The following is a 115,343-nucleotide window of genomic DNA, read 5'->3' on the forward strand; positions in this document are numbered from 1 at the left end:
GGACAACATTGTGCTGGAAGGTCACATCTCGACTATTAGGATAACGAACATAATAAGCCAGACCTGGGTCAGGGTGCCCCATTTTGCGCATCGTAGCGCATATATTGTAATTTTTCCCATCAACCCCATTGATATTATGTCCAATGGTTCTTGTGAGTGTGTTTTCTACTCGCATATTTTCCACTGAGTAACCAATAATACCATCATTCTTCACATTCTCGACCTTCATCGCATGATTAGGCGCAGTAACAGCCGTTGTGCCACGAATCGTGACGTTTTTAGCCAGATCGATTGTTATCCCGCTTCCAGCCATATTTTGGATAGCCACGTCTTCAATGGTCAAATTCTGAAGATAATCCTTCGCTGTTGGTGCTTGGGGATTCGGACCTTCGCCATAGTTTCCTTTGGCTGTGATACCATTTTGGTGGAAAATCATACTAGCTTCTGGGGCTCGAAGCCCATCTAAGGTTAAATTACGTACCACCGTATCATTTGCCATATCAATCATGGCATCATAATACTGTACCTGATCTACAGTTGAAATTGACGTTTTAGCGAAATCACCGATAGCCCGATACAGTGTAGTTTTTCCTTGTCCCTCAAATGTTACCCCATCTATTAACTTTATTTTTTGTTTTAAATACCACTCCCCTGAAGGCAAGCGGATAGTACCACGATGTTGATTTATATCGGGAACTAATTCGCTTACCTTTTCAAGTGCTGCTTCGATGGATGCTTTGTTCACGTCCTTCGCGGCATCTGAATCCCCTGCCATCATTACACAGGAATCCTGTTTTATCAATTCACCTTTGGCATTTAAGATAGAAATAGGCTGTACATTGGCGGATAACACACTTCTGACTTGTTTCGTGACTAACTTCTCTCCTACTACGTTCTGCTGCAAAAATGCCACAATCTGCGTTTCACTGTCACGGTATTGCACCATTTGGTCGCCAGGCTGGAGCCATTTCACCGTGTTTCCTGCTTGTACCTCCCCTTGCGAGCTGGCCACATTCGCGGCGATTTGCTCCCCTTCGGGGGTGTATACCACCAATTGACTCGTTTCTCCCGTTGTCTTTGTCTCTTCTGCCTGAATCGTTTGGGCGAGTGCTTCAAAATGCGCTGTATCCTTTGCCTGTACAGCTGGTATCTCCTCTAATGGCCGAAAATCGGTCACTTGGTTCCCTGTCAGCCGTAGTGTTTGTAATTGCGTCAACCCTTGTAACGCTTGCACCGATGTAATCCGATTCATGGAGAGATCCAAGCTCTGTAACTGCGTGAGCTTCGCTAAGGGGTTAGGTCTTGGATGAATTCGTTTCGCAAGGTCAAATGCTCTAAGTTTTTCATCGATGCCAATGGTTCTAGCTGTTGAATCCGCCCCCCTTCATCCCCTTCCGCATGCAGGGTTTTTAAGTGGGACAACTGTTGAATGCCCGTCAAATCTGTTATCGGCCTTTCGGGGGTATCTACTAAGATGGTGATCGTCGCTAATTGCTCCGCAGACACAGGCGATTCTAAGTTGACTCGTTCGGGAAATAATGTTTTTTCTGGATATAACTCTAGATACACAGCGTGTGCCAAGTTTGGATCTGGAAATCGCTCCTGAAAGGTCATCCCTACCTCCGCTTGCGTCACTGCCTCGATGGGGTGCTGATCTTCTAGCCAGCTCTCTGCTGGGCTGAATAATAAGGTCCCGAGGCACATACCATAACTTGCTTTTTGGATCCATGTTCTTTTCTTTGACATACATTTAGCTCCTTTTACGCTTGCTTGATGGATAACGAAGGAGTAGCCAAGTGCCTACTAGCAACAAGGTGAATCCCCATCCGATGGAATGCGTGGTGCGCTCTCCTAACGAGGGCAGGGTCGGTCCTGGCACCACCGGCACCACCGATGGACTTGCTTCGGAGGACACTTGCGTCGGTAAAGGAACAGATGGTGTTCTTGTATCCTCTGTCACGGGAGATGGTAGGGAAGGCTTCGGTGGTGTGGTGGGCTCCTCCTCTACTGGATCCATCGCTTCGATGGGCTCGTCTGGGGCATAGACAAAGCACACCGTTTGCGCGGATGGACCGAAGATTCCCGTTGCGTTCGCTGGGTGTTCGGAGACATGGTAACCTGAAATCACTTTGGCTTTCGCGTGGTACGTATCCCCTGCGTTCCCATACAGGAGATCTTCTTCCGCTATGGCTTTCCCTTGTGCATCCACATGTTGTACCGTGACGGGTTGTGCTACTGGCAACGCTTGTTTGGTATAGATAAAACGGACGGTTTGCGCCACGGCTTGGAAAGTCCCTGCGTGATTGCTTGGCAGGTTCGTCAGTTGATAGCCTGGAATTGTTTTAGCTTCGGCTTGATATGGAGCACCAAATACCCCGGTCAGGGTTTCCTCTTGTGTTAAGGCTTGCCCTTGGTCATCGACATACTGTACCGTGACGGGTTGCGCCATAGGTGGGGCTGTCTCTTGCGCATAGATAAAGGTTACCGTTTGCGCTTCTGTACCAAAAGTGCCCGTTTGGTTGGCTGGTGTCGTGACAAGGCGGTATCCTGCAATAGCCTTGGCTTGGGCTTCATACGTATCCCCTATAGCTCCTCTTAATACTTCTTCCGGTGCTACGACCTTCCCTTCGATATCTAGATGACGCACTGTGACCGCTTGGCTGACAGGGACAGCTTCCTTGGTGTAGACAAACGTCACCGTTTGCGCTTCGGTGCTGAAAGTCCCCACCCGATTCGCTGGTTCTTCGGTGAGTTGATAGCCGTTAATCGTTTTGGCTTGGGCTTCATACGCTTCGCCCAGTACTCCCGTTAGACGTTCCTCTGGCGCTAAAACTTCGCCTTGATCATCCACATAACGGACGGTGACGGGTTGAACGGTTGCTTTGGCAGGAAGCACTCGCTGCTTAAAGTCTACTCTTATATAACGACTATAATCAGTGGCTCCTACAGGCCGCTGTGTAAAGGTCACACTTCCAACTGTACCCTGTTTTGTCCAAATAACATGATTATTTTGGTATGCGTCCAATCCCTGCCATTTATCATCCAAGTAAACAGAACCATATGCCACCTGCTGTCCAGTAGGATCAAACGCCTGCATAAAGACCGGTTCCCCGACATAGGCATCCGGGAGTTGCACTTCTCCTCGTAATTCCCATGTATTACTTGCATCCTGAATTAGCGGTAAGTGTTGCAACGGTCTAAAATCACTGACACTCGCATTCAAATACAACTTCTTGAGGTTCGTCAGCTGACGAAAAGGAGCCAAACTCTGAATGTTATTTCCCGAATCCAAACTGATATATTCCAGTTTGGTTAATCCCGCAATCGGACTCGCATCTGTGATGTTGTTGTCACTTAAATATAAATACCTGAGATTGGTTAAGTTTGTTATTCCCGAAATATCTTGCACTTTACTCCTTACGATGGAGAGCTCTTCTAGTTTATCTAGACCGGCTAATAAATCTAGATTTTCTACGAAACCGCTCCATACACCATCTCCAATGTATAGCCGCTTTAAATTGTGCAGGTATTGGACACCTTCAATCTTTCGCATCGGATTCTCTGTAATACCCCAATTTTCCGTGATTTTCGTCACCTGATTGAGCTTTTCTTGCGTCACTGGACGATCTAACGAATAATCATCTAGATTTAGTAACCACGCACTCCAATCGAAATCTCCTGTCTCTGCAGCGACCGTCATTGCTAATTTTGAATCTGGAAAAAGCGAACGATAGGTACTATTGGCTGGAATGGTTGGTTTTGTATTTGTTGCTTTGGGTGTCGTCAGCGTCTTGGCTTCTACGGTATATGCGGACGAATTTTTGGGAACGTATGTGACAATGCCACTCCCTAACAACACGCCTGTCAGCCCTATGTGAACCCACCTTCGGTATTGCTTTCTTCTTTGATATGCTAGCATAGTATGATTTCCTCCTTTTATTGGTGATGAAAATATCCTCATCCCGATTCTGCTTCATTATTGTATCTGTTTTCACATGTAATTGCTGTATATAAAATATGACATTCCTTCTCAAAAAGCCAACAAAGAGAGCGCTATCATTTAATTCGTTTGGTGCAAACTGGCCAAAGTGGCTTTTTTAAGGAAATCGGCCACCACATCCCCAACAAAAAAAGACACAAGTTGTGTGCCTCTTTTTTCGTTTATGCGAATAATATGTAACGAGAATATACCACAATGCCATTGTGTCAGATTCGTTAAATGTGCCTTTACGATAATTTCAGATAAAAGATAATCAAAATATCTCAGAGATTCTTAAACGCTCTTCGATGAGTAACTTATGTATTAAATTCTTCTCTTTTACTTTATTATCAATCGATTCTCCATAGATGTGTAGCATTTTTTGCACAGCTATCGATTGAACGTATACTAATAAAGTAGACAGTAAAGTTAAATGTTATGCTGTTTTCAAGTAGACACAAAAACGAAAGGAAGTGGAACGATGTCTGGTTACAAAAATCTAGATAACCATCTAATCAGTTTTCACTGAAATGAATGGCTATCTAGACTACTTTTAGAACTTATTTCACCAATACCCAGACAATCGAAGCATCCGGGCGTTCGCCGCGAATCCACCATTTAGCTTGGTAGTTTTTTCCGTTATATGTGACTTTGTCGCCACCGTTGTAAGCTTTTGTGCTGTTCCAGTCGGCAATGCCTCCGCCGATTTGTTCCCACGCGTCGCTTTCGCTTGGTTTATTGCCAAGTGTCCACCATTTCGCACGGTATTGTTGGTTGTCGTAAGTCACCATGTCGCCAGCCACATAAATGCGTGTGGATGACCATGTGCCTGTTGGGATGACTTCTGCTGGTTTTGTTTTGGCTGCTAGTAAATTACTTGCGTCAGAACGGTTGCCGGATGTGTCTACGGCATAAACAAGATAGTTATATGTTGTATCGCTCTTTAGGCTGATATCTTGGAACATAACGCCTGTTTGTGTTTTGATTTTGACACCATCTCGGTAAATTTCGTAATAGGCTACGCCGATATTATCTGATGAGGCTTGCCAGCAAAGGTCAATCGTATTAGATGATTGAGCATGAGTCATCAGCATTTTTGGTGCGGTTGGTTTTTCTGTGTCAGCTGCTGGTTTGACTGCTGTTTTTGCTTGAATGCTGTTGCTCCATTCCGAGCGGTTGCCTGCAAAATCTTTGGCACGAACGGTATAAGTGTATGTCGTGTTTTCTGCTAAGTTCGTGTCTTGGTAGGTTGGTGTTGTTGATTCGCCGATAAATTTGCCATCGCGGTAGATTTCGTAAGATGAGACGCCTTTATTGTCTGTTGATGCTTGCCATTTTAGAGATACAGAGTTAAATGTTTGTGCGGTTGTTTCTAGTTGTGCTGGTTTTGTCGGTGCTTCTGTATCGGGAACGGAACTTCCGCCGCTAATATTCGCATCGATTACTTGGTAGAATGCGTTGCCAGTATCGGCAATTTCCCATACGCCTAAAATAACATGGTAGCCTGTGTGGTCAGCTGGAATTGTGATTTCTTGGGATGTTTTTGCTGCTGGTGCTGTGCCATCTGCTTGAATTTTAGTGATGAGTTGTAGCTGGTCACGTGTGAGTGGTTTGTTAGGGTCCCAACCGTTTTTCGTGATGTAGTAGCTCCAACTGCTTGTTTTATGTGGTGCTGTTAGTGTCCATTCGATGGTTGTTTTGCCACTTTGAATGTCGACTTTTGACCAGCGATTTTGTGTTTGTTCGTCTAGTAGGCTGTATTTGCCGCCACCTGCGATTTGACCGTCAAGTGGTCCTTTTTCTGGGAAACCTTTTGGTGCTTCGATGCTTTGTGGTTCCCATTGTGCTGATCCTACGTTTGTGTTAATGCCTTGATTTGCTAAATAAACACGGCTTGCTGGCTTTGAGATATAGCCGTGCGCTGACGCTTGTCCTTGAAAAACAAGCATCGAAATAGCTACTGTTGACGCAAAACCTGCGACTTTAATCCAATTTTTCATATATGTTACCTCCATTATTTTTTCTCCCCCATGGCTCTATTGTACTGGAAATTAGCCAATTTGAGTAGCTGGATAATCGCAAAAAAACACGGGAAACGAGTCCTATCAAGGCTTTTCGATGATATATGTTATTTTGTTCACAGAGCTGTACAAAAAATCGCAAGTAAGCGTTATCATTTACTATTTGTACGCAAAAAAGAAGCTGCGCGAGGCAACTCCTTATTTATCTTTTCCCATTACTAAGTTTCCAGCGTAAATCTCTTCCAGGGCTTTCCCAACTTCTTTATGTGATTGGAAATCTTCTAGCGTGCCTGGATCGTGGTCTTTTTGCATTTGGCGGGCACGACGAGCGGCTACCGTTACTAATGAGTATTTTGAATCAATAACTAACAACAGATTATCAATTGATGGATATAACATTTATTCCAACTCCTCTAACATTTTTTCATACTTGTGAACAACGCGTTCGATTTTTAGGTGTTCTGTTTGGACGATTCCCTTAATTTTTTGAACGGCATTATCTACTATATCATTAACGACGGCATAATCATAGGAGTTCATCATTTCAATTTCTTTACGGGCCTCAGTCATGCGCTCTTCAACAACGTCCATCGACTCTGTGCCACGCCCAATAATGCGGTTTTTCAGCTCGCTTAAGTCTGGTGGGGTCAGGAAAATAAAGATTCCATCTGGCATTGCTTGACGCACTTGCAACGCGCCTTGAACCTCGATTTCTAAGAAAACATCTTTTCCGTCTGCCAAAATTTCTTCCACGTAATCTAGTGGTGTTCCGTAATAGTTGCCGACATATTGCGCGTATTCTAGCATTTTCCCATCTTGAATCGCTTGCTCGAATTGTTCTTTCGTGCGGAAATAATAGTCCACACCGTCCACTTCGCCTTCGCGGGGCTTTCTTGTTGTCATCGAAATGGAATATTCAAATGAAGTGGTTGGGTCGTCAAATACAGCTTTGCGCACTGTTCCCTTACCAACTCCAGAAGGACCAGATAAAACAATGAGAAGTCCTCGATCTGTCATGATTGCGTTCCTCTTTTCTAAATTAGCATACTGCTTGAAAAATCACTCTACATTTTGAATTTGTTCGCGCATTTTTTCAAGTGTTGTCTTTAATTCTACCACACGATTCGTAATTTCCAAATGGCTAGCCTTGGAACCGATCGTATTTACTTCGCGATTCATCTCCTGAATCAGAAAATCGAGCTTCCGACCAATTGGCTCGTTTCGTAAAATAATGTGTGAAAACTGCTTCATATGGCTTCCTAAACGTTCGATTTCTTCGTTAATATCGGATTTCTCTAGCATAATCGCGATTTCTGATAGCACAAGCGCCTTATCAAAATCTTCGCCGACATAACTTAGCAAGCGGTTCTCCAATTTCGTGCGATAGGTGGTTTCCATTTCTGGTATGTAGGTCTGGATGGCTTCTAAAAGCTCGGCTACGGTGTCTAAATGGTGTTTGAAGTGCAGTGCTAGTTCGTTGCCTTCTGCTTCACGCATTTCGTCTAGACGCTTCGTTGCAGCAAGTGTTGCTTCTAGTAGCAAATGTTCTAACTCCGAATCTGGCTCGCTACTTTCGACAATTTCTAAGAAACGCGGATCAAGGAGTAGTTCTTGAATATTTAACGCGTCTTCCATTTGGTAACGCTGCGTTGCTTGGCGCATAAAACGGATATATTCATCGGCCAAATCCCAATTGACGACCAGCTTTTCTTTTGTTGCTTTGTTGCCTTCAATCGTAATCGCGCATTCGACGCGTCCTCGTTTTATTTGTTCGGCAATGCTTTTTTTCAGTTTACTTTCTAAATAGGCAAATACCCGCGGCATCCGAAAAAGCGTCTCCAAATAGCGGTGATTTACGGCCTTTAATTCTACGGTTACTTTGAAATTCTCTGATTGCTTCCCTGCTCGCCCGAATCCAGTCATACTTTTTACCATCTCAACCAGCCTCTCGCATTACAATTTCACTTTTCCATTATATCAAAAAGTCGCAAAGAATACAGCTAAAATGAGGAATATAGCGCAAGTTTTATACTTCTTGTGGTACAATGAAAGAAAAAAGAGGAGAAATAGGTATATGAAGCGAAATGGAATGATTTTTGGGATTGTTTTTGTGGCTATTTTTGCGCTTTCTTTCTTGTTGCGATTCGTAGTGCCGACGCCAACAGAGGACTTCATAATTTCGGTCGATAATTATAGTGGGAGCAAGTCTTCGGAGATTACGGTGAGCAATGCTGGGACGACAATTGCAACGATTCCTGGGCTATCAAACGAGGAGTCAAAAGAGATTCGCAAAAAGCCGGTGGATTTGAAGCCTGGCGGATTAACGATCAGTTATGTGGACAAAAATGGGAAGAAACATGAGAGCAATATGGATTTACCTGATGTCGATTCGACGCTAAATAGCACGTTATATATTAGTTTTGAAAGTATTAAAAAAGACGGCACGATGAATATGGCTATTACGTATTCGCACGGCAATGTGTCTGTGAGTAGCCAAGAGTAAACTATTTTTTTAAAGGACTGAAACAAGCAAATGGCATTTGATACAATGTTTTTAAGAGCAATGACAGAAGAATTAACGGAGCAGTGCGAGACGGGGCGGATTATGAAAATTCACCAACCGTTTGCGCATGAATTAGTTTTGCATATTCGTAAAAATCGGGAGAATCAGCGGATTTTGATTTCGGCTCATCCGAGTTATGCGCGCATTCAGCTCACAAAAGAGACGATGGAAAACCCTGCGCAGCCGCCGATGTTTTGTATGTTATTACGCAAATACATGGAAGGTGCGATTATTGAGTCGATTCGCCAAGTCGAAAATGACCGGATTTTGATTTTTGGGGTTCGTGGGAAAGATGAGATTGGTGAGACGCGGTTTTGTGATTTGTATGTGGAAATTATGGGACGGCACAGTAATATCGTGTTGGTAGACCGTGAGAAAGAGACGATTGTGGATTGTATTAAGCACGTGTCGCCTGCTTTTAATAGTTACCGGACGCTGTTGCCTGGTGCGCCTTATATTTTACCGCCTTCTTCGGACAAATTAGATCCGTGGACGGTAACAGAAGATGCGTTACTAGCAAAATTAGATTTTAATGCTGGCAAAATGGCGAAGCAAGTCGTTGGCGCGGTGGCTGGTTTTAGTCCATTGTTAGCAAATGAAGTGATCGCGCGGGCCGGTATGGTAAATCGCGATACGTTGCCAAAAGCGTTTTTTAGTGTGATGGCGGATTGCGCGAAGCCTGCCGTACCTAATCTTTTTGTGAAAAATGCGAAGGAAGATTTTTATTTTATGCAGCTGGCGGATACGGAAATGACGGCGGAGTTGCCTTCGCTGAGCGCTTTGTTGGACCGATTTTATAGTGGGAAGGCGACGCGGGACCGAGTGCATCAGATTGCGCATGATTTGGAACGTTTGCTAGCCAATGAATTGGACCGGGATCGTTTGAAAATTGAGAAGTTGGAGCAGACGCTTGTTGATACGGAGCGCGCCGATGAATTTCGCATTTTTGGCGAGTTGCTAACGGCGAATTTGCATCTTGTTTCGCGTGGTATGACGGAGATTGCGGTGCAGAATTTTTACGATGAGGATATGGGAATGGTGACGATTCCGCTGGATATTCGTAAGTCCCCTGCCCAGAACGCGCAGTTTTTGTTTAATAAATATCAGAAATTGAAGAAAGCGGTTCGGTTTGTGGAGGAGCAAATGCGCTTGACGACGGAGGAAATTGCTTATTTGGAGACGGTGCAACAGCAATTAGAAGATGCTTCGCCGGAGGATGTCGAGGAAATTCGTGTGGAGCTTGCAGAACAAGGCTACATCAAGTATAAACAGAAAAAAGGAAGCCGAAAACCGAATCAAAATCCGACATTGGAAAAATATACGTCGAGCACAGGATTGCCAATTCTGGTCGGTAAAAATAATAAGCAAAATGATTATTTGACGAATAAATTCGCGCGAAATTCGGATCTTTGGTTCCATGTGAAAGACTTACCTGGGTCGCATGTTGTGATTCAAGATGCGAATCCAGATGAGGCTTCGATTGTGGAGGCGGCGATGATTGCGGCGTTTTATTCGAAAGCGCGATTGTCTGGTTCGGTCCCAGTGGACGCGACGCTTATCAAACATGTGAAAAAACCGAGCGGTGCCAAACCGGGTTATGTGACGTATGATAATCAGACGACGTATTTTGTGACGCCGGATGAAGAGACAGTACAGAAGTTAAGAAATTAGAAATACGCCACCAGAGCTGTGATGCTTTGATGGCGTGTTTTTTATTTTAGCTGGGCTAGTATATGTTTTTCTAATGCTGTTCGTTTTGCTATGGCCGCTATATTTGTTTCGCCTATGCAACTGAAATAGATTTTGCATTTTGGTTCGGTGCCGGATGGGCGAATGCAAAACCATGAGCCGTCTGCTAAGTAGAATTTTAAAACGTCTGATTTTGGCAAGACTAATTCGATGCCTTCGCCTGTTTTGTAGTCTTCTTTTCGCACAACATCGGGGTGAACAGAGTCAGCCAGTCGCATTTGTTGCATCATTTCTTGGATTCGCGCCACGCCTTGTTCGCCTTTTGCGGTGATGGTGTGGAGCGATTCTGCGAAATAGCCGAATGTTTCGTAGATTTCTTGCAAGCCTTCGTATAGTGTTTTCCCTTGTTTTTTCAGTGCTAGTGCCACTTCTGCTGTTAAAAGTGCGGCCTGAATTGCGTCTTTATCGCGAACGAAAGGCTTGACGAGATAGCCATAACTTTCTTCATAGCCAAACAAAAAGTGGGCAGCTTGCGTTGTTTCCCATTCGGCGATTTTTTCGCCGATAAATTTGAAACCAGTCAGTGTATTGTAGGTTTTCACGCCGTATTTCGTGGCAATTTTCTCACCTAGGTCACTCGTTACGATTGTTTTTATGAGCGCACTGTTTGGCGGGATTTCTGGTTGTGTCACCAAATAATGAAGTAGCAACGCGCCTAATTGATTTCCTGTTAAAATTTGATACTCGCCGTTTTCGTTTTTCACAGCGACACCAATTCTGTCTGCGTCAGGATCTGTTGCCATCAAAATATCTGCTCCATCACTTGCTTTTATCGCCAGTTCGAACGCTTCGTGGTCTTCGGGATTTGGCGAAGTCACCGTTGGAAAAGCACCGTCTGGCCTAGCTTGCTCCGCTACAACATGTATATTTGTAAAACCTGCTTGCTTCAAACTGCCCAAAACAAGGCGTTCTCCCGTTCCGTGAAGCGGCGTGTAAACAATTTGCAATTCGGCGCCGTTTTGTTGCGTCAATTCAGGATTTTGCGTCACGGTTTGCACTTGCTCCAAATATGCCGTATCCGCTTCTGCCCCAATGTATTCAAGTAACTCGTCTTGAAATAACGCCTGTTCATCCCCGACTGGAATCGCAAATAAATCCGTCACCGTTTCCAAGTAGTTCGTGATTTTAGCCGCCACTTCCAGCGTGATTTGGCAACCGTCCGCGCCGTACACTTTAAAACCGTTGTATTCCGCAGGATTATGGCTTGCCGTGATAACAATTCCCGCTGCTGCCTGCCATTTCCGTACGATAAACGATAGTTCTGGCGTTGGTCGCAACGCATCCGATAAATAAACCTTAATCCCCGTAGCACCAAGTGTTTTCGCCGCTTCAAGCGCAAATTCCGCCGAAAAATGACGCGAATCATAGGCAATCGCCACACCATCATTTTGCCGTCCTTGCTCCAAAATATACGCCGCCACGCCACTCGTCACCCAGCGAATCATGTATTTATTCATCCGATTCGTCCCGCAACCAAGCTCGCCGCGCATACCGCCAGTTCCAAATTCCAAATAGCGATAAAAATGTTCACGTCTTAATTCGTCGTTTGATAATTCCGTCAATTTCTCCTGAAGCGCCGCATCATCTGCCGACGCCACGCTCCATTTCTGCCAATTTTCCTGCCAAGTCATCGGCTTTCATCCTCTAATTGCTGCAAAATCTCCGCCACACTCAGCTCACAACAAGCCATCGACGTATCCGCAACACCGTAATACATTTTAATCACGTCGCCTTCCACAATCGTACCGCAGCCAAAAACAACATCCCCAAAGAAGCCATTTTTCTCATAGTCTGCCTCAGGTTCTAAAATCGGCGTTTCCGTTCTTGCCAGCACTTTCATCGGATCATTTAAATCCAGCAAAACTGCGCCCATACAATAACGATGGTCTTTCGTCGCGCCGTGGTACAATTCCAGCCAGCCTTTTTCCGTCTTGATTGGTACAGCACCGCCACCAATACGCCCGCTATCCCAAGCGCCTTCCCGAATGCCTAGCAAATGACGATGATCGCCCCAACTATGTAAATCAGGCGAAGATGCAATCCAAATATCCAAATTCCCAATGCTTTTCAGGCTCGGACGGTGCAGTGCATAATACTTCCCGTTCACCTTCTCTGGAAAAATCAATACATCTTTATTCTCCGGTGCAAAAATATTTCCCTCATACTTGTAATCCACAAAATCAGTCGTTGAAATCATCGCATCAGCAACGCCCATCTCAGAAACCGCACTAAAGTTCACATAGTAAACATCTCCAATTTGCGTCACACGCGCGTCTTCAATCCCAAACGTCTGATATTCATTAAACGGATACAAAAACGGTTTTTCATCAATCGTGAAATGATGCCCATCCTTGCTTCGCGCAATCCGAATGTACGAAAGCGACGTCAAATACGCAAACCCTTCTAGCTTATCCTTCGTCCGAATCATCCGCGGATCTTCAAAATCATACGTCGGATCATCCAAGCGAAACTCCAAAATATCTAATTCCTTCGTCTCCATATTGAAAACAGGCGCTTTCACAATATTCGGGTCCTCACTGATTGGCTTTTCCGCCACACGCAACAACAATAACGTCTCATCTTGATATTTTGCAACGCCCGCATTAAACGCACCTAACACCTCAAAATCTGGGCGATGCGGTACCACATCAGCCGGCGTAATTAATGGATTTTCCTCATAACGATACACATTTAACATTTTCCTATCTCCCTATCCTTCAAATTTCACAAATGGGTCACGAATCACACGTTTTTGCGCATCCGCATCACTTATCCCAACATACAAATCAGCCGTTCCATCCGGTTTGCGAACTAAACCGCCACTAAAAACAACATCCACTAAATCAGGACGCTTCGTAGGCCCATCCAAAAAGTCCGCGCGTTCCGAAATAATGGTCATCGGCACCACAATCTCACTTGTCGCAGGATCAACGACGCAAACCGCCGCATAATAATGCCGATCCCCAGCACTATCAAAATTAGCAATGTGCCCTAAGACGCCAAGTTGGCCATTTTTCAAAAGATGGATTTCATTAGCGCCGCCCCACTCCTCGTCTGCAAAATGAGGTGCCAAAAGAGGCGCTTCCTCCACACACGCGACCGTTAGTTCTGCCAAATTTTTCACAAGACAAAAACCAATTTTGCCACGTCCGCCTTTTTCGCCTTGAGGTCTCGTAAACACGGCAATTTCACCACTTGCTAGTTGTTTCAAACGCAAGTCTTTCATCCCAACTGGCCCTTGGAAAACTAAAGTGAGCTCTGTAAGCGACGTTCCGCGATATAGACACGTTCGCCACGCCAATTTCTCCGGGTCTTCGGCGCTCGGAAACACTTCCACGCCACCGATAATCCATGCATTATCAATCCGCGTCACAAATGGATCTTGTAACGCCAATTCCGTCGTATTTTCCAACAGAACCCACGCATCATCCTGTTTTTCAAAAAAGCCAATATGCGCCATTTCACTATCCCGCGCCTCGATACGCCCAGCAATCACTTCCGTCCCGTTCACAACAAACGGCGCCGTAATGTTATACACATCCTGATCGAGAGCCCCAACAAAACGCAGCCGTTCCACAGCCGTCGCCTCATTTTTCGCTCGATATTCCTTCAATAACTCCGCAATCCCTTTCATTGTTCACCCACCTTAAAAATTACTGCCGCATTTTCCGGCAACTTCACTGTTTCAGCATCAAAAACAATCGACTGATTCGCCAAAATTTCCGTCAAGTTTCCCCAACGATTCTCCATTTCGCGCGCCTCACCAAAGTTCAAGCACACCAAATAATCACCGCGAACATACATCAAAAGCGCTCCGTCCACATCAAAAGCACGATAACCCGGTTCACAAAAATCCGCGGTCTTCCGAAGCGCAATCAATGCTTGATAAAACGTAAACATCCGGCGCCCCCGTTCAAAATCAGGCGGCACTTCACCAATCCACGCAACCCCTTGCGAAAACCCTTCCGGCCACCACATTGGCGCCCGCGCTTTATCTCGCGTCTTATCCTGCGCAACTCGCAATGCCTCATCAGCTGGCCGTCCCGCTTCCAGTTCCAAATCATATGCATAAATCCCCTGCACATCCCGCATCGCATCCACCGAATCCGGCACAAAATCCGCCATCCCCAGTTCCTCGCCAAAATACACAAACGGAACACCATGCGCCGTCAACATCAGCATCGCAAGCATCTGCGCCACATCTTCGCGCCCGTCCGCCAAACGATTCCAAGACCGACTCATATCATGACTTCCAAAGAACAACGTCGGCATCCGACCATCCGCATAAACTTCCTGCATCCGCGAAAGCTCCGCCACAATCCCGTCCCGACTCGCGACACTACCAAAGTTAAAATTAAACGTCACATCAAGCCCGTCAGTTCCCGCATATTTTTCAATGTCCGAAAGCTTATCCGAACTAATCTCACCAACCGTAAAATAATCACCTTTCCCGCGAATATAAGCGCCAATTTCCGCCATTTTCGCATCCATTCCCGGCTGATCCTTATCAAAAATATGCACTTGCTCACCGTTCGCATCCACCGGATTATCCGGAAAATTCCGAGTCAGCGTCAAATTATTAATCACATCGAGCCGAAACCCGTCCAGCCCCTTATCCAACCAAAAATCAAAGACGTTCCAAATCTCGCGCACCACTTCCTCGTTACGCCAATTCAAATCGACCTGCTCCTTCGCAAAACTGTGGTAATAATACTGTTCCGACGACGCGTCCCATTCCCAAGCCGGGCCTCCAAAAAACGACTCCCAATTATTCGGCGTATCCTGCCAAACAAACCAATCACGCTTCGGACTATCCCGCGCGAGACGTGCTTCCTTGAACCACGCATGTTCTGTCGACACATGATTCACAACCATATCCGCAATGACCCGAATCCCGTACGCATGCGCCTCGGCAATAAACGCCTCCAAGTCCGCCATCGTTCCAAAATCCGCATCCACCGCATAATAATCACTCACATCATAGCCATTATCCACTTTTGGCGAAGGATAAAACGGCGTTAACCAAACACCACCAATCCCAAGCTCGGCCAAATAAGGAATTTTCTCACGCAACCCTTTAAAATCACCGATCCCGTCGTCATTACCATCCTTAAATGACGGCATATAAATCTCATAAAAAACCGTTTCTTGCCACCATTTCACCATGTTGCTAAACTCCTTACTTCAATGTAAACTGCATACCTTCTTGGAATTTTTTCGAGAAGAATAAGAACAAAATAATGAGCGGTAAAGTCAGAACAACCGACGCCGCATACATCGGACCAGGATACGTTGCATAAGGTCCAAACATTTGCGATATCAACACGTTCAGCGTCACCGTACTATCACTTTTTGACACAATTAAATCCCACAACAGATTCGTCCAACGATCCGTAAATAAGAACAAGAAGATAACCGTGCTAATCGATTTCGACATCGGCAACACAATACGGAACAAAATTTTCATATCCCCCGCGCCATCCAATTTCGCCGCCTCAATAAGCGTATCTGGAATCGCCTTAAAAAAGTTCGTATACATGAAAATCGCCCACATACTAAGCATTGTCGGAATAATCATCCCCGCATACGTATCCAATAAACCAACATTCGTAATCATCAAAAACTGCGGAATCAACAAAATAATCGCCGGGAAAAACATTTGGAACAAAATCGCATTATTCACAAACGCCTTACCTTTAAAATTAATTTTTGCTAATGCGTACGCAACCATGATGGCAAATAACAACATCAATCCCGTCGCAATCGTCGCCACAATAATCGTGTTTATAAACGCTTGAATCCAAGGTGCCGGAGCCGCTGTTGTCGCATTACCGAACAACCAACTCCAAGACCGCAATGTGAACTCTGTCGGAATTACTTTTCGATCGACTTGATCCCACGCTGCGAATGAATTGAGCACGAGATAAATAAACGGATAAATCATTACTAATAAAAGCAATGTTGTCAACGTGTAACGTACCGCCATGCCCCACTTACTTTTACGACCAACCATTTCTCTCGCCCCATTTCTCTAGTCCTTTTTTAATAACGCCAATCGACGCGAATGTCACAACGGCTGCCATCAACGAAATCGCAGAAGCATAACCGGATTTCAAGTTCACAAACGCCTGATTATAAATTTCCATTTGCCACGTATTTGTCGCAAAGTTCGGTCCACCACCAGTTAATTGATACACCTCGGTGAAAATCCCAAAACTGACCCCTACTGCCAAAACAATGACTGTAAATAGCGCAGGGTACATCATCGGCACCGTTACTTTCCAGAATGTTCGGAATCGTCCAGAGCCATCCATTGCTGCCGCTTCATAAATTTCCTCGTTAATGCTCGATAATCCAGAAATCAAAATCAGGGCGTAATATCCTGACATTTTCCAGGCAATCATCAGTGAAATTACAAATAGCGAAGTCATCGGCGTCCCTAACCAATCAATATTCCAGCCAAAATGATCTCGTAAGAAAATGTTCAGCGGACTATTGTAAGAAAGCAAGCCCTTCACGATTAACGACGTAACAACGCCAGAAGATAAGTACGGCAAGAAAAATGCAACTAAGTATAAGCCTTTAAATCTCGGCAATCCATTGACTAAAACCGCCACGACCATTGATAAAATAAGCGCTAACGGTACAAAAACAATCAAGAATTTATACGTCACCCAAAACGATGCCTTCACCGCTGGGCTCGCAAATGCTTTTGTAAAATTTTCAAAGCCAACAAAATTAATATCTGGGCTCATCATGTTCCAATCCGTCACAGAAAGCCAGATTGCCCAAACGAGCGGGATTAGAAAGAAGATTAGTGTGAAGATAATATAGGGGCTGGTAAAAGACCAGCCCAATTTGTTGTTTAGCTTCTTCATTTCTGAAGCACCCCATCCTCCGCTTTCTTCATATCGTTCCAAGCTTTCGTAGGTTTCTTCTCACCACGAACAACTGGGTTCCATGCTTGTTCGCCGATGATTTGTTGAATGTCATTGTAATCTGCGTTATCCATTGCTGGAATCGCATATGGCACGTTTTCTGCATAGATTTTTAGTGCTGGATTTTTTGTGAAGAAGTCTGTGAATGTTGCGTTTTGTGTTGCATCGTCACGTGCTGGAATTAAGTTTGTTGTTTCTAAGAATTTCAAATCATTTTTATCGTTGCTGTAAACGAAATCTAGGAATTTAACCGCCGCTTTTTTCTCTGCATCTTTAGCTTGTGCGTAGAAAACGATCCCTTTTGCGTCCGAATATGTGTTTACATTTTTCGCGTCTTTTAAAGCATCTGGAACTGGCGGTGTGCTAACTGTGTATGTTTCACCATTTTTAAGCTCTGGGAATTTCTCTGCCCAGTTCGGGAATGACCATGGACCAAGATCCGCCATAATACTCGTTCCTGTTTCGAATGGATCTGTTGCTTGACCTGCTAACAATAGTTCATTTTTTTGTAGCTCAGACATGAACGTTAGCATTTCTTTTCCAGCTTTGTCATCTGCTACAAATTTGCCATCTTGTACAAATGGATTACCTTTTGAAGCCGCATTGTATAGCGGGAAGAAGTCAAACCAACGCATCCAAGCTGTTGGATCCGCCAAGTCTGCTTTTGCCCAAATCACTTTGTCTGGATATTTCGCTTTTAGTTTTTTACCAGCAGCGAGTACATCACTATATGTTTTTGGCGTTTCATTCACACCAATTTCTTTCAAAATATCAGTACGCCATGCGAAAAGAATCGGGTTGGAGTAAACTGGGAACACATATTGGTTACCATCCGAGAATTTCCAAGCGTCAAGGCTATCGGTCATTTTACGTTTTTCTGCTACTTCTTTCATGCCGTCGATTTCATTGATTGGCACGATTGCTTTACTGTCCGCCAATTGTGCGGCAAAGCTACGATTTATATTTTCCGAAATAGTTGGTGCTGTTTTCGACGCGATGGCCGCTTGCACCGTTGCTTCAGAAGATGGACTTTCTTTCATTTGCGATACTTCGATTTTAATATCTGGATTTTCTTTCTCAAAAGCTGTTGCCATTTCTCCCCAAAACTTCATTTGTGTTGGATTTGGCGCGGCCCAAAATGTTACCTTCGTCTTGCCATCAGCCGACGCGTCATCTTTACTTCCCGAACCACATCCCGCTAGCAAACTCCCTACTAATGCTACGGATAAAACAGAAAACACCACTTTTTTTAATTTCATCTTTCATGTCCTCCTAGTTAGATCATATTGTAATTTTGTAAGCGCTTGAATTACAATTACATTATTGCATTACTATTTTGTAATGTCAACAATTACTTTTTACATTAACTGCTTTTAAATACTTTAATTGCGGTAATTGCACCATTTACAATAACATTACAAATAACATTACTTTTCAATTGCATTCTGTCGCTAATACTCTTATAATGAAATGAGAGAAAGTCCCATCTAGGAGGAAAATGAATGAAAAAAGTCACAATGCAAGATATCGCAGACGCTTTGCAGATTTCAAAAAACTCGGTATCGCAAGCCTTGGGAAATAAGAATGGTGTCGGGGAACAGACGAAGCGCCTCGTTTTACAAAAAGCAGATGAAATGGGATATCAATACAAAAAAGACGTGATATACACGCCTATCGATAATCAATTTGCGCTGGTGGCAACCGAATTTGCCTTGTCGCAAAAAAGCTTTTTTGGTGAGATTTGTTTGAGTTTGGAACAGGAAATGATGGCACGAGGCTTTTATTTGACGACGCTTGCTGTTGGGCCAGAAGCCATTACAGCGAACCGTTTACCACGTGAATTAGAGGAGAAGAATTGGCGAGGAATCTTTATTTTGTCGCATATTAGTGATGTTTTTGTGAAACAGATTTTGGAATTGGGTGTGCCGTCTGTGATGATTGACCACCATGATCCACACTTACGGACGGATACGATTTTGTCACAGAATAAAGATGGTGCGTTTGTAGCTGTGGAGCACCTGATAGAACTTGGTCATACGCGAATTGGCTTTGTTGGCGATGTTGATTTTTCGCCGAGTTATGAGGAGCGTTTTGAAGGATATTGCAAGGCGATGCGGCATTATAAATTGCCGGTGAATCCGCATTACACGATCACAAGTATACAAGAAGAGCAAGCCGCGCTGTTTCAGGCATTGGAAGGCTTGGAGGAGTGGCCGAGCGCATGGTTTTGTGTGAATTCAGGACTTGGATTTATTTTGAATTCGTATTTTCAGTCGAAGGGATTTGCGATTCCAGAACAGGTGTCGATTGTCTGTTTTGATAATACAGAATTCGCGATTTTAGCACAACCACCGCTAACAACGATGTGTACAGATTTGCGATTTATGGGGAGAAAAGCTGCGGAGACGATGGAATGGCGGTTGCGAAATCCGAGTGCCCCGATTGTAAATGTGGCGATTGGGACGGAGTTGGTTTTGAGGGAGTCGACTGGGAGACTGAAAGATTATTAGTAGAGCATATTATTCTCATAGTAACATATTCTATAGACTTGAAATTCGGTTTTATCCCCTGTGTAGAGAACCGATTTCGAGTCTATAGAACTTTTATAACCAAGTGTTTGTTTTTCAGCTGATTATAATCTGCTCTTTATTCTTTTAATCAATATCTTAAAATCTCATTCCAAATTCAACACAAAAAATCATTGTACAGAATAACTATTTGAATGCTAGCCTATATAAAGTTTGGTATCTCGTTGAGCAAACCCTTTTGGTAGCGTACCGATAATATAGTCAATTCTATCAACCGCCCCTTTTTGAATCTCTAGATTTTCTATGTTCTCCAAACTCCAAACTTTAACTTTTTTTAGTTCATCAACAATTGCTTCCAAATCCTCCGCTTCTATAACTACACCACTTTCAAAAATAGGAACCCACATCAACTGCATATCCTGACTTGCCTTCAACCAATATTTTTTAAAAGCTTCCTCTGTTGCAACTGGTATGAAGAATAGCCTCTCATCATCACTACGTGGTTCATCAACAATAATTCCTATAGACATTATTTATCACCTCCAAAAATTACATCAAAAGAATGATTAGGAAATTCATTTCTTAATTTTTCGATACTTTGCTCAACCGCTTCCCTTAGCTCTGCTGTATCGCCATCTAGTCTAAAGATAAATTTCTTAATCCCTCTAATTTCCTCTATCGTTGGAATTGATTTACTTCCATTCACTGTTGCCCTAGTTGCATCTGCATCTTCTAAGTTTCTAATCCTATTAGCCGTTTTTTGATAAATTTGTTTTTCTGCAAACTGAATAGGCGTCTGAGCAGGTAGTTGTGTTCTGGGATTAAGTACATTTAACCCCTTGGCTTGCTTATCTTCATAAAAAATACCTTTTTCAATATCAATTTCATCGAACTCACCTAATGGCTTACCCTTTGCATCTACTATCTCTATCTCTTTCACTGGTTTTAAAGGCTTGGTAGGTTTTATAGTAGGAACTGCCTCATCAGCCACCACACGGGGCTTAAATATACCAGTAGTCGGAATATCTAACGCACTATTAATTCCACGTGCCGCCCAAGCTCCACCGCCTGCTGATGCCACCATCGCAGCAGCAAATCCAATGCCAGTAGCCCAACCACTTCCAACATATGGTTCAAGTATCGCTGGTAATTTGGCATTGATCGCGAATCCAGCGATTTCTCCAACAGCGGTCCTTGCCATTGCGGTTCCTGCAATTTCTCCGACACCAATTATTTGTCCCACCTTTGCAGCACTTCGATAAGCTAGTGCTCCTGGAATTATAATGGAACTACCTGTCACAGCGATTGTACCAAAAACATTGTAAGCATCTTGATTTCCCATGAAAACAGTATCTCGAAGTGGATTCCAGGCAAATGAATGAGCATCCCCAGCTCTACCATAGTCTACATTCTCGCTACCTTCGTGCACTTCCGAAATACCATACGCCATCGCGCTACCGCCAAAGGCAACAGCTGCAACGACAAGCGGTGTTGCTGCTCCCGCTGTTAAAACGATTGCTGCTCCTCCAATCAGGAATGCTGCTGCACCACCAACAATCTGAAGCCAGCCATTTTTTTCACGCTCTTTTGCTAACTCGGCCTCGTATTCCGCCTGTAATACGTCCCATCGTTCATTTTCTCTACCACTTGCTGCCTCTATCGTTGCACTATTTCCTTGAAAAAACTCACCCGACTTTTTCAGTGCCTCATCTAAGCCAGCAGCACTTGGAAATGAAGCCAAATCTCCAGCTTGATAAGTAGTCACACCTTGAGGCTTGGCTTGATTTTCTTTAATAAGCTGTTGAATTGATAATAGCATACTTTTAAAATTTGTTAAATCATCTTTTTGGTGCTGCTGCTCATAAGTCCCTGTCTTCTCTTTTAGTTTAGTGATGTGTGTGTCAACACCTGAGTAATCTTGCCGTAAAAAATCTGGCTTGACGGAACCATCAGGCAAAATATCTTGTATATTACTGATTGCCGCCACAAAATCAGAATACGTATTTTCAAAACCGGTACTTGAGGTACTAAAAAATGATTTTTTATTGACCAGAAGATCCTCATCGATTTGGGTGTGAAGATCTGAGTCAATTTCTTGATAATAGCCATCTTTATAAAGTAGCAACCGGACTTGATACTCTGCTATCAACTGCTGAATCGAGATAATGAGGGTATAATGCACTTCATTAAGATAATTCTTAATGCTATCAGCGGCATTTCCTTTTAATTGATCCAAGCTTACGATACCTTGTAAACTAGCTTGAATCGTATCTAGTTGCTCCTGATACGAATTTAACTTCTGCCCAGCGTAGGAACTAAAACTCGTGATATCATCATATTTAATTAGGTACGACATCCGAGAACCCCTCTCTCGCTAATGTTTGATCTTTTTCGATTAACGAGTTACCAATCGCTTGAATAGTTTGCAAATCAGCACTAGCAAGACTTTGATACAATCCAATCAATGATTGTAATTCTAAAAGTTGGGCTGTATACTCATCTAAAGCAATTGAGCGAGATGATACATCCGGTAAAACTTCGCAAACTGGTTTATATATCGCATCCACACTGCCTTTAGCAAGTGAAACCGCCATTGCAAATGGAACTTCATTAATTTGAACAATGTTATAAGCCATATTCTTAGCTCCTTTCATCTATGCTTTTTAGCTATGGACTAGCTTCTCGATTTGATTTCCAATATCGTTCACCCTACTTTTGAACCAGCCAAACAATCCGTCTTGATCACTCCGCTCATTTTCTAACTGGGTAATTTTATCGCAAATATCATCATAATATTCATCTAATCGATCGCATAATGTTTTATAATCTGGGTTGAAATTATTTTCAATCATGTTGCGATACGTATTAAATTTTGTTCCTTTCCAAGTCGCAACTTCTTCATTTTGTTTTTCTACTGCATCTTTCAGTGATTTCGCACTTTGCAAAACTTCATCCACTTTTTTCTTAGCTATTTCTAAACGCTCTAGCTTTTCATCTATTGAAGCACTATCACTAAGGCACTGGTCCATCTTAACTTGATTTTTTCTTTGTTCATTTTTTAATTCATCCACACTGGCCACTATCCAGACATCTCCCTACCTAAGTATTTATCAAGCTTAGCGGATCACCTTTAGGAAAAGGGCATTGCTCTACCCATTTAACAATATTATTCTCCATCTCTTCGTTTTCTTTATCTCTGAATCCTTCATGCACGACATCTGCAATATTCTCCTGATTAAAATAAATCAAACTATCACCAATCATTCCTTCTGGGTAAAGACTCGCTCCGTAATCAAAATAATAGGTCTTCTCTCCTACCTTCACCGCAAGTGCCCTAGCAATAATCATGATTTTCTTTGTATTCCCTTCCACAATACAAATACTTCCTAGTGGTAAAAATCTATTTTCTTGTTCCATAAAATAACCTCCATTCAAAATAAAAGACCATGCAATTTCACATGGCCTTATCCTTATTCCAAAGACTATATGTAGCTATGCTAGTCTATGGTGAACTCAGTTCAAGCCGAAATTACGTGCCAAGTTTGCGTCGTTTTCTTGTACAGCATCGGCGGTTTTCGCTAATTGTTGCTCGATTTGGTGCATTAGATCAGAGAAGTTTTTTACTTTTGGTTTTAATTGTTGGAATTGGTCGTCGAATTTACGGAACGCTTCCCCTTCCCATTCTCCGCGTAATTGTTCTTGCAGTTGTTCTAATTCTCTTAAAATTTGATCGATATCATTTCCTTTTGTTCCGTATGTTCTGGAACGGTTACGTAATTCTTCTGGACTCATTCTAATTTGACCTGACATTTACCATTCATCTCCTTATATTTAGTATTTTTATGGAATCTTATCCACAAAATGATTATAGCAAACGCTTTCATATTTGTAAAGCTTTTTGTGGAATAATGAACAAGGTAAATACGAGTTTATATTAACTGATAAATGTCGATATTACTCATTCTGCTTCCCCTTATTTAATGCCTCTACAAGGGCTTCCAGATCAATCTCTGACCCTTCAACTGGTGCCCCCTCCGTATCAATGTCTGTCAAAGCACTAATTATATCACCTATATCTCCCTTTCCTGATGGTTTATAGTATGATAAATATAGACTATTTGGCGATAGATAAGAAGATCCAATAGTCAATCCTGCGTCTATAACTGCTGTAACTGCTTCCTTTACACCTGTTTTCTGAGCCCACCTATCTGCACTTTCTACGTGAGATGACATAGAATAAATATCCCCTAAAGCACATGAATATATTTCACCTGCATCATAATTTTTGCCTTGCTTCCCAGCCTCTATTCTCTTATCCTCGAGTAGCTCTGGAGTGATATACGTGAGTTTATCCTTAGGTAAATATTTACCTATCTCTCGTACATAGATTTGAAGATCTCTATTTGGATAATTAACACCATCTTTTTCAATAACCCAGCGGAACCAAACTTCTCCATTTTCTGGATTAATCATTGGAATAGCATAGACATGGCAGGACTCTAGTTCTTTTTCCATCTCTTTATCAAACATAGTATGGTATACAGCTGTCTTGAGATCATTTAATACAGTATAATTAAATGTTGCAAAATCGTACATACCAGTCGATTCATTAAATTGAACATGGGACATCATTTCACTAAATGTATGAGAAATTATTTTTATTAACTCATCTAGTCTGTCAAAATGCCCCACATGTGTTTGCTCAAAAGCAATAAATTTATTTAAGATATCCTCTCTCTTATACAAATCGACCAAACCGTTTTCTAATTGAAAAATTTGATTTTGATAATATGTTCCCATACCAATTGTTATATTTCTCTGCAAGTTTTCCAAGCTATTTTTATAGCTAAGAATCTGAGCCTCTATAAAAGCTAAACCATCTGTATCAATCACAGCATCCCTCGAATCATCTACTTGAGAATAAAAATGCGTGAGATATATACTTATTTCACGTTCAGCAATATTCATGGCGTCTTCTATTAAGCGAAACACCCCCATATATGATTGATTGTAGTATTCTTTTGCTGCATTAACTGCTTCGCCAGTAATATTACTATCTAAAATAAATTCAAGTAATTTAGTTTTCAAACTGCTTAATTGTGAATGAGTCTCTATGTTACATTGCTCCAATGCTTTTTGATAATTAATAATCTCTTGTACATCAAATTTCGTCATTTGCCATCCCTACCTTCTTCTCCGCCTCAATTCGACATATTTCTCTATTTATTTTTTTCATTTCTTGGTCCAATCTTTCATTTTCTTTTGCAATAAAATGAGTTCCATTTTGTGAGAAACGGTTTCCCTCATCATCCATTTGGTACATGATATGACGCCCTTTTTCTCCTCGCCACGATTCGTGAAGCGCCTCTAATATGTTTCTTTGTTTCTTTTTCAAATCAAATAGTTCATACTCCAATAAATTCAAATCCTGCTTTTTCTTATCAATGCTAAGTTTTTCTTCTTCTAAGCTTTTTAAATTCATTTGGTATATCTCCAACTTGTCCTCTACCATGAACTATTCTCCCTCCTGTTCCATACTTGTAGCCAGACCAGCATCTTGTTCCTGAAATGCCTCTCCAAGTAATGCAATTCGTTCTGAATCTATATTTACCAATATCTTCATTTGATCTAACATTGCGTTGAAATTCAGCATAGTATCCTTTATTTTTTTTATACTCCCATCAGAATTAGAAATATCTGCTTTATTAATAAGTTCATTATTTATCTTCCCTGCTTCTTTTTTTAAATCATTACTATATTTTTGCATTACATCAAATCTCACCTTTAGTTCACCCACATCTATCACCTCCTTTTATTTGTATTATTATTCACAAGTCATTCTAAATAGAAACCATCAACCGATTTTCTATTTACAAGGTATTGAACACGCTAATTATAGCAAACGATTTCAATTCTGTAAAGATTTCCCTTATGTATAATGATGCTAGCTTATTTACTATACTTTAAATGATATAATGCAAATATCCAACATTATTCGTCTAATATACATCTCATCCATTTACTTTATATCTTGCAAATTTATCACAAAAACAGGTTTAAATCGGAATATGCCATCTATTGTTAAAAATATATTCAAAAAAACAAAGAAACATACAAATTCCCTTGCATGCTTCTTTACATCGATTATTCTCCCCACTTCTCAGGGTCTTTATTCCATTCTTTTAACGTCGCCATGTCGCCTTCTGATACGTAGCCTTCGTCCAAAGCGACTTCTAGTAGTGTTTCGTAGTTTGTAAGTGCTGCTACTTCCACGTTCGCTTCGCCGAGCAATGTTTTTCCTTTTTCTAATCCGTATGTAAAGATAGCAGCGATTCCAAGGACTTCGCATCCGGCTTCGCGCAAGGCTTCTACGGCTGTGATGGAGCTACCTCCTGTTGAAATCAAGTCTTCAATTACGACTACTTTTTGACCTTTTGCGATTGGTCCTTCGATTTGGTTGCCTTTGCCATGTTCTTTTGCTTTCGAGCGGACGTAAATCATTGGTAAGTCTAGGATATCGCTTGCCCATGCTGCGTGCGGGATTCCGGCTGTTGCGGTTCCTGCTAATACTTCAACGTCTGGAAATGCGACTTTGATTTTTTCTGCGAGTGCAGCTGCGATGAATTGACGGGTTTTTGGAAATCCTAATGTCAAGCGATTATCGCAGTAGATTGGGGATTTGATCCCTGATGCCCACGTGAATGGATCGTTTGGTTGCAAAAATACGGCTTTTATTTTTAATAGTTGCTCGGCTACTTGTTTTTCGGTTGTCATTTGTTCCACTCCTTTAAAATGGTTTCGTATGCTTGGTACGGGTCGCTTGCTTTGGTGATAGACCTGCCGACGACGATTGCTGTTGCGCCGATTTCGCGGGCTTGATGTGGTGTTACGACGCGTTTTTGATCGTCTTTTGCGTCCGTTTCTAAACGGATTCCTGGTGTGACGCGTAAAAATTCGGGACGGGTGATGTCTTTAATTTTGCTGGCTTCTAGTGCGGAACAGACAACTCCGTCTAGTCCTGCTTCGTTCGCTAAAGTGCTGTAATGTAGCACGGAATCCATCAGGCTTGCTTGGATGAGTTGGTCGGACTGCATTTCAGCTTCGCTCGTGCTTGTTAGTTGCGTAACAGCGATGAGACGCGGACGGCGAGAGGAGCTAGAACCGATTTCGAGGCCTTCGAGGGCAGCTTCCATCATCGCGCGACCTCCTGCGGCATGCACGTTTACCATGTCTACACCCATACGTGCGAGGCCAATCATGGCACTTTTGACGGTGTTTGGGATGTCATGTAATTTTAAATCTAGAAAAATTTCGTGACCGTCGTGTTTGAGGCGCTCGACTAAGTGCGGGCCTTCGAGGTAAAAAAGTTCCATACCGACTTTGACGGAAAGCGTGTCTCCTTTTGGAAATCGTTTTAAAAAGGCTTCGACTTGGGCGTAAGACGCGAAATCAAGCGCGATTATTGGTTTTGTCATACGTTTTCTCTCTCCTTTTTTAAATCGGCTAATGTGGTGATGCCTAGTTCGTCCATGCGGGCTGGCAAAGCATCAATCAAGTTGGGACAGATGTGAGGCTCGGTGAAGTTTAGCGTACCTACTGCCACAGCATCTGCGCCTGCGATGAGAAATTCGAGGACATCGTCGACAGTTTGGACGCCACCCATGCCGATGATTGGAATATTCGAAACGGCGCGCACTTGGTGAATGAGGCGGATGGCGACAGGTTTGATAGATGGTCCTGATAAGCCACCCGTGCCATTTGCCAAAATTGGTTTGCGCGTTTTTAAATCGATTCGCATGCCAAGCAAGGTGTTAATCATCGTTAAGCCGTCTGCGCCTGCTTCTTCGATAGCTTTGGCGATTGGGACGATATCGGTTACGTTTGGCGAAAGCTTCACGTAAATCGGCACGCTAGACACTGCTTTTACTGCTTTTGTGAGCTGGTAAGCGACTTCTGGATCCGTTCCAAAAGCGATACCTCCATGTTTGACGTTCGGACAAGAAATGTTTAGTTCGATGGCTTTTACGTTTGGTGCATCACCAATTCGGCTACACACTTTCACATAATCTTCTTCGGATGCCCCTGCTACATTCGCAATAATCGGTGTTTCAAACTGCTCCAGCCACGGCATTTCGTGCGCCATCACATGTTCTAATCCCGGATTTTGCAAACCAATCGCATTTAACATGCCGGATGGTGTTTCCGCCACACGCGGCGTTGCATTGCCATAGCGCGGTTCTGGCGTGACTGCCTTTGCCATAATAGCGCCAAGCTTGTTTAAATCGTAAAATTTACTGTACTCTTTCCCAAAGCCAAAACATCCAGATGCCGGCATAATTGGGTTTTTCAATGATAATCCTGGAATTTCAACGGCTAATCGGTTCATATGACTACCTCCCCAGCGCGGAAAACCGGACCTTCATCGCACGCTTTCAAACTTTTCGTCGGATCATCCGTGCGCTGACAAACGCAAGCATAGCAAGCGCCAACGCCACACGCCATCCGTTCTTCTAAAGATAAGAAGGTGCGTGAATCATCAAAACGTTCGGAAACAACGCGTAGCATCGCGGTCGGGCCACAACTGTACACCGTATCAGGCACAAAATCAAGCGCATCTGTAATCGTCGTTACAAAACCTTGCACACCACGCGTCCCGTCCACTGTCGCTACGAAGCAATCCCCTAGTTCTCCCATTTCTTTTTCATAAAACACATCTTTGGCTGAGCTAAAACCTAAGACAAACGTCACCGTCGAGCCTTGCGCCACTAGTTCTTTGCCAAGCTGATAAAGCGGCGGAACACCGATGCCCCCACCAATCAGTAAAGCATGCTCGCCAGGCTTTGTTTCTTGCGGTGAAAAACCATTGCCAAGCGGCGCAATCACATCGATTGCGTCACCCGCCTCCAGTTTTGCAAAATCCGCTGTCCCATCACCGTCAACACGATACAATAACGTGCACTGCTCCAAGTCCTTATCAATCGCGCAAATACTAATCGGTCGCCGCAAAAGCAAGTCCGCCCGTCGCGGTTTGAGCTGCATAAATTGCCCTGGATTCATCTCCAGAACAACATCCCCTTTTAAAACTAGCTCAAACACACGATCTGCGATTAACTTTTGGCTTACAACTTTCATTTCTGTTTGTCTCATGTTTCTCACCCCGTTCTCTAGACTGTCTCGCTTACCCGTGCTGGTTGCATTGCTTCCATCTCGAATGACCGCGATTCTAATACACGCAAAATCGCTTCCGCTGTATCAAGCGATGTACAAACCGGTACACCATTTTCGACAGATTCCCGACGAATTTGGAATCCGTCACGCTCTGGCTGTTTACCCGTCGTCAATGTGTTCACGACAAGCGTCACTTGGCCGTTGCGAATATAATCAATCAATGTCTCTTGGTTCTCGCCGATTTTCTTCACTTTAGAAACCGGAATCCCGTGCTCTTCTAGAACTAGCGCCGTTCCCGATGTCGCCATAATTGTAAAACCAATATTTTTAAAACGTTCTGCAAGCGCTGTGGCTTCTGCTTTATCACGATCCGCCACCGTTAGAAGCACCGTCCCGTAATCTAACATCTTCACTCCACTTGCGACAAAACCTTTGTACAGTGCCTTTTCAAGCGTGCAATCTTTCCCCATAACTTCCCCAGTCGATTTCATTTCAGGTCCAAGCGATGTATCCACGCTACGCAATTTCGCAAACGAGAACACCGGCACCTTCACAAAAATTTCTTGTTTTTCTGGGGCCAAGCCTTCTTTGTAGCCAAGTTCCAGCAATGTTTTACCGAGAATGACTTTCGTTGCAACGTTTGCCATCGGAATGTCGGTGATTTTGCTTAGGAATGGCGCGGTACGGCTTGATCTTGGATTTACCTCAATAACAAAGACATCTTCGTCTGCCACGACGTATTGAATGTTGAGCATGCCGATGATGTGAAGCCCTTTTGCAAGGCGTGTTGTGTAGTCTACGATCGTGTCTTTCACATGTTGCGACAAGCTTTGCGCTGGGTAAACGGCGATTGAGTCACCAGAATGGACGCCGGCGCGTTCGATATGTTCCATGATACCTGGAATGACAACGTTTGTGCCGTCACTAATCGCATCGACTTCGACTTCTTGTCCTTGAACGTAACGGTCGACTAGTACTGGATGTTTCGGGTTCACTTTGACGGCATTGTTCATGTAATAACGCAACGCTTCTTCGGATTCCACGATCTCCATTGCGCGCCCGCCAAGCACGTAGGAAGGTCGTACTAACACCGGGTAACCAATGTTTGTTGCCACGGCTACTGCTTCTTCGATGGAAGTCGCTGTTTTCCCAGCTGGTTGCGGGATGCCAAGTTCTACAAGCGCTTTTTCAAATTTGTCACGGTTTTCTGCGCGGTCAATGTCTTCTAACGATGTTCCTAAAATTTTAACCCCGCGTTCTGCCAAACCGTCTGCTAAATTAATCGCTGTCTGGCCGCCAAATTGCACGACAACACCGAGCGGTTTTTCCAGTTCAATGACATGCATCACGTCTTCTAGCGTCAATGGTTCAAAGTATAGCTTGTCGGAAATACTGAAGTCCGTTGATACCGTTTCTGGGTTGTTGTTAATAATGATCGCTTCATAACCCGCTTGTTGAATTGCCCAAACCGAGTGAACCGTCGCGTAATCGAACTCGACACCTTGTCCAATCCGAATTGGCCCAGAACCAAGCACAATGACGCTTTCTTTTTCAGAGCGCACCGACTCATTTTCATCTTCGTAACTACTATAGAAGTAAGGCGTCGTTGATTCGAACTCCGCGGCACACGTATCCACCATTTTATAAACCGGGATAATGCCTGTGTTTTTACGGAAATCATATACTTCTCGTTCCGTCATGTCCCACAATTTTGCAATCGCGCCGTCACTGAAACCGTTGCGTTTCGCCTCACGTAACACTTCCTCATCTTTCACATGTTCCGCAATCACTGCTTCTTGCTCGATAATTTTCGCAAGTTTATATAAGAAGAATAAATCGATTTTCGTTTTGTCATGCAAGTCTTCGATCGTCCAGCCTTTACGAAGCGCTGCGGCCAAGAAGAACAGGCGATCATCTTCTGGGAAACAAATTTTGCGTTCTAATTCTTCTACGGACGCGTTCTCTGCTTCTTCCAAATACAAGTGCGTCGTGCCGATTTCAAGCGAGCGAACCGCCTTCAAAAGCGACTCTTCCAAATTCCGTCCAATCGCCATGACTTCACCTGTCGCCTTCATTTGCGTACCTAAACGACGATCTGCTTTTTCAAATTTATCAAAAGGAAAGCGCGGGATTTTCGAGACAACATAGTCAAGCGTTGGTTCGAAATGCGCATACGTTGTTCCAGTTACTGGATTCTTCATTTCATCTAGCGTCAAACCGACCGCAATTTTCGCAGCAAGTTTGGCAATCGGATAACCTGTTGCTTTGGAAGCTAGCGCAGAAGAACGGCTCACACGTGGGTTTACCTCAATCACGTAATATTCGTAGCTATCCGGATCAATCGCCAGCTGCACGTTACAGCCACCTTCAATTTCTAACGCGCGAATAATTTTCAGCGATACATCACGAAGCATTTGGTATTCCCGATCCGAAAGCGTCTGACTCGGCGCCACAACAATCGAATCGCCCGTATGAATCCCGACTGGATCGATATTTTCCATGTTACAAACAACCATCGCATTGTCATTCGCATCACGCATTACTTCATATTCCACTTCTTTAAAGCCCGCAATACTGCGCTCTAGCAAACATTGCGTCACAGGACTAAGCTTCAAGCCACTCGCCACAATTTCCGCCAAATCCGCATCATTGTGACAAATTCCACCGCCAGAACCACCAAGCGTGTACGCCGGACGAACAATAACCGGGTAACCAATTTTGGCAACAAAATTTTGCGCTTCTTGCAAGTTATGAATAATATCGCTCTCCGGAACCGGTTCGCCAAGCTCATGCATCAAATCACGAAATGCTTCCCGATCCTCCGCCTTCTTAATCGCTACCAAATCCGTTCCCAAAACTTCCACACCACAAGCATCCAAAATGCCCGCTTCGGCAAGTTCCATCGCCATATTCAGCCCCGTTTGACCACCAAGCGTCGGCAAAATAGCATCTGGACGCTCTTTTCTAATAATCCGTGACACAAAATCAAGCGAAATCGGCTCAATATACACCTTGTCCGCCATCTCCACATCCGTCATAATCGTCGCTGGGTTGGAGTTCACAAGTACCACGCGATACCCTTCCTCTTTCAAACTCAGACACGCCTGCGTCCCCGCATAATCAAATTCCGCGGCTTGACCAATGACAATCGGGCCAGAACCAATCACTAAAATTGTTTCAATATCCTCACGTTTAGGCATTTTGTTCCGCCCCTTCCTTTTCCATCATTGTTATAAACTGGTCAAACAAGTAGTTCACATCGCTTGGTCCTGGGTTCGCTTCTGGGTGATATTGCACCGTGTAAGCAGGAAACTCCTTATGCGCCAAGCCTTCTACTGTCCCATCATTCAACTCAATATGCGTTACTTCAATCTCTTTTCCAACAAGCGAATCCGCGTCCACCGCATAGCCATGGTTTTGCGCCGTGAAATCAACACGACCTGTCGCAAGCTCCTTCACTGGGTGGTTTGCCCCGCGATGTCCGAACTTCAATTTAAACGTATCTGCACCATTAGCTAGCGCGAACAATTGATGGCCTAAACAAATCCCGAACAAAGGCACCTTCCCTTGCAATCCGCGAATCATCTCCACCGCCTCAGGAACATCTTTCGGGTCCCCAGGTCCATTTGACAACATCACACCATCCGGATGCATCGCCAAAATTTCTTCCGCCGTTGTGTTGTAAGGCACGACCGTAATATCACAATCACGCTTGTTCAACTCGCGCATAATGCTACTTTTCACACCATAATCCACGAGCACAACACGTTTGCCCTCACCGGGATTCGTGAATGCCTTCGAACAAGAAACTTCACGCACTTGATCCACCGGCAAACGCACTGAACGCAAGTGGTGCAGCAGTTCTTCCTTATCCGCCTTTTCAGGAGCTAGAATACCTTTTAACGTTCCTTCTTTACGAATAATTTTCGTTAATTTTCGCGTATCAATCCCTGCAATTCCAGGAATATCTTTTTCTTTTAAAAACTGGTCTAGCGTTAGTTGATTGCGCCAGTTCGAAGCAAATTCTGCCGCCTCGCGCACAACCACGCCTTTTACAGCTGGATGAATGGATTCAAAGTCGTCACGATTCACGCCATAATTCCCCACAAGCGGGTATGTAAACGTGATAATTTGCCCGTAATAAGACGGATCGGTAATCGTTTCCTGATATCCCGTCATGCCTGTATTAAAAACAACCTCACCGATTGTTTCGCGGTCACTGCCAATCGCCGTACCGATAAAATAATTTCCGTCTTCCAACATTAAAATCCGTTTCTCCATTGTTTATTCCACCCCTTCTTGATACACAAGCGTTCCTTCTGCAAACGTCGCAACTGGCCAACCAATACAATTCCAACCCGTAAACGGCGTATTTCTTCCTTTTGATGCAAAATTGTCAGGATCAATCACCGCTTCTTTTTCCAAATCGATGACCGTAATATCCGCAATCCCGCCAATTTCAAGTACACCATATGGCAAGTTAAAAACTTCGGCTGGCTTCACTGTCATCCAGTCTATTAACTGTTTCAATGTCCATTCGCCAGTCTTGACAAAATGCGTATAAAGTAACGGGAATGCCGTCTCAAGCCCTACAATCCCAAACATCGCTTTTTCCATCGGCACGTTCTTTTCCTCCGTAGCATGTGGCGCATGATCTGTCGCAATAAAATCAATCGTGCCATCAAGCAAACCTTCTAATAACGCCTCGTGATCCTCTTTCGCACGCAACGGCGGGTTCATTTTCCAATTCCCGTCGTTCCCTGGAATATCCGTCTCATTTAAAATCAAATGGTGTGGCGAAACCTCCGCCGTTACACGAATCCCAGCACGCTTCGCATCACGCACCGCGCGAACCGACTCCTTCGTCGAAATATGGCATACATGATAATGACAATTTGCCGCCTCCGCTAACAACACGTCCCGCGCAATTTGCACCGACTCCGCAATATTCGGAATCCCCGCCAAGCCTTGCTCCTTCGCAAAAATCCCGTCATGCACGACCCCGCCATAAACTAGCGAATTATCCTCACAATGCGCGACAATCGCCATGTCCAGCGCCGCCGCCTTCTTCATTGCCTCATACATCATGCCCGCCGTCTGCACACCAACACCGTCATCCGTAAAAGCAAACGCCCCCGCAGCCTTCAGTGCCGCAAAGTCCACCAACTCGTCACCCTTCAAACTCGACGTAATCGACGCATAAGGTAGCACGCGCACTTTCGCCGTTTCCTTAATCCGATCCACAACTTGCGTCATCACTTCCGCCGTATCCGGCACCGGCTTCGTATTTGGCATCGCACAAACCGTCGTATACCCACCACGCGCAGCCGCCGCAGTCCCCGTCGCAATCGTCTCCTTATGTTCACCGCCCGGTTCCCGCAAATGCACATGCACATCCACAAGCCCTGGCGCAACAAGTTTTCCAGCCACATCAATCACCTGTGCCCCGTCACGCTCCAGCCCATCACCAATCGCCGTCACACGACCGTCCTCCATCACAACATCCTTCACTTCTAAATCGCCATTTTCCGTCAACACTTGTCCATTTTTCAATACGTACATGTCTTCACCCTCGTTTCTTTATCTTGGCAAACTGCCTCTAAAATCGCCATGCGTATAAACACACCGTTCGTCATCTGCTCCACAATCCGCGACTTCTCACATTCCACAAGCGAATCCGCAATTTCCACGTCCCGATTCACCGGACTCGGATGCATAATAATCGCTTTGTCTTTCATTTTTGCCGCACGCGCTTCCGTCAAACCATACTTTTCATGATAATCCGACTTTGTAAAACTAAGTAACCCGTCATGTCGCTCCTCCTGAACCCGCAGCAACATAATCACGTCCATTTGCTCCACTAAGTCATCCATTTCCATATACGTTCCAAATTCATCACAGCCCTCACGCAACCACTCCGGCGGCCCAGCGAAAAACACTTCCGCGCCAAGTCGTTTCAACGCTTGCATGTTCGAATTCGCCACTCGGCTATGCACGATATCACCCACAATCGCGACTTTTAACCCCTTAAAGCCACCGAACTCTTCCTTAATCGTGAATAAATCCAGCAAAGACTGACTCGGATGTTGCCCGCAGCCATCGCCACCATTGACAATCGCAATCCCAAGCTCCCGAAGTGGCTCATAATAATCCTCATCCGAATGCCTAATCACCGCAACATCCACACCAATCGCCTGCATCGTGAGCGCCGTATCATACAATGTTTCTCCCTTTGTCACGCTCGATTTTGACGGATCAAATGAAAGTACTTCGATGCCAAGCTTCTTCTGCGCCATCTCAAAACTATTATGCGTTCGCGTACTTGCCTCAAAAAACATATTGACCGCATACATTTGCTTTTTCGGAGTCCAAATTTCACCTTGTTTAAAACGCCCAGCCCGGTCAAGTAATTCTCCAATTTCAGCTACAGAAAGCTCTTCCATCGACACTACATCCTTCATTTAAAACGCCACCTTCTCTAAAAATTTACTTACTAGTTTAAATGAAAACCCCTAAAAAATTGCGCTATCTTAGAGGTTTTTCATGAGGTTTATTTAGTTGTTTTCTCTGGTATTACTAGGTTTAAAATGATACCAATCAAAGCTGCCATCGCCATTCCCGAAAGTTGGAACGAACCGACGTGAATCATCAAACCACCGATTCCGACAACAAGGACAACCGATGCAATAATCATGTTGCGGTTTTGACTCAAATCAACGCGACTTTCAATCATCATTCGCAAGCCACTCGTCGCAATAACCCCGAACAAGAGCAAGGAAATCCCGCCAAGCACCGCCGTTGGAACCGATGTAATCACCGCGTTGATATACCCGATAAACCCGAAAGCAATCGCGAACACCGCTGCACCACCGATAACAAACACACTGTAAACCTTCGTAATCGCAAGCACACCAATGTTTTCACCATAAGTTGTCACTGGCGGTCCACCAATCAAGGAAGCAATAATCGAAGCCGTCCCATCCGCCGCAAGCGAACGATGCAAGCCTGGATCTTTAAAGAAGTTCCGATTCGTAATCCGATTCAGTAACAACTGATGCCCCATATGCTCCGCCATCGTCACAAATGCAAGCGGCGCCATCGAAAGCACAACCGTAAGCGTCACAACCGGATCCATATTCACAAACGGAATCGTAAAGTCTGGCACTTGGAACAAGCTCGCCTCTTTAATCAGCGTATAATCTACCAGCCCAAACATCATACTCACCAAGTACCCAATAACAAAGCCACACAAAATCGGAATCAGTCCGAAAAATCCTTTGAAAAACATCATCGCGATAATCGTAGCCACTAGCGTAATCAAAGCGACCAGCAAAATTTTATAATCGTATGTGCCACCATTATTCGTTCCCATTGCCATCGCCGCCGCACTTGGCGCAAGCGACAACCCAATAACCATAATGACAGGTCCAACAACAATCGGCGGTAACACTTTTTGAATCCATTCAACACCGACATAATAGACAATCAAAGCCACAATCGCGTATACAACCCCGACCGAGAAAGTCCCGACCATAACCGCTCCAGGTCCCCCGCCAGATTTCGCGGCGAGAAGCATGGTTATCGGTGCAATAAAGGCAAACGATGAACCCAAGTAAGCTGGAATCTTGCCTCGCGTGATAATCAGATAAGCAAGCGTTCCTAACCCACTTGAAATCAGCGCCACACTCGGATTTAAATGCGTTACAGTTGGCACGAAAATCGTAGACCCGAACATCGTGAACAAATGTTGAATACTGAGTACAATCCATTTATTCCACGTTGGCCTCTCATGAATATCTAGCACTGGTTTTACATAATTAGATGTTGTCTCTTCTGTCATTTTTCTCCCTCTTTCCATAAAAAATACTCTCTGCCTAAAATTGCGACAAAGAGTAGTTATGTACTGAATTTAGGTACAGTTATACCGTAAAATCCAATCACCCTTTGTCAGCCTCTCCGGACTGCCTTTAAAAGTGGTATCCCAGCGTGCCGGCAAACGCTCATCTTCGTCGTTGAAGTCTCCGCGCCGGTGCTCACATACCTTAGTATGCTCCGCTCCAGTGCTCGACTTCGCCTAGAATCTAAGCATTTGCCGACACGCTGGGGGGCTTGCGGGATATTCTTGAAGAGTAGTTTTTCAAACAAGCTGAAATTTATTTAATTATTGTAACTGCGTCTGCCGCATGATCGATGTCGGCTAAGTGTACTTCAATACGTTCTTCGCTTGATGTTGGGATGTTTTTCCCTACAAAATCGGCGCGAATTGGTAGTTCTCGGTGACCTCGGTCTGCTAAAACGGCTAACTGAATTCCAGCTGGGCGTCCCACATCCATTAGCGCGTCCATTGCGGCACGCACCGTCCGGCCTGTGTATAACACATCGTCCACCAGCACAACTTTCTTCCCATTAATGTCAAACGGAACATTCGTGCCATTCAGTGACGGCTCTGCGGAATCGTTTTTAAAAGAAAGATCGTCGCGGTAAAGCGTAATATCAATGTCCCCAACAGGAACCTCGACATCTTCTATCTCCTTAATTCGTGCTTGCAAGCGATTGGCAAGGAAGATTCCCCGTGTCTTAATCCCAACAAGCGCTAAATCCTTCGTTCCTTTATTCCGCTCGATGATTTCATAACTCACACGTGTCAGCGCCCGCTTAATCGCCGCTTCATCCATTACCACAACTTCTTCTGGCATGCCTTCCCCTCCCTCGCATTACAAAATAAAAACCCTCTGCCAGTAATAGAAGGCAAAGGGTAGACGTATAGATTCAAATTGGGCACAAAAATCCCCAAATCACGTTACCTTCTTAGCCTCTCTGGACTATGTTAAAGGACTGTTATTTCATTAGGTCTAGCTTATCGTAATCTATATGCTTTGTCAACTGATTTTGATGCTGTTCGAGAAATTAATTTGTTTGCTAGTAAGGGGTTAAAAATACATAAAATCAATTAAACTACGATTTTGGAAATTACGCCCAAATATAATGACTTTCGTGGTATAATAGGTCCACGGAAGTTTTAGGGCGGACTGACGTTTCTTTTTCTAGAAAGGAGGCGTTGTCACATGACAGTTTCAGACACCATTGCGCTTTTTGCGATGTTATTCACAGGTGGAATCTTTCTGCTTGCACTGTTGACATTTTTCTTGCAGGTTTTTAAGCAAAAAAAATAATCCCCCTAGGCCGCCAAACTTAGTGGATTATTTCTCATCATGAACGGCAGTCCGCCTTAAAGCGGATTCCGTAAAGTCTGGAACATACACCAGATAAATCGGCGACAAGCGCTCGCATTCAGGGAATTCGGCGGACTTCCGGTTCTCACATACCTAAGTATGCTCCGCTTCCGGCTTCCACCAAACTCCCTGAATACAAACGCTTTCGCTCGATTTGTGTAAAGCAAAATTTTTCGTCATATCCAAAGTAAACGGATGGGCGATTCTGCTTTATTTAGCGTTCATTCCAGCCTTGTTTTTTATTACCACAACTATACCACATTATCTTCCACATTGCACGATTCTCTTGCCTATTTTTCCAAAGTCTCTAATGCTTGTTGAAAAATGGGTGGTAATGGTGCTTCGAAATGCATGCGTTCGCCAGTGGTTGGATGTGTAAAGCCAAGTTCAGCCGCGTGAAGGAACTGTCCTTCGCCAACTAATGTGTTTTTTACGCCATATTTTGGATCTCCGGCAAGTGGGTGTCCGATATATTTCAAATGAACACGGATTTGATGTGTTCGTCCAGTTTCTAAACGGCACTTAATCAGCGTGTAGCCTTTATATCTTTCCAAAACTTCAAAATGCGTCCGTGATTCTTTTCCTTCGTTGATGACGCCCATTTTTTGACGGTCTTCTTTCGAACGGCCGATTGGTGCATCGATGGTTCCTTTTTGGTGTTTGATAACGCCATGAACAAGTGCAATGTATTCGCGGTCGCTTGTTTTGTCGTATAATTGCTCTGCTAAAGATTCGTGGGCTTTGTCGTTTTTTGCGACCATTAGTAAGCCGGATGTATCTTTGTCAATGCGGTGCACGATGCCGGGGCGGATTTTGCCGTTGATGCCAGATAGGTCTTTGCAATGAAATAGTAAGGCATTCACGAGTGTTCCTGTTGTGTGTCCTGCGGATGGATGTACCACCATGCCTTGTGGTTTATTTACCACTAAAACATCGGCATCTTCATAATAAATATCGAGCGGGATGTCTTCTGCTAAAACATCAATTTCTTCTGCTTCGCGAACAACGTACGTGATTTCATCGCCAGTTTGGCATTTATAGTTCGGTTTTGACGTTTCTCCATTGACTAGAATTGCGTCGTCTTTGAGCAATGTTTGTACTGCTGAACGCGTGATGTCAAGCAGTTCTGCTAACGCCTTGTCCAAGCGCTCGCGGTTTAATTTTTCGGGAATAATAATGGTGTTTTGTGTCATTTTTTCGTTCCTTTCGTTTTGCGATCATCCAAGAAAACGTAGACGATAAGTAAAATAACACCTACTGTCAGGCTTGCATCCGCCACATTAAATATTGGGAAGTAATAATTTCCCCAAATCGTTTGTACAAAGTCCACTACTTCTTGGTGCAACAAGCGGTCAATAAAGTTCCCAATCGCTCCACCTAGCACTAGCGCTAAACTAATGCCTAGAAGTTTACTATTTTTACCGTAGCGTTGTAGGAAATAAATCAGAACAACGATGACAAGTAATGTAATCAGATAGAAAAACCACATTCTGCCTTCCAAAACGCCCCAAGCAGCGCCTGAATTACGGTGTGATGTAATATTTAAAAAGCCAGGAATGATTTCAATCACTTCTCTTAAATCTAAGTTCTGCACAATAAGCCACTTGGTGAATTGGTCAATCACGATAACCACTAATGCAATTAAGTAATAATATATCATAAAAAATTCCTCATTTCTTTAAAAATATGTAAGGCGAGATGCGCCCCGAATGCGACACACCTCGCGAATACATCATTGCAAAATAAATTGTAACAAAAATAGCGCTGCAATGATATACATGAGTATCGGTGTTCGCGTCCGATTTTTTGTAAATAGTTTCAAAATCGGGTACGCAATGAATCCTGCTGCAATTCCGTCTGCGATACTATACGAGAATGGGATAATAATAACGATTAGCAATGCCGAGAACGTGTCCGCCGCATTACTCAAGTCCATTTCTTTCATTTCCTGTAACATCGACATCCCGATAACAATTAAAATCGGGGCAATCGCGCTGTTCGGAATAAAAGAAATATACGGCATCAAAACAAGCGACATCAAAAAGAAAATAGCAACCGTCACAGATGACAGCCCTGTTCGCGCACCACTTGCCGACATCGATCCGCTTTCTAGTGCCGAAATCGTCGGACTCGTTCCAAATAATCCTGACAAAAATGCCGTAAAACTACTTGCCTGCAACACTCGCGGCAACTTCTCTGTCTGTCCGAGCTGCTTCGTCTGACCATATGTCAAACCAACAGTCTCAAACACAAGCACCATCGTCAGCGAAAACACACTCGTCCAAAACGCTACTTGACCAACACCAGAAAAATCCGCTTGAAACAGCACATCTTTCCATGGCGCAAGGCTCAGCGCGTCTTTAGAAACTTCTCCGTGCACACCAAATAGCACACTCACGAGCGTCCCCACCAAAATGCTCCACAAAAAAGCACCTGGTACTTTTCGCACAAGCAGAATCATCGTGATAATAAGCGTGATTAATGTCGACCAAACAAACGGGTCATGCATATCACCAATCGCTAAAATCGCGTGTTTCCCGCGCGTAATCAGTTCTCCTTTTTCAAGACCTAGCAACACCAAGAAAAGTCCTAAACCGACTGTGATTCCTTGTTTTAGAATTAATGGAATCGTGTCGTTCAACTTTCTTGCAAGTGGTGTAAATGCTAAAATCATGAATAAAAAGCCACTGACAACGACAACCGCAAGTGCTTGTTGCCATGACAATCCGAGCGTTTGCACGAAATTGTAAGCGAACAAAGCATTGATACCCATACCCGGCATCAAAATAAGCGGTGCGTTAGCCCAAAATCCCATAACCAAACAACCGACAACCGAAATAAATATCGTCGCTAGAATGGCGCCTTGATATGGTACGCCTGCTTCAGACAAAATCGAACTATTGACAACAATAATGTAGACAACGGTGAAAAAACCAATCATTCCCGCTAACAGTTCCGTACGAACCGAAGTACCGTGCGCCTTTAGCCGAAAGACCTTGTCCAATAATTTGTGCATCATAATTCCTCTTTATTCAATTATCCCTCTCCCAACCCGTAGAGTCTCGCCCCTACCACGAATCCTTATTATAACAGACACAGCGGTTTTCGCCTAGAGCTTTTACTTTTTTATTATGATATAATAGATTGCTTATGTGACTAAAAAGGGGGAACATCATTTTGGAACAAACATTTACAAGCGGTGAAAAATGGCGGCAGTTTTTTGTTATTTTCACACCTGTTGTTGTGTCGCAGTTAATGCTTTTTTCGATGGCTTTAATTGATACGATGATGTCAGGCCATTATTCCAATGAGGCCTTAGCAGGAACGGCGATTGGCAACTCTTTGTGGGGGCCATTTAATGCGAGTTTGTCTGGCTTATTGATGGCTGTGACGCCGATTATTTCGCAACTTATCGGTCGTGGCGAAGGACATGATATTAAGCGCACGGTTAGTAATGGCTTATATATTGCGATTGGACTCGCTGCTTTGCTTATTACGCTCAACTTTTTATTCGTGCCTTCGATACTCCGCATGATGGGGCTAGACCCTGCTGTAGCTTCTATTGCGAGGCATTTCTTAAACGGGATTTGTTTTGGGGTTCCAGCGTTTTTCTTTTATTCGGTGTTGCGCGCCTTCATTGATTCGCTTGGGCTTACGCGCGTGACGATGATGATTACGCTCATTACGGTGCCTGTGAATATTTTCTTGAACTACTTATTGATTTTCGGAAATTGGGGCTTCCCAGAGCTTGGCGGGGTTGGTAGCGGTTATGCCACTGGGATTACGTACTGGATTGTCCTCCTTGTCACGATTATTCTGATTCAAAGTCAAAAACGATTGCGCGATTATCATATTTTCTCAGGATTTCAACGCTTCAGCCTAGAAAAAATGAAAGAAATTATCAAACTTGGTGTTCCTAACGGATTAACGATTTTGTTTGAAGTGAGCATATTCTCGGCGGTCACCGTTTTTATGGGACGGTTTGGGACGGATACGATTGCGGCGCACCAGTCGGCGATTAGTGTACCGACCTTGCTTTATGCGTTTCCGCTTAGTATCGCGGCTGCTTTAACCATCCTTGTCGGCTTCGAAACTGGCGCTAAACGACTTTTGGATGCTAAAAAATATCGTCATATCGGGATGGTTTCCGCGATTGCAATCGGGGTTGTCAACGGAGTCCTTTTACTCTTATTCCGCGACCAAATCGCGCTTTTATTTACGAATGATCCGAAACTTGCCGATTTGATCACGCATTTCCTTATTTACGCGGTATTGTTCCAATTTGCCGATGCCTTGCTCTCGCCTGTTCTCGGGGCATTACGCGGCTACAAAGACGTCACGGTTACTTCGATTGTCGCCTTTATTTCCTATTGGATTATCGGTTTGCCGCTTGGGCTGCTACTTTCTTACACAACACTCGGTCCATTCGGCTTCTGGATTGGCTTAAGCGCAGGCTTATTCATCGCAGCCTTTATCCTCTCCATCCGCGTTCGATTCACTGAAAAAAGATTAGCCTAAAAAAGTTGGAACTTAGCTAGTTTGGGACATACCCTAAATAAATCGGCGACAAGCGCTCGCATTGTTGAGGCTGTTCGAAGAAACTGAGTTACAGCCTCAATATGCCTACGAGTTTGCGAGTAGGCGTTCCATCAGGATTCAGACGGCGAGTTCCAAGCGGTTCTGCTACACTAACGCTACGCATAACTTCTCGCATGGTCGGGGATACGACTCCCTCCCTGCTTTCAGTCATCACATACCCAAGTATGCTCCGCTTCCGGCTTCCACCAAATCCCCTGAATACAAACGCTTTCGCTCGATTTGTGTATAGCAAAATTTTTCGTCCTACTCAAGAAATTGGCTGGGCGATTTTGTCTTATTTTGAGTTTTGTCCAACGTTACTAAATTCCAATTTTTTTATTTTGCGAGACCTGCGTGTATTTTATCTAAATTCCATTGCATCATTTCTAAATACGAATCGCCAGTCTTTCCTTGTTTGGCAGTCGAATCCGTGAATAATTTCGCAAAAATTGGCACGTCCGTCTCATTCGACACACTCTCCATACTTCGCGGATCAACGCTCGTTTCCACAAATAAAACGGGTACTTTATTTGCCCGAATCGTCTCGATGACCTGCTTCATCTGATCTGGCGTCCCTTGATTCTCCGTATTGATTTCCCAAATATACGCCGCGTTTAGTCCGTACGCTGCCGCGAAATATTTAAACGCCCCTTCACTCGTCACCAGCGTCTTATTTCCCAAATCTGCAAACTTTGTTTTCGCTTCTCCATCTAATTTTGCGAGTTTTGCCGTGTAGGCTTTCGCGCGTTCCTTATAATATGTCGCATTATCCGGATCTACCTTCACCAACGCATCACGCGCATTGGCAACGTACTTCATCCCGTTTTGCAAATCAAGCCACGCGTGTGGGTCCGTCTCACTTTCCTTCCCCTTCGCATGCAAGAACTTAGGCGCAACACCTTTGCTCAGCGCTACCGCCTCCTTTTGTCCCGAAGAAGCCATCAAGCGATCAAACCAGCCGTTTCCCGTCTCCAAATTCAGACCATTATAAAACACAATGTCTGCATCCGCCATTTTCTGCACATCTTTTGGCAATGGGTCATACTCATGCGGATCAACCCCGACAGGAACAATGCTGTACAGCTCGATTTTATCGCCACCAACCTGTTTCACCATGTCATATAAAATCGAATACGTCGTCACAACCTGCAATTTCCCAGAATCCGCAGCCTTCTCTTTCCCGCCACATGACGCCAAAACAACGCCTAAAAGCACTACTACCAGCGCTAAAATCATTTTTTTCATTGTTTCACGCTCCTTTTTCCAAAAATAAGTCCTTGCTTCGGCGAAAATACGAATACGAGGATGAACAAGACCGTTGCGGCAAGTACAATCGAAGCACCCGATGCAAGATTATACATGTAGCTAAAATATAGCCCAATCACCGCACTTAAAGCTCCGAATCCCGCCGCTAAAAACAGCATGACCGACAAGCGATTCGTCAGCAAGTACGCCGTCGCAGCAGGTGTAATCAGCATCGCCACCACCAGAATAATCCCTACCGTTTGCAAAGAAGCGACCGTCACAAGCGTCAACAATGTCATTAAGAAATAATGCAACACCCGCACTTTCAAGCCATAGCTCTCCGCCATCACCGGATCAAACGAACTCACAAGCAGCTCCTTATAAAACAATCCGACCAAAAGCAGTACAACCGCACCAATCACAAGCGTAATCCACATATCACTATTCCGCACTGCCAGCACATTTCCAAACAAAATATGATACAAATCCGTCGAACTTTGCGCAAGCGAAATCATAATAATCCCCAGTGCGAAAAAAGAACTAAATACAATCCCGATAGCCGTATCATTTTTAATCCGACTATTCTGATTCACAAATCCAATTCCTAGCGCAGCAATCACGCCAAAAGCCGCCGCCCCGAAAAAGAAATTAACGCCCAGCATATAAGAAACCGCAACGCCCGGCAGCACCGCATGCGAAATCGCGTCTCCCATCAGCGACATCCCTCGTAATATAATAAAACTCCCAATCACACCCGACACTATCCCAACAATCACCGACGTCAACAACGCCTTTTGCAAAAACTCATACTGCATCAAACCTTCCAAAAACAACATCAACGAACACCTCCAAACCGAAAACCTTGACCATACGTCTTCAAAATATTATCTTCCGTAAAAGTCTCCGTCGTGTCCCCATAAGCAACCAATACCTTGTTCAGCAAAATGACTTCATCAAAATACCCCGCCACCTTATGAAAATCATGATGGACAACAATCATTGTTTTGCCCTCATCTCTTAGTTGTTGCAAAATACGAACAATCAGCGCTTCACTTGTCATATCAATCCCGACAAACGGTTCGTCCAACAAGAAAATATCAGCCTGCTGCGCCAAAGCTCGCGCAATAAAAACCCGCTGCAACTGCCCTCCTGACAACTCCCCAATCTGCCGTTTCGCAAAATCTAACATATCCACTTGCGCCAAAGCATCCCGTGCGATTTGCCGTTCTTTCTTCCGCGGCCATTTCATCAATCCAAGCTGAGGATACGTCCCAATCAATACCGTATCCAGCACCGTAATTGGAAACGTCAAGTCCACACTATTACGCTGCGGCACGTACGCTATTCTCCCGCGAATCCCTTGCACCAGCTCCCCTTCCCACGTCACCGTCCCCGACTCGGCTGGAATCAAACCAATTAATCCTTTTAGAAACGTCGATTTCCCAGCGCCATTCGGTCCGATAATTCCTGTCATTTTTCCAGGGGCTATTTGAAGCGAAACGTTCTCCACAACTCGTTTTTGTCCATATGCAATCGATAAATTTTCTACTAACATCACCATCACCTTTTCCCATGCGACTATTTTTTACACATAACTAACAATGTTTCTCTAAGGAAACTTTATGGATAGTATAGCCTATATAAATGGATTTGTAAAGGAGTCTTCATTTAGTAGTCAGGATTAATATTTCGCACAACAAAAAGACGCAAACCATCGCGGCTTGCGTCTCCAACTTTATTCAGCTAACTTCTTCAACAACACTTGGAACTGCTCGCGTTCTTCTTCTGTAAATACAGAGAAACGGCGAACGAGCATTGCTTTTTTCTTCTTCTCAATCGAGCTTACAAATGTTTTTGCTTCTTCCGTTAATTCCAGTACGATAATTCGACGATCCACTTCGGAGCGGTGTCTTGTAATGAAATTATTGGCAACTAACGCGTCGGTAATTGCTGTAATATGACTTGCTGACACATCTAACTTCTTCGATAAATCTGTGGTTCGGTTGATGCCATTAGCAATTAGGCTCAGTACCCGAAATTCGCCACCTGTCATTTTGCGCTCTAAAATACCATCTACTTCATGTCGAAAACTATTAAAGACACGCTTTACAGCCGTCTCCATTTCCAGAAAATCATCCACGTCAAAGCCTCCTTACTTCAGTTGTTCTTTCACTAATTGAACTGCTTTTTGTTGTTGCGGGTCTGTATCTTTTAAATGTTTCTGAATGGCAGTGATTAGTGCATTGGTTGTGTCGCCAGTCATAATGCCGTCGACTTTCAGTTTACTAGCTGTTTGGAATTGTTTCACAGCCGCTGTTGTATCCGCATCATACAAGCCATCTACTTTACCAACTTTGTAGTTCAGTGCCGCAAGCATCGATTCAATTGTTTTCACGTCATCGCCGAAGCTGCCTTCTTTGTAAGTTTTGGATGCATCCGGAATCGCCATGGTCGCATAAGCTGGTAAGGCTACTGCTACATCCGGTTTGATACCTTTTTCGTGAATCCAGTCGCCATTTGGTGTTAGCCATTTCGCAACCGTTAGTTTGAGTAAAGAACCATCGCTTAGTGGTGCTGCCGTTTGTACCGTTCCTTTACCGAACGATTTCGCACCAACAAGCTTAATGCCACCAGATTGACTAGCCGCCGCTGCTAAAATTTCCGACGCACTTGCGCTACCTTCATCAATCAGCATCGTCACAGGCACTTTCACTTTATAGCCATCGTGCGCGCTACTGTCTGATTTAATGACTTGTTTCGTGCCATCTTTTGCTTCTTCTTGCACAACAACTTTGCCATCAGGTAAGAAAAGACTAGCAATGTCCACCGCTTGATCGAGTAAACCACCAGGGTTTCCGCGTAAATCAACGACAAGACCTTTCATGCCTTTACTGTCCATGTCTTTTAATGCTTTTTCAAGCTCGCTATATGTGTTTTCTGAGAAGGTCGTGATTTGAATCGTTGCGATTTTGTCTGCATTTATTGTCGCGTAAACTGTTTCAATCGGAATTTCATCGCGAACAATTTTCACATCAAAAGGTTTATCCGTTCCAGGGCGCGAAATCGTCAATGTCACGCTCGTCCCTTTCTTACCACGGATTTTCGTTGTTGCTTCCGTTGAAGAGACGCCTTTAATGGATTTTCCGTCCACTTCTACAATTTTGTCATTCGGTCGCAAACCTGCAGCCGCTGCCGGAGAATTCTTGATTGGCGAAACAACTGTTATGTAGCCATCTTTCTCCTGTATTTCGACACCAACACCTGAAAAACTAGAAGAAATCGTATCATCAAACTCTTCTGCTTCTTTTTTCGACATGAAAGAAGAATACGGATCGCCGAGTGAATCGACCATGCCTGTAATCGCACCTTCCATCAACTTATTCGTGTTGACATCTTTAAAATATTTATTCTGAATCTCATCGTATACATTGTAAAGCTTCGTAAATTCTTTCCGTTCTGGAATCGCCACTTTCACTTGCTTGTCCGCGCCAAGAGACATCACTAGCGCTGTCACTAATGCCGTTACGAACACACAGCCAAAGAGCAGCAACACAAACGGGAAAGTTTTCATTCGAATAAAGCCTTTATTCGGAGTTTCTGGTTTCTTCTCCACATCATTCGGTTCATTCGGATTTGTTGGTCCTTGTTCCATTCTTTCGCTCACCACTTTCTCACTAAAAGCACCCTAGTAAATTTATATTTCTAACTTCTTATATATTCTATCAGCTTTTGCCTAGAAAGGACAGCTTTTGTTGCTCCCAAAACTAGAAAAACAAGTAAAAACAAAAGACAATTCCGCGTCCTCCCATTTTTACTTGCTTTACTAATCTATCTATAGCTTAAACGACAACTTCATAGCCTGCTTCATCTACGGCTTCTGCGATGTTATCTTTTACTTCTTTGCCATCATCATACGTCACTTCTGCCGTGCCTGCTTCCAGTGAAATCACCGCTTGTTGCACACCTTCCACCGATTCAATTGCTTCACGTACACGCTTTTCGCAATGCTCGCAACTCATACCTTCAACTTCTATGACTAATTTCGCCATCATCCGTCACTCCTTTGTTATTTCTACGTCTTTATTATACCCCACCCAGGTAATTATTGCACGGATAACACTTTCTTTTTCTCCGTATCATGCCATTCCAACAATCCATAAACCGCATTGAACAAGTAAATCGCGTACTGCGTTGCAATAATCGGGTTTTTCGTATAAATATTAAGCGAAATAACTAGCACATTCATGATAATCCACAAATACCAGTTAAAACTAAACCTAGCAATCATCAAAAACTGCGCCGTCACACCCAATGCGAAAATAAAATTATTCAACATCAGCTGATACGGATCATTGGCCACACCAAGAATCCCTGTTAAATACATGTTCACAAAAGACGCCACGATAATAAAAACAATCGCAATTCCAAAATGACGCTCGGTTAACTGTCGTGGTTTTAACGTCGCTTCCTCATTTAAATGTTTCTTCCAAGTCACCAAGCCAAAAATATGTGTCACAAAATAGTAAATGCTCGGTAGCGCCGCACCAACGTTTCGGCCTAACAAGTTCCCGCTCATCTCACCAAACCCCGCCAGCATCCCGAAAATATTCCCACTATTCTTCCCCTTCGCCAGTAAAATCACGCAAATCAAGCCGCAAATGGCACCAATAAACGATAGTAAATAACGCCATTCAAAGTTAGTCAGTGGATTAGTCGCCAGAAAAGCAATCGTGACAAGCACCACAGAAACATACGGATACGCTTTATTTCGCCCAATTTTCATAATTAGAGTTTTCATCGTTTTGCTCCTTTTTGTCATTTAATAGTTGTTCTACTAAACGAATGCTCTCCAAGTAACGTTCCTCGTAATTCCCCGAAGTGATGGCCACGTACGGAATGTTATTCTCATGCATCAGCTGTTTTAACAATTCCTGAAAATCTTTGCGTTTTTCCTTGCTACCGAGGTGTCGCAACCCATCGTTCACCCAAGGCGTATTATTTTCGAGCAAAATAACCAAATCAAATGGCTGCGTCTCAATCATCGCTTGCACAAACGGATGTTTCTGCCCTTCATACGTCATACAAAAAGCTTGCGTCGTCACATAATCCGTATCAATAAACGCTACTTTATTCGCATATTTCACTGCAAAATCAATATATTGCGCCTGACCGAGTGAAATTTTATCATAATCGGAAAACTGCAACGCCTTCTCGTTTCCGCCGAGATGAGAAAACACGTAATCCCGCCCGTATTCCCAAGCACTCGTCGTGTTAAAGGTATTCGCAAGTTTATTCACCAACGTCGATTTTCCGCTAGACTCCCCACCAAGAATCGCGACTTTACGAACGAAAAACGGCTTTACTTCTGTCGGAATGTAGTCCCAATAATGAAATGGCTCCTGTCTAATTTGTGTCGCGCTAATGTTCATAAATGAGCGCTCCGCATCAATCACAACCGTGTCAACGCCTAGCAACTCTTGATAACGAATCGCATCTTTCGGCTCACTCGAATAAATTGCATTGGCTTGAATATGATTGTCAGAAAGCAACTTCTTCGCCCGAATCGCCCATTCATCCCAACCATCCGGATACGGCGGAATCCCATCTTCCGACAAATCATGAATTTTAATATTCTCTTGGTATTTAAACGTCTGCAATAACCAGCGCCAACGATCCTCCACAGTCGGCTGTTTCGTCATCGAACTCTTTTGAAACAGATCGAAATCACGCGACGCATCATGACACAAAATCACATGCAATTCATCCACTTGGCTTGCAGCTCGCTGAATCAAATAAATATGCCCTGTGTGTAGTGGATAAAACTTTCCGAAGACAACACCGATATTTTTTTCGCGTGGTGGGTATTCTAAATGTAGGACTTCATGTAGCGCTTGCAACTTTTGCGCACTCGGTTCTTTGATTTTATTATTGATTAATTGGCTCAGGTAGCCTTTCGTGACGCCAATTCGGTCGGCGGCTTGTTGCAGGGTAAGGCCGTTTTCTTTTAAGGCTAGTTTTAAATATGTATATCGTTGCATCTGAATCGCTCCCTTTTGTATTTGTTTATTATATTAAACAAAAAGTCATTGAAAGTCAATAGTAAATCGAAAAAGCTAGAAATCATTCGCGTGACTTCTAGCCGTTTTCGTTATTTTAATTTTACTCGTTTTAAGCGTAACGCGTTTGTTACGACTGATACCGAACTTCCTGCCATTGCTAAACCTGCTACCCAAGGAGCGAGTAAGCCTAGTGCTGCAATCGGAATACCTGCACAGTTGTATGCTAGTGCCCAGAAGAAGTTTTGACGAATGTTGCGCATGGTTGCTCGACTGAGTTGGATGGTTTGCGGAACGAGTGTCAATTGGTGCCCCACAAGGGTTACGTCGCCCGTTTCTATCGCGATGTCCGTCCCTGTTCCGATACTAATACCTGTATCCGCAGTCGCAAGTGCTGGTGCGTCATTGATTCCATCGCCGACAAATGCGACAACATGCCCTTGTTTTTGCAAATCTGCCACTAAATCGCTTTTATCATTCGGTAATTGTTCCGCGTACACCTCATCGATGCCGAGTTCTGCCGCAATATTTTCCACGACGACCCGTTGATCGCCAGAAGCAATCGCTGTTTTCACGCCAAGTTCACGCAACCGCGAAATAGCTTCTTTCGCTTCCAAACGAGGCGTGTCTAGCAAACCAAAAGCTCCTGCAAACGTGCCATCAATGCTCATCGAAACAATCGTTTGCCCTGCTTTCATCCATTCTTGCATCGCGTCATCCGCTTCTTTTGGAATCGTTACTTCTTTTGCGATAAAGCGATACGAACCAAGCGATACTTTGCTACCATCAAGCACGCCCGTCATTCCGTGACCCGCCTTCGCACGAATTCGTTCTGCTTGCGTCGCGCTCATTTTCTGTCCGTCAAAATGTGCCAACACGGCTTTAGCAATCGGGTGTTCTGATTGTTCTTCCATCGTCACGACAAAGCGCGCGAAATCCTCATGTACGTCCAACACATTCGTTACTTGCAGTTTGCCTTCTGTTAACGTTCCTGTTTTATCAAAAATTACCGTATCGACTTTGGCTGTGCGTTCCAAATGTTCGCCGCCTTTGAAAAGAATGCCGCTTTCCGCACCTCTCCCAGTTCCCGCCATAATCGCAGTCGGCGTCGCCAAACCAAGCGCACAAGGACAAGCAATCACAAGCACCGCAATCGCGACTTGCAAGGACTGATCCAATACCCCGCCAGTCACAATCATCCAAATCACAAAAGTCACCGCGGAAATCGCCAACACAATCGGTACAAAAATCCCCGAAATCCGGTCTGCCAATCGTTGAATCGGCGCCTTCACACCTTGCGCTTCCTCCACGAGTTGAATAATCGTCGAAAGTACCGTCTCGTCCATCCGCTTCGTCACTTTCGCCTCAAACGCGCCGTCGAAATTCACCGTCGAGCCAATCACCGTGTCCCCAGCCTTCTTCTCCACAGGCACAGGTTCCCCCGAAATCATCGACTCATCAATGCTCGTTTCGCCAGACAAAACCACCGCATCAATCGGCACTTTTTCACCTGGTTTTACTAAAATCACATCACCAATCGACAACTCATCGACCGGCACTTTCCATTCCTTGCCTTCACGCAACACAACCGCTTCTTTGGATTGCAGTTTCAACAAGCCCGCAATGGACTGCGTTGTTTTAGACGTCGCATAACTCTCAAGCAATTTTCCAAGTAAAATCAAGGTTATTAAAATCGCACTCGTTTCAAAATAGTAATGCGCCTCAATCCCTGGATTCATCAGCTGCCGGATATATTCCGCTAAACTGTAGAAATACGCCGCCGAAGTCCCAAGCGCCACCAACACATCCATGTTCGCACTCTTACCACGAAGCGCCTTATACGCCCCGTCATAAAACCGCCAACCGATATAAAACTGAATCACCGTCGCTAAAATCAGTTGTATCGTCGGATTTATCAGCGCATCAATCTGCATCGCAAACGCCGTATGATGCAAATAAGGAATATGCGTCACCATCGTCAAAAGGAGCGGCAAAGCCAGAATCGCCGATAAAATAAACCGGTGAACTTCCCGTTTAAACTGCTTTTCAAGTACAGCATCTTTCTCTTCTTTCGACATTTTTTCTGCCGCATCATACCCTGCATGCTTCACAACACCAATCAGTTCCTCAGGGCTTATTTGTTCCGGATCATAATACACCGCAGCGCTTTCTGTCACCAAGTTCACGTTCGCCCGTTCCACCCCAGTTGTTTTATTTAAAGACTTCTCCACCCGCGTAGAACAAGCCGCACACGTCATCCCAAACACATTTAAATCTTGCCTTTTTGCTTCCATTTTCAAAAATACCTCCTATCCTCACGTCTTCGAAAACTGACGTATTACTTTCAACAAATCATCCATGACTTCGTCTGACTCGCCATTTTGCGCAGCATCGACCACACAATGTTTCGCGTGATGCTCAAGCACTTGCAATCCGACTTTCTTAAGCGCCGAGTTGGCCGCTGAAATCTGCACTAAAATATCCACACAGTAGCGATCTTCCTCCACCATTTGCTGAATTCCTCGAACCTGCCCCTCCACACGTCTTAAGCGGTTCAAAATTTGTTTCGTATCCTCATTAGAACGCGGTACAATTGGTTGATCATGCGTCATTATCATCCGTCCCTTCCTTTACTTTATAAAACCATAATACCCTATAGGGGTATACAAAGTCAACTAAAGCATCTCACAATTTATCGGTAAACATAAAAAAGCTCCCTACAAAGCCGCGTACCAGCCTCATAGAGAACTTATTTTTATTTTGCCGTGCCATCATCGATTTTCTTTTGTAATGCTTGTACGTGTTGAAAAAAGTCTTCCAGCGTCCAGTTATTGTTATAAATAATCGTCGCCGCATCCTTCCCAACATAGCGATAATGCCAAGATTCGTATTGATACTTCGTCGTTGATTCTCGGCCTTTCATATAGCGCAAAATAAAACCATAATTATGCGCATTCTTCTGTAACCATTTGCCCTCAGGCGTGTCGCCAAACGCTTCTGTCAGCTCGTATCCTTGGTCTTTCGATGAAATGTCCATCGCGAGACCTGTTTGGTGCTCACTTGTACCAGGAACCGCAACTGCCTCTTTGGCTTTCGCTTCTCCTTTGTTCGCCACTTCCGCACTAAAAACTTCTTGTTGTCGCTTGTACGAACGATACCCCGATACGGCATATAACGTTAAATTATCTTGTTTTGCAGCAGTAAACATCGCTTCTAATTGCGCGCCCGCTTCCTTACGCATTTGTGCTTTTTCCACCTGGGCGTCGCCAAACGAAAACGTCACATTTGGTCGAACTAAATCTGGCGGGGTATACGTCGATTGCAATAAATAATCTTTATTCGCAAGCACTAATATATTTTCTGGATTCGCGATATACTCCGTGCCATTTTTTTCTACCAATTTATTTTGTTGGGCGATGTAAGGATAAAGCGGATCATTCTTGTAGTCTGAACTTCCCGACGTCTGCTCTGTATTGGCTGCAGTTTGTGTTTGTGCCTCTGGATTAATATCGCCTTGTACATAATCTGCTGCCGTATGATACCCCGACAAACTAAGGGCAATCATGAATGAAATAAAATGCATCATCTCGTTTTGAAACCTTCTTTCGTTAGATTCTTCCCCGGTTGCAAAGCTTCCCTATTTTAAAGTTGACTCTAACGCTACAACAATCATGTCATTAAATGTTGTTTGACGCTCTTCTGCCGTTGTTTCTTCCCCAGTAAAAATGTGATCGCTCACTGTCAAAATTGCCAATGCTTTGCGACCAAATTTCTGCGCAATCGTATAAAGCGCCGCGGCTTCCATTTCAATACCTAATACCCCATGGTCCGCCAATTGTTGTTTATCTAATTGCTCATTGTAAAAACGATCGGATGAAAAAACATTCCCAACACGCATCGCTAAGCCTTTTTCAACACCAGCATCATACGCATTTTTCAATAAATCAAAATCCGCTACCGGTGCAAAATCAACACCAGCAAACGTATTGCGATTGATTTGCGAATCCGTTGAGGCCGCTTGGGCAATAACAACATCGCGAACTTTCACGTCTTTTTGAATCGCGCCCATCGTACCAACACGAATTAAATTTTTCACGTCATAGCTTTGGATTAATTCATTCACATAAATCGAAATCGACGGAACTCCCATACCTGTTCCCATTACCGATACCCGTTTTCCCTTATACGTCCCTGTGTAACCAAACATATTCCGAACTTCATTAAAACAAATCACATCTTCTAAAAAAGTCTCCGCAATATATTTCGCACGCAACGGATCTCCTGGTAAAAGAATCGTTTCTGCAATCTCGCCTTGTTTCGCCTCAATATGAATACTCATGTATTAACGCCTCCCATTTTTCTCTTCATCCAGTAAATAATTGTTCCATAAATCATCAAACAACGTCATGCTTGGAATGTACGACGCGTTTAGTTCCAGATACTCGCATAGCTCGTAGTAGTCCATCGACTGCTTCGGAAAACTATGGTCTTTAAACGCATCATTGGCAAATTTCGTCGCCGCATCACGCTTAATCGTATCACGATACGTCATTAAATAATGATAAAATGATCTTCCCAAGCTGTCCAATCCTCTCTTCTATCAATTCTCCACATATCGCAAAATTTGTTCACAAATCCGGTGCGTCTCAAGCGCGGAGTTTTTAGAAACAGGCTCAGCTTTCCCGTTACGCACTGCATCTAAAAAGGCCGTGATAATCGACTCGAAACCACGTTTATAAAGCGTTGTTTCCCAATCACCAAATCGGAAAATTTCGTGTCCCGTTCCTTCATAACGATGTAGTTCCGTCACATGTTCCACTTCCCATTTCGCATCCGATGTGAAAACAGTCAAACGTTCCTCACTCGTGCCACTGTCCCGATTCATAATCGCCGTAGCCATTTTTCCATTTGCCACAAATTGCACCGTAATCGCCGAAAGTAGCGAACCGTCCATCGTCGGAAACACCGTCATACGCTCCACTGGCGCATCCAACAAATACAACACCGTGTCCACCACATGAATGAAATCATCAAAAATAAATGTCCGCGGCTCACTCGCTTGTGCCTTCCGATGTTTTTGCATCAAGATCATATTGATATCATTACGTTCCGCAAGAGCCGCATAACGTGGCGCGAAACGACGATTAAAGCCGACCATGAGCAATGTATTTTTGGCTTCTGCTAGTTCTAGAAGTTCTTTTGATACTTCATAATTATCCGCCACCGGTTTATCCACGTATACAGGAATTTCCGCTTCCAGAAAAGCCCGTACAATCTCCGGATGACTAGCCGTTGACGTATGTACAAACGCCGCGTCCACACCAGAACGAATCATCGACTCCACAGAACTATGCGTATTATGAAAACGATATTTCTCACTGAGCGACTTTAACTTCTGTGCATCCCGTGTATACAAATGCACTTCTACATTATCCAAATGCGCAAACACTGGCAAATAAGCCTTCTGCGCAATACCACCTAAACCAAGTACAGCAATTTTTAACATTTTCATCCTCCTCACATTAAAAACCCTCACTAAGCATTCATTTTACCATAACTCAGTAAGGGTCATCAATCATCGACTAATTAAAAAGTGGCAAATATTCCCCATAACCCGCTTCTTCTAGCGCATCTTTCGGAATAAAACGCAGCGCCGCCGAGTTAATGCAATACCGCATTCCCCCAGCCGCACGAGGACCATCCGGAAAAATATGTCCTAAATGCGAATCAGCATCCACCGACCGCACCTCCGTACGAATCATACCATGCGATAAATCACGCTTTTCCGTCACTTCCTGCGCATCGATTGGCTTTGTGAAACTTGGCCAACCACATCCCGCATCGTACTGATCATTCGAAGAAAATAACGGCTTGCCAGAAACAATATCGACATAAATCCCAGGCTGATTATTATCCCAAAACTCATTATCAAACGGGCGCTCTGTTCCTTTTTCCTGTGTGACTTTATATTGCAATTCATCTAGTTCCTTTAGGCGTTTTTCCTTATCCTCGTGGTTCATGCGTGCTCACCCTTTCCAATTCGTATCGATAAACGGGTCTCTTCCTGAATGACTACGATAGTTCTTATAATGATCTGGGTCTTTCTTGTAAAAATCTTGATGATACTCTTCCGCCTTGTAAAACGGACCAGCTTCCTCAATTTGCGTGACAATCGGATTTTTAAACCGACCGCTTGCATCTAAGTCCGCCTTGGATTTCTCCGCAATCACGCGCTGTTCTTCCGACGTATAGAAAATCACCGGACGATAAGACGACCCGCGATCAACGAATTGACCACCCGCATCCGTCGGGTCCGTTTGTTGCCAGTACACATCTACCAATTTATCATAAGGAAATACTTCCGGATCAAACGTAATTTCAACCGCTTCTGTATGTCCCGTCTTTTCACTACAAACCTCTTCATAGGTCGGATTCACCGTATGACCACCCGTATACCCTGCAACCACACTTTCAATTCCTGGCTGCGTATCGAACGGCTTAATCATACACCAAAAACACCCACCTGCAAAAATCGCTTTTTCACGCATTATTTACCCCTCCACTTCCTTATTCTGTAGGTACTAACAGTGTAAACGAAATATCGTCTTTCTTCAAATCAAGCGCATCAACGCGAACTTTCATACCGCCTTTAAGCTTGAGTTTGTTCACATCTAAATAAATCTTCGCGTTTTTCGGTGAAATCGTTACCCAATCTGGCAATTCAAACTGGCTTTTCACGTATTTCATCACATAAGAGACTGGAAGTGGCAGTGCGCCTACTTTCAAATCCACTTGCTGCAACACAACGACACCATCTTTACGCAACGTCGGCGAGAAATTAATACTCAAATCCACCGGTTGCCCTAAAAAATGCGCTTCGGCTTTAAAAACGACATCGTCCGCCAAGTACACATCATACGCCACATCCGCGTCTTGATCTTCTTGAAAGTCCTGCAAATAATGCGCAATCAACTTATTCAAATCCGCCTTATTCGTAGACGATGAAAACTCCACCATATCCTTCGTACTCACCAAACGCCCAGCATCTTCTGGCACATTCGGCGAAAACCAGAAAATCGACATGTATATCCACCCAAAACAAAGTACTAGTATGCCGATAAACGTCAGAAACGCCCATTTCCAGTAGTTTGTTTGCTTATCTTTTGACCTCAACAGCCGTCACCTTCTTCACTCTATATTTCCATCTTCAATCGATGTTACTATTTTTTTGTATAACGCATTCGCCATTTTCTCGTATCCCGAATGATTCGGATGGAAAAAGTCATCAGCAAGATTCGGATTTGCCTTCCCAACCTTCGTTGCGCCACGTTCTTCTAGCTGCTCATTAATTGAAATAAAGTACGCGTTTTTCTCCGCTTTCAGTGTCTTCTTCGTTGCCGCATTCCAATTCGCGATAATATCATCAAACACTTTCATATCGCTAAAGTACGTCGTATACGGATTATAAATACCAAATAAATAAATCGGCGCATCCGCATTTAAACTGCGAATCTCATCCAATAGTTCCTTCAAATTAGCATCAAACGCTTGGCTTGCCTTCGTAAAATCTTTCTTTTTCGCATCGAGTAGTTTCTGACGAACGACTTTCATGACGTCATTGCCACCGATAGTAATCGAAATCGCGTCGGCTTGCTTCACACTTTTCTGAAAATCTTTCTGTGTTTCCAATCGTTTCATCAACTGATCAATCCGATTGCCGCCAACGCCATAATTTTCCGTCGTTACTTTTTCAACATCTTCACGTTTTTTTAGGTCGTTTTTGACGATGCCGACATAGCCGCCGTCTTTTTTCTCATCGCCCGAACCTTCTGTTAACGAATCGCCCATCGCCACTAAACTGACGTTTACGCGAGCCGCTTCTTGTTGCTGTTTTTGGATAACATAAAAGCCAAGAATGGCCGCAGAGAGAATAATAACAATCCCTGCGAGCCAAAGTATTTTCTTATTCACATTTGTTCACCTAACCTACTCTGTATAATAAATCATTGCAAAAGCGCCATTTCCGGCATGTGTTGAAATAACCGAATCAGCATTTAATAACTTCACTTCTGGCAAATGAAAAATTTCTTTGGCTTGCGCTCTGATTTCTTCTGCCATTTGCAAACCGTTGGCGTGTACGACGTTGAATTCCTTTACTTTCTTTGTTTCGGCTTTCAGTACGTCGATTAAATAGTTCATCGTTTGTTTCTTACTGCGAATCTTTGCTTCTTCGACAAGTGCGCCATCCTGTAGTTTGGCAATCAGTTTAATGTTTAACAAACTGCCAATGATGCCTTGCATCCGACCGACGCGTCCGCCTTTAATGAGGTTTTCAAGCGTCACGACGCAGATGTATAATTTTGTTTTGGCGCGAATCGATGCGATTTTTGTTAAGATGTCTGCAACAGTGTGGCTTCCTTGTTCAGCCATTTTCGCGGCTTCGATGACTTGGAATGCCAAGGCGCGCGCGATGTAATCCGAATCAATAACAGTTACTTTGCCGTCCACCATGTCTGCAGCTTGTTGCGCGGTTAATACAGTACCGCTTAATTTCTCTGTTAAGTGAATCGAGAGAACTTCGCTACCGTCTGCTGTTAGTTCCTCGTAAAGGTTTACAATTGTACCAATAGCTGGTTGTGAGGATTTGGGAAGTTGCTTCGAAGCTGCCATTTTTGACATAAACACTTCTGGTTCGATTGTTGTTGCGTCATATGTTTCGCCGTCGATTTCAACGGTTAACGGTAGAATATGAATGTTGTATTGCGCCACTTCTTCCGGCGTTAATCCAGCTGTTGAATCTGTTACAATCTTTATCTTTGTCATTAATTCCACATCCAATTCTAGTATCTTTCCTCTCATTATAGCAAGAAAAACCTAAATGTACTATTCTAATTGCGAAATATCAGGCAGAAGTCGTACTGTTTTGCGCATTCTTTACCTTATCTTAAACTTTAACTGCCTCAAAACACTTTCTATTTCAGCAAAATAAGCGTATGATAAGATAGATAAAGAAAAATTAATTTTTCAGAAAAGTTTGGTGATAAATATGCACGAAGCGTACAATTGGAAAGAAGAAGTAGCCAATGCCATTACGCATGGTATTGGATTTCTACTCAGTATTCCAGCGCTCATTATGTTGATTATTTTTGCGGTACAACGAGACAATCCGGTGTATTTGATTAGTTTTTTGATTTATGGCATTTCGCTCGTATTGCTTTATTTTTGCTCAACGATGTTGCACAGTTTTAAACCTGGGAAAGCGAAGCAATTGTTCAATATTTTGGACCATGTGGCGATTTATGTATTGATTGCAGGCTCTTATACGCCGCTTGTGTTAATTACATTGCAAGGCTCGCTTGGCTGGACATTGTTTGGCGTGATTTGGGGCTTAGCCGCGGCAGGAATTGTGTATAAATGTTTCTTGCTCGGTAAGTGGAAGATCGTGTCGACACTGTTCTATCTATTGATGGGTTGGCTCGTTATGATTGCGATTAAGCCGCTTTATCAAACGCTTGACCCTGTTGGTTTTTGGATGCTGGTGACTGGCGGGATTATGTTTACCGTTGGCGCTGTGTTTTATAGCATTCCAAAAGTGCCATACATGCACGCAATCTGGCATTTGTTCGTGATTGCGGGAACTGGGTTTATGTATTTTTGTATTTTGTTTTATGTATGAGAAAATAGGAATTTCCGCTTCGTTATGATTCGGGAACTCCTATTTTTTATTTAGAGGTAATCCAGCCGAAGATGAGGAAAAAAACGCATAATAGCAGCAGGACGATGGCTGGGGCTAATACGACAAACCAAGCGATGCCAAACAAGAGGAGCAGTAATGCGAGGAAAAAGCCTAGATGGATCCAAGCTAATCGCTCTTCTGGAACGCGATATAAATGAAATGTTGCTGAAAAAGCGAGAACATAGACTAAAATCGAGCCAAATAAGAATAAAATAACGAAATGATACGCGATATTTGGAAAAACAAGCATTTTGATGGCTGCCGCGGTCGTTGATAAGGATAAAAACAAGAATAAGTGACCATAAATAATTAATTGCCCCGCAGTTTTCATTTCTTTGTCTAGTTTTTTCTCTAAGTTATCGAAGTATTGCCACCAGATAAGTAATACCAGGATGATGGCAGATGCTGCGTAGCATATCGAAGACACGTTCATCACTTCTTCGGATAGTAATGAGATGACCGCGACGATGGATTCTCCGAGCAGTATAATCGTGAATAAGCCGAAACGTTCCAGCAAATGTTCGGTATGAATCGGGACTTGGCGTAGTTTTTTTCTACCAATGATGGGCACCACGATGTCAAGTGCGATACCAAGATAAAGCACGACGTATCGCCATTCAGAATCTAGAAATAGTGAGATTGAAGAAACCAAAATGCCAATCCAAAAATATTTACCAAGAAACAGCGCTGCGCCTCGTCGTTCGGCCTGTTCTTTTTTTGCGGCAAAAAGGTATTGTATCGCGGTTATCATTCGCAAACCGATGTAGCCAATGAAAAATGTGATATAGGTCGCGTCAAAATTAAGATTGAAACTGGAAATCATTAGCAAGACAAACATAATTTCCAGAGCAATCAACAAACGCTGTGGTAGCAAGTCATTGCCGTAACGGTTGATGAACAATGTCTGCCCTGTCCACGCCCACCATAACGGCACAAACATCAACACAAATTTCCAAAAGACGCTCCACTCGAGTACGCCGTGTTCGATATGGAGCAATACGTGTGTCACCGAAGCAATCGCGCCAACAAACAATAAATCAAAAAACAATTCTAGCCAGGTTACCTTTTTTGGCATGTTATTCTCCCCCATCTTCCCTACTCGACTTATTATAGCGAAACATGCTTCTGTATGTCACTTTATTTTCTTTTAGTGTGGCATATTAATCATTTGCATTCTATTATGTCATACTATATAATAAACAGCGTATCCTATTTTGAAATGAGGTGACCGAAATAAAACTCTCCGCAAGACAGCTAGAAATCATTGAATTTGTGAAAGCAAATGAACCAGCGACTGGTGATCAAATTGCTGGCTCCCTGAACTTGACGCGTGCGACGATTCGTGCCGATTTATCGATTTTGACGATGACTGGCATTTTGGATGCGCGGCCGAAAGTTGGGTATTTTTACTCGGGGCTTGATTTGAATCCGACCATTTATGAAGATATTCGCCAGCTGACCGTCGCTGATATTATGACCACTCCTGTATTTGTCACAAAGGAAACGTCGATTCACGATGCGATTGTGACGCTTTTTCTAGAGGATACTGGCAGTTTGTACGTCGTGGAGGCGACCGAACTTATCGGGATTGTCTCGCGCAAAGACTTACTGAAAGGCGCGCTTGCCGATACGGATAAAAAGGCTACACCAATTGCCACCATTATGACGCGGATGCCTAATATTTTGACGGTTACACCCGCAGATTCCGCTTTGTTCGCCGCCCAACAGCTCGTTATTCACCAAATCGACTCATTGCCGGTCGTAGAGGACAAAAAAGCGATTGGAAAAGTTTCCAAAACACGATTGGTGCAACTTTTCGTAGATACGTTTAAAAATGAATAATTCGGAGGTAAAAATGAAAGATACTGTCATCATTTACGTTATTTCAGATGCAATTGGAGAAACTGCGCAACATTTAATACGCGCTTCAACGGCTCAATTCACATTAGAAGGTGGCGCCGATATTCGCCGTCACGCCTTCGTTCGTGATGCCGAAACGCTGATAGAAATTCTCGGGGAAGCCAAAAATGCAGACGCGATTATCGTGCAAACATTAGTACAAAAAAAGCTAGCCGTCATCGCAAGCGACTACTGCGCGGAACATGGTTTGCCGTGTATCGATCTTGTTTCCAATTTAACCGCCGCCATCGAGCAAAAAACAGGACAGAAATCCAAAGAAGATCCCGGCAACATGCGCAGACTCGATCAACATTATTTCGATCGTATCGCAGCCATTGAATTCGCTGTCAAATACGATGATTGCAAAGATCCACGCGGGATTTTAGAAGCAGATATCGTTCTTGTTGGTATTTCCCGCACGAGTAAAACACCGCTTAGCAGTTATCTCGCCAATCAGAATTACAAAGTTGCCAATGTCCCACTCGTTCCTGAAATCCCGATTCCTACCGAACTGACACAAATTCCGAGAAATCGCATTATCGGTCTAACGAACAGTCCTGAAAAACTGGCTGCTATTCGTAAAGTCCGCCTAAAATCGATTGGTTTGGATGAAACGAGCAGTTATTCGAGTGAAAATCGGATTTTGGAAGAACTCGACTATGGCTACCGCATTTTTAAACAGCTTGGTTGCCGCGTCATTGAAGTGGAAGATAAAGCCATTGAAGAAACCGCCGCACTGATTATCGAAAAAGTAAAATAGCCCTTGTTTTAACAAAAATCTAAAATAGAGGTGAGCGTTTTGAGAAAATTTGTGTATCATTTTAATGAAGGTTCGAAGGAAATGAAGTACTTACTAGGTGGAAAAGGCGCCAATTTAGCGGAAATGACGAATATTGGTCTACCTGTTCCGCCCGGCTTTACGATCACGACAGAGGCTTGTAAAGACTATAATGAGCACCACCAATACTTATCGGATGACATTTACACAGAAATGATGACGCACATGGAAATTTTAGAACAGGAAACAGGGAAGAAATTCGGTGACGCTGAAAACCCACTGCTGATTTCGGTTCGCTCTGGCGCTCCTTTTTCGATGCCAGGGATGATGGACACGATTCTTAATTTAGGCCTGAATGATCAGTCGGTGCAAGGATTGGAGCGCGTGACGCAAGATGCTCGGTCTAGTTATGATTGCTACCGCCGCTTTATTCAGATGTTTGGCGATGTTGTATTCCGCATTCCAGGTTACCGCTTTGAGCAGGCGCTTTCTGATTTGAAGGAACGCAAAAATTATACGCTAGACACCGAGCTCACCGCTGCTGATTGGCAAGAATTAATCGCGGTTTATAAAGCGCTTTATGTATCCGCTTCCGGACGAGAATTCCCGCAAAATCCGTTAGAACAACTCCGGCTTTCGATTACGGCCGTGTTTGATTCTTGGGAAAATCCGCGAGCCGTTGTGTATCGGAGATTGCATCATATTGATAATCAACTTGGAACCGCTGTCAATATTCAGTCGATGGTGTTTGGGAATACTGGTGATACGAGCGGGACGGGGATTGCTTTTACGCGGAATCCGTCGACGGGTGATAATGTATTCTTCGGTGAATATTTATTAAATGCGCAAGGCGAGGATGTTGTCGCGGGGATTAGGACGCCAGAGCCGATTTCGCATTTGGAGGATACGATGCCGGATGTATATCAACAACTGCTGGACGTCGCTGCTCTGCTGGAGTTACATTATTTAGATATGCAAGATATTGAATTTACGATTGAAAAAGGCGAACTGTTCGTGCTGCAAACGCGCAACGGGAAACGGACGGCGCAAGCTGCGATTAATATTGCGGTAGACCTCGTTCATGAAGGTAAAATTTCGAAGGATGACGCGATTATGCGAATTGATACGGCGCAAATTGATCAACTCCTCCACCCTTCTTTTGATGAAACGAGTCTTGCCAATGCTTCGGTGCTTGCGACGGGACTTCCTGCTTCACCGGGTGCTGCGACGGGGCAAATTTATTTTAACGCTGAGGATGCTGTCACTGCTGCTGAACGTGGCGAAAAAGTGATATTAGTACGGAATGAAACGTCACCGGAAGACATTGAAGGCATGGCGAAAAGTGTTGCGATTTTGACGGCACATGGTGGTATGACTTCACATGCGGCTGTGGTAGCGCGCGGAATGGGCAAGTGCTGTGTCGCCGGATGTGATGCTATCGCGATTGATGAAACGAAGAAAACACTGCAAAGTGCGACAGCGACTTTACATGAAGGTGACTTTTTATCACTAAATGGTTCGACGGGAAACGTGTATGTTGACCAAATCCCGCTTGTTGAGACGGAAATTGGTGGTCATTTTGAGGAGCTTATGGGTTGGGTGAATGAGACGAAGAAACTTGTCGTGCGCGTCAATGCAGATTCGCCGAACGATTTGGAAGTTGGCCTTCATTTTGGCGCGGAAGGTGTTGGCCTGTGCCGTACGGAGCATATGTTTTTCCAAGAAGACCGAATTCCATATGTTCGCCAAATGATTATCGCCGAGTCAAAAGAAGAGCGCCTAATCGCCCTCTCCCATCTAAAAGCGATGCAGAAAACCGATTTTGCAGGAATTTTCCGAGTTGCCAATGGAAAACCAGTCAATATTCGCCTCCTTGACCCACCACTTCATGAATTTTTACCAAAAACCGATGCAGATATTGCAAAACTAGCACAAGAAATCGGCAAACCTGCGGATGAAATCAAGCAACGCGTACACGATTTAGCCGAAACAAACCCAATGCTTGGCCATCGCGGTTGCCGCCTCGCCATCACGTTCCCAGAAATCTACATGATGCAAGCCGAAGCAATTATCGAAAGCGCCATCGCGATTCACGACGAAGGCATTGCCGTTTATCCCGAAATCATGGTACCACTCGTGGCGAGCAGAGAAGAAATCGCGCTAATTAAAAAACAACTAAAAGAAGCCATTCAAACGATTTTCCGTAAAGAACAGCTCGTATTGCCTTTTGATATTGGCACCATGATCGAAATCCCACGCGCTTGCGTAACGGCAGACGAAATCGCTGAAGAAGCCCAATTTTTCAGCTTTGGAACCAATGATTTAACACAATTAACGTTCGGCTTCTCGCGAGATGACGCAAATAAATTCCTGTATGCCTACCAAGAACAGAAAATCTTGCCTACCGACCCCTTCCAATCCATTGACCAAAAAGGCGTCGGCGCGCTCGTCACAACAGCCGTACAGCGCGGTCGCATGACAAACCCATCGTTAAAAATGGGCGTATGCGGCGAACATGGCGGCGACCCCGCTTCCATTCAATTTTTCCATAAGTTAGGGCTTCAATACGTCTCTTGCTCTCCTTACCGAATCCCGATTGCGCGTATTGCTGCGGCTCAAGCTTCGATTTTGGAGGAACAGCAAAAAGTGAAGATATAGTGACACATATAGCAGGAAAAACATCTTATCTGTAAACAACAAGGACCCCAAGGTTAGAAAATCTAGCTTTGGGGTCCTTGTTATTTACTATCCAAAATCCTTATTTTAAAAGCCTTCCATTGTTATCCTTTATTTATGCTCAGAAACTCTTCGAATGTATTTGTTACAATGTAGGTTTCCGGATCTAATTCACCAGACTCTTCGTGGTTCCACACACATACAACAGGCTTTTCTCTGTTCTTTCTAAAATCCAAACAAAGAAAATCTCCAGCAAACAAAACAGCAATGGGAAGAATATCTGCACCAATCAGCTCCTCATTATCTGTCAACCTATCTTCCAACTGTGTCAGAGTCACATCTATATCATATATTCCAAATTCATTATCCCTAGGTACATCCAATAAACATAAAAACCTGTCAATAGTATATTCGTGATTATTGCAGATGAAAGTTCCATCTACTGGAATACCACCGTTATTCTCTTTTAAAAATGCAACAAAATCAATAGGTAAACTTACTCTCCAAAATCCTTCTTTTCTTTTAAATAACTCTTCTGTTGGCAATGGATAAACTATTGTATCTTTCTGAATCAGCATTTTTTACCCTCCTAATTTTTTATCTAGGCGCATCAGCCCACATACCTGTTGTCCGTCCTCCATTATGGGGAGTTATATTGTGAATTCCGTATTCCACCAATTCCATTTTCCCTGGAATTTCTGTATGGTGCCAAGTTACACCTTCTCTATGCCCACCAATCGAATTATCCAACCATTGAAATTGTTCTTTGTCTGACATTTTCCATAGGCTTTCTGGCAAATATACTGTTTTTTCTACAACCCCCGCTTTAGCAAAATCAGCATATCCGTACCTAAGTCCATCGGTTTTCGCTACTTCAACCTTTGGAATATAACCATTCGCTGTCGCCTGTTCTTTGATAAGCCTCTTTTGTTTAAGCGTCAAAGCCTCAGAACCAGCAATATCTTCTCCCCAAGACCATGGTTGATTCGATTGTATCTTATCTGCATAAACTTTGGCATAGTCATCTATAACACTGTCAAATGATTTACTTCCCTTTACATATCCTTCAATATTCTTAAAAGTTAACTTACTCGCTCGTTCTGCCAATTTGCTCATATTATCCGCTTGTTTAATTTTGTCAACACCTTCAAATAGAAACTTAAATTCCTCTGTTCGCGTAGATGCTTTAATAGCCTTTGCTGTTTTCCCTAACTTTCCAAACGGAATGAAGTTCAAACTGTAAATCCTGCTGCTGTCGATTGTTCAAATTCGCTCAACGGTTCTTTTGTAATCGGATCAAGCCCTGTTCTCCAGCGATAGATATCAAAAATAGGCGTTATCATATCAATGAGGAAAATCGCATTTTTCATGCCTGCTAACACATGTGCTTGTTGCCATTTCGCATTGTCATAGGTTGCTTTGCCATCCAGTTTCCCGTCTTTCGTGACAAATCCAGCCACATTGCCTTCTGGTGTCACAGGTAATGGGCCATCTTCCGCTGCCTTGATTAGTCTTGCTGTTTCATTCTCTTTTGCCAATTTCGCTATTGCTTCTTCACGCGCCGTCCATTGTTTCTGCAATGCCGAACGCCATGTCATATTCAAGCCCATCATATGGAAAGTCCCTGTTTTAGCTTGGAAGGCTTTATCACTATCAATTTCTGCTAAGCCTTGGACAATATTCGCTGTTAAATCCATGGCGCGGTCAAACGAAGTCGCTGTCTCCGCATCAAACTGATACAATGCCTCCAACTTCTCCTGCAATTTCTGCTTCAAATCCACAAATATCGGCGTAATTAACGCCATCCCAACGACATTATTGCTCAGCTTTTCAATATCCTGAATCTGAGTGTCCAATTGTCGAATCTGATCACGCACCTCATGCTCTATCACATCGGTCGTTGCCACATCTGCTCGGAACTTCTGTGGAAATGCTTGATTTTGCCGTATCAATTCCTCACACAAACAAATCATGCCCTGCGCTAATGGTCGATACGTCGCCGCAAAGTACTGTTTGGCACTGTCATACGTTTTTCCCTGCAACTCTCGGTCAAATGCGAATTCATTCACCGCACGCATCAAACCTTCCATTGCCTCTATCATGTCATGATACGACGCCACCATGCTCTCCGATTGTGCATCGATTTCACCTAAAAAGACATTCAAACTCATGCCTGCTCACCGCCTAACGCTACTTTTCGACGAGCCGCATAATAGTCCGATTCCTTTTCCAGCAACGCACGCTTTTCCTGTTCCAGCCTGACCTGTTCCTCCGCCATGCCATCCACGACATGAAAATGTTTTCGCTGATAGTCATGTTGCTGCGTATCCAAAAATACCGCCATTTCTCGGTCACGATGCCATGTGCTACCAAGTGCATCAAACAACCGATTGTTCCGATTATGTATAACATCCACTTCATCCAGCAACTGTTTCTGCCTTCGAATTTCCTGTTCCTTCGCATACTGGTCATCCGCGACATTCTGCAACCGCTGATTCCAGCTATCTATTTCTCTATCCCTCTCACTCATCTGCCATCCCTCATTTCCCAATGCGCGGGGCTGTACCTGAAAAATCCAGTCCGTTCCCAACTTCGTGAACCATCCGTTCAAATTCCTGCGCGACCGAGCGAATATGCGCCACGTCCCGTCCAAAACTCCTACCCAATTGCATCATCAAATGCTTCACTTTATCTGAGCTCTGTTTGGCATCCTGACTCACCTTCACACTCGTCCGATTCGCCTGTTGTGTCTGCTTCAAACCTGATTGCCACATCGCATCTGTCGCGTGTCCCATCGAAGTCGCCACCTGATGTGCCTGTCCAATATTACTTTTTAGTTGGCTCATGTAACCCCTCCCATATCTGTATTCTTCTATTATATGCAATATTTACCCAACTGTACAGCCTCTCCTAACACGAAAAAAGAAAATATACTCTATTCTCCCCATCGGAACATCTGCTGAAATCTTTAAACTTCTATTCTTGACAAAACTTCCATTTCCATGTAATCTAATACCAACAAAACTTATCGGAATTATAAACTTTTATGATTCCATTGTTTTTAAAGGGAGGATTTTATTAGATGGATACAACTTTTTTAGTCATTAACTTAATTGTTGCCGCACTTATTATTTTTCTATTCATGTTCTTACAGCGACGCCATGTTTCATTTTCTAAACGTGTGTTACTTGCGCTTGGTGTAGGGATTGTCGCGGGATTTGTGTTGCAATTTATTTACGGAGCAGCCTCAGACGTTACGAAACAAACAACGGATTGGCTTGGAATTATCGGTGGCGGTTACGTGAAGCTGCTTCAAATGATTGCCATTCCACTGATTTTTATTTCGATTGTCACAGCTTTTACACGCTTACAGTTAAAAACAAATATTGCTAAAGTTGGTATGTGGATTATTGGTACACTTGTTATTACGGCGGCCATTGCGGCTTTTGTCGGTATTGGTGCTGCCCTCTTGTTCCACTTAGATGCTAACAATATTTCTCAAGGTGCTACAGAAGCGGCGCGAGCTACGGAATTACAAGATAAATTCGCAGGAATTAGCGACCTCACTTTCCCACAAAAAATCGTGGAATTACTGCCAGCTAACCCATTCCTTGATTTCACTGGCGCACGTGCAACTTCTACTGTAGCTGTCGTGATTTTCGCAGCGTTTATCGGTGCTGCATTCTTGGGTGTGCAACGGAAGCAACCAGATGAAGCTGCTGTTTTTGCCAAAGGTGTCGACGCGATTTATGCGATTGTTTTACGTATTGTGAAATTGATTTTGCGTTTAACGCCTTATGGGGTTTTCGCGATTATGACAAGCACGGTGGCGTTAAGCGATACATCGGCGATTTTAAAACTTGGTAATTTTGTTATCGCTTCGTACGCGGCATTGATTGCTATGTTTATTATTCACCTTGTAATTGTCGGATTTACAGGTACAAGCCCAGTAACCTACATTAAAAAAGCCCTACCAGTTCTGACTTTTGCCTTCACTTCAAGAACAAGTGCTGGAGCGATTCCATTAAACATTGATACGCAAAAGAAACTTGGTGTTCCTGAAGGAATTGCTAACTTTGCAGCATCATTTGGTTTATCGATTGGGCAAAACGGTTGTGCCGGTATTTACCCCGCGATGTTGGCGATTATGATTGCCCCTGCTGCCGGTATTGATCCGCTTTCTTGGAAATTTATTTTAACGGTCGTTCTAGTTGTAGCAATCAGTTCGTTTGGTGTAGCTGGTGTCGGTGGTGGTGCAACATTTGCCGCGATTATCGTACTTTCTACATTGAACTTGCCAATTGGTCTTGCGGGTGTGTTGATCTCTATCGAACCACTGATTGATATGGGCCGTACAGCTCTAAACGTAAGTGACAGTATGGTCGCAGGAATCGTCACAAGTAAAGCGACCGGCGAACTGAAACACGAGGAACAAACATTAGCAGAAGAAATTTAAAATGAGATAAGAGATGCAGTGCCTAAAATTGGGCTTGCATCTCTTTTTAATTGACTGGAGTGCACTCTAAGGTGGTAGACTTAAGTCATAATGCAAATTAGGGGGAAAACGATGAAAAAAACATTATTCTTCATGCGACACGGTCAAACCTTATTTAATGTCCGCAAAAAAATTCAAGGTTTTTGCGATGCGCCACTGACAGAGCTTGGCGTGAAACAAGCTCAAATTGCAGGTGAGTATTTTAAGACACACAATATTGTATTCGATAAAGCGTATAGTTCCACCTCAGAGCGAGCTTGCGATACACTCGAACTGATTACAGATATGCCCTACAAGCGTCTAAAAGGCTTGAAAGAATGGAACTTCGGTACCTTCGAAGGGGAAAGTGAGGACTTGAATCCCCCGCTACCTTACGGTGATTTCTTTGCAACATTTGGCGGAGAAAAAGAGATGGATTTCCGCGCACGACTTCTTACGACGATGGAGAGTATGATGTCGCAATCAGATCACGACACTGTCCTTGCCGTTTCTCACGGAGCAGCCTGTGCACAGTTCGCCAGACATTGGGAAGGCACGAGCAAAATCGGCAAAATTAGCGGCCTGAAAAACTGTTGTATTTTGCAATTTGAGTATGAAGATGGCCAGTTTACACTTGTGGATTTTATTAATCATGATTTTGAAAAATTAACCTAATGAAAAACCGTAAGAACGTGTGGCGTCAGTGCCCTGCATTCTTACGGTTATTTTTATGCCGTTTTTGTTCGTAATGTTGGAACGATAATTCCTGCTAACACGAGGCAAATCGCTAAATACGTGAAGGTGGTCGCGTATGAACCTCCTGAAATATCGAGCAGTTTTCCGATGACGATTGGTGAAATGACGCCTGCGATGGAGCCGAGGCAGTTGACGACGGATGAGCCTGTAGCCATTTGGTCGGTTGGCAAAATATCGACCACGATTCCCCAGAAGATACCTTGTGATAAAAAGAGGAATAATGCTGTGACGCATTGCAATAACAAGGCTAGCTCCATCGACGGGACTTTGATAATAAGTGCAAGTGACGCTGCTGCTACTAAAATCGCAATGGCAAAAATGAAACGGCGCTGATTCTTAAAACGGTCAGACATCGCACCACCGACTAACATCGCGACAGTTCCAACTAAGTATGGCAACGCATTATAAAACCCTGTCGCCTGCAAGCTCAAGCCTCGCGCGTTCATTAAATACGACGGTAGCCAAGACGTGAAGCCCCAAAAGGTGAGATCAAAGAAAAACCACACCAGTCCGGCCTTCCATACTAAACTATTTTTAAAAATGGCTGAAACTTTCGCTTTTGGTTGATCAGTTTGTAGTTCTGGTTCATCATCTTCTAGCTCCTGCAGAGCCTCAGCGCTCATCCGCGGATTATCTTTCGGGTTATCGCGCACTAATCGGTAGAATAAAAACGCTACCACAAAACCAGGAATCGCTAGAAAAACAAAGAGATGTCTCCAGCCAAAAATACTAATAAAATAAGCTGCTAAAACACTGGCAAATGCAGGCCCGAGTGTATTGACGGTCGACTGAATACTTGTCATCCGACCACGCAATCGTTTCGGATAATATGTCGCAATCGCCTTGTAGGACGATCCAGGCAGCGGCGCCTCACCTAATCCGAAGAAAAATCGCACGCCTAAAAATAGTGGATAATAAAAGATTACACCAGTTAACATCGTAAACAACGACCAAAAACCGACAGCGATACTCGTCATTTTGCGAAAACCAAATCGGTCCGCGAGCATCCCACCTGGAATTTGAAATAAAGCGTACCCCATGAAAAAGGTACTAATAATTAACCCTTGATGCGTCGAAGTTAACTTGAAATCCTCTGCTATGTAAGGTAGTGCAACCGTAATCACCATACGATCTAAAAAAGAAAGTAACCAGCAAAACCAAAGTAAAGCCAAGACTGTACCACTAGCTCGCCATTTTGCATTTTTGAAAAACATTGTTTCTAGCCCCCTATCTTATCTTGCTGCTATTACAATCGTTTGTTTCTATATTCTTCTAAATTAACACACAATTCTCAATCTGTAATTAGCCATTTTGAACAACATTTAGCATGTCAATAGGCAAAATAAACAAGGACGCATATTCAGCTCGTCCTTGTCAAAATAACACTTATAAGAAAACCCATATAGGCTACAAAAAGAATAATAAACCAAGCAAAAAAGAGGCGCGACGTCGTTTCTTTTGCTCGCCAAATACCGATAATGCCAACGATAAGCAGCAACAAAACATATTTTGAAAAAGAAACAAGCATCATCACTAAATTATTGGCCGGTTCACTAAAACCAAACATAATGCCCATACCGATACATAAAAAAGTGACTAGAAAATAGCCTAACACATGAAATCGCATCACGACTTCCTTCGCCGGATTCTCCTCACGCATGGGTCTTTTTTTCATACCAGCCATACCAGTAATCCAAATCATTCTTTTCATCGCGAACGCCGTCTTCACGCTTCACGAGGCGCCAATTTTGCCAATCAAATTCCGGAAAAATCGTATCTCCGCCACAATATGCCTCCACATGCGTTACCACGAGTGCATCTGCGTCCTCTAAAAACAGTCGGTAAATTTCGGCACCACCTGTAATATAAACCTGCTTGTCACGCGCGATTTCTAGCACTTCTGCTTTATCATACAACACTTTGGCATCTGCTAGCGAATAATTCGGATCGCGTGTCAACACAAGATTTTCTCGGTTCGGCAATGCTTTTCCAATCGATTCGTACGTTTTGCGACCCATCACGATCGTATGGCCGTTCGTCTCTTTTTTAAAATGTTGCAAATCAGCAGGCAAGCGCCACGGCATCGTATTATCCTTGCCAATGTAGCCGTCCTTGTCCTGCGCCCAAATAAAAGTTAACATGCGTTGCCCTCCTTAAACCGAAATCGGCGCCTTAATCGCTGGATGCGGATCATAACCCTCTAACGTAATATCCGCCACATCAAAATCAAAAATCGAAGCTGGCTTATCCGACAAAACAAGCTTTGGCAACGCGCGAGGCGTCCGTGACAACTGCTCTTTCACCTGTTCGATATGGTTATTATACAAATGCGCGTCCCCCATCGTATGCACAAACTCGCCAACATCAAGTCCCGTTTCCCGCGCAATCAAATGCGTCAGTAACGCGTACGACGCAATGTTAAACGGCACACCAAGAAAAATATCGGCACTCCGCTGATACAACTGACAGCTCAACTTCCCGTTCGCAACATAAAATTGGAACAACGTATGACACGGCGGTAACGCCATTGTCGGCACATCTTCTGGATTCCAAGCCGACACAATTAGACGCCTTGAGTTCGGATTCGTTTTAATCATTTCAATCAAATCCGCCAACTGATCAATCGTCTCACCCGTTGAAGTGCGCCATTCTCGCCATTGCTTACCGTAAATATTCCCAAGTTCCCCATACGTACTCGCAAAAACGTCATCCGCCAAAATCCGCGATTTAAAACTAGCCATTTCTTCTAAATACACAGCCTTAAACGCTTCATCTTGCTCCGCACGCAAACCAAAATCCGTCATATCCGGACCCGTGTATTCCGAACTCGCAACCCAGCGCTCAAACGCCCACTCGTTCCAAATATTATTATTATGTTCTAACAAATAACGAATATTCGTATCGCCATGCAAAAACCATAACAATTCACTCACGACCAACTTAAACGGCACACGCTTTGTCGTCATAATCGGAAAACCTTCCGCTAAATCAAAACGCATTTGATAACCGAACGTACTAATCGTCCCAGTTCCCGTCCGATCTCCTTTTTGCGTCCCGTTTTCCAGTACAAATTTTTCTAAATCGAGATATTGTTTCATGCCTGTGCCCTCCTTTATCTTAATCCGCAAACTGCGATAAATATTCCCAACGTTCCATCAAGCGTTCCAGCTCAGCTTCTGCCTCTTCCAGCGCTGCATTCAGCTCACCGGCTTTCGTAAAATCACTACCAACGGCCTCTAAATCCTGATGCAGCGTCGCAATCTTGCTTTCCTGCGCCTCAATCACATTCTCAATATCGGCCCATTCCCGCTTTTCTTCAAACGTATGCTTCACTTTTTCTTTCGGTTTCTCCGGCTTTGGTTCCGCTTTTTCAACCACTGGCGCTACATTCGGCTTCGCTTTCTTCGTGTCCAACGTCGCCAAAAATTCACTATACTCCCCAAGATACGTCTTGATTTGACCAATCCCCGTGAAAACGAGTAATTTCTGCGCGATTTTGTCCAAGAAATACCGATCATGGCTTACCGTAATTACCGTGCCGTTAAACGTCTCCAAATAATCTTCTAAAACCGTCAACGTCTGCGTATCCAAGTCATTCGTCGGCTCATCCAGCAAAAGAACATTCGGCCGTTCCATCAAGATTTTCAGCAAGAACAAACGACGCTTCTCGCCTCCGGACAAACTCCCAATCTTCTTCCCGTGCGCAACTGGTGGAAACAAGAAGCGTTCCAACATATTAGACACCGACACAACTTCACCGTCCGACGTTTTTACCGTCTCGCCAGCTTCTTGCAAATACGCAATCATCCGCTGATCTGGGTCCATTTCTTCATTTTGTTGCGTATAGTAACCAATTCGCACCGTTTGCCCTGTCGAAATCTCACCAGCATCCGGCTCTATCCGCCCAGCCAGCATATTAAGCAACGTCGATTTCCCCGTCCCATTATTCCCCGTAATCCCAATCCGTTCTCCCGGTTGAATAATTAAACTGAAATCCTGCAACACATGCTTTTGCGCGAAACGCTTCTCCACATGATCCAACGTAAAAACTTGCTTTCCAAGCCGTGACGTCGCAAAATCCAACTGCAATTCCGCATCATCCGTTTTTGTCTTCACTTTTCCTTCTAAATCGGCAAACCGGTCTTGGCGTGCCTTTTGTTTCGTCGAACGCGCCTTAGCCCCGCGTCGCATCCACGCCAGTTCCTTCCGGTACAAGTTCCGATTTTTCTCGCCTTCGCGCGCTTCATTATCCATCCGAATCGCCTTGGCTTCCATGAACTTCTCGTAATTTCCCACATACCGATACGCCGTCCCGCGGTCAATTTCTAGCATATGATTCGTCACCCGATCCAAGAAATACCGATCATGCGTCACAAGCAAAACCGCACCACGGAACCGATTCAAATAATCCTCCAAAAACCGAATCGACGTAAAATCAAGATGGTTCGTAGGCTCATCTAAAATCAATAAATCCGGCGTCTCAATCATTACTTTTGCAAGACCTACCCGTTTGCGCTGACCACCAGACAAAGACCCCACTTTCGCCGTCAAATCCGTAATCCCCAACCGATCCAAAATCGTCTTCGCATCCGTGTTCACATCCCACGCATTCGTAGCATCCATCTCGTGCTGCGCTTTCGTAAACCGATCATGTAGCACCGTATCATCCGGATTCACCGCCATCTCAAGCAGCACCTGCTCATACTGCCGAACCGCCTGAAGCGCCCGCGTCTCCCCTTGAAAAACTTCTTCTAAAACCGTGTGCTCATCCGATAAAAGCGGGTCTTGCGCCAAGAATCCAATCGTATAATCCTTCGCCTTTGAAATCTCGCCCTTATCGCCTTCTTCTATCCCGGCAATAATCGAAAGTAGCGTCGATTTCCCCGTTCCATTCACGCCGATAACACCAATCCGCTCGCCTTCCGTAATTGCAAACGTCACATTTTCAAAAAGGCTTTTATCGCCATATGTTTTCGTCAAATTTTCCACTTTTAATTGTTTCATTATTTCCCATCCATTCCGTATATGTCTTCTCTATTCTAACCAAGTTTCCGCGCTGAATCAATGGAAAGGGCTGGGAAATCAACAAATGATCCCCCAGCCCAAAATGTTTTATACAATTTTAGAATAACCCCATCGCATTTCCTTTTTCATCGACGTCCATGTTTAGCGCCGCTGGTTTCTTCGGCAAGCCCGGCATTGTCATCACGTCACCCGTTAAAGCAACGATAAAGCCAGCACCTAGTTTTGGAATGAATTCGCGAATGTGGATAACGAAATCCGTTGGGCGTCCAAGCATTGTTGGATCATCCGTTAACGAATATTGCGTTTTCGCCATACAAATTGGGTAACGATCCCAGCCGTATTTCTTGAATTCTGCGATTTGTTTTTGCGCCTTACTAGAAAGTTCGACACCGCTTCCGCCGTACACTTTTGTTACGATAGCTTCTAATTTATCTTCTATAGAATCAGCATCGTCATACATACGTGTATAGTTCGCTTTGCCTGTTTCCACTGCAGAAATGACTTTATCCGCAAGATCAGCTCCGCCAGCGCCACCGTTTTCCCAAACTTCTGTAAGTGAGAATGGAATATCGTATTCTTTGCAAAGCGCTTCTAATTGCGCAACTTCCGCGTCAGAATCGGTAATGAATTTATTAATAGCGATAACATATGGAAGACCGAATTGTGATACCGTATCCACATGTTTTTGCAAGTTCGCAAAGCCTTTAATCAACGCCTTCACGTTTTCTTCGCCAAGTTCGGTTTTTGCAACTCCGCCATGCATTTTCAGCGCACGAATCGTCGCTACAATAACAACACAATCAGGCGCTTTATCCAAAGCAGGCACTTTAATATCTAAAAACTTCTCTGCGCCAAGATCCGCACCAAATCCAGCTTCCGTCACGACATAATCCGCTAATTTCAGCGCTGTTTTAGTCGCCGAAATACTATTACAACCATGCGCAATATTCGCAAAAGGTCCACCGTGCACAATCGCTGGTGTATGTTCTAGCGTCTGTACTAAGTTCGGTTTCAACGCTTCTTTAAGCAGTAATGTCAGCGCACCTTCATAGCCCATTTCGCCAACTGTTACTGGTTCGCGGTCATAATTATAACCAATCACGATAGCACTTAAGCGACGTTTCAAATCTTTCAAATCCGTAGCCAAGCAAATAATCGCCATAATTTCAGAAGCAACTGTAATATCAAATCCATCTTCACGCGGCACACCTTGCACAGGTCCGCCAAGCCCTACCACGACTTTACGCAAAGCACGATCATTTAAATCAACCACGCGTTTCCAAACGATGCGGCGTTGATCAATTCGTAATTCATTTCCTTGTTGCATATGATTGTCAATAAATGCAGATAACGCGTTGTTTGCCGCTGTTATCGCGTGGAAATCACCAGTGAAATGCAAGTTGATGTCTTCCATTGGAATCACTTGCGCATAACCACCACCAGTTGCGCCACCTTTCACACCCATTGTTGGCCCAAGCGAAGGCTCCCGAAGTGCAATCATTGTTTTTCTTTTCTTAGCAAGTGCGTCCCCTAATCCTACCGTTACCGTTGACTTCCCTTCACCAGCTGGCGTCGGATTGATAGCGGTTACAAGAACTAATTTGCCGTCTTCTTTGTTTACAAGCGAGTGAATCGTGTCATAGCTTAGTTTAGCCTTATACTTACCGAACAGTTCTAACTCTTCCACACTTAACCCGATTGCTTCTGCGACCTCTGTGATTGGTTTGATTTCTGCTACTGATGCGATTTCAATGTCAGACTTTACTTTGTTTGCCATTTTAAATTCCCCTTTCAATATGTAACAAATATATAAAAAACTCCTGCAAATGTAACGGCTTTCTTTTTGTTGCACCGGAAAAAATACCGGTTTGGTACTCATGAGCCTTATCTGCCACAAAAAATTGCGCATTCAGCCATTAGCACTGACAGGAAATTCTTTCACCATTAATTGTTCTTGCGGATACTTTGAAGCTTGTCAAGCGCATCCGGATTCTCTTGGAAGAACTGGACAACATCGCCAATCCGATCAATCGAATTCCAGCTTAGATGATGCTCGATTCCTTCTACATCTTCATAAATATGAGCCTCTTCTACCCCGATAACACTCAGGAAACATTCCAGTAACGCGTGTCTTTCTAACAAGCGCTTTCCAACCGTCTTTCCTTTCGGCGTTAAAATTAAGCCTCGATATTTCTCATATACCAGATATTCATCTTTATCTAGCTTCTGAACCATTTTTGTAACAGAAGACGGATGCACTAAAAGCTCCTCCGCGATATCTGATACTCGAGCATAACCTTTATTTTCAATCAATGAATAGATTTTCTCGATATAGTCTTCCATGCTTGGTGTTGGCATTTGCATATTCCTCCAACCTTGATTTCTTTCACCATTTCATTCTAACACACCCTGCCAGAATTCGCCTCTGTAAAGGGTTATTTTTTCGAAAAAAGTGCAAAACATGTAAACGCTTCAAAAATAAACTTGACGCACCAGCAAGTGTAGGTTTATTATGAATGTATCGTATTCGCTTACATAGAAGTGGCAATATGACAAAAACGGGCTAATTTCACTCTTGGCCAAGATTTAGGAGGATTTTTATTCATGCAAAATGGAAAAGTCAAATGGTTCAACAATGAAAAAGGGTACGGTTTCTTGGAGATGGAAGACGGCGAAGACATTTTTATTCATTTCACTGCCATTCAAGGAGATGGATACAAATCGCTCGATGAAGGTCAAGCAGTCACATTTGAAATCGTAGAAGGCAATCGCGGCCCACAAGCTGCTAATGTAGAGAAAGTATAAGTATGATAAACCAGTGCTTCGGTGCTGGTTTTTTCTTACCCTTTATGCCCACCAACTAGGCTCGCTCTTGCGATTGCGGTGCCGCCTTCTAGCAAACTGCTTGCTCGCATCATCGACTTGAAGCCGTATCGATCTCTAATATTATCAATCGTGCGCTCCAACTGTTCCTCGTACAATGTCTGTAAAGCATCTTCGAAAAGGTTCAACTGTGTGCCTTGTTTAAACGTGATTTTCCCAGCGGATAGGGCGATGGTTCGAACTGCTTCTCGACCGATATATTTATAAAACAAGTGTAGTGCTGCTTCTGCGATTTGTTTATTATTATCTGTTGGATACAACTTTATTTGATGACTAAATCCTCGTTCAATACTGTGCTTGCTATAACCGATGCTCAGGTGGATAACGGCTGTCTGTGCGTGTTCTTTTCTAATTCGCATCGCCACTTCTTCGGCCATTTCACGAATCACAATGGCCACTTCTGCTATATCATGATAATCGCGCTCTAAAATCTGACTTTTGCCGAAACTTTTGGTTAGTGGTATATATTTCTCGGACAAACGGCTGTAATCGATTCCGTTCGCGTGGTAATACAGTTGCTCGCCAATGACACCCATCGTCTTTCTGAGCAGTTCTACGGGGGCATGAGCTAGACTGTACATGCTTGAAATACCGATATTTTGCAGTCTTGCCGCGGTTCGATGCCCGATGCCTACTACGTCTGTCATTTTTTGCACCCGCCATAAGGTATTCGGAATATCTTCGTATCGCCACTCTGCTATGCCGCTCCGATTATGTTTCGCCTCCACATCCAATGCGACTTCCCCAAAAACGGATTCTCCCCAATGCCTATCGTTACAGCAAGTCTAAGTTCTTGCCAAATATCTTGTTGCAAGCGTTTTGCAATGGTCATCGTATCACCAAATAAAGCGTGGTACTGCGTGACGTCCATAAAAAATTCATCAATCGAAAAAACGTACAAGTCATCATTGCTCACGTATCTTCTAGCGATCTTCAAAATCATCTCATTGACATGTAAATACAAATTCATTCGTGGCGGTGCGATAATAATCCGCGGATCATCTGGCAACTCATAGCGTCTAGACCCTGTCTTAATACCAAATTCCGCCTTCACCATCGGACTCGCTGCCAAAACAAGTCCACCTTGACGCTCTGCATGACTCATTACGACCAAATAAGCCGTCAACGGATTCAAATGTCGCTTCACACATTCCACACTCGCAAAAAATGATTTCACATCAATACACAAAATATCCCGACGCGGCGCCACAGCATAATCTATTTCTCGTACCATTTCTGATAACCCCTTTCTTTCACAAAGCGAATCATCTCCAAATCAATCACCTGTACGTTATTTCCCACCTGAACATGTAACCAGTCGCCTTCCACAGCCACAATTCGCCCTTCGATATAGGCATCAGGCGCCTCTTCTTCCTCTTTATATAATTGAATGACAGCAACTGCGCGATGTTGTATGACTTGATGCAACACACGATAGATGCTCTCTTGGTCCATCGGTTTTTCCCACGTTGGCAACCGACTTTCCGCTTCCATTTTCGCCGTATGTTCACTGAGTAAGAAGCCGCCCCATTTCTTCATTCCACGATCATGATAATCTGATGAAGCCATCCCACAACGCCTCCCATCCTTTTTTACTGTAGTTATAGTATACAAACATACGTTCGCTTTTACTAGTGACTAAAAGTACTATTTATCCACCGCTGACTGCATCGTTTTAGCTATAGCATTACCAATTTGTTATACTAGACTAGAAAGGAGCGCGATGTATTTGGAAATCTATGTAGACGGGGCAAGCGCTGGTGACCCTGGTTTAAGCGGTATTGGCATCGTGCTGATTGCCGACGGAATTTATGAACAAATCAGCCAACCAATTGAAATGATGAGCAATCACGAAGCCGAATTTATCGCTATGAAAACCGGGATAACCCAAGCGCTCACCTACCATCCAACCTTCTTAAGAATTTATTCCGATTCTAAAATCGTGGTACAATCCATTGAAAAACGCCACGCCAAAAATCCAAATTTCAAGCCACATTTAGATACGATTTTGCAATTATTAGATACAAACGACTTATTTTTCGTGCAATGGATACCCAGTGCTTCTAATAAAAAAGCCGATGATTTGGCCCGGCAAGCCATCCAAAAACAGAAAAAAGATTAGCGAGTAGGATACTCACTAATCTTTTTTCTATAAAATATCTCGGCGCAATGTTTTCAGGCCGTATTGGTCCACAATATCTGTCGCTTCTGGCACGAGCCCATTATACAGGCATCGCTCAATGTCGAAAGCAAGCGGGACATTCGTGTGGATTTCTGCTAGCTGCCTAGAAAGACGTAGCATCTCCAAATCTTCTTTAATCTTCGTTTGTTGGCCTGGTTTCAACTGGTCGACATTCGCCAAAATGCCATCAATCGTTTCATACTCTTGAATTAATTTCAGCGCTGTTTTCTCACCGATTCCGCGAACACCCGGATAACCATCGCTCGTGTCGCCCATCAATGCCTTTACATCAATGAATTGTTGCGGTGTAATGCCCCATTCCTCTGCAAAAACAGCCTCATTATATTGTTTATAATTGCCATATCCTTTTTGCAAAATCCATACCTCATTGGTCGGCGCGACAAGTTGCAATAAATCTTTATCGCCGCTCAAAACCGTTGTTTCAATGCCGGTTCCAGCCATTTGTACCGTCACCGTTCCAATGCAATCATCCGCTTCAAAACCGGGCACTCCTACATTGATAAAGCCAAATGCCTCCGCGACTTCCTTCGCTAAATCAAATTGTGGAATCAGTTCTTCAGGTGGCGCTTTCCGTTCTGCTTTATAGCCGCTGTACAACTCATTGCGGAACGTTTTTGAACCCATATCCCAACAAATCAATGTATGCGACGGATCATTTTGCCCAATTGCTGTGAAAAGGTGCTTCATGAAGCCTTGCACGCCGTTCGTCGGTACGCCATGTTGATTCACCATGAATTGCTTTGAAACTGCCGTCGCAAAAAAAGCGCGAAATAATAATGCCATGCCATCCACGACAAGTAAATTTCCTTGTTTGTTTTCCATCTTTGTTCCCCCTAGATTTCTAGCCATTTAGCATTATTGTACCATAGAAATCCACGACAAACGAATGCTTATAATTCAGCGCTAATTTCCTCTGCCACTTCTTTTTCTTTGCGATGCGGAATGATGTTAAAAATGATATTCAACACAATCGCCGTCACACTTCCTGCCACAATCCCGTTACTCGTAAACAACTGCACGAAATCAGGCAATACTTTAAACAGATCAGGAACTACCGTCACACCAAGTCCAACGCCTACCGAGCAAGCAATAATCAACAAGTTTTCCTGCGATGTAAAATTCACTTTACCAAGCATCTTAATGCCTTGCGCTACAACCATGCCGAACATAGCAACCATCGCTCCACCAAGCACTGGCGTTGGAATAATCGTTGTCACCGCGCCCACTTTTGGCAGTAATCCAAGCACAATCAGAATTCCCGCCGTGACATAAATCACTTTTCGCGTCTTAATTCCCGAAAGCTGAATTAAGCCCACATTTTGCGAGTAAGCAGTGTATGGGAACGTATTGAAAATCCCACCTAAAATAATCGCCAAACCTTCCGCGCGATAGCCTTTTGTCAAATCGGATTTTTCTAATTTGCGTTTTGTAATATCCGAAAGCGCAAAATACACACCCGTGGACTCGACCATGCTCACAAGCGCAATCAGAATCATCGTCACAATCGCCGCCCAGTTAAAAGTTGGCATCCCGAAATAAAACGGCGTTGGCATATGAAATAGCGGCGCCTCGACAACTGGCTGCACAGAAATCCCACGATAAATTGCCGCAAAAACCGACCCTGCAATAAGTCCAATCAAAACCGCAATCGCCTTACTAAATCCGCGACCGAACCGGTACACTAAAATAATCACGAATAACGTCCCAAAACCAAGCCCAAGGTTATACAGCGAACCAAAATCAGCTGCTCCCTGACCACCAGCCAAATTATTAATCGCCACAGGAATCAACGTTAAACCAATAATCATTACCACCGATCCCGTCACAACCGGCGGGAAAAAGCGCACAACCATCGAGAAAAATGGCGCAATCAACAATACAAACAGTCCCGACACGATAATCGAGCCATAAATCGCACCAATCCCGTACTGCTCACCAATTAAAATAATCGGCGCAATCGCCTGAACCGCGCACCCAAGAACTACTGGTAACCCAATTCCAAAAAAGCGATTCATCGTCAACTGCAATAACGTCGCAATCCCGCACATGAATATATCAATCGATACCAAATATGTCATTTGTTCACTCGTAAAGCCAAGCGCACCACCAATCAAAAGCGGTACAATCACAGCCCCTGCATACATCGCAAGCACATGTTGAAAACCTAGCGCAGCAATTCTCCCTTTCCCAATCATCGCGCCACTTCCTCCTCTACAAAACGAATCTGTTCGTTATCTAAAGAAGCAACTCGCGCCAATGAATAAATCGGGAATCCCGTTTTTTCTAACAACGCTCGCCCTTGTTGGAATGATTTTTCGATAACAATCCCAATTCCAGCAACTTCCGCACCAGCTTGTTCTGCAATTTCCAGCAAACCAAGCACCGCCTGACCATTTGCTAAGAAATCATCGATAAGCAAAATGGTATCCGTGCTCGCCAAGAAATTTTTCGAAATCGAAATATCGTTTGTTTCTTGTTTTGTAAAAGAATAAACGCTACTCGTATACAAGTTATCCGTAAGCGTCAACGATTTCTTCTTTCGTGCAAAGACGACCGGAACACCAAGTGCTAATCCTGCAAAAACGGCCGGCGCAATGCCTGAGGACTCAATCGTCACAATTTTCGTAATACCAGCCTCTTTAAAACGGTCTGCAAATTCATTTCCAACGGCTTGCATCAACGCCGGATCAATTTGATGATTCAAAAAAGTATCGACTTTCAAGACATTCCCAGATAGGACAGTGCCATGTTTTCTAATGTGTTCTTCCAATAATTTCACAGTTTTGTGACCCCTCTCTCGATTTAAGAGCGTGGAAGCTAAAAAAACGCCCACCACTCATACTAATTAATGAGAAGTAGACGTAAAAAGGCGGCAAATTTCGCCACCTAAACTATACAACGTTACTCTCACTCATAGTCCAGTTATTTACGGCAACTGGGTAGAAACTTGCTGTCCATATCACAGCGTATATACAAGTGAATTGTGTCCTATCGTGTTTGTTATTCCATCATTATATCTTTGAACAATTGCTAGGTCAACTACCTTTTTTCATGAAAACGTCATCATGCCTCATTTAATTTGTAAATGAAGTCGTAACGGTCATTCAGCAGCTGAATTAAGTAATCTGGGTTTAAGCCTTCGCCCGTCGTATCTTGCAAAATCGCTAGCGGTTTTTTCAGCATCCCGAATTGGTGGACATTTTTCGTCAGCCATTCGCGAATCACTGTATAATCATCGCTCGCCAAGATCTCAGAGACGTTTGGGATTTCCTTAGACATGGTCGCAAACAGTTGCGCCGCGTACATATAGCCAAGCGCGTACGACGGGAAGTACCCAAAGTCGCCACCAGACCAATGAATATCTTGCAAAATTCCGTCCGCGTCGTTTTCAGGTCGAACACCCAAATAAGCTTCATATTTGTCGTTCCAAGCATCGCGCAGATCTGCCACGCCAATTTCGCCATTCATAATCGCTTTTTCTAACTCATAGCGAATCATAATGTGTAGCGGGTACGTCAATGTATCCGCCTCAATCCGAATCAGTGAGCTTTCCGAAATATTCACCGCACGATAAAATTCCTCTACCGAAACACCGTCAAATGCAGGCGCCGTAATCTCTTGAAAATCCTTGTAATTGCTTTGCCAAAACGCAAAACTCGATCCTAAAATGATTTCATAAAACAGCGATTGCGACTCATGAATCCCCATCGAAGCCCCGTTAGCAAGCGGTGTTCCAACCAATTTCGGGCTAATATTTTGTTCGTAAATCGCGTGACCGCCTTCGTGAATAATACCAAAGACCGCCATTTTGAAATTATCCTCATCATACCGTGTCGTAATCCGCACATCTCCAATATTTAGCCCCGTCGCAAACGGATGCACCGTATCATCTAAACGCCCAGCCTCAAAATCAAAGCCCATTTTCGCCAAAATTCGCATACTGAATTCTTTCTGATGTGCTTTAGTCACGCGTTTATGAAGTAACGTCGGATCTGGCTGATACTTCGCCGCTTCCACCCGTTGACGCAACACTAAAATCGATTCGCGCAGTTTCGCAAATACATCGTCCAAAATCGCCACCGTCATACCTGGTTCATACTGGTCAAGCAACGTGTCATACGGATTTTCTTGGTAGCCCCAATACTCCACAAACTGACGCTTGCTCGCAATGATTTTCTCCAAATAAGGCTCAAACAACGCATAATCATTCGTTGCACGTGCTGTTGTCCAGACGTTTTCTGCCTGTGCGACCAGCTTCGTATACGCTTCATATTCCGCCGCTGGAATTTTTTTATTCAAATCGTATTCTTTCTTGCATTCTTCTAAAGAACGGCGCGTTACATCAGACAAACCGTCCTTTTCCAGCCATAGTCCTGCAATAAATGCTGCCATCTCTTCGGAAACTTTCATTTTGAAAATCTCACCGCTAAGCGTTCCAATCACTTCCGAACGTTGCGTAGCTCCTTTTTCAGGCGCGCCAGTCCGCAAGTCCCAATACACAAGACTAAGCGCTTCTTCAAACGCACTAATTTTTTTCACATACTCTAAAAATTCTTGTTCTAGCTTTTGGCTACTTTCTGACATCCCGATTCCCCACTTCCTTTAATCTCTGCGCGGCGGTCTTGGTCCCCAATATTGGTACAAATCCGTTCGCAAATAACCATTGTATAGCTTGCGTTTCTTCGTTGCCCGTTTTGCATACACTTCTTCAAACATTTCATAGCTCGTCAGCACATACACCGACCAAGTAGGCATATTCCGATACACCGAACGCATCTCACGGTACAGCTCACGCACAGACTCTTCGTCCTCCAAACGCTCACCATATGGCGGATTCGCAACGATCACACCGTACTCTTTTTCGGTCGTAAAATCAACGACTTGCATTTGCTTGAATTCAATCACATCTTCCAGACCCGCCTCAAACGCGTTTTGCTTGGATATTTCAATCATTCGGTGATCAATATCTGTTCCTAAAATATCTAGCGGTTGGTCATAATTCGCCGCCTCTTCAGCTTCTTGACGCGCTTTTTCCCAAACATCCGCAAGCATCCAATCCCACGTTTCACAAACGAAATTCCGGCGCAATCCAGGCGCAATATTCCGGCCAATAAGCGCCGCCTCAATCGGAATCGTCCCAGAACCACACACCGGGTCATAAAAAGGACGATCCGGATGCCAACTCGTAAGCAAAACAAGCGCTGCAGCCATCGTTTCTTTCAGCGGTGCACCACCTTGCCCAACACGGTAACCACGTTTATGTAATCCAGCCCCACTCGTATCTAGCGTAATCGTTACCTCATCTTTCAAAAGCGACACTTCTAATTTAAAAAGTGCGCCTGACTCCATCAACCGTCCTTGTCTGCGATACTTCTCGCTCAAACGGCTCACAATCGCCTTTTTCGTAATCGCTTGGCAATTCGGCACACTAAACAGCGTCGACTTCACCGATTTCCCCGCCACTGGAAAATTCGCATCTAATGGCAATAAATCTTCCCACGGCAACGCCTTTGTTTTTTCAAATAACTCATCAAATGTAGTGGCTTTAAAACGTCCCACGACAATCTTGACACGGTCCGCCACGCGAAGCCACAAGTTCGTACGCGCAATCGCTAGTTCGTCTCCCTTGAAATATACCTTCCCATTATCCACTTCGCACTCATAACCAAGTCGGCGCACTTCTTTTGCCACGATGGCCTCAAGCCCTGCCGCTGCTGTTGCTACTAACTGAAATTCCCTCATATTTCCCATCCTCGCTAATTAATATCTAAAAAAAGAGCCGCTCCAAAGGCACACGCTCCTAGCCACACAATGTGCACTAAGTTATGGTATCTCTTTAGCAAGAAACACGCATACGTCCGACCTTGAAACAGCCCTCACTTTTTTAAATTCATCCTGATAATAGTGCTCTGTAAGCCATGTTCTGTACTTCTGTGATTACAGGATCACACAAAAGTGGCAATCATCTATCTGCATATAGCGGTTAAACTACATACCTCGTCCCTCGTTGTTATTCCTCGGGAAAAGTGCCCCTACCAATATTTGGGTTTCTCGCTCGTGGGGTTTACCTCGTTCCACTTCCACCATTTCTGATGGAACTTCGTCACTGTGGCACTTTCAAGGTTCGAACGCCGTATCCTAAGACTTAGGCGCGTCACCTGCCGTCAAACCGGATAAACCGGAGTGCCCTAGCTTATTGTTTGGCTAGGCACGATCACTACGGGCATTTCAGCACCGTGCGAGCATGGACTTTCCTCTGTTTTCATAGGGAAAACAGCAATTACCCAAGCACTATCTCAACTATTCTATCATGTTTATTGGTTGTCGTCTAGCTTATTTCCGAAAACGTGTTTTTCCAAGTTACTTAGGCGTTTTAGAATATCGAAATTCGTTGTGCCCGCAGGTTGTGTACTTTGTTGCAAGCTTGGTGCCACAACTGCTTTTGGCGCATCTTCTAGTTCTGCACGCAAACGGATATTTTCTTGTTGCAATGCTTCAATTTCTTGTGAGAACGTGCTGTAGTCATTGATTACCTTATCAAGAAATTCGTCTACTTCTTCTGGATGATAGCCACGAAGCCCACTTTTAAATTCTTTTTCTAAAATTTCTTTACCTGTCAAATTATATTCAAATTGTTCAGAAGCCATTTGGTTTCACCTCTATATTTAGTCTATGCAATATGTTACATCAATCGTACGATGCAATCTTTCAGTTACATACCTCCATTTTTTCAAAGTTCACCGCATTTGTCAATTTATAATCCCCGACTTCACAAAAAAGTCACTAAAAATCATTGTTCAATGACTCGACGACCTCTTGCAATTCATAGAAATCCACGAGTAAAATCGGGTAATCCGCATTTTCCGCATAATGCTTCGCTTTTTCATAAAAAAACTTCGGTGCCCCTTCCCGCTCCGTGTCATATACAAGTAGCGTCCCGTCCGTATTGTCCAGCACGAACTGGTCTTTCAATTGAAACTGGCTCGGATTCTCATACTCTCGCTTCGTCACAGCCGCCACATAGTCCGCTTTTGCAACAACCTCATTGTACCAAAGCTTATTCGCATCATTCCAATTGCTCTCCTGATTCAAAAACGGTGTCAAAATCGCCAATTTAAGCGCATATTCCTCCGCTTTTAGTTCCGCGACCACTTCTGCCGCCCAGAGTTCCACGCCCATTTGCCCCGAGATAATGACCCATTCCAAGCCATCCTCGACAAGCCCAATAAGCCGCCTCCGCAACGCCTCTTTAATAAAGCCAACTTCCTGCGCATCCCGCTTAAAAATACCCAACTCGAAATTTTTATATCCAGACACAAAAATCGATTTCATGGCGCCTTCTCCAATACTCGCTTCAACGTATACTCCACCGATTGATAATGATCATTAAAATGCTTATAAAACGACTTCCCGTTAAACGCACTGACCGCAATCATCTGAATGTTATCCGTCACCTGCCGCAACTGCGCTTCCCCAATATACGTTGGGCGATCCTTGCGCACCCATGGAATCACGAGTAACAGCCACGCATCACACGTTTCTTTCACCGCATCCACAAACGGCTTCATATCTTTATAAAAATCAAACGCCTGCTGCTCTTTTTGATTCGCCAAATAAAGTTCCCAAATCGCCTCATTTTGCTGCAACAACCGCTTTGTCACTTCCTGAATTTCACTCATAAAAATCAATTCCTTCTACTAATAAATTAAAATTAGCATATCATATTTTATGGCAAACGACTATTTTTCGTATTAAAAAACTATTAAAAAATACAGTGAATACGTTTTCCATGAAAAAAATTTGTTTTTTTGTGTCAGACAAAATGTAATCCGAAAGTACGTTCCCTCTTACGTTTTCGGCAAGTCGCGCTTTCTTTGAAAATTCGCCTAGGCAGATTTCCCCTACCAATTTTGTTTTTATTTGTTATAATAGGTGTTAGTCCAAAAAATGAAGATTGGCTAGTTGTGCCATCTGACTGATTGAAAGGGTGAAATGAAATGGCCATACGTTATCCAAATGGAAAGAAGTATCAGCCAAACACGCCCTCCACATCTCCTGCACAAAAAAAATCGGTTTCTTATGGGAAACGCGGAATGTCCTTAGAGCAAGACCTCAATGACACGAACGCGTATTATCTCGCTAACAAGCTTGCCGTCATCCATAAAAAACCTACCCCCGTGCAGATTGTCGGTGTAGACTATCCTAAACGAAGTAGTGCCAAGATCAAAGAAGCATACTTCAAAACACCATCCACCACGGACTATAACGGTGTATACAACGGAAAGTATATCGATTTTGAAGCGAAAGAGACTAAGAACACTAGCTCCTTTCCTCTCAATAATTTTCATCCGCACCAGCTAACACATATGGAGGGCGTCTTAGAACAAGGCGGTATCGTCTTTATTATCATTTCCTTCCATACACTTAGCGAGGTTTACTTCACCAAGTTTGAACATTTCCAACCATTTTGGCAACGCATGCTTGATGGTGGAAGAAAATCAGTAACATTGCAAGAATTACGAGAAGTTTCAGACCAAATTCCTTATGGTCTAAATCCGAGGCTAGACTACTTAAACATCATCAAGAAGCATTATTTCTAACAGTCGAACCCCAACATTAAAGGAGAGAAATTTTCTATGGCAGATAAACCGCAGACAAGATCTCAGTACCGCAATAGCAAGGCAAATAATCAACCTGAGACTCAAAAATCAACTGGAAAAGGACGCCGTATCACTGGAAATGTTTTTAAAGTGGTATTTTTCACAGCCCTTTTCGTAGCATTTGCTGGAATTGCTGGTGGCGCAACCATGTTTTATACTTACGCAAAAGAAGCGCCAAAGCTGACAGATGCCAAACTACGTGACCCTCTATCATCTAAGATTTTAGATAAAAACGGAGATGTTTACGCAGAAATCGGTAAAGAACGCCGGGAATATATTGAGTATAAAGATATCCCAAAACAGCTAGAGAACGCCGTACTATCAACGGAAGACTCTCGTTTTTACGAACATGATGGTATGGACCCAATTCGCCTAGTAAGTGCCGCAGCAGGTAACATTACAGGTGGTTTCGGTTCTCAAGGTGCGAGTACATTAACACAGCAAATCATTAAAATGTCTTATCTCGATTACACGAATAAAACGTTGAGCCGTAAAGCCCAAGAAGCTTGGATGGCCATTCAACTCGAAGAAAAATACAGCAAACAAGAACTACTAGAAATTTACATTAATAAAGTCTATTTATCCGACGGCGTTCATGGTATGGAGACTGCCGCCGAGCATTATTATGGCAAGAAACTAAAAGACTTGAACCTAGCGCAAACCGCTTTAATCGCAGGTATGCCACAAAGTCCAAACCGTTTCAACCCATTCACACACCCAGATTTAGCAAAAAATCGTCGTGATATCGTTTTGAAATTAATGTATAACAACGATAAAATTTCAAAATCCGACATGGAAGCAGCGCAAGCACTCCCAATTACAGATGGACTTGTGGACGAAGCGACACGCAAACAAAAAACGTATGCGTATGATACGTATGTGGACCAAGTAATCGACGAAATTGGCGACAAATACAATCCATTTACAGATGGCTTAACAATCTATACAGCACTTGACCCCGACGCACAAAAATACACAGAAAAAATGCTGAATACAGATGATGTCATCAATTATCCAGACAAGAAATTCCAAGCTGGTGTTGTTGTAATGGATACGACAACAGGACGCGTACAAGCACTTGGTGGTGGACGCGAAACAGCAGAATCCAAGAAAGTATCGCGTGGCTTAAACCGAGCAACCGATATTAAACGCCAACCTGGTTCAACGATGAAACCAATTTTAGGGTATGCGCCAGCGATTGAATATTTAGATTGGTCAACCGCTCATATTTTAGACGATGCGCCTTATCAGTATTCTAGTGGACAAGAACTTCGCAACTATGACTCTGGTTATCTAGGCGAAATGTCCATGCGTCGCGCGCTTTATTTATCACGAAACATCCCAGCCGTTAAAGCTTCCAAAGAGGTCGGCTATGATCGTGCCCGTGATTTTGCGAATAACCTTGGTTTGAACTACAAAGAAGTATATGAATCAACTGTTATCGGAAGTGGTGAAGCCTCTCCTATCCAAATGGCCGGCGCGTACGGTGCATTCGGTAATGGTGGCGTGTATAACCAACCACATACCGTAACAAAAATCGTCCTTTCTGACGGCAAAACAGAAGTAAACATGGAACCAGAATCTGTCGTAGCGATGAAAGCTTCTACAGCCTATATGATTAGCGACATGTTAAAAGATGTCCTAACACAGGGAACTGGTACACGCGCTAACATCCCAGGTTGGAACATTGCTGCCAAAACTGGTACAACCAACTACGATGAAGCCGTACGTATCAAGAATGGCATTCCAAGTGACGGCACACCAGACTCATGGTTTGTCGGTTACTCCCCTCGTTATACCGTTTCTGTTTGGACTGGTTATGACGAGCCGAACAAAAATTATTTATCACCTAGCGAAACGCGCATTGCCGCTTACATGTTTAAAGCGATGATGGAACACCTCGTTGCAGGCGAGAAAAACCCTGACTTCAAGAAACCAAGCAACGTGAACGAAATTCCAGTTATCATCGGTTCTAACCCAATTACGCGTGCAGCAGCAGGAGCTAGTGGTTCGAATATTTCGTATGAACTTTTCCTAGACGGTACCGTGCCAACAAGAACATCTCAAGCAGAGAAGAAAGAATCCGATACAGACAAGGATAAAGAAAAAGATACGCAAACAGACGCAGAGAAGAAAGCTGCTGAAGAAAAAGCGAAGAAAGAACAAGAAGCCGCAGACAAAGAAAAAGCGAAGAAAGATGCAGAAGATGCTGCCAAAAAAGCACAAGAAGATGCCGATAAAGCATCACTTCAAGCTCCAGGCGGACTAAACGCATCCTACAACGCAGCAACAAAAACTATCTCGGCAAGCTGGTCGTCCAATGGCGCAGGCGTCACCTATGATGTCAGCGTAAACGGACAGACGCAGAACTACGCCACAACATCGATTAGCGTCGGTGGCGGCTCACCAGGATCAACCGTCGTCATCACAGTCGTTCCAGTAAAAGATGGAAAACGTGGTTCACCAGCATCCACAACCGTAACGATTCCAGCAGAACAAACACAACCTAATAACGACCAACAAACAACACCACCAGCTGGCGATACGAGTGGATCACAAAATAATACTAATCCAACAACAAACCCATAAAAAAGAAGGACCGGCGTTCACGATTATGTGAGCGCTGGTCCTTTTAATATGTCGTTTTTAGAACGAGTTTTCGCTGTTCTTTTACGAGTTCATTTAATTGTTTAAATGCGGGGTAACCATCTGGGCGTTCCATCACAAATGCCAGCCGCTCTTCAAGATTCATCGGAATAACTTCTAGCGTCTCCATATGCGCCTCTAGATTATCCAACTGTACAGGCCGTCTGTTGCTCCAAAACAACATCGAAAGGTAAATGCCTACCCCATCTCGAATAATCGCCATATCGGGCGTCTCACGCAGTTTAAACGAGGCATCTAATTCTTGCGCGATGTTCTTCCATTGTTTCGCCATTCGTTGGCAAGCGCGCGCAGGGTCCGTATGCCACGGCATCTCTCCCCGACCTCGCGTATAGAAAAGCTGCTCCTGCCAAAACGGCAAGCCACTCACAAAAATCGAATCCTCATCTAGTTCATACGTCGCCACATGCGGCGATTTAAAAAATGGATGCTCCAATTCTTTTGCGTACTGAAAATCAGCCATCAAACCCTCTCGCTTTCGCTTGTTTTTTACCTTCACGACAAAGGTATAATAATGGACAAGTGGAACATTCCGGCTTCTTCGCTTTGCAATGATAGCGCCCAAAGAAAATCAAATAATGATGGGCATCGGACCACATATCTTCTGGCAATTTACGCATCAACGTATTTTCAACTTCCGTCACAGAATCTTTCCAACGACAAATTCCCAAACGCTTAGACACACGCTCCACGTGCGTATCAACGGCAATCGCTGGCACACCAAAGCCAACAGAAAGCACCACATTCGCCGTTTTGCGACCAACACCAGGGAGACTTTCTAATTCGGCATGCGTTTGTGGCACCTCTCCGCCAAACTCATCTCGAATTTTGCGCGATAACGCTTGGATATTCTTCGCTTTATTCCGATACAAGCCGATGGAACGAATATCGTTTTCTAGTTCTTCCAGTGGGACTTGGATGTAATCTTCCGGTTCATGGTATTTCTCAAAAAGAGACGCTGTCACGCGGTTAACCAAAACATCGGTACATTGCGCCGAAAGCACGACAGCTACTAATAATTCAAAAGTATTCTTATGCTCGAGTTCACAGTGGGCGGCAGGAAACATCTCTGCCATGGTCTCGATGCACATCACGGTTTGTTTATTTGTTAGCATTCCTTCACCCTTTTCTTTTATCTAGCCAATCATAAAGTGGAATCGAGTTCTCACTTTTCTTTACCCGAATTCCCATGGTTTTATCCGCATTTGGCGTTCCTACTTGCTCATGAAAAGCGGCGGACGCGGCGCGGGCTTGTTCCGCGGTCTTAATATTTTGGCGGTTCCAGTTGAGCAAAATCCGATCAATATACCGAAAACTTAACTTCTGCGAAATAACCGCTTCTTTTAATGCCTCTCGAATCAACTCCGGATTATTGCGATCTTGGTCAATCCAAGCCGACAACATCTCTGCTTCCATCGGTGATAATGGCCGCCCAAATTCTTGTTCAAATTGCGAATACAAGCTGATTTGTACCTGTTGCTGCGACACGACTTGTTGTTCTTCATGCATATTTTCAAAAAGAAGCATCAACTTCTCCCAAAGCGGTTCTAGCGTGTAGCTTTCTGCAAGTACTTGCGCCGTGCCCTCTTGTTGTTTAATCGCAATCAATCGTTTTGTCACAAGCGCCTGAATGACCCGAAAAGCTTGTTCGGTAGACAGTGTCATTCGCTTTGCAATGTCTTCCATCGACGGAAAATAAATTTGCTTTTCCAAGAAGGATTGTAACTGCAAAACAACGACAAGCTCTTGTTCATCCATGCCAAGTTTCGCATAATTTTCGACCAATACGTGCGGCAACGTGACATACCCTGCCTCTAACCATTTTTGCATTATTTTATTATCCATCGCAAAACACCTCACTAAAAATTATACCACGAAAAACACCTCAATCGTGCTGAAAAAACTTTTTTGGGAGGCTTTTTGTCATTTTAGCGAGGATTCATCTCTTTTGTCGTATCAAAAAAGAGAATTGGCATCAAGTGACACCGAATTCTCTCTTTGTAAATTATGGATATAAACGATTTAACAAACGTGGGAATGGGATGGTTTCACGAACGTGTTCTGTGCCGGAAATCCAAGCAACTGTACGTTCTAAGCCAAGTCCAAAACCTGAGTGCGGAACAGAACCGTAACGGGCTAAATCTAAATACCAGCTATACGCTTCTAAGTCCAAATCAAATTCTTTCATACGCGCTTCTAAAATCGCTAGTTCATGAATACGCTCAGAACCACCAATGATTTCGCCGTAGCCTTCTGGCGCAATCAAGTCCGCACATAGCACGACTTCACTGTTGTTCGGATCTTCTGGCATATAAAACGGTTTAATCGCTTTTGGATAGTGCGTAATAAATACTGGTTTCTCAAAATTATCCGCAATCGCCGTTTCGTGTGGCGCACCAAAATCGTCGCCCCATTCAATGTCATCAAATCCTAATTTCTTCAGCAACTCAATCGCTTCTGTATACGTAATACGCGGGAATGGCGCAACCATCTTCTCTAAATGCGACACATCGCGACCTAAGCGATCCAATTCCAAACGACAGTTCTTAAGTACAGCCGCAACTAAGAATGCCACATAGTTCTCTTGTACCTTCAAGCTATCTTCTAATTTATAAAATGCCATTTCTGGCTCAATCATCCAAAACTCAATTAAATGACGGCGCGTTTTTGATTTCTCCGCACGGAAAGTTGGCCCGAATGAGAAAACCTTGCCAAATGCCATCGCAGCAGCTTCCATGTAAAGCTGACCACTTTGCGACAAGAAAGCATCTTCTTCAAAATATTTCGTATGGAATAATTCTGTTGTACCTTCCGGCGCACTTCCTGTCAAAATCGGTGGATCAATTTTCAAGAAACCTTCTTGGTTGAAAAACTCGTATGTCGCGCGAATAATTTCATTTCTGATTTTCATAATCGCGTGTTGACGATTTGAGCGCAACCATAAGTGACGGTGATCCATCAAGAACTCAGTTCCGTGTTCTTTTGGCGTAATTGGGTAATCGACCGCTTCACTAATCACTTCAATACCAGTCACAGCCATTTCATAACCGAACGGTGAACGTGTATCCTCGTGAATGACACCTGTCACGTATAAACTTGTTTCTTGCGACGTACTTTTTGCGATTTGGAAAATGTCTTCCCCGACGTCTGCTTTAACAACAACGCCTTGCATGAATCCAGTACCGTCACGTAATTGTAAAAACGCGATTTTACCGCTAGAACGTTTATTGCTAAGCCAACCGCCGATTTTCACTTCTTTGTCTACATAATTTGCTGCTTGATTAATCGTAATTTGCATGTTTACACTCCCTAATTTTTCATAAAATCTTTCATTCGGTTCAGCGCTTGTTCAAATAATGCTGGATCTGTCGCATAGGAAATGCGGATATAGTCTGGCATGCCGAACCCTGAGCCTGGAACAACTGCCACGAACGCATCGTTTAATAATTTGTCCGCCAAAACATCCGCACTCTCAAAACCTTTTAACCGCACTGCTTCTGAGACATCGATAAAGAAATAGAACGCACCGCTTGGTTTCTTCGGTTTAAAACCAGGAATCGATTCCAAAATCGGATAAAAGCGCTCCATCCGCTCTTCAAAAGCTTTGTACATACTTTCTGGCACGGATTGATCGCCATTGTATGCTTCCACAGCCGCATATTGCGCATTCGCTGTTGGGTTACTCGTCAAATGATCGGCAAGTCGTCCCATCACCGCAATAATCGGTTCTGCCGCAGCCGCATAGCCAATACGCCATCCAGTCATCGCATACGCCTTTGAAACACCATTAATGACAATCGTTAATTCATATAGCGCATCACTCAAGGACGCAATCGACACAAGATCGCTTTTGTCGCCGTAATACAGCTTCTCATAAATTTCATCTGAGATAATATAAATCCCATGTTTCTCCGCTACTTCACCAATCGCTAAGAGTTCCGCTTTTGAATACGTCATTCCCGTTGGATTATTTGGTGAATTAAGCACAATGGCACGCGTTTTAGGCGTCACTGCTTGCTCAAAATTAGCCGCGGTTATTTTGAAATCCGCATCAAAACCAGTCTCAACAAAAATTGGCTCCCCGCCAGCAAGTTTAATTTGCTCTGGATACGTGACCCAGTATGGCACAGGCACAATGACTTCATCACCAGGATTCAAAATCGCCTGAAACGCGCAATAAAGCACATGTTTCGCACCTGTTCCCACAAAAATTTGACTCGGTTTATACGTCAAAAACTGATCTTGTTTTAACTTATCAATAATGGCTTGCTTTAGTTCTGGTATACCAGTTGTTGCCGTATATTTCGTATAGCCTTTATTCATTGAATCCACAGCAGCATCAATGATATTTTGTGGCGTATTAAAATCTGGTTCCCCAGCGCCTAAAGCAATCACATCAATTCCAGACTGTTTCATCTCTCTTGCTTTCGCTGTAATCGCAAGCGTTGGCGATGCAGCTATTTTTTGGACACGTTTTGATAGCGGTAGATCCATGGGCTTTCCCTCCTAATTTGTTAAAACCTATAAATTCTCAATTGCACGATACCATTCGCCAGTCTCGAAATCCACATCATAATAATTCAGACTGCCCGAACTATCCAAATAGGAAATCTCCCAAATCGGTACCCCTTTATCCATACCAAGCGTCACATTTAACAACTTCGCAGGATTTTTCTCTTGTTTCACTTTGGCAATGGCTTCATTTTTGGTAATACCATCTGACGCATATTTGACAACAACCGTGTCTTTCTTGCTTTTTGGTACCCAAACGATGATGTTCTTGCCCTTGCTATTCTTTCCAGTGAGCACATAATACACACCGTTCGCGCCATTATACAAATAAAAATCGTCCTGCTGTTTCAAATCTACCTTGCCATCGATTCTCGCAAGCGCCGTTGCTTCATCCGCACGAACCGGCTTCTGCGCACTATAAAAGAAGGTAAAAATACCCGCAATTAACAAAAACAATACACCAATACTGAGCCAAATCCACTTCCAGTAACTTCCTCGATTACGTTTTCGCAACATATCTACTCTCATTTCTCTTAGCTTTTACGCTGTGTTCGCCATTGTGGCATAGACTTATTATAGCAATACAAGCCCCATATTTGAAGCGAAAATCATATTTATTCAAAAAATTTCTTTACTTCCTTTAATAATTCCGTCTCCGTTGCTTTCACAATCGGCACTGTCGGAATCGAATGCAAGAACGCTTTCCCAAAATTTGTCGTATCTACGCGGTTATCAAACACAAACACAATGCCCCGGTCTGTTTCCCGGCGAATCAAACGGCCAAACCCTTGTTTAAAGCGCAATACGGCTTCTGGAAGCGAGTAATGTTGGAACGCATTTTGCCCCATTTTTTTACGCAAAGCAATCTGGGCTTTTGTGTACGGATCTTCTAATGGTGCGAATGGCAGGCGGACAATCACCAAGCACGACAAATCGTCCCCAGGAATATCAATCCCTTCCCAAAAACTCATCGTTCCGAGCAAAATCGCCTTATCTAGCGCCATAAATTGTTTCGTTAATCGCGCCGTGCTTCCTGATGACACGCCTTGCGCTAAAATACGAAATTCTTCAATCGAGTTGTCCTGATACATTTTCCGATATGTTTTTAGCAACATGTCATTGGCGGTAAACAGCACGAGCATACGGCCTGACGTTTCTTTGGCAATCGCGCTTAAATAAGACGCCAACTGATTCGTGTACTCTTCCACCGGCGTTCCTTTCACAGGCTTCATATCAGCAGGAATCAACACCCGGGCATTCGCCTCATAATCAAACGGAGACTTAATCTGCATCGTCACCACGTCATTATCCAACCCTAGATCCTCTTGAATATAGTCAAAAGAATCATCCACGGTAAGCGTTGCCGACGTTAGCACAACCCCTTTTTTAGCTTGGAAAAACTCTCTTTGTAGCGTGTGATTTACCTGAATAATGTTCGCGCGTAATCGGATACTACCAAGCGCCCGATTACGATCTGATTCAATATAAAGCAACATCGCCTCTTCTTTCTCATAGAGCATCATCGTCAACTGTTTCTCCGCATGCTTCCAGTCCATTCCAAAAGCATACACCTCTTCTAAGAACGCCACATCAGACTCACTCGCAGCTTCCGCTTCTTGTTTTCCGCGAACCAACACAGAATCAATCGCCGCACTCACTTCACGCATAAGCAAAAGCACTTTCTCCCCTGCATAAAATAGCGCTTCATCGAGCTCCTCATCAATCACATTCTCCACCAAAATTAATTCCGTCGAATTTTTCGTTGCCTGCGTAAGCTTCTGCGCCAGTTGCACAAACAACTCTTCCAACGCCACTTCTAATTTCACAATCGCCAAATCCGCGTCGAATAGCTGATGATGCTCTGGAAACTGTTGCGCCAACTGATTTAACAATCCATCCTTATCCAGCGTACCAAAACGATTCATAAAGAATTTCATGCGCCGATACGAAAAGACAAAACTTTGCTGCGTCCTTGCGGCATCCGTAAAATGATGCGCCTCATCAATCACAACATAATCATACGAAGGCAAAATGTGGCGAGTCGAAAAATGATCTTGCAATAACAGCGCATGGTTCACAATAATCAAATCTGCAACTTCCGCCTGCTTCTGATTAAACAAATAGAAATCATGCATTAACCACGGGTCTTTCTGCGGCGACAAAAACCAGCCCGTATGCTTCATCCGGTTCCAAAACAATTGCCCACCACTAGACAAATTGACCTCATCAATATCTCCGGTCATCGTCTCCGTCAACCATACTAGTAGCTGCATCTTCGTCAATACCACATCGTACGTCTTATCCACTTCATGCAACAACTGTTCAAACTTAAATAAATTAATATAATGATCACGACCCTTTAAAACCACAGCCTGCACGTCAAATCCCGCTATTTTTTCAAGCAATGGGATATCCTTCAAAAACATCTGCGACTGCAAAAGGTTCGTATATGTACTCACCACAATCGGAATTTGCCGTTCCTTCGCAAAATAAATCGCCGGTAAAAAATAGCCCAGCGTCTTTCCAATACCAGTTCCCGCCTCAATCAACGCCTTCTGTTCCTGCTGCCAAGCCTCCATCACCGTATCCATCATTAAAAACTGACCCGTTCGTGGCATCAATTCCGCATGATTTGTTGCAAATAAAGCGGCCTTCTCCTCATTTGTCGCTGGAAAAACAAGATCATCCGCCCGACTATAACTCGCATGTCGCACATCCTTCTTGCAAATTACTAATCCCCGATACTCCAGCCATTTCGCATCAAGCGGCGCCAATTCCTGTTCCTTTCGCATCTCCACTTCGAAAAAAAGCTCCGCCAAGTACCCCGTCAAATGCTGCGATAACGTCGTTAATTTACGAATCGTCGCAAGCGGCAACGTCTCCATTTTCTCCAAAAAGAACAGCAACAATTCCGCCGTCACACGCGCATCACTATCCGCCCGATGTGGCGCGTCATGCCCAAAACCGAACTCATCCGCCAAATCTTGCAACTTATAACTATCCACCGTCGGATACATAATCCGCGCCAACTCCACCGTATCTAACAATTTCATCTTGAGCGGTGGCTCCCCTGCCTCACGCATTTCCTTTTGCAAAAATGTCCAATCAAAACTCACATTATGCGCAACAAAAATAGACCCATCAATCAAGGAATGGATAATCGAGGAAACATCTTCAAACAAAGGCGCATCTTTCACATCTTTGTCCGAAATACCCGTCAACTCTTTAATAAAAGGAGGAATGCGTTTTTCCGGATTCAAAAACGTTGAAAACTGATCCACAATCTGACCATTCTCAATAATACACGCTGAAAATTGAATAATTTTATCTGATTTTGCAGCCTGATTTCCAGTCGTTTCTAAATCCACCACAATATAACGCTTATTCTTCATGCTTGCTTCCCCCTCGTACCAACCAGTTTCTTAATAAATAGCAGAGAATAGGACGTATTTTTCCGCCCTATTCTCATAACACAAACCCTTTAAAGCGTTGTCTGTGCTTCTTCTTTTGGCAAATACTGCGCAATACCATTCGCCTCGTCTAATACCACAATCTTCGGCTCATGCACAGCAGCTTCTTCCTTCGTAAACACACCGTAAGACATAATAATAACGGTATCTCCCACTTGCGTCAAACGCGCTGCTGCCCCGTTCAAACAAATGATGCCACTCCCACGCTTACCAGGAATAATATACGTTTCCAATCGTGCCCCATTATTATTATTTACAATCTGCACCTTTTCATTTGGCAACATATCCACTGCCTCTAAAATTGCCTCATCAATCGTGATACTGCCAACATATTGAAGGTTCGCTTCTGTCACAGTAGCCCGATGAATTTTACCGTTCATCATTGTGCGCAACATCTCGCTCACCTCCTATAATTACATTATCAATCAACCGCGCCTTGCTATACTGCACACAAATCGCAATAATAACTGGCGCATTCCAATCTTCTATTTCCTCAAAGCTCGGAAAACCAAACATATCCAAATAAACGATTCCCTGATGCGACGTTTTCTGATTCACAAATTTGCGCACACTTTCCAAAATCTGTGTCTTGTTCTTAAGATGTATGTGCTGACGCGCATCTAGCAACGCTTGCTGAATAACAGGCGCATCCGCACGCTCTTGCTCCGTCAAATACACATTGCGCGAACTCTTCGCCAAACCGTCTTGTTCTCTAACTGTAGGAACAACCCGAATCTTCACTGGGAAAAAATAATCCGCCACAAAACCTTCCACAACAGCGACTTGTTGCGCGTCTTTCTGGCCAAAATACGCCTTGTTCGGCTGCACTAAATGAAACAATTTCGCAAGCACCGTCAGCACCCCGTCAAAATGCCCCACACGCGTTGCCCCATCCAAAACAGACACACGCTTCCTCGCTTGAATCACCGACGTTAATTCATCCGGGTACATCTCTTGAACAGCAGGTAAAAACAAAATCGAAACACCATTTTCCCGCGCTAAACGAATATCGCGTGCCTCATCTCGCGGATAACTTTCAAAATCCTCATTTGGCCCAAACTGCGTCGGATTCACAAAAATGCTCATAACAACCACATTATTTTCACGTCTCGCAGCATCCACCAAAGCAAAATGCCCTTCATGCAAATAACCCATTGTCGGTACAAAACCAATCGTTTGCTGATCCTTTTTCAACGTAGCAATCGCGTCACAAAGCGCTTCACGTTCTCTAATAATCTGCATGTCATTCGCCCCCATAAAGGCCTTGCAAAGCTTCATCACTCATCGTAAAGGTATGCTCCAAAGCAGGGAAAACGCCCGCCTTCACATCCGAAACAAAACCCGCCAACGCTTCATCTATGAGCGCATCCGCATTGGCATATGTTTTCACAAACTTCGCGACACGATCTGTCCCATACTGCACGATATCATGATAAACAAGCACTTGCCCATCCGTATCCACACCAGCTCCGATACCAATAGTCGGTATGCCGATAGCTTGACTTACTTCTTTCGCAAGTTGGCGAGGAATCGCTTCTAAAACAAGTGCAATCGCCCCGGCTTGTTCTGCAGCCTTCGCATTTTCAATCAAGGTTTTTGCCGCATCGACTGATTTTGCTTGGACTTTATAGCTACCTGTCAAACCGACCGTTTGCGGCGTCAAACCAAGATGTGCAACAACCGCCACACCACCAGCACTCAGATGCGCAATCTTTGAAAAAACATCGCCCGCGCCTTCTACTTTCAAAGCATTGGCGCCAGTTTCTTGAATGATTTCGCGCGCATGACGAATCGTTTCTTCCACAGAACCATGGTAGCTTAAAAAAGGCATATCCGTCACAATAAATGTATCGGGGGCACCGCGTCGAACTGCCTTGGTATGATGAATCATATCCGCTACTGTCACTGGAATCGTAGAATCATAGCCAAGCACGACCATACCTAACGAGTCGCCTACTAGAATCATGTCTACACCAGCTTTTTGTGCACCTTTTGCTGACGGATAATCATACGCTGTAACCATTGTCATCTTCTCCTGCGACGCTTTCATTTGTACGAAATCCACAGGTTTCTTCATTGCTATCTACTCCTTTTGTCTCTGTCCAACACGGGATCAAAGCAAACGTATTTTTCTTAAAGAAAGCATGTACCGTTCCATCACTGGATACAGCCAATAGTTGCTTTCCTCCCTGCTATAGTAACACATTTAGATAGCTTTAAAAAGCAGTTCAACCCGCATAATTATACGAAAGACGCATGCTTTTACTTCCTAACATGCGCCTTGTTCTTATTTACTATACTTATCAAACCAGGCCGCTAGTGCTTTCTCATCGTCATTTCCATCATAGCGTGACACTTCTTTGCCATTTTCTAGATAGAAAATCACTGGGACTGTTTTCACTTTCATATCTTGCAAAAATTGCTTCGCTTGTTCTTCCTTTTCTTTTCGTGCCGCGTCTGTATCAAAATAATCCAAACGCATATTTTTATCTTTCAACACCTTATCTAGCGTTGGCTGAAACGCTTGGCAATCCGGACAAGTCGGTCTTCCAATATACACAAAACCACTATCTTTATTTTCCAATTTCGTTTGGAATTCCGCCAATGTTATTTTATCCAACTGTTTACTGTCTTCCGTCTTACTCCCGCCGCATGCAGCGAGCACTACAACTAAACCTATTACAACGAACAAAAGGTATTTCTTCATGTATCTTTAATCCCCTTACTTTCATATTGGTAATATTAAGTGAATATCTAATGGCTCTAATTCAAACAAATAGGCATCTGGAGGCATTGCTAACTCCGCGCCTAATCGCATATAAAAATCAACTGTATTGCGCACTGGTGTCGCCGAAATGTATAGTTCGCTTGCTCCAAGTTCCGTCGCCTCCTGCGTGGCAATATCGACAAGCCGTCTGCCTAGTCCTTGCTTCCGGTAATCATGACTGACATACAGCATGTCTAACTTCATCGTCTTCCCATGAATCAGATAGCCTTCTAACGACACAATGCCAACTAACACGTTATTATCAAACGCACCAATAATAACCCCTTCACCGTCAAAAACCGATTGCAAGCGTTGCAAATAAAGCCCTAATTCGCTTTCTAGCCAACCATCAATATCATAAAATTCCCTCACAAGACGCAACTCGTGATCGCGAACATAGTACACTTCTTCCACCAATTCTTTACGGTCAATTTGCTTTAATTTCTCCAATTCCTTACGCGCCAGCCATCTAAACTCCATCTGCCAACTCTCCTTTTCCAGCGGTTTTATCTAGTATACTAAACTCCCCACGAAAAGAAAAAAGCCGAAAAAATTTTTAAAATCGTATTTCGCATACCGCTACATCCAATTTGATAGCCTCATCGTTTTTTTCAAGCACAGTTTAACAATTTTCAATGGCTGTTTTTGCGCTAAAAAAGAAAATTACTAATCTAGCGAAATATCTGCTGAAAAGATGCTATGTTCCTGTCCTGCCGCATCTTGCACTATTAAGATCCCTTCATCGGATATTCCTTTCACTTTTCCTCGGACTTCGCCACGCAATGTTTTAGCGACAATCGTTTCGTTAAATGGAATCGCACGTTCCTCCCATAATAACTTAATTGGCGCGAAACCTTGCTCTAGGAACAGCTGATAGTATTTCTCTAATTGTTGCACGATTTCACCAAACAAAGCACCTCTAGAGACAGGATTGCCTGCCAGAATCGCAAGAGAGGTCGCTTTTTCACGAAGTTCTTCTGGAAACTCGGTTTGGTTGACGTTGATACCTGTTCCGATGATAATCGCTCGAACTTGGTCAGCTTCTGCCTGCATTTCTGTTAAAACGCCACACACTTTGCGCTTGTTGATGTATAGGTCATTCGGCCACTTGATTTGCGGCGCTAAGCCCGTTACGTTTTCGATAGCCTCGGCAATAGCGAGCGAAGCAATGAACGTGAACTGCGGGACTTGCTGCATTGGAATTTCTGGACGCAAAATGGTACTCATCCAAATTCCCGTTCCAGGTTGTGAATCCCAAGGTCTCGCAAGACGTCCTTTGCCAGCTTTTTGTTCATCGGCAATGACCACCGTGCCATCTGCCGCATCTTCGCCAACGAGTTGATGTGCCACAAGCTGTGTCGAAGCGACTGTTTCATGAAACGACATATGTTGTCCAATAAAATGCGTCTTCGCGCGGAAATACAGTACTTCTTCCGTGAAGCCATCGTCTGTCGGTTGAATCGAATACCCGCTACCTCGTTTCGCTTGAATCTCAAAACCTACTTTTTTCAGTTCTTCCATGTGTTTCCAAACAGCTGTACGACTGCAATTCAAAGCATCTGCAATCTCTTGTCCTGAAACTAAACGCCCCTCTGCTGCGCGAAAAACGTCTAATAATTGACGTCGATTAGTTGATAACATGTTTCACCCATCCTTTAATTTCTTCCGGATTATTCGCGATGTCGCCTTCAATAATGGCTTGATCCAGCCGTGCAAGCAGTTCTTTTAACCAAGGACCGCCTGTTTTATTTGTCCACGTCATCACATCATTGCCACTTGCTTGCACATCATTTCGCGACTGAATCGGTAATGCCAAAAAGCGCGCCTGCAAGTCTTTCCACTGACTTTTTCCAGTGCGTACATAGTGACCGTAATCTATCAGCCGCACAGTTTCTATCCCAGTCTCAAACAGTTCGTAGTCGCTCCACACTGTTTTCTCTGCTTTTTTCATCGCTTTGGCGACATCGCGGATTAATTTATTCGGCAATTTCCACGCACGTAAAAAAGACGTGACATTTTCAGGTTCTAATGCCAAAACAAGCACAAACCAAATCACCGTTTCCTCTTGTAAATCCTCTAAATGCCAGTTTTGCAAGGCTTCTACGGCCGGCGCTTTCTCTTGAAAACCTGGTAAAAAGGGGAGCATGTCCAGTTCAGCGAGCAGTTTCAGTCCTTCTTTTACCGCTTGGCCTTTCATTAATTTCACCAATTCTACAGCAATGCGCTCGACTGCAATGTTTGCTAATAAGGCACGGTTTTGCTGCATCGCCGCGTATGTATCTGCTTCTAACTGAAATTGCAATTGACTCACAAAACGAACGCCACGCATCATTCGCAAAGCATCTTCATGGAATCGTTCCCAAGGCTTGCCGACTGCGCGTATTTGTTTCTTCTTCATATCCTCTTGCCCGCCAAACGGATCAATAAAACGACCGTCTAAGCCCATCGCAATCGCGTTCATCGTGAAGTCACGGCGTTCCAAATCTTTTTCTAGGGAACGAATAAAAGTCACTTCGTCTGGACGCCGGAAATCCGCGTAGGTGCCCTCGGTTCGGAACGTCGTAATTTCATATATTTCGCCCGCTTCTAGCACCGAGACCGTTCCGTGTTCAATTCCTGTATCAAATGTTCGCGTAAATATTTGCTTCACTTCTTCTGGAAACGCGCTTGTCGCAATATCAATGTCCGCAACATCACGCCCAAGAATCACATCACGAACAGAGCCGCCCACAAAATAAGCTTCAAAACCCGCCTGTTCTAGCTTTTCTAAAACAGGCACGGCCTTTCTAAAAATTTCTTTCATTATGTCTCCTATTCCTCATTCCGTCGTAAATCGCGCCAATCTAAAAAGCCTTCTTGTAAGCCGCGCAATAGTACTTCTGCTGTCCCAATATTTGTCGCTAGTGGAATTTCATAAACATCACATAACCGAATCAGCGCCGTCACATCAGGTTCATGTGGCTGAGCTGTAAGAGGATCGCGTAAGAAAATAATTAAATCCATCTTATTTTCGGAAATACGGGAACCAATTTGCTGATCGCCGCCAAGTGGGCCAGATTGGAAACGATGCACCGAAAGGCCTGTTGCCTCCATAATTCGTTTTCCGGTTGTCCCTGTTGCAAATAATGCATGTGGCTCCAAAATAAGTTTGTAGGCGAGCGTTAACTCCACCATTAATTCTTTTTTACGATCATGTGCGATTAAGGCAATGTTCATGTATTTCCACTCCTCATCAAATTAAATTTTCTAAACCGTAAACCAGTGTGTCTAATTCTTTTGTTTGACGAATCGAAAAAGCAACGCCAGACATAAAGGAAATTCGGTCATAAGAATCATGGCGAATCGTCAAGCCTTGTCCTTCTGCGCCGAATTGTACTTGTTGATGTGCGATTAATCCTGGTAAGCGAACGCTGTGAATGCGCATGCCTTCATAGTCTGCACCACGCGCGCCTTTCATCGTTTCTTCTTCCTGCGGCGCACCTTGTTGTTTCGGATCGCGAACTTCCGCCATCATTTCTGCTGTTTTCACTGCTGTACCGCTTGGCGCGTCTAATTTATTGTCATGATGTAACTCAATAATTTCCACATCTGGGAAGTATTTCGCAGCTTTTTGCGCAAACTGCATCATTAACACCGCTCCAACGGCAAAATTAGGCGCAATAATTGCTCCGATTTTTTTGGATGCGGCAAGTTCCGTTAATTCGGTAATTTGTTCTGGTGTAAAACCGGTCGTGCCAACTACTGGACTCACGCCATGTGTTAAGACCGTTTTCGTGTTGGAATAGCCTACTTTTGGTGTGGTGAAATCAACGACAGCATCGACTTTCACGCTTGTTAGTAACTCCTCTAAATCACCAAAAACCGGTACGTCAAGCGTTGCAAATTCAGCGATTTCACGGATGTTCTTTTCTTCTGGCGCATGATCTAGAACTGCTACTAGTTCCAGGTCTGCTTCGCGGAGGACTGTCTTTACGACCTCATGCCCCATTCTACCTTTAAAACCTAATACTGCTACCTTCATCTCATTTGTCCTCCTTCTTGGTCCATCTATCGGCGTCACGTTCCTTAAATTTCTTCATGACAGCATCGTGGGCCTCTTCTAAGCTAATATTTAGCGAATTTGCCATACAAATTAATACGAATAATACGTCTCCAAGTTCAGCGGCTACCGTATTTTCTGGTTCGCTTGCTTTCTTTGGTTTTTCTCCGTAGTAATGATTGATTTCACGGGCAAGTTCCCCGGTTTCTTCTGTCACGCGCGCCATCATTGCAAGTGGCGAAAAATAGCCTTCTTCAAACTGGCCAATCAGCGCGTCTACCTCATCTTGTAGTTGTTGCATCGTTTTTGCCATGCTTTATTACGCTCCTTTTGTGGTAAACTGATATAAGGGTTGGTTACCCCGTTTTGATTTCTTATAATCATTATAGCTAACAAACCATTGCTACGTCTATAAAAAAGGAGCGATGCGCTATGTGGCGTGATGTCCGCATCAAAAATATTTTATTTATTCTACTCGGAACAACCATTTACGGGTTTGGTCTTGTCAACTTTAATATCGCCAATGACCTCGGAGAAGGCGGCTTAACGGGGATTACGCTCTTGCTGCTACATTTCACTGGTATTGATCCGGCGTATTCTAACTTAGCACTCAATATTCCGCTATTTTTTATTGGCTGGCGTATTCTTGGAAATCGAGCGCTGATTTATACAATTATTGGAACGGTTGGGCTTTCTTTGTCTTTATGGGTTTTCCAACGCGTGCCTTATCGTTTGGATTTACATCAAGATTTATTGCTTGTCGCGTTATTTGCTGGTGGTTTTACAGGTATTGGGCTTGGCTTTGTGTTTCGCTACGGTGGAACGACGGGCGGCAGTGACATTATTGCCCAAGTGCTGAATCGTAAAAAAGGCATCAGTATGGGGCGGACGCTTTTCGCGATTGATGCCGTGGTGCTTACGCTATCGCTATCTTATTTAGATGTTCGCCAAGTGATGTATACGCTCGTTGCCGTGTTTATCGGAGCGCGTGTGATTGATTTCATGCAAGAAGGAGCCTACGCTGCTCGGGGCGCACTCATTATTTCCCCACATAACGACAAAATTGCAGAACATGTCATGCTCGCGATGAATCGTGGTGTGACGGTACTTGAAGGACGCGGTGGCTTTTCTAAAAACGACCAAGATGTCCTCTATATCGTCGTCGCCAAAAATGAAATTGTGCAGCTGAAAAATATCGTCAATGCCATTGATCCGCATGCCTTTGTTTCCGTCTCGATTGTTCATGACGTGATGGGTGAAGGGTTCACGCTGGACGAAAATAAAAAGCCACTACTTTAGGGAGGAACTCTGATGGAAAAAATATTAATTATAGAAGATGATCCAAAAATCGCGACGTTGCTGCAAGATTATTTGCGCAGGTATAATCTTGACGCTCATGTGACAACGGATTTTGATGATGTAATGCCCCTTTTTGAGGAGGTGTCGCCGCATCTTGTGTTGCTGGATATTAATTTGCCGAAATACGACGGATATTTTTGGTGCCGCAAAATTCGGGAAGTCTCGACATGTCCGATTATTTTTATTTCAGCGCGTGATGGGGAAATCGATCAAGTCATGGCACTTGAAAACGGAGCTGATGATTACATAACAAAGCCGTTCTCCTACCAAGTCGTGATTGCCAAAGTCCGCGCACAATTACGACGCGTGTACGGAGATTTCGCCAATCAATACCAAGAACCTGAATTTCATGAAGGCAACTTGTCTTTTTATCCTTTGAAATTTACGATTGAACGAGACGGGCAAACGCTAGAACTAAGCAAAAATGAGGCGAAGTTGCTCGAAGTGATTTGGCGAACAGCGCCGAATGTCGCCAATCGTGATTTGCTTTATGAAGAAATTTGGGATGAAGTCACGTTTATTGATGATAATACGCTCAGTGTGAACGTGGCCCGCTTGCGTAAAAAACTGCTCGACCTTGGCGTAAAAGATCCGATTAAATCGGTACGCGGATACGGTTATCAGTGGGTTTATAAGGAGGAATCTTGATGCGTCTTTTTTTGAAAAGCCACATTTCTTTTTTGTTATTCGCCTTGATACTCGCGTTATCCACGGTCGGCATTTTTTGGCTGGACGGTTTTCGCAATGGGAGGCTGCTTCTTTACGTGCTATTTCTGTGGACAGTGCTTGCGATAGTGTTTTTGGCGATTCGGTATGCTGGTTATCGCCACATTTACAAGCGCCTCCAAAATCCGGAACAAGTGGCCTCAGAGTTTCAACCCGACAAAGGCTCTGCTTTTAGTCAAGCGTTCGAATATTATTTGGCGAAGCAATACCAAGCCTACCAAATCGATTTGCAAAAATGGCGTTCCAAAGATGCAGACAGAAATATCTTTATTAACCAGTGGGTACACCAAATGAAAACGCCCGTCTCCGTTATTGAGCTGATGACGCAAAACCAGTCTGACCCGACGTTACGCAGTATTCAAGAAGAAACAGATCGCATCAAACAAGGGCTTGATACTGTACTGTATACACTTCGTTTGGAAACATTTGAAAATGATTTCGTTGTCGAATACAGCGATTTGCGCACGCTTGTCACCGAGGCTGTCAATGAACATAAGCGCCTTTTTATTCGTCAGCAACTCTATCCGAAAGTGACGATTGACGAGGACTTCCAATTTGAAACGGATAAGAAATGGTTCATTTTCATGCTTGGTCAACTGCTTACAAACGCCATTAAATATTCCCCAGAAAAAGGCAGTACAATCGAAATTAATGCCGTCTTGGAAGCAAAGTATTGCGTATTAACGGTTCGCGACCACGGCATCGGCATTGAAAAAGCGGACTTGCCACGCGTCCTCCGTCCCTTCTTCACCGGCGAAAACGGTCGCAAATTCCAAGAGTCTACCGGAATGGGACTTTTCCTCGTCTCCGAAATCTGTCAAAAACTTGGTTACGGGCTCTCTATCGAATCCGAAGTTGGTATTGGTACAACGATCCTTATTCGCATGCCAAAATAAACTTACAAGAACGTAAGACTTTGTTATCGTAATCAATACTTCCAATTTTCTATTTTTGCTACACTAGTCTTAGTTAATAGAAAGGGAGGCCTACATATGGCACTTTTAAAAGTAGAGAAAGTCAATAAGATATATACTGGAAACGTGAATTATCAAGCGATTTCCAATTTAGATTTAACGGTTGAAAAAGGAGAATTTGTTGGCATCATGGGACCTTCTGGAAGCGGCAAAACAACGCTGTTAAACATGATTGCAACGATTGATCCTCCAACAAGCGGGAACGTCTTGATTCATGATGCGAATCCTTATTTGCTGAACTTCAATGACCTCGCTACGTTTAGACGGAAAGAATTAGGCTTTATTTTTCAGTCTTTTAATTTATTAGATACATTGACGGTTCGCGAAAATATTTTGTTACCGTTAACGCTTGATGGAACGCCACTTGCAGAGATGGATGCGCGGCTCGAAGTGATTGCAGATAAACTTGGGATTACGCCGATTTTGGCGAAGCGCACGTATGAAATATCAGGCGGAGAATCGCAACGTACTGCGGTTGCGCGTGCTGCGATTCATGATCCAAAGTTATTTTTAGCAGATGAACCGACTGGAAACTTAGATTCGAAAAATAGTACGGAAGTGATGCAGTTGCTCAGTCGTTTGAATCAAGAGGAAGAAGCGACAATATTGCTCGTAACGCATGATCCGCAGGCTGCTTCTTATTGTGATCGCGTCGTCTTTATTAAAGATGGTTCGCTATATAACGAAATTTATTGTGGGGATAATACAGCTGTTTTTTATCAGCAAATTATGGACACGTTAACACTTCTAGGAGGAAAGCAACATGTCATTCCGCCAGTTCGTCATTAATAATGTCCGTCGCAATCCGAAAGTCTATGGCCCCTACTTCTTTACGACATTTTTTGCAGTCACGATGTTTTTTGTGTATGCCCTGCTCATTTTTCACCCTGAATTTCAAGATACGATTGATTCTTCTAGTGAGACGCTGAGTTATTTTGCCATGATTGGTTTTCAAATATCGCAAGTAATTATCGTGTTATTCTCTGCTTTTGCTTGTTTTTACGCCGTTAGTACGTTTTTAAAAACACGAAAAGCAGAATTTGGCCTTTTACTTATTCAAGGTATTAATAAGAAACAGTTGACCAAATTGATTTTTTGGGAGAATATGCTGGCTGGACTTGCCGCTGTGATTTGCGGGATTTTGTTTGGCTTTATTTTTTCAAAAGTAATTCTGCTGATTTGTTCTAATATTTTATCGTTAACGGAAACATTGCCTTTTTATATGCCTTGGAAGCCGATTTTGATCACATTCTTGATTTTTGGCTGTATGTTTTTAGTGATTTCTGCCGTGACTTCTTTTTCTGTGCGCGTCAATAACTTGAAACAACTACTCGCCTCACAAAAACAACCGAAAAAAGAAATTAAAGCGGCTTGGTATCTTGCTTTTCTCGCTGTTCTATTCATCGGCGCTGGATACGGGACCGTTCTGATTTTCACGAATCGTTTTGATTTTTCGTTTAAGCCATTGCTCATTGGTGTTGTGCTTGTCGTGATTGGTACGTATTTCTTCTTTAGTCAACTGCTTGTCTTTGTTTTAAATCGATTGCGTAAGCGCGAACGTTTTTTCTTCAAGCGGACCAATTTGCTTACTTTTTCTGAATTGATCTATCAAATGCGTGACAATGTGAGTACTTTTTTCATCGTTGCGGTCGTTTCGGCTACGGCCATTACAGCGATGGGAACAAGTTCAGCGGTTGGTAGTAGCGGACTTGCTGAGATGTCGCAAAATCCATATGCGATTACGTACAGCGCTTACGGCGGTAAACCGGTGGACCAAAGTCTTCTAGATGGTGCTAAAAAAACATTTGCTAGCGAAAACATTACAGATTATAAAACAGCATCCGGTAAATTTTATCAAATAACGTACTATGTAAATCCTGATGAAACGTCCTTCTATACGTTCTTGTCCATCGATAACTATAATGATTTGATGGGATTGCGTAACGAAAAGAAACTTTCTGTGGCGCCTGGCAGTGTGATTTTGTTGCCAAGTAGCTCGCCAAGTGCTGATAAACTAAAAAAAGATTTGCCAAAAGAACTCGCTATCACCTTTAAGTCACAAAAAGTAACACTGCCCGTCAAACAAGCAGCGCCAATCAATCGTTTTCCATATAATTTCACCATGAGTAGCATGGAAGACGTTACAGTCGTCGCCAATCAGAGCGACATTGATGCACTATGGCAAAAATCTGAAGCACAATTTCGTGAAACTCCGGATGACAACTCGAATTACCTCTTGAATTACAGTCTATTCCATACAGAAAACTGGGAAGAAACGATCCCCGCTTCCAAGAAACTACATGCAGACGTCGACAAATGGAACGAAAAAAATATGAACAGCGAGACTGGCGAATTTGTAAACTTCCAATCACTGGCCTTAGAATGGCAAGGAATGAAACAAACAAACGGCTTGCTCATGTTACTTACCGTCCTATGTGGCGCCGTATTCTATACGTTCTCCGCTGGATTCATCTACCTTCGCCTGCATAGCGATTTAAAACGTGATGACCAACAATACAAAATGCTTTTCAAAATCGGTCTCACCAAACCAGAACTGCACAAAATCGTGGCACGACAACTAAGAGTTATGTTTTTCCTACCGTTACTCGTCGCGATTATCCACTCCATCGTTGCTTTTATAGCGCTCCAAAGCTTACTAGAATTCAATATTTGGCAGAACGTCGGGATTGTCATTGGTATTTTTGTCGGCGTCCAATGTATTTATTATTTCTTAGTAAAATACAACTATTTAAAACAACTACACCGCGTTATGAAGTGATGGCATTGCTCGGGTCAAAACCAGTAATATCGGTTTGCAATGTTTTCCCAGCAATCAGATCCACTAATAACTTGGCGACATAAGGACCTGTTGTAAGTCCTGAAGAACCGAGTCCGTTAGCCACAAAAATCGATTTGGCTGTCGGCAAAGCACCGATAATTGGCGTGAAATCTGGCGTAAATGGTCTTGTACCTACCCGGATTTCCGCTATTTTTGTGTGCTTCACTTCTGGCGCAAAACGAGCAATCTCATCTAAAATTTCTATTTTCGCAGCTTCGGTTGGCTCTAAATCAAATCCGTCCTCATTTTCATGTGTCGCGCCAATAATCATGCGACCGTCATCAAATGGCACGATGCTCTTAGCGCTTGGCGGCAACACGACTGGCCAATCATTCGTCACCTGCTCGTTCCATTCCAAATGAAGTAACTGCCCTTTTTGCGGATGAATCGCGGCTTGCAGACCAAGTGGCTGAATCAGTTCAGAAAGCCAAGCCCCTGCTGCCAAAATAATTTTATCTGCCGTCCAATGTTGTTCCCCCACAACTACCTGCACAGTTTCGCCTCTTTTTTCTAGTCTCGCTTTTCCGTGAATCACCGTCGCGCCCTGCTTCATCGCGGCATCTTGTAACGCAGCAACCAGGGAAGCACCGTCCACACGCGCTCCACCACTCACATAAACTGAGCCAAAACCAGGAGCAACGATTGGAAACATGTCTTGCGTCTCGCTTGGCGTTAATCGCTTGATGTCACCGATTTCTGGCGCTTCCTCTTTTCTACTACGCGCAATTTGTTCTAATTCGATTAACTTTTCTTCCGTATCGCGTAAACAAAGCGCACCGACCATTTTGTAACCGGTATTTTTCGTGGTATCTTGCGCCAGTTGTTCGATAAGCGCTGGATAATAACGCGCGCTGTCTTTGGCCAGTTCATACCAAACTTTATTGCGGCGTTTCGACAGCCACGGACAAACAATGCCAGCCGCCGCGTACGTTGCTTGACCTCGTTCTTGTTTATCGATAACAATAACTTCTTTTTGCTGTTTGGAAAGTAAGTAAGCCGCAGTCATGCCAACGATTCCCCCGCCAATAATCACGATTTTTTCCATAGTTTCTTCCCTCCATCTAATCCCACTCATTATACAAATTCCGAACATAGAACACAAGTCCGTTGTAATTAGTCGATTTTTCAGGCTAATCTAGTGTAAAATGTAGGTAAGACTACAAAAGGAGCAGGATAAAATGATGAATGGCTATGCACGACTAAATGACCCAATCCAAAACAAAGGAACCGCATTTACAAAAGAAGAACGCGAGAAATGGGGCTTACACGGCCTGATACCCGCACAAATCGAAACATTAGAAGAACAAGCTTCCCGTGCTTACGAAGCATTACATACCAAAAAGACACCGCTTGAGCAGCATCTATACGTGATGGGACTTTACAGCGAAAATCGAACCTTGTTTTACAAATTAGTCATGGATCATGTGACCGAATTGATGCCTATTATTTACACGCCCACCATCGGACAAGCAGTCATGACCTACCACGAAAACTGGCAGAATCCGCAAGACGCGGTATTTTTACAAGCAGATAGCGACATCGATATTACGCAAATTTTCAAACAAAACGTACCTCATCCCGAAAAAATACGAATGATTGTTGTAACAGATGGTGAAGGTGTACTTGGTATTGGCGACTGGGGCTTAAACGGCGTCAGCATTGCGATTGGAAAACTAGCAGTATACACCGTCGCGGCTGGTCTTGCCCCCGATTGCGTGCTACCCGTCGTGATTGACGCTGGAACAAACAACGAAGCCTTACGCGCAGATGCTCGTTATTTAGGATCGCGCAAATCGCGATTACAAGCAGAACAGTATGACGCTTTTATCGCTAAATTTGTCACAGCCGTTCAAACTTCTTTTCCAAAAGCCGTTTTGCATTGGGAGGATTTTGGACGAGACAACGCGAGCCGGATTTTAGAGACGTATCGTGCGCAATTATGTACGTTTAACGATGATATTCAAGGTACTGGCGCAATGGTTGTAGCTGCGGCTTTAGCAACGACACGCGTTTCAAAAATGCCATTGTCCGAACAACGCATCGTCATTTTTGGTGCAGGAACGGCTGGAATCGGGATTGCTGATCAATTAGTTGCTGAAATGGTCGCGAATGAAGGATTGACCGCCGAACAAGCGAAAGCACGTTTTTATTTAGTAGACCGCCCTGGGTTGTTAACAGATGATTTGCCAGATTTAACTTCTGGACAGCGTAAATACGCCCGAAGCAGTGAGGCGTTCTCAGAGCGTTTAACGACGCTTTTAGCAATTGTGGCACATGTGAAGCCAACGATGTTAATTGGCTGTTCTGGCGTTACAGGAGCCTTCTCGGAGGATGTTGTTCACGAGATGTGCCGCCATACAGAGCGACCTGCGATTTTGCCATTATCTAATCCGACAAAATTAGCCGAAGCCACCGCACAAGATTTGATTACTTGGACAAATGGACGCGCACTGGTTGTCACGGGCAGTCCTTCTGATCCCGTCGAATATAGCGGCAATACGTATGTTATTGGGCAAGCAAACAATGCTTTATTATACCCAGGACTTGGCTTAGCTGCAGTGATTACCGAGGCTCGCGAAATTACAGATGAAATGCTCGCCGCTGCAAGTCACGCGGTTGCCACACAAATTAGCGATGTGACAAGCACTGGCGCCGCTTTCCTACCACCTGTTGCCACATTGCGCGAAACATCCCATGCCGTCACACTTGCTGTCGTCAAAAAAACAATCGAGCAAGGCTTGAACAACCGCGAAATTGCCGACCCACTATTAGCCGTAAACGAAGCAATATGGATTCCTGAATATAAGGAGTGATGTAACTATGTTGGATACCTTGTTAAAGAAAA

General features: G+C 43.8%; 118 protein-coding genes, 1 other RNA gene and 1 riboswitch (1 of these 120 running past the window's edge). Of the genes, 21 read left to right on the top strand and 98 right to left on the bottom strand.

Going from position 1 to position 115,343, the window contains the following annotated elements; translation table 11 throughout:
• The 7 genes from EP57_RS07885 to EP57_RS07915 all read right to left on the bottom strand — a co-directional run.
• Nucleotides 1-1,252 (bottom strand): hypothetical protein (locus tag EP57_RS07885; protein WP_036085705.1); only part of this gene is annotated, 1,252 nt, incomplete at its 3' end.
• Between the two features lie 35 nt (nt 1,253-1,287).
• The gene (locus EP57_RS07890) at nt 1,288-1,746 is read right to left on the bottom strand and encodes a hypothetical protein (RefSeq protein ID WP_036085706.1); all 459 of its coding nucleotides are present in this window, start codon (nt 1,744-1,746) and stop codon (nt 1,288-1,290) included.
• Nucleotides 1,747-1,750: 4 nt separating this feature from the next.
• Complete coding sequence (locus EP57_RS16495) at nt 1,751-3,919, bottom strand: MucBP domain-containing protein (protein WP_052167609.1); 2,169 nt, start codon at nt 3,917-3,919, stop codon at nt 1,751-1,753.
• A 620-nt stretch (nt 3,920-4,539) separates the two neighbouring features.
• Complete coding sequence (locus EP57_RS07900; RefSeq protein ID WP_052167610.1) at nt 4,540-5,979, bottom strand: lytic polysaccharide monooxygenase; 1,440 nt, start codon at nt 5,977-5,979, stop codon at nt 4,540-4,542.
• A gap of 219 nt (nt 5,980-6,198) precedes the next feature.
• Complete coding sequence (gene rpoZ, locus EP57_RS07905; RefSeq protein ID WP_036085708.1) at nt 6,199-6,399, bottom strand: DNA-directed RNA polymerase subunit omega; 201 nt, start codon at nt 6,397-6,399, stop codon at nt 6,199-6,201.
• A complete protein-coding gene (gene gmk, locus EP57_RS07910; RefSeq protein ID WP_036085709.1) occupies nt 6,400-7,017 on the bottom strand; it encodes a guanylate kinase in 618 nt (205 codons plus the stop codon).
• 42 nt (nt 7,018-7,059) lie between these two features.
• Nucleotides 7,060-7,935: a YicC/YloC family endoribonuclease gene (locus tag EP57_RS07915; protein WP_036085710.1), complete on the bottom strand. Its 876-nt coding sequence runs from the start codon at nt 7,933-7,935 to the stop codon at nt 7,060-7,062.
• A 139-nt stretch (nt 7,936-8,074) separates the two neighbouring features.
• Between EP57_RS07915 and EP57_RS07920 the strand changes: the two genes are divergently transcribed.
• Both EP57_RS07920 and EP57_RS07925 read left to right on the top strand, forming a co-directional pair.
• Nucleotides 8,075-8,503, top strand: coding sequence for a hypothetical protein (locus EP57_RS07920; protein ID WP_036085711.1), 429 nt, complete (start codon nt 8,075-8,077; stop codon nt 8,501-8,503).
• A gap of 30 nt (nt 8,504-8,533) precedes the next feature.
• Complete coding sequence (locus tag EP57_RS07925) at nt 8,534-10,234, top strand: Rqc2 family fibronectin-binding protein (RefSeq protein ID WP_036085712.1); 1,701 nt, start codon at nt 8,534-8,536, stop codon at nt 10,232-10,234.
• Nucleotides 10,235-10,275: 41 nt separating this feature from the next.
• Here the strand turns inward: EP57_RS07925 and EP57_RS07930 are convergent, their stop codons facing one another.
• The 7 genes from EP57_RS07930 to EP57_RS07960 are packed head-to-tail and all read right to left on the bottom strand — an operon-like array spanning nt 10,276 to nt 18,509.
• Nucleotides 10,276-11,943: a phospho-sugar mutase gene (locus tag EP57_RS07930; protein ID WP_036085713.1), complete on the bottom strand. Its 1,668-nt coding sequence runs from the start codon at nt 11,941-11,943 to the stop codon at nt 10,276-10,278.
• Nucleotides 11,940-13,010, bottom strand: a complete 1,071-nt coding sequence (locus EP57_RS07935) for a BtaManbiosPhlase (RefSeq protein WP_036085714.1) — start codon at nt 13,008-13,010, stop codon at nt 11,940-11,942. Before EP57_RS07935 ends, EP57_RS07930 begins: the two co-directional genes overlap by 4 nt.
• Before the next feature lie 12 nt (nt 13,011-13,022).
• Nucleotides 13,023-13,946: a DUF1861 family protein gene (locus tag EP57_RS07940; protein WP_036085715.1), complete on the bottom strand. Its 924-nt coding sequence runs from the start codon at nt 13,944-13,946 to the stop codon at nt 13,023-13,025.
• Nucleotides 13,943-15,475 (bottom strand): alpha-amylase family glycosyl hydrolase, encoded by a 1,533-nt coding sequence (locus tag EP57_RS07945; protein ID WP_036086167.1) that lies wholly within the window; start codon nt 15,473-15,475, stop codon nt 13,943-13,945. The genes EP57_RS07940 and EP57_RS07945 overlap by 4 nt, the downstream gene beginning before the upstream one ends.
• A gap of 16 nt (nt 15,476-15,491) precedes the next feature.
• On the bottom strand, nt 15,492-16,325 hold the full coding sequence (locus EP57_RS07950; protein ID WP_036085717.1) for a carbohydrate ABC transporter permease: 834 nt from the start codon (nt 16,323-16,325) through the stop codon (nt 15,492-15,494).
• Nucleotides 16,312-17,190 (bottom strand): carbohydrate ABC transporter permease, encoded by an 879-nt coding sequence (locus EP57_RS07955; RefSeq protein WP_036085718.1) that lies wholly within the window; start codon nt 17,188-17,190, stop codon nt 16,312-16,314. Before EP57_RS07955 ends, EP57_RS07950 begins: the two co-directional genes overlap by 14 nt.
• Nucleotides 17,187-18,509: an ABC transporter substrate-binding protein gene (locus EP57_RS07960; RefSeq protein WP_036085719.1), complete on the bottom strand. Its 1,323-nt coding sequence runs from the start codon at nt 18,507-18,509 to the stop codon at nt 17,187-17,189. The genes EP57_RS07955 and EP57_RS07960 overlap by 4 nt, the downstream gene beginning before the upstream one ends.
• A 243-nt stretch (nt 18,510-18,752) precedes the next feature.
• On the opposite strand from EP57_RS07960, the gene EP57_RS07965 reads away from it, so the two are divergent.
• Complete coding sequence (locus tag EP57_RS07965; protein ID WP_036085721.1) at nt 18,753-19,760, top strand: LacI family DNA-binding transcriptional regulator; 1,008 nt, start codon at nt 18,753-18,755, stop codon at nt 19,758-19,760.
• Nucleotides 19,761-19,975: 215 nt separating this feature from the next.
• On the opposite strand, the gene EP57_RS07970 is transcribed toward EP57_RS07965, so the two are convergent.
• The 22 genes from EP57_RS07970 to EP57_RS08075 all read right to left on the bottom strand — a co-directional run bounded on the left by EP57_RS07970 (nt 19,976) and on the right by EP57_RS08075 (nt 41,195).
• Nucleotides 19,976-20,308, bottom strand: a complete 333-nt coding sequence (locus tag EP57_RS07970; protein ID WP_036085724.1) for a hypothetical protein — start codon at nt 20,306-20,308, stop codon at nt 19,976-19,978.
• Nucleotides 20,308-22,134, bottom strand: a complete 1,827-nt coding sequence (locus EP57_RS16500) for a T7SS effector LXG polymorphic toxin (protein ID WP_052167611.1) — start codon at nt 22,132-22,134, stop codon at nt 20,308-20,310. Before EP57_RS16500 ends, EP57_RS07970 begins: the two co-directional genes overlap by 1 nt.
• Nucleotides 22,118-22,414 (bottom strand): hypothetical protein, encoded by a 297-nt coding sequence (locus EP57_RS07980; RefSeq protein ID WP_036085725.1) that lies wholly within the window; start codon nt 22,412-22,414, stop codon nt 22,118-22,120. Before EP57_RS07980 ends, EP57_RS16500 begins: the two co-directional genes overlap by 17 nt.
• Nucleotides 22,415-22,441: 27 nt before the next feature.
• Complete coding sequence (locus EP57_RS07985; protein ID WP_036085726.1) at nt 22,442-22,858, bottom strand: YwqH-like family protein; 417 nt, start codon at nt 22,856-22,858, stop codon at nt 22,442-22,444.
• Nucleotides 22,859-22,877: 19 nt separating this feature from the next.
• Nucleotides 22,878-23,195: a DUF4176 domain-containing protein gene (locus EP57_RS07990; protein WP_036085727.1), complete on the bottom strand. Its 318-nt coding sequence runs from the start codon at nt 23,193-23,195 to the stop codon at nt 22,878-22,880.
• Nucleotides 23,196-23,291: 96 nt separating this feature from the next.
• Nucleotides 23,292-23,588: a WXG100 family type VII secretion target gene (locus EP57_RS07995; RefSeq protein ID WP_036085728.1), complete on the bottom strand. Its 297-nt coding sequence runs from the start codon at nt 23,586-23,588 to the stop codon at nt 23,292-23,294.
• A 144-nt stretch (nt 23,589-23,732) separates the two neighbouring features.
• Nucleotides 23,733-24,953, bottom strand: a complete 1,221-nt coding sequence (locus EP57_RS08000; RefSeq protein WP_036085729.1) for a T7SS effector LXG polymorphic toxin — start codon at nt 24,951-24,953, stop codon at nt 23,733-23,735.
• Nucleotides 24,940-25,260, bottom strand: coding sequence for a DUF3958 family protein (locus tag EP57_RS08005; protein WP_143812833.1), 321 nt, complete (start codon nt 25,258-25,260; stop codon nt 24,940-24,942). Before EP57_RS08005 ends, EP57_RS08000 begins: the two co-directional genes overlap by 14 nt.
• 33 nt (nt 25,261-25,293) lie before the next feature.
• On the bottom strand, nt 25,294-25,575 hold the full coding sequence (locus EP57_RS08010; protein ID WP_036085732.1) for a DUF3130 family protein: 282 nt from the start codon (nt 25,573-25,575) through the stop codon (nt 25,294-25,296).
• Between the two features lie 347 nt (nt 25,576-25,922).
• Nucleotides 25,923-26,552, bottom strand: coding sequence for an orotate phosphoribosyltransferase (gene pyrE, locus EP57_RS08015; RefSeq protein WP_036085733.1), 630 nt, complete (start codon nt 26,550-26,552; stop codon nt 25,923-25,925).
• The gene (pyrF, locus tag EP57_RS08020) at nt 26,549-27,253 is read right to left on the bottom strand and encodes an orotidine-5'-phosphate decarboxylase (protein ID WP_036085734.1); all 705 of its coding nucleotides are present in this window, start codon (nt 27,251-27,253) and stop codon (nt 26,549-26,551) included. The genes pyrE and pyrF overlap by 4 nt, the downstream gene beginning before the upstream one ends.
• Nucleotides 27,250-28,164 carry a dihydroorotate dehydrogenase gene (locus EP57_RS08025; RefSeq protein WP_036085736.1) on the bottom strand — a complete coding sequence of 305 codons (915 nt, stop codon included), beginning with the start codon at nt 28,162-28,164 and terminating at the stop codon, nt 27,250-27,252. Before EP57_RS08025 ends, pyrF begins: the two co-directional genes overlap by 4 nt.
• Entirely contained in the window at nt 28,161-28,925 is a 765-nt protein-coding gene (locus tag EP57_RS08030; RefSeq protein ID WP_036085737.1) for a dihydroorotate dehydrogenase electron transfer subunit, read from the bottom strand. The genes EP57_RS08025 and EP57_RS08030 overlap by 4 nt, the downstream gene beginning before the upstream one ends.
• Nucleotides 28,926-28,942: 17 nt before the next feature.
• Complete coding sequence (gene carB / locus EP57_RS08035; protein ID WP_036085738.1) at nt 28,943-32,146, bottom strand: carbamoyl-phosphate synthase large subunit; 3,204 nt, start codon at nt 32,144-32,146, stop codon at nt 28,943-28,945.
• The gene (locus EP57_RS08040; protein ID WP_036085739.1) at nt 32,139-33,227 is read right to left on the bottom strand and encodes a carbamoyl phosphate synthase small subunit; all 1,089 of its coding nucleotides are present in this window, start codon (nt 33,225-33,227) and stop codon (nt 32,139-32,141) included. The genes carB and EP57_RS08040 overlap by 8 nt, the downstream gene beginning before the upstream one ends.
• A 3-nt stretch (nt 33,228-33,230) precedes the next feature.
• Complete coding sequence (locus tag EP57_RS08045) at nt 33,231-34,508, bottom strand: dihydroorotase (RefSeq protein WP_036085740.1); 1,278 nt, start codon at nt 34,506-34,508, stop codon at nt 33,231-33,233.
• Complete coding sequence (locus EP57_RS08050) at nt 34,496-35,407, bottom strand: aspartate carbamoyltransferase catalytic subunit (RefSeq protein WP_036085741.1); 912 nt, start codon at nt 35,405-35,407, stop codon at nt 34,496-34,498. The genes EP57_RS08045 and EP57_RS08050 overlap by 13 nt, the downstream gene beginning before the upstream one ends.
• A gap of 89 nt (nt 35,408-35,496) precedes the next feature.
• Nucleotides 35,497-36,786: a solute carrier family 23 protein gene (locus tag EP57_RS08055; RefSeq protein WP_036085744.1), complete on the bottom strand. Its 1,290-nt coding sequence runs from the start codon at nt 36,784-36,786 to the stop codon at nt 35,497-35,499.
• Between the two features lie 313 nt (nt 36,787-37,099).
• Nucleotides 37,100-37,642, bottom strand: a complete 543-nt coding sequence (gene pyrR, locus EP57_RS08060) for a bifunctional pyr operon transcriptional regulator/uracil phosphoribosyltransferase PyrR (RefSeq protein ID WP_036085746.1) — start codon at nt 37,640-37,642, stop codon at nt 37,100-37,102.
• Between the two features lie 827 nt (nt 37,643-38,469).
• On the bottom strand, nt 38,470-39,372 hold the full coding sequence (locus EP57_RS08065) for an RluA family pseudouridine synthase (protein ID WP_036085748.1): 903 nt from the start codon (nt 39,370-39,372) through the stop codon (nt 38,470-38,472).
• The gene (lspA, locus tag EP57_RS08070) at nt 39,369-39,836 is read right to left on the bottom strand and encodes a signal peptidase II (protein WP_114982964.1); all 468 of its coding nucleotides are present in this window, start codon (nt 39,834-39,836) and stop codon (nt 39,369-39,371) included. Before lspA ends, EP57_RS08065 begins: the two co-directional genes overlap by 4 nt.
• A gap of 75 nt (nt 39,837-39,911) precedes the next feature.
• The gene (locus tag EP57_RS08075) at nt 39,912-41,195 is read right to left on the bottom strand and encodes an NCS2 family permease (protein ID WP_036085750.1); all 1,284 of its coding nucleotides are present in this window, start codon (nt 41,193-41,195) and stop codon (nt 39,912-39,914) included.
• Between the two features lie 161 nt (nt 41,196-41,356).
• Here EP57_RS08075 and EP57_RS08080 point away from each other — a divergent pair, with 161 nt between their 5' ends.
• Nucleotides 41,357-42,697: an MATE family efflux transporter gene (locus EP57_RS08080; RefSeq protein WP_036085751.1), complete on the top strand. Its 1,341-nt coding sequence runs from the start codon at nt 41,357-41,359 to the stop codon at nt 42,695-42,697.
• A gap of 396 nt (nt 42,698-43,093) precedes the next feature.
• Here EP57_RS08080 and EP57_RS08085 read toward each other — a convergent pair whose 3' ends face one another.
• From EP57_RS08085 to EP57_RS08175, 19 genes are all read right to left on the bottom strand, one after another.
• Nucleotides 43,094-44,002 (bottom strand): metal ABC transporter substrate-binding protein, encoded by a 909-nt coding sequence (locus EP57_RS08085; protein ID WP_036085752.1) that lies wholly within the window; start codon nt 44,000-44,002, stop codon nt 43,094-43,096.
• The gene (locus EP57_RS08090) at nt 43,999-44,838 is read right to left on the bottom strand and encodes a metal ABC transporter permease (protein ID WP_036085753.1); all 840 of its coding nucleotides are present in this window, start codon (nt 44,836-44,838) and stop codon (nt 43,999-44,001) included. Before EP57_RS08090 ends, EP57_RS08085 begins: the two co-directional genes overlap by 4 nt.
• Nucleotides 44,838-45,557: a metal ABC transporter ATP-binding protein gene (locus EP57_RS08095; RefSeq protein WP_036086169.1), complete on the bottom strand. Its 720-nt coding sequence runs from the start codon at nt 45,555-45,557 to the stop codon at nt 44,838-44,840. The genes EP57_RS08090 and EP57_RS08095 overlap by 1 nt, the downstream gene beginning before the upstream one ends.
• A 180-nt stretch (nt 45,558-45,737) precedes the next feature.
• Nucleotides 45,738-46,142 (bottom strand): MarR family winged helix-turn-helix transcriptional regulator, encoded by a 405-nt coding sequence (locus EP57_RS08100; RefSeq protein ID WP_036085754.1) that lies wholly within the window; start codon nt 46,140-46,142, stop codon nt 45,738-45,740.
• A 12-nt stretch (nt 46,143-46,154) separates the two neighbouring features.
• A complete protein-coding gene (locus EP57_RS08105; RefSeq protein WP_036085755.1) occupies nt 46,155-47,654 on the bottom strand; it encodes a lmo1851 family serine protease in 1,500 nt (499 codons plus the stop codon).
• Nucleotides 47,655-47,841: 187 nt separating this feature from the next.
• The gene (locus EP57_RS08110) at nt 47,842-48,054 is read right to left on the bottom strand and encodes a heavy-metal-associated domain-containing protein (RefSeq protein ID WP_241480716.1); all 213 of its coding nucleotides are present in this window, start codon (nt 48,052-48,054) and stop codon (nt 47,842-47,844) included.
• A 50-nt stretch (nt 48,055-48,104) separates the two neighbouring features.
• Entirely contained in the window at nt 48,105-48,800 is a 696-nt protein-coding gene (pnuC, locus tag EP57_RS08115; RefSeq protein ID WP_052167612.1) for a nicotinamide riboside transporter PnuC, read from the bottom strand.
• Nucleotides 48,766-50,040 carry a multifunctional transcriptional regulator/nicotinamide-nucleotide adenylyltransferase/ribosylnicotinamide kinase NadR gene (gene nadR / locus EP57_RS08120; RefSeq protein WP_052167613.1) on the bottom strand — a complete coding sequence of 425 codons (1,275 nt, stop codon included), beginning with the start codon at nt 50,038-50,040 and terminating at the stop codon, nt 48,766-48,768. The genes pnuC and nadR overlap by 35 nt, the downstream gene beginning before the upstream one ends.
• A 110-nt stretch (nt 50,041-50,150) precedes the next feature.
• Complete coding sequence (locus EP57_RS08125) at nt 50,151-52,352, bottom strand: heavy metal translocating P-type ATPase (protein WP_036085757.1); 2,202 nt, start codon at nt 52,350-52,352, stop codon at nt 50,151-50,153.
• Between the two features lie 21 nt (nt 52,353-52,373).
• Nucleotides 52,374-52,670, bottom strand: coding sequence for a metal-sensing transcriptional repressor (locus EP57_RS08130; RefSeq protein ID WP_036086174.1), 297 nt, complete (start codon nt 52,668-52,670; stop codon nt 52,374-52,376).
• A 143-nt stretch (nt 52,671-52,813) separates the two neighbouring features.
• Nucleotides 52,814-53,644, bottom strand: a complete 831-nt coding sequence (locus tag EP57_RS08135) for a M15 family metallopeptidase (protein ID WP_036085758.1) — start codon at nt 53,642-53,644, stop codon at nt 52,814-52,816.
• A 51-nt stretch (nt 53,645-53,695) separates the two neighbouring features.
• A complete protein-coding gene (gene deoD / locus EP57_RS08140) occupies nt 53,696-54,397 on the bottom strand; it encodes a purine-nucleoside phosphorylase (protein ID WP_036085760.1) in 702 nt (233 codons plus the stop codon).
• A 3-nt stretch (nt 54,398-54,400) separates the two neighbouring features.
• Nucleotides 54,401-54,637: a YozE family protein gene (locus EP57_RS08145; protein WP_036085762.1), complete on the bottom strand. Its 237-nt coding sequence runs from the start codon at nt 54,635-54,637 to the stop codon at nt 54,401-54,403.
• Nucleotides 54,638-54,658: 21 nt separating this feature from the next.
• Nucleotides 54,659-55,564, bottom strand: a complete 906-nt coding sequence (locus tag EP57_RS08150; RefSeq protein WP_036085763.1) for a Gfo/Idh/MocA family protein — start codon at nt 55,562-55,564, stop codon at nt 54,659-54,661.
• A gap of 76 nt (nt 55,565-55,640) precedes the next feature.
• The gene (msrB, locus tag EP57_RS08155) at nt 55,641-56,078 is read right to left on the bottom strand and encodes a peptide-methionine (R)-S-oxide reductase MsrB (protein WP_036085764.1); all 438 of its coding nucleotides are present in this window, start codon (nt 56,076-56,078) and stop codon (nt 55,641-55,643) included.
• 6 nt (nt 56,079-56,084) lie between these two features.
• On the bottom strand, nt 56,085-56,606 hold the full coding sequence (msrA, locus tag EP57_RS08160) for a peptide-methionine (S)-S-oxide reductase MsrA (protein ID WP_036085765.1): 522 nt from the start codon (nt 56,604-56,606) through the stop codon (nt 56,085-56,087).
• A 19-nt stretch (nt 56,607-56,625) separates the two neighbouring features.
• Nucleotides 56,626-57,231 carry a YpmS family protein gene (locus EP57_RS08165; RefSeq protein WP_241480717.1) on the bottom strand — a complete coding sequence of 202 codons (606 nt, stop codon included), beginning with the start codon at nt 57,229-57,231 and terminating at the stop codon, nt 56,626-56,628.
• 15 nt (nt 57,232-57,246) lie between these two features.
• Nucleotides 57,247-58,029, bottom strand: coding sequence for an SGNH/GDSL hydrolase family protein (locus EP57_RS08170; RefSeq protein ID WP_036085767.1), 783 nt, complete (start codon nt 58,027-58,029; stop codon nt 57,247-57,249).
• A gap of 15 nt (nt 58,030-58,044) precedes the next feature.
• Nucleotides 58,045-58,881, bottom strand: a complete 837-nt coding sequence (locus tag EP57_RS08175) for a DegV family protein (RefSeq protein WP_036086176.1) — start codon at nt 58,879-58,881, stop codon at nt 58,045-58,047.
• A gap of 223 nt (nt 58,882-59,104) precedes the next feature.
• Between EP57_RS08175 and trhA the strand changes: the two genes are divergently transcribed.
• Nucleotides 59,105-59,734: a PAQR family membrane homeostasis protein TrhA gene (gene trhA, locus EP57_RS08180; RefSeq protein WP_036085768.1), complete on the top strand. Its 630-nt coding sequence runs from the start codon at nt 59,105-59,107 to the stop codon at nt 59,732-59,734.
• Nucleotides 59,735-59,780: 46 nt separating this feature from the next.
• On the opposite strand, the gene EP57_RS08185 is transcribed toward trhA, so the two are convergent.
• Nucleotides 59,781-60,869: a low temperature requirement protein A gene (locus tag EP57_RS08185; protein WP_036085769.1), complete on the bottom strand. Its 1,089-nt coding sequence runs from the start codon at nt 60,867-60,869 to the stop codon at nt 59,781-59,783.
• 149 nt (nt 60,870-61,018) lie between these two features.
• On the opposite strand from EP57_RS08185, the gene ccpN reads away from it, so the two are divergent.
• From ccpN to ppdK, 3 genes are read left to right on the top strand one after another with little or no spacing between them, the layout of a single operon-like run.
• On the top strand, nt 61,019-61,636 hold the full coding sequence (ccpN, locus tag EP57_RS08190; protein ID WP_114982920.1) for a transcriptional regulator CcpN: 618 nt from the start codon (nt 61,019-61,021) through the stop codon (nt 61,634-61,636).
• Nucleotides 61,637-61,649: 13 nt separating this feature from the next.
• Entirely contained in the window at nt 61,650-62,453 is an 804-nt protein-coding gene (locus tag EP57_RS08195; RefSeq protein ID WP_036085770.1) for a pyruvate, water dikinase regulatory protein, read from the top strand.
• A gap of 39 nt (nt 62,454-62,492) precedes the next feature.
• Entirely contained in the window at nt 62,493-65,129 is a 2,637-nt protein-coding gene (ppdK, locus tag EP57_RS08200; protein WP_036085771.1) for a pyruvate, phosphate dikinase, read from the top strand.
• A gap of 122 nt (nt 65,130-65,251) precedes the next feature.
• Here the strand turns inward: ppdK and EP57_RS08205 are convergent, their stop codons facing one another.
• From EP57_RS08205 to EP57_RS08225, 5 genes are read right to left on the bottom strand one after another with little or no spacing between them, the layout of a single operon-like run.
• Entirely contained in the window at nt 65,252-65,725 is a 474-nt protein-coding gene (locus tag EP57_RS08205) for an SMI1/KNR4 family protein (protein WP_036085772.1), read from the bottom strand.
• A 19-nt stretch (nt 65,726-65,744) separates the two neighbouring features.
• The gene (locus tag EP57_RS08210; RefSeq protein ID WP_241480718.1) at nt 65,745-66,383 is read right to left on the bottom strand and encodes an HNH endonuclease signature motif containing protein; all 639 of its coding nucleotides are present in this window, start codon (nt 66,381-66,383) and stop codon (nt 65,745-65,747) included.
• Nucleotides 66,380-67,318, bottom strand: coding sequence for a T7SS effector LXG polymorphic toxin (locus EP57_RS16505; protein ID WP_052167614.1), 939 nt, complete (start codon nt 67,316-67,318; stop codon nt 66,380-66,382). The genes EP57_RS08210 and EP57_RS16505 overlap by 4 nt, the downstream gene beginning before the upstream one ends.
• Nucleotides 67,315-67,677, bottom strand: coding sequence for a DUF3958 family protein (locus EP57_RS08220; protein WP_036085773.1), 363 nt, complete (start codon nt 67,675-67,677; stop codon nt 67,315-67,317). The genes EP57_RS16505 and EP57_RS08220 overlap by 4 nt, the downstream gene beginning before the upstream one ends.
• A 10-nt stretch (nt 67,678-67,687) precedes the next feature.
• On the bottom strand, nt 67,688-67,993 hold the full coding sequence (locus tag EP57_RS08225) for a TIGR04197 family type VII secretion effector (protein ID WP_036085774.1): 306 nt from the start codon (nt 67,991-67,993) through the stop codon (nt 67,688-67,690).
• A 236-nt stretch (nt 67,994-68,229) separates the two neighbouring features.
• Between EP57_RS08225 and EP57_RS08230 the strand changes: the two genes are divergently transcribed.
• Nucleotides 68,230-69,603, top strand: coding sequence for an L-cystine transporter (locus tag EP57_RS08230; protein ID WP_036085775.1), 1,374 nt, complete (start codon nt 68,230-68,232; stop codon nt 69,601-69,603).
• Nucleotides 69,604-69,714: 111 nt separating this feature from the next.
• Entirely contained in the window at nt 69,715-70,296 is a 582-nt protein-coding gene (locus tag EP57_RS08235; protein ID WP_036085776.1) for a histidine phosphatase family protein, read from the top strand.
• Nucleotides 70,297-70,349: 53 nt separating this feature from the next.
• Here EP57_RS08235 and EP57_RS08240 read toward each other — a convergent pair whose 3' ends face one another.
• From EP57_RS08240 to mntR, 7 genes are all read right to left on the bottom strand, one after another.
• Entirely contained in the window at nt 70,350-71,591 is a 1,242-nt protein-coding gene (locus tag EP57_RS08240; protein WP_036085777.1) for an MFS transporter, read from the bottom strand.
• 146 nt (nt 71,592-71,737) lie between these two features.
• Nucleotides 71,738-72,052, bottom strand: a complete 315-nt coding sequence (locus EP57_RS08245; protein ID WP_159106424.1) for a hypothetical protein — start codon at nt 72,050-72,052, stop codon at nt 71,738-71,740.
• Entirely contained in the window at nt 72,030-72,518 is a 489-nt protein-coding gene (locus EP57_RS08250) for a dihydrofolate reductase (RefSeq protein WP_036085779.1), read from the bottom strand. The genes EP57_RS08245 and EP57_RS08250 overlap by 23 nt, the downstream gene beginning before the upstream one ends.
• A gap of 12 nt (nt 72,519-72,530) precedes the next feature.
• Nucleotides 72,531-73,475 carry a thymidylate synthase gene (locus EP57_RS08255; protein WP_036085780.1) on the bottom strand — a complete coding sequence of 315 codons (945 nt, stop codon included), beginning with the start codon at nt 73,473-73,475 and terminating at the stop codon, nt 72,531-72,533.
• 19 nt (nt 73,476-73,494) lie between these two features.
• Complete coding sequence (locus tag EP57_RS08260) at nt 73,495-75,381, bottom strand: ABC-F family ATP-binding cassette domain-containing protein (RefSeq protein WP_036085781.1); 1,887 nt, start codon at nt 75,379-75,381, stop codon at nt 73,495-73,497.
• 118 nt (nt 75,382-75,499) lie between these two features.
• Nucleotides 75,500-77,179 carry a formate--tetrahydrofolate ligase gene (locus EP57_RS08265; RefSeq protein WP_036085783.1) on the bottom strand — a complete coding sequence of 560 codons (1,680 nt, stop codon included), beginning with the start codon at nt 77,177-77,179 and terminating at the stop codon, nt 75,500-75,502.
• A gap of 167 nt (nt 77,180-77,346) precedes the next feature.
• On the bottom strand, nt 77,347-77,760 hold the full coding sequence (gene mntR / locus EP57_RS08270; protein WP_036085784.1) for a transcriptional regulator MntR: 414 nt from the start codon (nt 77,758-77,760) through the stop codon (nt 77,347-77,349).
• Nucleotides 77,761-78,006: 246 nt separating this feature from the next.
• Between mntR and EP57_RS08275 the strand changes: the two genes are divergently transcribed.
• Nucleotides 78,007-78,207, top strand: a complete 201-nt coding sequence (locus tag EP57_RS08275; RefSeq protein ID WP_036085785.1) for a cold-shock protein — start codon at nt 78,007-78,009, stop codon at nt 78,205-78,207.
• Between the two features lie 35 nt (nt 78,208-78,242).
• Here the strand turns inward: EP57_RS08275 and EP57_RS17425 are convergent, their stop codons facing one another.
• The 3 genes from EP57_RS17425 to EP57_RS08285 are packed head-to-tail and all read right to left on the bottom strand — an operon-like array spanning nt 78,243 to nt 79,854.
• Entirely contained in the window at nt 78,243-79,013 is a 771-nt protein-coding gene (locus EP57_RS17425) for a DinB/UmuC family translesion DNA polymerase (RefSeq protein ID WP_438361523.1), read from the bottom strand.
• Nucleotides 78,983-79,519, bottom strand: coding sequence for a Y-family DNA polymerase (locus EP57_RS17430; RefSeq protein WP_438361524.1), 537 nt, complete (start codon nt 79,517-79,519; stop codon nt 78,983-78,985). The genes EP57_RS17425 and EP57_RS17430 overlap by 31 nt, the downstream gene beginning before the upstream one ends.
• On the bottom strand, nt 79,504-79,854 hold the full coding sequence (locus EP57_RS08285) for a hypothetical protein (RefSeq protein WP_036085786.1): 351 nt from the start codon (nt 79,852-79,854) through the stop codon (nt 79,504-79,506). Before EP57_RS08285 ends, EP57_RS17430 begins: the two co-directional genes overlap by 16 nt.
• A 160-nt stretch (nt 79,855-80,014) precedes the next feature.
• Here EP57_RS08285 and EP57_RS08290 point away from each other — a divergent pair, with 160 nt between their 5' ends.
• A complete protein-coding gene (locus tag EP57_RS08290) occupies nt 80,015-80,407 on the top strand; it encodes a ribonuclease HI family protein (RefSeq protein ID WP_077916820.1) in 393 nt (130 codons plus the stop codon).
• A gap of 27 nt (nt 80,408-80,434) precedes the next feature.
• On the opposite strand, the gene EP57_RS08295 is transcribed toward EP57_RS08290, so the two are convergent.
• The 9 genes from EP57_RS08295 to EP57_RS08330 form a co-directional block, all read right to left on the bottom strand.
• The gene (locus EP57_RS08295) at nt 80,435-81,310 is read right to left on the bottom strand and encodes a 5'-3' exonuclease (RefSeq protein WP_036085788.1); all 876 of its coding nucleotides are present in this window, start codon (nt 81,308-81,310) and stop codon (nt 80,435-80,437) included.
• Between the two features lie 68 nt (nt 81,311-81,378).
• Nucleotides 81,379-82,683: a nucleobase:cation symporter-2 family protein gene (locus tag EP57_RS08300; RefSeq protein WP_036085789.1), complete on the bottom strand. Its 1,305-nt coding sequence runs from the start codon at nt 82,681-82,683 to the stop codon at nt 81,379-81,381.
• Complete coding sequence (locus tag EP57_RS08305) at nt 82,680-83,267, bottom strand: xanthine phosphoribosyltransferase (protein ID WP_036085790.1); 588 nt, start codon at nt 83,265-83,267, stop codon at nt 82,680-82,682. Before EP57_RS08305 ends, EP57_RS08300 begins: the two co-directional genes overlap by 4 nt.
• Before the next feature lie 115 nt (nt 83,268-83,382).
• A riboswitch (purine riboswitch) is annotated at nt 83,383-83,484 on the bottom strand.
• Between the two features lie 67 nt (nt 83,485-83,551).
• The gene (locus tag EP57_RS08310; protein WP_036085791.1) at nt 83,552-85,072 is read right to left on the bottom strand and encodes a carboxypeptidase M32; all 1,521 of its coding nucleotides are present in this window, start codon (nt 85,070-85,072) and stop codon (nt 83,552-83,554) included.
• Nucleotides 85,073-85,090: 18 nt separating this feature from the next.
• Complete coding sequence (locus EP57_RS08315; RefSeq protein ID WP_036085792.1) at nt 85,091-86,230, bottom strand: THUMP domain-containing class I SAM-dependent RNA methyltransferase; 1,140 nt, start codon at nt 86,228-86,230, stop codon at nt 85,091-85,093.
• 165 nt (nt 86,231-86,395) lie between these two features.
• An RNA gene (rnpB, locus tag EP57_RS16655) (RNase P RNA component class B) lies at nt 86,396-86,780 on the bottom strand.
• A gap of 22 nt (nt 86,781-86,802) precedes the next feature.
• Entirely contained in the window at nt 86,803-87,135 is a 333-nt protein-coding gene (gene gpsB, locus EP57_RS08320; protein ID WP_036085793.1) for a cell division regulator GpsB, read from the bottom strand.
• A gap of 136 nt (nt 87,136-87,271) precedes the next feature.
• On the bottom strand, nt 87,272-87,820 hold the full coding sequence (locus tag EP57_RS08325; protein WP_036085794.1) for an SLOG family protein: 549 nt from the start codon (nt 87,818-87,820) through the stop codon (nt 87,272-87,274).
• On the bottom strand, nt 87,817-88,167 hold the full coding sequence (locus EP57_RS08330) for a YppE family protein (RefSeq protein WP_036085795.1): 351 nt from the start codon (nt 88,165-88,167) through the stop codon (nt 87,817-87,819). The genes EP57_RS08325 and EP57_RS08330 overlap by 4 nt, the downstream gene beginning before the upstream one ends.
• Before the next feature lie 318 nt (nt 88,168-88,485).
• Between EP57_RS08330 and recU the strand changes: the two genes are divergently transcribed.
• Both recU and EP57_RS08340 read left to right on the top strand, forming a co-directional pair.
• Complete coding sequence (gene recU, locus EP57_RS08335; protein ID WP_036085796.1) at nt 88,486-89,088, top strand: Holliday junction resolvase RecU; 603 nt, start codon at nt 88,486-88,488, stop codon at nt 89,086-89,088.
• A 36-nt stretch (nt 89,089-89,124) separates the two neighbouring features.
• Nucleotides 89,125-91,737, top strand: a complete 2,613-nt coding sequence (locus EP57_RS08340; protein ID WP_052167615.1) for a PBP1A family penicillin-binding protein — start codon at nt 89,125-89,127, stop codon at nt 91,735-91,737.
• A 43-nt stretch (nt 91,738-91,780) separates the two neighbouring features.
• Here the strand turns inward: EP57_RS08340 and EP57_RS08345 are convergent, their stop codons facing one another.
• From EP57_RS08345 to EP57_RS08425, 17 genes are all read right to left on the bottom strand, one after another.
• The gene (locus EP57_RS08345; protein WP_036085797.1) at nt 91,781-92,275 is read right to left on the bottom strand and encodes a YpoC family protein; all 495 of its coding nucleotides are present in this window, start codon (nt 92,273-92,275) and stop codon (nt 91,781-91,783) included.
• Nucleotides 92,268-92,927 carry an endonuclease III gene (gene nth / locus EP57_RS08350; protein ID WP_036085798.1) on the bottom strand — a complete coding sequence of 220 codons (660 nt, stop codon included), beginning with the start codon at nt 92,925-92,927 and terminating at the stop codon, nt 92,268-92,270. Before nth ends, EP57_RS08345 begins: the two co-directional genes overlap by 8 nt.
• A gap of 4 nt (nt 92,928-92,931) precedes the next feature.
• Nucleotides 92,932-93,657 carry a DnaD domain-containing protein gene (locus EP57_RS08355; protein ID WP_036085799.1) on the bottom strand — a complete coding sequence of 242 codons (726 nt, stop codon included), beginning with the start codon at nt 93,655-93,657 and terminating at the stop codon, nt 92,932-92,934.
• 160 nt (nt 93,658-93,817) lie between these two features.
• Nucleotides 93,818-95,110, bottom strand: coding sequence for an asparagine--tRNA ligase (asnS, locus tag EP57_RS08360; RefSeq protein ID WP_036085800.1), 1,293 nt, complete (start codon nt 95,108-95,110; stop codon nt 93,818-93,820).
• Between the two features lie 11 nt (nt 95,111-95,121).
• Nucleotides 95,122-96,306 (bottom strand): pyridoxal phosphate-dependent aminotransferase, encoded by a 1,185-nt coding sequence (locus tag EP57_RS08365; protein WP_036085801.1) that lies wholly within the window; start codon nt 96,304-96,306, stop codon nt 95,122-95,124.
• Between the two features lie 27 nt (nt 96,307-96,333).
• Nucleotides 96,334-96,840 (bottom strand): cell wall elongation regulator TseB-like domain-containing protein, encoded by a 507-nt coding sequence (locus EP57_RS08370; protein WP_036085802.1) that lies wholly within the window; start codon nt 96,838-96,840, stop codon nt 96,334-96,336.
• A 98-nt stretch (nt 96,841-96,938) separates the two neighbouring features.
• Nucleotides 96,939-99,716, bottom strand: a complete 2,778-nt coding sequence (gene dinG / locus EP57_RS08375) for an ATP-dependent DNA helicase DinG (RefSeq protein ID WP_036085803.1) — start codon at nt 99,714-99,716, stop codon at nt 96,939-96,941.
• 89 nt (nt 99,717-99,805) lie between these two features.
• Nucleotides 99,806-100,189 (bottom strand): aspartate 1-decarboxylase, encoded by a 384-nt coding sequence (gene panD / locus EP57_RS08380; RefSeq protein WP_036085805.1) that lies wholly within the window; start codon nt 100,187-100,189, stop codon nt 99,806-99,808.
• Nucleotides 100,164-101,036 (bottom strand): pantoate--beta-alanine ligase, encoded by an 873-nt coding sequence (panC, locus tag EP57_RS08385; protein WP_036085807.1) that lies wholly within the window; start codon nt 101,034-101,036, stop codon nt 100,164-100,166. The genes panD and panC overlap by 26 nt, the downstream gene beginning before the upstream one ends.
• A gap of 1 nt (nt 101,037) precedes the next feature.
• Nucleotides 101,038-101,871, bottom strand: a complete 834-nt coding sequence (gene panB / locus EP57_RS08390; protein ID WP_036085808.1) for a 3-methyl-2-oxobutanoate hydroxymethyltransferase — start codon at nt 101,869-101,871, stop codon at nt 101,038-101,040.
• Nucleotides 101,872-102,081: 210 nt separating this feature from the next.
• Nucleotides 102,082-102,501: a thioredoxin family protein gene (locus EP57_RS08395; RefSeq protein ID WP_036085809.1), complete on the bottom strand. Its 420-nt coding sequence runs from the start codon at nt 102,499-102,501 to the stop codon at nt 102,082-102,084.
• 21 nt (nt 102,502-102,522) lie between these two features.
• Nucleotides 102,523-103,041: a GNAT family N-acetyltransferase gene (locus EP57_RS08400; protein ID WP_036085810.1), complete on the bottom strand. Its 519-nt coding sequence runs from the start codon at nt 103,039-103,041 to the stop codon at nt 102,523-102,525.
• 186 nt (nt 103,042-103,227) lie between these two features.
• Entirely contained in the window at nt 103,228-104,202 is a 975-nt protein-coding gene (locus EP57_RS08405; RefSeq protein ID WP_036085811.1) for a biotin--[acetyl-CoA-carboxylase] ligase, read from the bottom strand.
• The gene (locus EP57_RS08410; protein ID WP_036085812.1) at nt 104,189-105,364 is read right to left on the bottom strand and encodes a CCA tRNA nucleotidyltransferase; all 1,176 of its coding nucleotides are present in this window, start codon (nt 105,362-105,364) and stop codon (nt 104,189-104,191) included. The genes EP57_RS08405 and EP57_RS08410 overlap by 14 nt, the downstream gene beginning before the upstream one ends.
• Before the next feature lie 8 nt (nt 105,365-105,372).
• The gene (gene mgsA / locus EP57_RS08415) at nt 105,373-105,777 is read right to left on the bottom strand and encodes a methylglyoxal synthase (protein ID WP_036085814.1); all 405 of its coding nucleotides are present in this window, start codon (nt 105,775-105,777) and stop codon (nt 105,373-105,375) included.
• A 16-nt stretch (nt 105,778-105,793) separates the two neighbouring features.
• Nucleotides 105,794-106,582, bottom strand: a complete 789-nt coding sequence (dapB, locus tag EP57_RS08420; RefSeq protein ID WP_036085815.1) for a 4-hydroxy-tetrahydrodipicolinate reductase — start codon at nt 106,580-106,582, stop codon at nt 105,794-105,796.
• Between the two features lies 1 nt (nt 106,583).
• Nucleotides 106,584-106,913 carry a nucleotide pyrophosphohydrolase gene (locus EP57_RS08425; protein ID WP_036085816.1) on the bottom strand — a complete coding sequence of 110 codons (330 nt, stop codon included), beginning with the start codon at nt 106,911-106,913 and terminating at the stop codon, nt 106,584-106,586.
• A gap of 119 nt (nt 106,914-107,032) precedes the next feature.
• Here EP57_RS08425 and EP57_RS08430 point away from each other — a divergent pair, with 119 nt between their 5' ends.
• The 5 genes from EP57_RS08430 to EP57_RS08450 all read left to right on the top strand — a co-directional run bounded on the left by EP57_RS08430 (nt 107,033) and on the right by EP57_RS08450 (nt 112,438).
• On the top strand, nt 107,033-107,899 hold the full coding sequence (locus EP57_RS08430; protein WP_036085817.1) for a YitT family protein: 867 nt from the start codon (nt 107,033-107,035) through the stop codon (nt 107,897-107,899).
• 12 nt (nt 107,900-107,911) lie between these two features.
• Nucleotides 107,912-108,607 carry a response regulator transcription factor gene (locus EP57_RS08435; RefSeq protein WP_036085818.1) on the top strand — a complete coding sequence of 232 codons (696 nt, stop codon included), beginning with the start codon at nt 107,912-107,914 and terminating at the stop codon, nt 108,605-108,607.
• Nucleotides 108,607-109,581: a sensor histidine kinase gene (locus EP57_RS08440; protein ID WP_036085820.1), complete on the top strand. Its 975-nt coding sequence runs from the start codon at nt 108,607-108,609 to the stop codon at nt 109,579-109,581. The genes EP57_RS08435 and EP57_RS08440 overlap by 1 nt, the downstream gene beginning before the upstream one ends.
• Before the next feature lie 96 nt (nt 109,582-109,677).
• The gene (locus tag EP57_RS08445) at nt 109,678-110,448 is read left to right on the top strand and encodes an ABC transporter ATP-binding protein (protein WP_036085822.1); all 771 of its coding nucleotides are present in this window, start codon (nt 109,678-109,680) and stop codon (nt 110,446-110,448) included.
• On the top strand, nt 110,423-112,438 hold the full coding sequence (locus tag EP57_RS08450; RefSeq protein WP_036085824.1) for an ABC transporter permease: 2,016 nt from the start codon (nt 110,423-110,425) through the stop codon (nt 112,436-112,438). Before EP57_RS08445 ends, EP57_RS08450 begins: the two co-directional genes overlap by 26 nt.
• Here the strand turns inward: EP57_RS08450 and EP57_RS08455 are convergent.
• Entirely contained in the window at nt 112,428-113,543 is a 1,116-nt protein-coding gene (locus EP57_RS08455; protein ID WP_036085825.1) for an NAD(P)/FAD-dependent oxidoreductase, read from the bottom strand. The genes EP57_RS08450 and EP57_RS08455 overlap by 11 nt on opposite strands.
• A gap of 133 nt (nt 113,544-113,676) precedes the next feature.
• Between EP57_RS08455 and EP57_RS08460 the strand changes: the two genes are divergently transcribed.
• Nucleotides 113,677-115,311 carry an NAD-dependent malic enzyme gene (locus EP57_RS08460; protein ID WP_036085826.1) on the top strand — a complete coding sequence of 545 codons (1,635 nt, stop codon included), beginning with the start codon at nt 113,677-113,679 and terminating at the stop codon, nt 115,309-115,311.
• A gap of 7 nt (nt 115,312-115,318) precedes the next feature.
• On the top strand, nt 115,319-115,343 hold the 5' end (the start) of the coding sequence (locus EP57_RS08465; protein ID WP_036085827.1) for a serine hydrolase domain-containing protein. The gene runs 968 nt beyond the window's last position; the window shows 25 of its 993 coding nt (coding positions 1-25); the start codon lies at nt 115,319-115,321; its stop codon lies off the right edge, out of view.

It is taken from the genome of Listeria booriae (assembly GCF_000766865.1).
Lineage (GTDB): Bacteria > Bacillota > Bacilli > Lactobacillales > Listeriaceae > Listeria_A > Listeria_A booriae.

Bases quoted from the DNA above. Each gene is read 5' to 3' on its own strand.
- EP57_RS07980 (WP_036085725.1), bottom strand. From the start codon at position 22,414: ATGGCTTATAACATTGTTCAAATTAATGAAGTTCCATTTGCAATGGCG.
- EP57_RS08295 (WP_036085788.1), bottom strand. From the start codon at position 81,310: ATGGAAAACAAACAAGGAAATTTACTTGTCGTGGATGGCATGGCATTA.
- EP57_RS07900 (WP_052167610.1), bottom strand. From the start codon at position 5,979: ATGAAAAATTGGATTAAAGTCGCAGGTTTTGCGTCAACAGTAGCTATT.
- EP57_RS08135 (WP_036085758.1), bottom strand. From the start codon at position 53,644: ATGATGCATTTTATTTCATTCATGATTGCCCTTAGTTTGTCGGGGTAT.
- msrB (WP_036085764.1), bottom strand. From the start codon at position 56,078: ATGAACCACGAGGATAAGGAAAAACGCCTAAAGGAACTAGATGAATTG.
- EP57_RS08450 (WP_036085824.1), top strand. From the start codon at position 110,423: ATGTCATTCCGCCAGTTCGTCATTAATAATGTCCGTCGCAATCCGAAA.
- EP57_RS08075 (WP_036085750.1), bottom strand. From the start codon at position 41,195: ATGCACAAATTATTGGACAAGGTCTTTCGGCTAAAGGCGCACGGTACT.
- msrA (WP_036085765.1), bottom strand. From the start codon at position 56,606: ATGCGTGAAAAAGCGATTTTTGCAGGTGGGTGTTTTTGGTGTATGATT.
- EP57_RS08055 (WP_036085744.1), bottom strand. From the start codon at position 36,786: ATGACAGAAGAGACAACATCTAATTATGTAAAACCAGTGCTAGATATT.
- EP57_RS08185 (WP_036085769.1), bottom strand. From the start codon at position 60,869: ATGCCAAAAAAGGTAACCTGGCTAGAATTGTTTTTTGATTTATTGTTT.
- EP57_RS08090 (WP_036085753.1), bottom strand. From the start codon at position 44,838: ATGTTGTTTTTGGAAGGTTTGATGCAGTATGAGTTTTTGCAAAAGGCG.
- nth (WP_036085798.1), bottom strand. From the start codon at position 92,927: ATGCTAACAAATAAACAAACCGTGATGTGCATCGAGACCATGGCAGAG.
- EP57_RS07995 (WP_036085728.1), bottom strand. From the start codon at position 23,588: ATGTCAGGTCAAATTAGAATGAGTCCAGAAGAATTACGTAACCGTTCC.
- gpsB (WP_036085793.1), bottom strand. From the start codon at position 87,135: ATGGCTTCTGAACAATTTGAATATAATTTGACAGGTAAAGAAATTTTA.
- EP57_RS08275 (WP_036085785.1), top strand. From the start codon at position 78,007: ATGCAAAATGGAAAAGTCAAATGGTTCAACAATGAAAAAGGGTACGGT.
- EP57_RS07890 (WP_036085706.1), bottom strand. From the start codon at position 1,746: ATGTCAAAGAAAAGAACATGGATCCAAAAAGCAAGTTATGGTATGTGC.
- EP57_RS07935 (WP_036085714.1), bottom strand. From the start codon at position 13,010: ATGTTAAATGTGTATCGTTATGAGGAAAATCCATTAATTACGCCGGCT.
- rpoZ (WP_036085708.1), bottom strand. From the start codon at position 6,399: ATGTTATATCCATCAATTGATAATCTGTTGTTAGTTATTGATTCAAAA.
- EP57_RS07915 (WP_036085710.1), bottom strand. From the start codon at position 7,935: ATGGTAAAAAGTATGACTGGATTCGGGCGAGCAGGGAAGCAATCAGAG.
- EP57_RS08250 (WP_036085779.1), bottom strand. From the start codon at position 72,518: ATGTTAACTTTTATTTGGGCGCAGGACAAGGACGGCTACATTGGCAAG.
- EP57_RS08395 (WP_036085809.1), bottom strand. From the start codon at position 102,501: ATGAAGAAATACCTTTTGTTCGTTGTAATAGGTTTAGTTGTAGTGCTC.
- EP57_RS08460 (WP_036085826.1), top strand. From the start codon at position 113,677: ATGATGAATGGCTATGCACGACTAAATGACCCAATCCAAAACAAAGGA.
- EP57_RS07950 (WP_036085717.1), bottom strand. From the start codon at position 16,325: ATGGTTGGTCGTAAAAGTAAGTGGGGCATGGCGGTACGTTACACGTTG.
- trhA (WP_036085768.1), top strand. From the start codon at position 59,105: ATGCACGAAGCGTACAATTGGAAAGAAGAAGTAGCCAATGCCATTACG.
- pyrE (WP_036085733.1), bottom strand. From the start codon at position 26,552: ATGACAACCGAAAAACAAGTAGCCGAGCAACTATTAAAAATAAAAGCC.
- EP57_RS08425 (WP_036085816.1), bottom strand. From the start codon at position 106,913: ATGGCAAAAACGATGCAACAACTACAAGATGAGGTAGACGCGCTGATT.
- EP57_RS08340 (WP_052167615.1), top strand. From the start codon at position 89,125: ATGGCAGATAAACCGCAGACAAGATCTCAGTACCGCAATAGCAAGGCA.
- EP57_RS08045 (WP_036085740.1), bottom strand. From the start codon at position 34,508: ATGTACGTATTGAAAAATGGACAAGTGTTGACGGAAAATGGCGATTTA.
- EP57_RS08225 (WP_036085774.1), bottom strand. From the start codon at position 67,993: ATGAGCCAACTAAAAAGTAATATTGGACAGGCACATCAGGTGGCGACT.
- EP57_RS07965 (WP_036085721.1), top strand. From the start codon at position 18,753: ATGAAAAAAGTCACAATGCAAGATATCGCAGACGCTTTGCAGATTTCA.
- EP57_RS08110 (WP_241480716.1), bottom strand. From the start codon at position 48,054: ATGATGGCGAAATTAGTCATAGAAGTTGAAGGTATGAGTTGCGAGCAT.
- EP57_RS08125 (WP_036085757.1), bottom strand. From the start codon at position 52,352: ATGGAAGCAAAAAGGCAAGATTTAAATGTGTTTGGGATGACGTGTGCG.
- EP57_RS08370 (WP_036085802.1), bottom strand. From the start codon at position 96,840: ATGTTGCGAAAACGTAATCGAGGAAGTTACTGGAAGTGGATTTGGCTC.
- EP57_RS07970 (WP_036085724.1), bottom strand. From the start codon at position 20,308: ATGTCTATAGGAATTATTGTTGATGAACCACGTAGTGATGATGAGAGG.
- EP57_RS08440 (WP_036085820.1), top strand. From the start codon at position 108,607: ATGCGTCTTTTTTTGAAAAGCCACATTTCTTTTTTGTTATTCGCCTTG.
- EP57_RS08065 (WP_036085748.1), bottom strand. From the start codon at position 39,372: ATGACACAAAACACCATTATTATTCCCGAAAAATTAAACCGCGAGCGC.
- deoD (WP_036085760.1), bottom strand. From the start codon at position 54,397: ATGAGTATTCATATTGAGGCGAAACAAGGCGAGATTGCAGAAACGATT.
- EP57_RS08245 (WP_159106424.1), bottom strand. From the start codon at position 72,052: ATGAAAAAAAGACCCATGCGTGAGGAGAATCCGGCGAAGGAAGTCGTG.
- EP57_RS07925 (WP_036085712.1), top strand. From the start codon at position 8,534: ATGGCATTTGATACAATGTTTTTAAGAGCAATGACAGAAGAATTAACG.
- EP57_RS08085 (WP_036085752.1), bottom strand. From the start codon at position 44,002: ATGAAAAAAATGATTTTAGCGCTGGTAGTAGTGCTTTTAGGCGTTGTT.
- EP57_RS07955 (WP_036085718.1), bottom strand. From the start codon at position 17,190: ATGAAGAAGCTAAACAACAAATTGGGCTGGTCTTTTACCAGCCCCTAT.
- EP57_RS08130 (WP_036086174.1), bottom strand. From the start codon at position 52,670: ATGACGCATGATCAACCAATTGTACCGCGTTCTAATGAGGATACGAAA.
- EP57_RS08410 (WP_036085812.1), bottom strand. From the start codon at position 105,364: ATGAAAGAAATTTTTAGAAAGGCCGTGCCTGTTTTAGAAAAGCTAGAA.
- EP57_RS08230 (WP_036085775.1), top strand. From the start codon at position 68,230: ATGGATACAACTTTTTTAGTCATTAACTTAATTGTTGCCGCACTTATT.
- EP57_RS08220 (WP_036085773.1), bottom strand. From the start codon at position 67,677: ATGAGTGAGAGGGATAGAGAAATAGATAGCTGGAATCAGCGGTTGCAG.
- recU (WP_036085796.1), top strand. From the start codon at position 88,486: ATGGCCATACGTTATCCAAATGGAAAGAAGTATCAGCCAAACACGCCC.
- EP57_RS08195 (WP_036085770.1), top strand. From the start codon at position 61,650: ATGAAAGATACTGTCATCATTTACGTTATTTCAGATGCAATTGGAGAA.
- panC (WP_036085807.1), bottom strand. From the start codon at position 101,036: ATGCAGATTATTAGAGAACGTGAAGCGCTTTGTGACGCGATTGCTACG.
- EP57_RS08345 (WP_036085797.1), bottom strand. From the start codon at position 92,275: ATGGCTGATTTTCAGTACGCAAAAGAATTGGAGCATCCATTTTTTAAA.
- nadR (WP_052167613.1), bottom strand. From the start codon at position 50,040: ATGCAACGATATACATATTTAAAACTAGCCTTAAAAGAAAACGGCCTT.
- EP57_RS08030 (WP_036085737.1), bottom strand. From the start codon at position 28,925: ATGAGACAAACAGAAATGAAAGTTGTAAGCCAAAAGTTAATCGCAGAT.
- mgsA (WP_036085814.1), bottom strand. From the start codon at position 105,777: ATGAACATTGCCTTAATCGCACATGATCGTAAAAAAGAATTAATGGTG.
- panB (WP_036085808.1), bottom strand. From the start codon at position 101,871: ATGAAGAAACCTGTGGATTTCGTACAAATGAAAGCGTCGCAGGAGAAG.
- EP57_RS08365 (WP_036085801.1), bottom strand. From the start codon at position 96,306: ATGGATCTACCGCTATCAAAACGTGTCCAAAAAATAGCTGCATCGCCA.
- asnS (WP_036085800.1), bottom strand. From the start codon at position 95,110: ATGCAAATTACGATTAATCAAGCAGCAAATTATGTAGACAAAGAAGTG.
- EP57_RS08105 (WP_036085755.1), bottom strand. From the start codon at position 47,654: ATGGAACAAGGACCAACAAATCCGAATGAACCGAATGATGTGGAGAAG.
- pyrF (WP_036085734.1), bottom strand. From the start codon at position 27,253: ATGACAAAACCAATAATCGCGCTTGATTTCGCGTCTTACGCCCAAGTC.
- panD (WP_036085805.1), bottom strand. From the start codon at position 100,189: ATGTTGCGCACAATGATGAACGGTAAAATTCATCGGGCTACTGTGACA.
- dapB (WP_036085815.1), bottom strand. From the start codon at position 106,582: ATGAAGGTAGCAGTATTAGGTTTTAAAGGTAGAATGGGGCATGAGGTC.
- EP57_RS08050 (WP_036085741.1), bottom strand. From the start codon at position 35,407: ATGAAGGATGTAGTGTCGATGGAAGAGCTTTCTGTAGCTGAAATTGGA.
- pyrR (WP_036085746.1), bottom strand. From the start codon at position 37,642: ATGCCAGAAGAAGTTGTGGTAATGGATGAAGCGGCGATTAAGCGGGCG.
- EP57_RS08205 (WP_036085772.1), bottom strand. From the start codon at position 65,725: ATGCTGATTCAGAAAGATACAATAGTTTATCCATTGCCAACAGAAGAG.
- EP57_RS08405 (WP_036085811.1), bottom strand. From the start codon at position 104,202: ATGTTATCAACTAATCGACGTCAATTATTAGACGTTTTTCGCGCAGCA.
- EP57_RS08265 (WP_036085783.1), bottom strand. From the start codon at position 77,179: ATGGCAAACAAAGTAAAGTCTGACATTGAAATCGCATCAGTAGCAGAA.
- EP57_RS08355 (WP_036085799.1), bottom strand. From the start codon at position 93,657: ATGGATAATAAAATAATGCAAAAATGGTTAGAGGCAGGGTATGTCACG.
- EP57_RS07940 (WP_036085715.1), bottom strand. From the start codon at position 13,946: ATGAAAGGGATTGCGGAGTTATTGAAGGAATATCGAGCGAAAAATGAG.
- pnuC (WP_052167612.1), bottom strand. From the start codon at position 48,800: ATGAAAACTCTAATTATGAAAATTGGGCGAAATAAAGCGTATCCGTAT.
- EP57_RS08400 (WP_036085810.1), bottom strand. From the start codon at position 103,041: ATGGAGTTTAGATGGCTGGCGCGTAAGGAATTGGAGAAATTAAAGCAA.
- EP57_RS16500 (WP_052167611.1), bottom strand. From the start codon at position 22,134: ATGTCGTACCTAATTAAATATGATGATATCACGAGTTTTAGTTCCTAC.
- EP57_RS08000 (WP_036085729.1), bottom strand. From the start codon at position 24,953: ATGACGAAATTTGATGTACAAGAGATTATTAATTATCAAAAAGCATTG.
- EP57_RS08175 (WP_036086176.1), bottom strand. From the start codon at position 58,881: ATGACAAAGATAAAGATTGTAACAGATTCAACAGCTGGATTAACGCCG.
- dinG (WP_036085803.1), bottom strand. From the start codon at position 99,716: ATGAAGAATAAGCGTTATATTGTGGTGGATTTAGAAACGACTGGAAAT.
- EP57_RS16495 (WP_052167609.1), bottom strand. From the start codon at position 3,919: ATGCTAGCATATCAAAGAAGAAAGCAATACCGAAGGTGGGTTCACATA.
- EP57_RS08430 (WP_036085817.1), top strand. From the start codon at position 107,033: ATGTGGCGTGATGTCCGCATCAAAAATATTTTATTTATTCTACTCGGA.
- EP57_RS08445 (WP_036085822.1), top strand. From the start codon at position 109,678: ATGGCACTTTTAAAAGTAGAGAAAGTCAATAAGATATATACTGGAAAC.
- EP57_RS08040 (WP_036085739.1), bottom strand. From the start codon at position 33,227: ATGGAGAAACGGATTTTAATGTTGGAAGACGGAAATTATTTTATCGGT.
- EP57_RS08300 (WP_036085789.1), bottom strand. From the start codon at position 82,683: ATGATTGGGAAAGGGAGAATTGCTGCGCTAGGTTTTCAACATGTGCTT.
- EP57_RS08325 (WP_036085794.1), bottom strand. From the start codon at position 87,820: ATGAAATCGATTTTTGTGTCTGGATATAAAAATTTCGAGTTGGGTATT.
- EP57_RS08310 (WP_036085791.1), bottom strand. From the start codon at position 85,072: ATGTCAGAAAGTAGCCAAAAGCTAGAACAAGAATTTTTAGAGTATGTG.
- gmk (WP_036085709.1), bottom strand. From the start codon at position 7,017: ATGACAGATCGAGGACTTCTCATTGTTTTATCTGGTCCTTCTGGAGTT.
- EP57_RS08240 (WP_036085777.1), bottom strand. From the start codon at position 71,591: ATGTTTTTCAAAAATGCAAAATGGCGAGCTAGTGGTACAGTCTTGGCT.
- EP57_RS07920 (WP_036085711.1), top strand. From the start codon at position 8,075: ATGAAGCGAAATGGAATGATTTTTGGGATTGTTTTTGTGGCTATTTTT.
- EP57_RS16505 (WP_052167614.1), bottom strand. From the start codon at position 67,318: ATGAGTTTGAATGTCTTTTTAGGTGAAATCGATGCACAATCGGAGAGC.
- EP57_RS07960 (WP_036085719.1), bottom strand. From the start codon at position 18,509: ATGAAATTAAAAAAAGTGGTGTTTTCTGTTTTATCCGTAGCATTAGTA.
- EP57_RS08455 (WP_036085825.1), bottom strand. From the start codon at position 113,543: ATGGAAAAAATCGTGATTATTGGCGGGGGAATCGTTGGCATGACTGCG.
- mntR (WP_036085784.1), bottom strand. From the start codon at position 77,760: ATGCCAACACCAAGCATGGAAGACTATATCGAGAAAATCTATTCATTG.
- EP57_RS17430 (WP_438361524.1), bottom strand. From the start codon at position 79,519: ATGGTACGAGAAATAGATTATGCTGTGGCGCCGCGTCGGGATATTTTG.
- EP57_RS08150 (WP_036085763.1), bottom strand. From the start codon at position 55,564: ATGTTAAAAATTGCTGTACTTGGTTTAGGTGGTATTGCGCAGAAGGCT.
- EP57_RS08255 (WP_036085780.1), bottom strand. From the start codon at position 73,475: ATGAAACAATATCTCGATTTAGAAAAATTTGTACTGGAAAACGGGACG.
- EP57_RS08095 (WP_036086169.1), bottom strand. From the start codon at position 45,557: ATGTTAGTAGAAAATTTATCGATTGCATATGGACAAAAACGAGTTGTG.
- EP57_RS08025 (WP_036085736.1), bottom strand. From the start codon at position 28,164: ATGAACCGATTAGCCGTTGAAATTCCAGGATTATCATTGAAAAACCCA.
- EP57_RS08330 (WP_036085795.1), bottom strand. From the start codon at position 88,167: ATGAGTGAAATTCAGGAAGTGACAAAGCGGTTGTTGCAGCAAAATGAG.
- EP57_RS08285 (WP_036085786.1), bottom strand. From the start codon at position 79,854: ATGGCTTCATCAGATTATCATGATCGTGGAATGAAGAAATGGGGCGGC.
- EP57_RS08005 (WP_143812833.1), bottom strand. From the start codon at position 25,260: ATGAATTTAAAAAGCTTAGAAGAAGAAAAACTTAGCATTGATAAGAAA.
- EP57_RS07930 (WP_036085713.1), bottom strand. From the start codon at position 11,943: ATGACTTGGCAGGAAAATTGGCAGAAATGGAGCGTGGCGTCGGCAGAT.
- EP57_RS08260 (WP_036085781.1), bottom strand. From the start codon at position 75,381: ATGAAACAATTAAAAGTGGAAAATTTGACGAAAACATATGGCGATAAA.
- EP57_RS08235 (WP_036085776.1), top strand. From the start codon at position 69,715: ATGAAAAAAACATTATTCTTCATGCGACACGGTCAAACCTTATTTAAT.
- carB (WP_036085738.1), bottom strand. From the start codon at position 32,146: ATGCCTAAACGTGAGGATATTGAAACAATTTTAGTGATTGGTTCTGGC.
- EP57_RS07990 (WP_036085727.1), bottom strand. From the start codon at position 23,195: ATGGAACAAGAAAATAGATTTTTACCACTAGGAAGTATTTGTATTGTG.
- EP57_RS08435 (WP_036085818.1), top strand. From the start codon at position 107,912: ATGGAAAAAATATTAATTATAGAAGATGATCCAAAAATCGCGACGTTG.
- EP57_RS08315 (WP_036085792.1), bottom strand. From the start codon at position 86,230: ATGAGGGAATTTCAGTTAGTAGCAACAGCAGCGGCAGGGCTTGAGGCC.